A 112,425-nucleotide genomic window follows, 5' to 3' on the forward strand; every position below is an offset into this window, starting at 1 on the left:
ACTGGAGGCCTCCATCGCAGCATGAGTCACGCCGGCGGCATCGCACTCGGCCAGCAACCGGTGCAGGGTAATCGGTTCCGGCGTTGTATGCGCCAACGGTGCCGAATAGGCTCCCTCAACCCCTGTGGTGCCCAGATTCACCGCATCAAGATGCAAAGCCTCCCAGATCTGGCAAGTAAAGGATGCGACGGATGTCTTCCCGTTTGTGCCGGTTATGGCGACCATTACTTCAGGCTGCGCGCCGAACCAAAGCGCCGCAGCATAGGCCAGTGTCTGCCGGGGATCTTCGGCGACGATCAGCGCGGCGTCGCTGTCGGCCAACACCTCGTGTGCGATGCGCGCACCCTCAGCGTCGGTCAGTACGGCCGCGGCCCCCATGCGTAACGCATATTGGATAAATTCACCCCCGTGCACGCGCGTGCCGGGCAGCCCTGCAAAAAGAAAACCTTCCTTCACGTCACGGCTGTCAACCGCAATACCGGTCACGTCTGCGCGCCGCCCGCCCTGAGCCGTCAATCCCAGCTCTGCCAATGATTTTTTTTGCCCCACCGCGATCTACCCTACTCCGGCCAAATGCGCCTTGCCCTACCCTAATACTGGGGCATCAGACAAGACGCGTGCCACACTTTTACATTGCGGGCGTTTCACATCGGCAGAGTGGCCTCACCCAGACACAAAACGCTTCAATTCGATGTCAGCGTTATACCAGCCAATTCCCCGGGTTCAATCGCAGGTCGCAAACCCAACAAGGGTGCCACACGGCGAATGATCTCGGCGGCGACCGGCACGGCCGTCCATCCTGCTGTACGGCGCGGTTCACTGCCCGATGTTTCCACTGGTTCATCCAGCGTGACAACCAGCACATATTTCGGATCATGGGCGGGGAAAAAGCTGGCAAACGTCGCTATGACCTTGTCATTGTAATATCCGCCCCCACGTTCTTTGGGCTTGTCAGCGGTTCCTGTCTTGCCTGCCACGGCATAGCCCGGCACTTCGCCAAAGCTGGCAGTGCCTTCGGTGACAACCTGACGCAGCATTTGCCGCGCCGCCGAGGCTGTTTGTCGTGACATAACGCGCGGGCCCAGCTGGTTTGCGGGTTGTTGCAGCAACGTCGGTTTAACCATGGTGCCGCCATTGGCGATCGCAGCATAGGCCGTGGCCAGATGCAGCGGACTTGTCGATAGCCCATGTCCATACGAGATTGTCATCGCCGAAAGTTCAGACCATTTAGGTGGCAACAAGGGCTGGCCGCCTTTGGCCTCGACCATTTCGAATGGCACAGAATCCAATAAACCCAGTGACTTAAGAAACTCCTGCTGCCGGTCCGCACCAATCATCTGGGCGATCCTGGCAGTCCCTATATTTGAGGATTTGACAATCACCTTGGTTACCGACAGCTCGGATCCGTAGTTGTGGAAATCCCGGATCCTGTGTTTGCCCCACCGCATCGGGCCCTTGATGTCAATCATGGTCGACGGGTTAAGCAACCCCAGTTCAAGCGCCTGACTGACTGCGAAAATCTTGAAGGTCGATCCAAGCTCATAAACACCCTGCACAGCCCGGTTGAAAAGCGGGCTGTCGCTTGGGTTGCCTGTCGTCGGCGGCCGGGGGCGATCATTGGGATCAAAATCTGGAAGCGACGCGATGGCAATCACCTCGCCTGTGTGAACATCCATCAGCACTGCCGCAGCGCCTTTGGCATTCATGATGTTCATACCGCCAAAAAGAACCCGCTCGGTCGCCGCCTGCACTGACAGATCCAGAGACAAACGCAGAGGCTGATGACCCATCGCTGGGTCGCGAAGACGATCATCATAGAATTTCTCGATACCGGCGACCCCGATCACCTCTGCCGCGTGAACGCCTTCGCGACCAAAGCTGGCTCCGCCCAGAACATGGGCTGCAAGCTTGCCGTTGGGATAGAGGCGCATCTCGCGCGGGCCAAACAAAAGCCCTGGCTCGCCAAGTTCATGCACCGCTTGCATTTGCTCGGGGCTGATTTTCTTTTTGATCCACAGAAACTTGCGTTTGCCGGTGAAATCCTTGAGCAGCCGGTCACCGTCAAGGTCGGGAAAGATTTCAGCCAGCTTTTGGGCAGCCTTTTCAGGCTCGATCAGCTGTTGAGGCTGGGCATAGAGGCTATGGGTTTCGAAATTGGTGGCCAGAATGCGCCCCTTGCGGTCTACGATGTCCGCGCGTTGCGCAAGAATTTCGGCACCCGCCACACTGGCGCGTGGTTCGGAAGGCTCGGAATTGGCCAGCACACCCATGCGCCCGCCGATCAGGGTAAAAGCACAGAAAAACATCATCCCCAGAACCAACAGGCGCCCCTCGGCCCGCAGCCGCGAGCGATCCCGCATTTCCTCGTGGCGCAGGCGGATATTTTCGCGTTCGATTGCATCGGGGTTCTCGCCTTTGGCACGCGCCTCCAGAATACGGGCCAGCGGACGTAGCGGTGTTCGGATCATTGCAGCCCCTCCATGTTGGAGACATCGACCGGGTTGGTGATCGGCAACAGATCATCCTCGGGCGGAAAGGCCACCTGATCGATCTTGCCAAACTGGTAGGGCTGCAGCGGCAAAAGCCCCAGCTTGTCATAGTTGATTTCAGCCAGATCCCGCAGCCGGTCAGGGCGGTTGAGATAGGCCCATTCGGCATTAAGCACACGCAACCGCTGCCGGGCATCGGCGATTTGGCGCTGCAGTTGCTGCGCCTTGCCCTGCGCCTCCTGTGTTTCGTAATTCTCGCGGTAGGCCCAAAAGGCCAGCCCGATCACCGCCAATGCGGTCAGCGCATAAAACAGGCTGCGCATCAGTAATCCCCTTTTAGTAGTGGCATGCCAATTGCCTTCCGGTCGGTTTTGCCCGCCGGCGCATTGGTGCGGATGGCAACACGCAGTTTGGCGCTGCGCGACCGTGGATTTTCGGCCAATTCAGTTTCATCCGGGCCAATGGCCTTGCGTGACTTTAGTGTAAACTGCGGCAATTCATGCTGGATTTCCGGCGCATAGCGACTGCCCCTGCCACTGCCACCCGACCGGGCCTGCAGGAAGCGTTTGACCATGCGGTCTTCGATCGAGTGAAAAGTCACCACCGCCAATTGCCCGCCGGGCCTGAGCGCGCGCTCCGCCGCTTCAAGCCCCGAAATCAACTCACCATATTCGTCGTTCACCGCGATACGTATCGCCTGAAAACTGCGGGTTGCCGGATGGGCTTGCCCCGGCTTGGAGCGCGGCAGGCATTTTTCAATAATTCCTGCCAGTTGCAGCGTTGTCTTAATTGGCGATATGGCGCGTTCACGTACGATGGCATGGGCAATGCGGCGGCTTGCGCGCTCTTCGCCGTAAAGATAAAGGATATCAGCCAGAACGGCCTCTTCAGCGTCATTGACCAGATCGGCTGCAGACCGGCCCCGCTGACTCATCCGCATATCCAAAGGCCCGTCCCTCATGAAGGAAAAGCCACGTTCGGCCTGGTCCAGCTGCATCGAGGACACACCCAGATCCAGAACAATCCCGTCCAGATCCTGACCGTAGTCGTCCATCTTGGAAAACGTGCCAAGCACCAGTTCCAGACGGTCGCCATAGGGCGCACCCCACGTCGTCGCCATCTCAAGCGCCATCGGGTCGCGGTCAACGCCGATCACTTTGTCAGCGCCTGCCTCAAGCAGAGCGCGCGTATACCCGCCCGCCCCCAAAGTCCCATCCATCCAAGTGCCCAGAACGGGTGAAACGGCCGCGATCAACGGACGCAATAAAACCGGGATATGAGGGGCATCAACAGGGAGTGCGGCCGCAGCAGCCATGGCTTAGTCCCCTTTCGCGCTATCCAGATAGATCAGCGGATCAAAATCGTCAGGCAGTTCATCCAGCCACGTTTCGGTTTTGGAAAGCTCTTCTTTTTCATAGGTTTCCGGCTTCCAAACCTGAAAAGTATCGCCCGCGGCGATAAAGAACGCCTCGCCTTCAAGGCCGATTTTCTGGCGCAGCTTGGCCGGCAGAACCAGGCGGCCGGTTTCATCTACGTTTGTAGGAAAGGATTGGCCCTGAAAAAGGCGCTGCAGCATTTTGCGCTCCATCGAGCCACGCGGCAGGCTGGCGATTTGCGCATCAACCTCGTTGATCGCTTCAATCGTGTAGCATTCAAGATAGTTGCGGCGGTGGTCGCCATAAACGATGACCAGTTCGGGGTTCAGCCCTTCGGTCCAGTTAGGGTCAGATGCCTCCAACACACGGCGAAAAGAGGCCGGGATTGACACCCTGCCCTTTGCATCCACCTTGTGGTGGCTTTCACCTCTGAACCTGCGAACCACTGTACCCTTGGCCCTTTATACTTGCCCCCCGGAAAACTAACCCCTTGAAACGAAACGACGGATTGAGCTGCTGCCACTGCCCAATCCGCCGCCCTCGTCCCGCGTTGCGGGGTATGTCCAGCTGCGCGCGCCACCTGGGGGGATGTCTGCTCGCCCGCGCGCCGGATCCTTTGTTCGATGAAAGCGGGGCCTGTATGAAACCTGACTTGGGAGATTTTGCGGGGTCTTTTGTGCGCCCCTTTATTCCCGACCTCATCGTGTTACTAGGGATGCCATGGGAATTCATGGAAATCAACAAGTATTTACGGGAAAATGCTACATCATCTTGTGCTCCACAGGTCTATAAAACCAGATAATGTGGCGTCACTCACCAAAACAACGCATTACCTAGCGAATGCAAAAAAATGCGACACTACATATTGTGGCAGCATTGCTGTGATATTAATTCCCACGAATTCCCTGAAATTTTTAGTTTTACTCAAATATAACTGCAAATTGCCTTTGCCCAGTCGGCTTTTGGCGCGCAATCCGGCCCATTTCCCATAGATGATTCGTGATTATCAGCAGAAATTCTTATCGCTTTCCGCCCCCGTTCCCATAAAATCCCGTGACCGTACGTTTCGTACGCAGATTACGTAGACTCAAAGGGAGGCGTTAGGGCAATTGCGCACGAAACGTAGGTTCTGGCCTGGCTTGGTTAGCTTCCATTTACAGGCCCGGTACGGTGCTCAAGAGTTATACCAGACAACCAATGGCAATTATGAGCCCTTTTTGATCCTTCGTTTCGAGCGGATCAGGGAGATGACGTTTTCGGATGCTGGCTGCGCGCATGGTATGTTGGTTCAGAAATGGGCAAGCTTCGGTGAACCTTGGTCGCCTCTCTCCAAGCGTCCGTCGCGGCCCGGCCTTTCCACGTGCTGGATGCACAAGGCGCGTTGCCCCCCTTGATTGACTTTTCGAGCGATACGCTGCCTACTCGTTTCACGGTTTTTGCGTAGAGAACCTCTGGCAGACAACAAACCAGGCCCTTCTCCAAGAGACCGGACGCAATTTCGGGCAACTCCGAGGTCGGTCTCATCAGCAAGGATTACATATGAAATCTCGAGTTCTCATTCTGGGCGCAGGCTTTGGCGGCCTGGAACTTGCCACCCTTCTGTCAGAGGCCCTTGGCGAGGGGGCCGATGTCACTGTCGTCGATCGAAGGGACAGTTTCGTCTTTGGATATTCCAGAATCGACGTCATGTTCGGCAAGACGACGCTGGACGATGTTTCCTTGCCTTACGCCGCCTTCGAAAAGCCCGGCATACGTCTTGTCAAAGAGACGATAACCGCCATCGACGCCACTGCGAAGCGCGTAACGACGGATGGCGGCACCTATGAGGCCGACTTTCTCGTAATCGCGCTCGGGGCGGACTATGACATGGCGGCGACGCCCGGCCTCGTCGAGCATGGTAACGAATTTTATTCCGACGCCGGTGCGGACCGGCTGCGCGACGTCTTTCCCGGCTTCAACTCGGGTCCGGTGATTGTCGGGATCTGCGGCTTTCCTTACAAATGCCCCCCCGGGCCCAGCGAATGCGCCCTGACCCTGCACCATTATCTGACAGAACGCGGAATCCGGAAGGATTGCGACATAACGTTCGTCTCGCCCCTATCAAGCCCGATGCCCGCCTCGGCCGAGATGGCGCAGGCACTAATGGAGTCGTTTGAAGAGTTTGGCATCAGACTTCTGAAGCAGCGCACGGTCATCCGACTCGAGCCCGGATTGGCGGTGCTGGACGACGGGACAGAACTGCCCTTCGCGTTGTTCCTCGGCGTACCCAAGCACCAGCCGCCGCAGGTGGTGATCGACAGCGGACTGACGGAGGATGGCTGGGTTCCCATCGACCTGTCGACACTGGAGACGCGTTTTCCGGGCGTCTACGCCATCGGGGATATGGCCGCGACGGGATTGCCCAAATCGGGTACGTTCGCCGAAAGTGCCGCCCACTGCGTGTCTACGTCCATCCTCGCAAAGCTCAGGGGCAGCAACGCGCAACTCAACACGGGGCAAGGCACGTGCATCGTCGAATACGGGGATGGCCGTGTGAGCTATGCACAGCTCGATTTTCTGACCGGCCCGAAACTTGAAGCGATCTACCATCCGCCCTCGATTGCCGGAAAGCGCTTTAAGCAAGGTTTCGACGAAACGCGAAGGTCGCGCTGGTTCAATCTCTAAAAGGTGAAAAAGCAATACTGTGCTGCCTTGGGCCTGGTTTTACACCTCGCCGACGACGAATGGCGTTCGCGGGCGGCAAGGCCTCGGCCGCTCTCAGCTTGGATTTTATGCGGTAGAGAAGATGATCAGGCTAACGCATCGATTGGCAGCTTTGTCCCGCAAAGCTGAATTCAGACCGGATGCTTCAGGCGTCTGATTGCGGCGCCAGAGGTTTGCTCATGACCAGCGCATCGACCAGCCCAGCCGTTGGGTGGTTGAACGCAAGCGGCAGACGGCCGACGGTTTCAAACCCCAGGCGCTCCCACAACCGTATCGCGCCCGTGTTCGTAGAAACGACGAAATTGAACTGCATCGCCATATAGCCCATAGCGCGGGCCTCGTCCTGACTATGCAGGCACATAGCTGCGGCCAGCCCCTGCCCGCGCGCGGTTGGCGCCACCATGTAACCGCAGTTGCAGACATGGGCGCCGCCGCCCTGCTGGTTGGTCTTGATGTAGTAGGTGCCCAGAATCTTGCCCCCGATCATCGCGACATAGGTGGCGCGCGGCGCTTTCATCCACAGGTCGAACGCCGCGTCGCAAGACATGTCGGGGTCATAAGCATAGGTATCCCCCGCGCGGATTACGCCGCGCAGGATTGGCCAGAGCGCCTCGAAATCTTCGTCGCGCGCAAATCTGATTGTGATGTTTGCCCTGTCGTTCATTCCGCCCCCCCGCGTGTGGCCTGTTTTCACTACCCACGCGAGAGCATTGGCGCAAGGTTCAGGCGTTCACATCGACTACAACACGGCCCTTGACCTGACCTTTCAGGATATCACGGCCCAGACCTGGCAGATCTTCCAGCGTCGCAGGCTGAATCATCGCCTCCAGCTTGTCCATCGGCAGGTCTTTGGCAATCCTCTGCCACGCGCGAACGCGGTTATCATAAGGCTGCATCACGCTGTCGATCCCCAACAGATTCACACCGCGCAGCAGGAAAGGGATAACCGTCGCCGGCAGGCCTGCACCGCCGGCAAGGCCGACAGCGGCAACCGAGGCGCCGTATTTCATTTGCCCCAGCACACGCGCCAGCATGTCTCCCCCCACCGCATCCACACAACCTGCCCAGGTTTCGGCCTCAAGCGGGCGTTTGACTGTTTCGTTGATCTCTTCACGCGCAACGATCTGCTTGGCCCCAAGGGATTTGAGGTAATCGGCGGTCTCGGGGCGGCCGGTCACACCTGCCACCTCATATCCGAGGTTTGCCAGAATGGCCGTGGCAACCGAGCCCACACCACCCGCCGCCCCGGTCACCAAAACCGGACCATGGCCAGGGACAAGCCCGTGATCCTCAAGCGCCATCACCGCCAGCATTGCCGTGAACCCAGCGGTACCAACAGCCATCGCAGCCCGCGCATCAAGGCCCTCGGGAAGCGGCACCAGCCAATCCGCACGGACATTGGCCTTTTGTGAATAACCGCCCCAATGCGCCTCGCCGACGCGCCAGCCGGTCAGAACAACCTTGTCACCGGGTTTATAGCGGTCATCCGAGGATGACTCGACAGTACCGGCAAAATCAATCCCCGGCACATGCGGATACTTACGCACCAGCCCGCCACCCGGCCCGATGCACAGCCCATCTTTGTAGTTGACAGTGGAATACTCGACGGCAACCGTCACCTCGCCCTCGGGCAGATCACTTTCGCTGATCTCCTTGACCGCCGCGGATGTCTTGCCGCTTTCCTCGTCTTTCTCAACAACCAGAGCCTTGAACATCGTCTCTCTCCTAAATCTCGTTCTTCTTGCTTCAAATATCCCGGGGAGCGCGAGGGGCTGGCCCCTCGCTTTCGCCGCTGTCGCGAACTCAGGCCCAGAAGGCCTCGCGCACCACGGCGCGTCGTGTCTGATCCGGGGCCTCGACCTCAACCTCGGTACCCGGCTCCCAATGGGTCATACGGACCATGCCGATGGCCACGTTGGTATTGTGATCAGGCGACCAGGCAGCCGAGCTGATCCGTCCAACACGCTTGCCCCCAGCCATGATCGGCCACCAGCGGTCGCAACCCGGCACGTTCGGGCCTTCAATCTCAACCGCGCAGATTTTTTGCACCGGGCCTTCCTTGGCAACCCGCAACAGGGCATCACGACCGATACAGCCGATTGCCGTATGGGTGTTGCAGAACTTGCCAAGGCCGCATTCATGCGGGGTGTTGTTGCTGTTCATGTCATTGCCATAGCTCAGCAGCCCGCCTTCGATCCGCTCGATCAGGTTGGGGCAGCCGGCGTGCACGTCCAGATCCTTGCCTGCCTCAAACAGCGCATTCCACAGCGGCATACCAATATCGCCGCCCTCGACGTAAATCTCGTACCCGCCTTGCTTGGAATACCCTGAGCGCGCGATCACCAGGTTACGACCCTGAAAATCAAACACGCCGTATCGGAAGAAACGCACATCGCGCACGCTGTCGCCAAAAACCCGCGCCATCAGATCATCGGCTTTGGGCCCCTGCACAGCCAAAGGCGAAACATCGGGCTCGTCCACCAATACATCCAGCCGCCAGCCATGGGCAATTGCCTTGACCCAATACAGCAGGTCGGAATCCGCAATGGAGATCCACCAGCGGTCCTCGGCCAGTTTCACGGCCACGGGGTCATTCAGCATGCCACCGGTTTCATCCACAATTGGCACGTAATAGCACTGGCCCACGTTCATGCCCCGCAGATCGCGCGGGGTCAGCATCTGCATCAGACGCGCAGCATCGGGTCCACGCAGTTCGACCTGCCGCTCGCAGGCCACATCCCAGATCTGCACCGCCGTCTTCAGGTGGTGATAATCCTCAGCCGGGCTGCGGAACACCGTCGGCAGCAGCATATGATTGTAGACTGTATAGGCCTTGACGCCTGAAGCCTCAACGCCGTCAGAAAACGGGGTGCGCCGCAAACGGTGCGACAGCGAAAGTGCGACCATCAGTTAGGACCTTTCCAGTCGATCGGGCAGATTTCAGCGGATTTGCCACCAAAGTCCCAGACACGACCATAGTCGCGCACCTTGGATTTAACGCCGCGCGCCGCGATGATGTCAGGCCCCATCCAGTATTTCGAATTGGTGACCATGACCGGGTGATCCGGGCTCAGGCCTTCGACCATCTCGATTTCACCGGCGATCTTGCGGCCGATATAGATGCCGCGCTTGTTGCCTTCTCGGGTGATCTCGACCTTCTGACGCTCGGCGCCGATGATCTCGGAAACCAGCATAGTGAAAAGGCCGGTAGTGCCGCCCGCCTGACCCGAAAAGATTTGCAGAATCCCGTCATAGGCCGCCTCGGTCGAGCGGTCATCGACATAGGCCGCAACCTTCCAGTTGCCCTCGCCCATGCGACCGGGGATATCGACCAGAAGGCCGACATTCAGCCCCGACAGGTCTTCGCCTTCGTAATGTCCCTCGTCAATCGCTATGGCCATCCAGGCATGGCAATGGCCTTCGGTCGGCGGATGCGCCCCAAGGCTGACAACGCAGGGGCAGAATACGGTACACGAACAGTTCAGAAAAAGTTCGCCTTTGATGGACCATTCCACCGGCGCCTTTTTTACTTCGGCCATGACTTATCCTTTCATGAACAAGGGTGCGGCAAAAACCGCCAGACCCGCCAGGACCAGCAAGGTCCCCATTGGTTTTGTAATCCGGTGCCCGATCTGCGGCAGTTTTTCGAGCACCATGAAAAAAGTTGCCAGTCCCATCCAGGCCAGGTTCATCACCCCGCCGACGAAACCAAGCGCCATAAAGCCCCAGCAGCAGCCGACGCAGAATGCCCCAAGGCCAAGCCCCATGCGCAAACCGCCGCCAAACCCGGTGCGCCAGTGGCCCACGAAATACATCATAGGTGAATGACAGACGCCGTGGCAAATTTCTTTGGCGCGGGAAAACTGGAAAAGCCCAACCACCACCAAAAGCGCCGCGGCAATGGCCGGTGACGTGGCGATGCCAAGGCTGTCAATTATACCACTGGTCAACAGCCCCACCTGCACGCCCGCAATCAAGGCGGCAAAGCCGACCCAGGTGATGAAATAGCCCAGAAGCACGCCCAGCCACCCTGCCCGGGTGCCATTGGCGCTGACCATCAGATCTTCGTAGCTGCGCAGGGTCGGCACCAAAGTGGGCAGCATCATTGCCGCCATCATGATCGCCCACATCGGTGCCAGTGCGCCAAAACTGGTCATTGGCATCATGTTCATGCCCGTCGAGCGCCCCAGAATATCCAGCCCCGACATCCGCGCCATCGAAAACATCACCCACCACGCCGCCAGGATGGCCGCAAAAAAGCCCAGCCACAACAGGCTGCGCAGGGGAATGGCAAACAGGTTACGCAAGCGGTGTCCTCCGACTCGGGTCTTGCTTTTAAAATGTCAGACATTTAAATGTATGACAAATGAAAATTGATCCGGACAATAAAGCCGACCTTTCGGCACAGATCGCACAGGCAATTCGCGACGCGATTGTCAGTGGTGACATGATCGTGGATGAACGCCTGCCATCCGAGGCCGAACTGGCCGATCAGTTCAATGTCTCGCGCCCGACCGTGCGCGAGGCGCTGAAACGACTGGCAGCCCAATCGCTGATCCGTACGCAACGTGGCGCCTTTGGCGGCGCGTTTGTAAATCGGTTAAGTTATGAAGAGGCTTACGGTCAGCAAATCACCACAGCGACGCTGCTGTTGTCTATGAATGCAGTCAGTTTCGACGTGGCCTGCGAAGCACGATACGCGTTGGAACGCGCCTGTACGCCGCTGGCGGCCGAGCGGCGCACGCCTGATCATCTGGCCACGATGCGGGCCGAAATCCACCGTCAGGGCCAGCCGGGGCTGAGTGACGAATCATTCTGCGCCTCGGATGTCACCTTTCACCGCGCATTGGTGGACGCGGCGGGTAATCCGGTGCTGTCCTATCAACTGGCCGGTGCGGTCGAGGCGATGCAGCCACTGATGAACATGATCACCTTTACGGCCCGTTCGCGCGAAGAAATCGTCGGGTTTCATAGCCGTATCGCCGACGCGATCGAGGCAAAGAATGGCCCTGCGGCACAGACTGCCCTGCGCGAGTTGGAAAGCTACACATTGCATCTGGCCCGGGGTGTCATGGAAGCCCGGTTACACAAATCGCGCCCGGCCGGTTAAAGCGTTTCGCCTTAACCAGCCCAATTGATTTCTGGCGTTTTGCAGGTTCGCCCGTTGCTTTTTGATTATTGAAAAGGGGCGGGCTTGAATGTGCGGATGCGTTTGCGTTCTCTTGTGACCGAAACCAGATATGTGTCGGTTCCAAAAGTTTCGGCCAACTCACCCAGCGAGGGGGGGCTGTCACTCCAGAACTTACGAATGATCTGATCGCTATCTGCAACCTTCACACAATAACCGGAAATCGATAGAAGCGCTTTTTGGCGACCCTTGCGTGCGACTTCAAAAATTGCGCCAACCGGCTTTTCGACGCGTTCACTCAGTACATAAACATTATTTTGCATTTTTGTCTTCCCCCAGTTCCGACAGCATCGATCCTATTCGAAATGTGGTAAAAAACAAAAAGCACTGCCTTATTTTTGGCGTATTTCCATACACTTACGTAACAACTGCCCGCACAGCAGAGCATTGGCCGCAAAAGGGAAACAAAGAACACAAAAATTTGCACCGCCTCCCTTCAAATATGGCGAAAATTGGGCATTGAGTTCTAACCTTGATTCGCAACCTCAGGCAGACCAAGCTGCCAAAGCTCAGAACACTTTCAGGGAACTCTCAAGAAACGGATGTTGCGCAATCGCGGGTTTCACGATGCTTTCCTGCAAAATTGGCCTTAACGTTTTTGCCACGCTTTCCGGCATTTCCTGCAGAATTCCTTTTCGTGCCGTCAGCGAAATCGTGCGAGACAGGGGTTCAAACGGCAAATCCATCACGTCGATCTGAGCGGCAAAGCGGCGCGCCCGCATCAAGGCCAACGGAGTCAGGATGGTCCAGCCCGCCCCCTGCCCGACAAGCGCAAGGATCGCATGGTAGCTATCCAGTTCAAACCGGTGTGGAAGGCTGATGTTTTGCCGCGCCAGATGCGAGGTTAGCAGACGGCCCATATAGTGGCGCTGTGTATATTGCACCAGCGGCAGGCGTTTGAGCTGGCGCAAGATATCGCCACCAGGCTTGATCACGCCTTTCGGGGCCGCCACAACAAAGCCCTCGCGCATCAAAGGATGCACCTCTACCCAATCTGTTTCGGCACCAAACTCTGCCGCGACGATCACATCAAGTGAACGTGACTCAAGCAGATCATAAAGGTAATGACTGGCTCCGGTTTCCAGCAGAAACTGGCAACCTTTAAGTTCGGCGGCCATATGAGTCAGAAGTTGCGGCGTCACGTCAGCCTCGAAATCCTCGATCATGCCAAGACGAAAACGGGTAAGTCGCGACAAATCGGACATCGCAAGTTCGGCACGGGCCTGAGCGGCCTCGTTCAGGATAACCTGCGCACGGCGGTGCATGATCTCGCCTGCGGGTGTCAGGCGGATTGGACGGGCATTGCGTTGCAGCAGCGTGGCGCCAACGGCGCCTTCCAGATTGGTGAGTTGCTGGCTGACGGCCGACGGGCTGGCACCAAGACGCCGGGCAGCCGCCGAGATCGAGCGTTCATCGGCCGCGGCCATGAACACCTCTATCCCCCAAAGGGTTATCCGGCCAGGGCTGTCGACCATCGCGGCCTATTTTCCCAGTTTTGAAAGCTTGTCTTGTAACTCGGACAGCTGTTTTTTGATGTCATCAAGATTGTCATCAGAAGGCTCGTCTTCTTTGCTGCTCTGCCCCGGCATTGCGGACGGCATACCAGACAGACCGCCCAAGCCACCGGTCATGGCCTTCATGAAAGCCTCTTGCTGGGCGCGCATGGCTTCCATTCCGGGCATTCCGGCCAGCGGATTGGCCTTGGTCATGTTTTCCATAACCTTGGACTGACCGTCGCGCAGCATCTCGAAACTGGCCTGAAGAAATTCAGGCACGACGCTACTGGCCTGTGTTGCATAGCTACGCACCAGATCGGTCAGCACGTTGATGGGAAGCATGTTTTCGCCGCGGCTTTCATGCTCGGCGATGATCTGCAGCAGGTATTGGCGGGTCAGGTCATCGCCCGATTTCAGATCAATGATCTGCACCTCGCGACCTTCGCGGATAAACTCGGCAATGTCTTCGAGTGTGACGTAATCGGACGTCTCGGTATTATACAACCGGCGGCTGGCGTAACGTTTGATGAGTAACGGTTTGTTGGTTTCAGCCACGGGGTTTCCTCCCAGAAAATGCAGCGTTGCAGCAAAGCTTATGCTACCGCAGCACAAAAAGAAAGGGCGAGCCGTAAAGCTCGCCCTTCGCAGACTAACCCGTCAGGGAGGGTACGGGTTGCTGTTCTGCTATTACTTGGCAGCAGCTGTTGCTTTTTTCGCAGCCGAAGTCACATCGTCGGTGGCTTTTTTGACGGCGCTTGCAGCATCTGCCTGCAGGTCTTTGCCGGCTGCCATCAGCAGTTCGACAGTGTCCATTTGGATTTTCTTGGCAACTTCCGCGAAAGCAGACATGTTTTCAGCAGCAACTTCAGCATTGGCCGAAGCGAAATCGGTCAGTGCTTTTGCGTAGTCGGCAGGCTCGGATTTTGCTTTGGTCATCTCGTTCAGTTTGGCCAGGGTCTCTTTGGTCCATTTGTTCGAGATTTCAGCCGATTTTTCGGCAGCTGTCAGAGCAACGCCCGAAAGCTTTTCGCTCAGGGATGCTTGGTTTTTGAAGGCATCTTCCATCGCTTTGGTGTCGACGGGGAATGCGCCCATGATGTCTTTCATTACGGCGTTGAAATCTTGTGTTTTAGCCATTGGTCAATTCCTTGTGCTTGTGGCGGGTCGGCCCGCTGTTTCTGCAACTGCACATATATCTACATGCTGCAGCGCAGCATTTCAAGTTTTTTCTGCACTGCAGCATAAATTATTTAGCAAGCGCGAAAACGCCTGAAAGATCAGGCATTTGCTTTGCGGCGCACATAGGTTCCGGGTGCTGGAGCCAGCGGTGGATGGTCCGAATCGCCGGGTTGGCGCGCCGGAATCATCTTTCCTGATCTCTTGGCCAGCCACGATTCCCACCGCGGCCACCACGATCCTTCGTGGAAAGTCGCCCGCTCCATCCAGTCATCTGCTGAGAGGCTGAGATCATCATTTGTATAATGGCCATATTTCTTTTTTGACGGCGGGTTGACGATGCCCGCGATATGGCCTGACTGCGAAACGATAAACGTGCGATCCTTGGAGCCGGTCTGCTGAAAGCCGCGATAGCAATCTTTCCACGCCGCGATATGGTCGGTTTCGCAGGTCACAGACATCAGTGGTACCTTCACATCACTGATATGCAGTTTCTCACCGCAGATCATGAACCCGTCCTCGACAAATTCATTTCGCTGACACAGGCCCCGCAGATATTGCATTGTCATCTTGCCAGGCAGGTTGGCCCCGTCGCCATTCCAGTAAAGAAGATCAAAAGCCGGAGGCGTCTCGCCCATCATGTAGCTTTTGATTGCCGGCTGATAGATCAGATCGTTGGACCGCAGAAAAGACATAGTGCGCCCCAGAATGAACGAGCGCAGAATGCCCTGCTCGTTTACTTCAGCCTCGATGCCGTCAATGAAATCATCCTGCAGAAACGGGGTGAATTCCCCCTGCTCGGAAAAATCCGTCAGCGCCGTAAAGAAGGTGGCCGACTTGACCGACTTGTCGCCTCGTTTGGCCAACAGCGCCAGAGTCAGATGTAACGTTGTGCCTGCAATACAATAGCCCACGGTATTCACCTGCTTTTGCCCGGTGATCGCCTTGGCCTCGCGGATTGCAGTCAGAAAACCCTCGTCGACATAGGTGTCCATCGTGATATCGGCCATCGAGGTATCGGGGTTGACCCAGGAGACCACAAACAGCGTATAACCCTGATCTGTGACCCATTTGATCATGCTGTTCTGTTCTTTGAGATCCAGAATGTAGAATTTGTTAATCCAGGGCGGAAAGATCACCAGCGGTATTTCATGCACCTTTTCCGTGGTCGGGGTGTATTGGATCAATTCCATCATCCGGTTGCGAAAAACCACTTCGCCTTCAGTAGTCCCGATGTTTCCACCCAGCTCAAACGCGTTTTCGTCGGCCAGACGCACAACCATTTCACCCTTGTTTGCCTCAAGATCAGCAATCAGGTTCTCCAGTCCCTTGACCAGGCTTTCCCCCTCGGTTTCGATCGCGCGCTCCAGGGCGTCGGGGTTGGTGCCCAGAAAGTTGGTCGGACTCATCATATCAATGATCTGATTTGAAAAGTATTCAAGACGGCGCTTTTCCTTCGGGTCAAGTTCGTCCACATTGTGAACGGCCTGCTCAATCGCGTGTTTGTTCAGCGCATACTGGTTTTTGATGTATCTGAAATACGGGTTGGTTTCCCACAGCGGATTGGCAAAACGCCGGTCACCCTTAAGTATTTCGGCAACTTCAGTGTCTTCTTCCGGGGCGCTGCCTTTCAGAAGCACCTGCTGGGCGTCGATGAAATGGCGGACAGCTTTGCCCCAGTATTCAAACTGTTGTTCATATAGTTTGCCGGGGTTTTCCAGCATATCGCCCCAATACGACGTGGCCGCCTTGGTAAATAAATCCTGAGACGGTGAATTCAGGGTCGGGTTGGCTGGATTCCGCTCGGACAAGGCATTTACGAGCCGCTGTGAAAGTTGCTCGACCTTTTCAAGGTTCTCGCCCAGCTTTCCGAGATTTTTACCTGCGACATCCTCATGCGTTGCCATTTAAACGAATCCCTCGTAAGTTTCTGCTATGCAGCATAACGTCGCCCTACTGGAGGGGCAGTGCGACGAATGGAACCGGGCCGCATACCCATTAGTGGAGACGATAATGCGTTACATGACCACATACGACCTTATGGAAACCCTCCGTAATACAAACCAGTGGATGGGCGCATCAGCCATGTCACTGGCATCGTACCCGGTTTTCAGCATGGTGCCAAACCCGATGTTTCAATGGATGGCAGCCTGGGGTGAGGTAACGGAACGCACGTTTCAGCGCATGGTCTGCAAACCCGACTGGGGGATCGAGTCGATCACCGGCGAGGACGGCCGCGATCACCTTATCAAAGTGGAAACAGTGATTGAACGCCCGTTTGGCGACCTGATCCACTTTGATGTTACCGGTCGCGAGGAAATGGACCGCCGCGTTTTGCTGGTCGCCCCGATGTCGGGCCACTACGCGACACTTCTGCGCTCGACCGTACGGTCGCTGCTGCCCGATTGCGAGGTCTACGTGACCGACTGGCACAACGCCCGCGATATTCCGGTTAGCGCAGGCAAATTCGATGTCGAGGACTACACGTTATATCTGGTTGATTTCATGCAACAACTTGGATCTGACCTGCATGTCATCGCCGTCTGCCAACCGGCGCCCCTGACCCTTGCGGCCACCGCCTATCTGGCGGAAAAAAACCCTCATGCGCAGCCCCGGTCGCTGACGCTGATCGGTGGACCGGTCGACCCCGATGCAACCCCCACAGACGTGACCGACTTTGGCCGTCGCGTGACCATGGGCCAGCTCGAGGAAACCATGATCCAGCGTGTTGGTTTCAAATACAAGGGTGTCGGACGATTGGTTTATCCGGGCCTTTTGCAGCTGCAATCGTTCATGTCGATGAATGGCGAGCGTCACGCCAAGGCTTTTGTCGATCAGATCGGTCGCGTCGCCCAGGGTGAAGCCAGCGATCACGACCCCCACAACAAATTCTACGACGAATATCTTGCCGTCATGGACATGCCTGCCGAATTCTACCTTTCGACCGTCGAACGCATCTTCAAAGGGCTGGAAGTTGCGCAGAACAGGTTTGTGGTAGATGGGCATCAGGTGGATTTTGGCGCCATCACCAATGTTGCGGTAAAAACGGTCGAGGGCGGCAAAGACGACATTTCGGCGCCAGGTCAGTGCATCGCAGCTTTGGATTTGTGCACCGGGCTGCCGGATTCGAAAAAAGCCAGCTATCTTGAGCCCGACGCCGGCCACTACGGTATCTTCGCAGGGCGCAGCTGGCGCAATAACATCCGTCCGCTGGTTCTGGATTTCATTGACGCCAACTCTGAGGCACCCGCCAAACGCAGCCGCACATCGCCGCGCAAAGCCAAAGCCAAAGCCGCCAATAAGAACGCGGCCGCCTGATCTGGCTATGCTGCCTGTTCCGGACCTTTCAACCGGTCCGGGCAATGCAGGCGCATTTTAAGACGCGCTATTTCTTTCGCCCCCGCAACCAACGGATCAGCGGGACAACATCCAGTGCGGCCACGGCAATGCCGATGGGGATCATCCAAAACCCAAGCACAGGCAAAAACCCCAACAGACCGCCTGCGATCAGAAGCAGCCCGGCGACCAGCCGCAGGCCCGGCGGCAGATGGCGACCGGTCCAGAGTTGAACGTGGCGGCGCAACCGGCGCAGGCGGGTCCGCCAATTTTCGGGTTCGTCAGGCATCGGCCCGGGTTTGCAGGACATAGGGCAGTTTCAACCAGGCGCGCAGCGCTTCGGTTGTGGCCTCAGGTGCTTCAAGTGTTGGCAGATGGCCTGCGTCCTCGATCACGGCAAGTTCGGCCACCGGGATCAACTCGGCCATGAAACTGTGGCGCTTGACCGGCGTCAATCCGTCATGCTGCCCACACAAAACCAGCGCTGGCACCTTGCAACGTCTGAGCGTGGATTGATAGTCTCGCCGGCGCTGCATGGCGCGGGTTTGACGGATGATCGCATCCGCCCCGATATTCTCGGCCATCTGAATGAGCTGGCCCATGACCTCGGCTCGACCCGGCCCAGGTGCCAGATATTCGGGACGCAAAAAACTTTGCACTGCGTCGGCAACACAGCCAGACCGCAGTTTGATGATAAAAGGCTCATACTCGGTGGCTGATTGCGGTGTTTCCGCCAGTGGGTTGGTATCCATCAGCGCAATGCGCGTCACACGGTCCGGTGCACGGCGCAGGATTTCCATCGCCACTATCCCACCCAGCGATAAACCCGCCAGGGCAAACCTGCGCGGCAATCCATCCAGCAGGTTCGACGCGATTTCTTCTATCCGGACACCCTGCGTTATCGGCGCTATGGTCACGGGCACCTCGCGCCCCAGGTCGATCAATTGCTGGGAAAACAGACGCAGATCACACATCATGCCCGGCAGAAACACCAATGGGTCACGCATTCTTGGGGGTATCCTTATACTCGGGTCTTAATGCCTGAATTGCCTCAACCCCAGCTTGCCACAGGCAGGCGTCAGGTCAAGCAGAAGGATAAGCTATTCCCCTAAATGGCGGAAAATCTGCATAGCGGGCCTGCCTTTGCGGCAGCGATTCAGCAGGCTGCGCGCCCGCCTGCAACAACATACCGCGCGGTGCGATGTAACTGGAAATCGTGCGCCGGGGCTTGGCCCGCCAGCTGAGATTCATCGCGCACAGCTTGGGAAAAAACCACATGTCTGAATAAGGCAGATGGTCATGGATCCACCAGGCCAGATCGCGCCAGTCGCGACCCTGATCAAACTGATCTGCAAACCACGGAATCGCCAGCGATGTCCCTGCCCCGACCTGGTCATTGCCGGTACGGTCCCAGATATGATGCCCGTAGTTGGCATCGTTGCGCGCACAATTCATTTTGTTTTCATTGCCATACCGGTTGAGCTCGGGGCTGCGATATCCTGATCTAATAGCGATACGACCAAAGGTTTCTTCCAGTGGGTCCAGCAAATGCGTGCAAAGCAAACGACCGTTGGCGATCGCCAGATCAGGGTCTTCCGGCAGGTTGGGAATGCGGTGAAAACTGCCGATTTCCGAATAGAGAAAATCACGCATAAAGAAATGACGGCTGAGACGGACACGGCCCAGTGCCTCAAGGCTCCACATGCTGCGCGGGCGGCGCATCAATAGCCATTCCAGCGAAACGCACCCTCGGGAGATAGCGGCGAAAAGGGATTATGGGCAATTTCCCAGATGTGACCGCCGGGGTCCGAGAAATAGCCATGATAGCCGCCCCAGAACACCTCTTGCGGGGGCTTCAGGATTTTGGCCCCGGCGGTCTGTGCGGCCCTCATCAATGTGTCCACTTCGTCGCGCGTTCGCAGGTTATGGGCCAGCGTGGTCGCCCCCGTCCCCAGCGTTTCAGGGTCAACCCCCAACTCATCCGCAAGGGCGGTCAACGGATAAAGCCCAAGCGTCTGACCGATAAGATCAAAGGCGATCACGCCATCCGGGCTATCCGCGCGCTGCCAGCCAAGCGCCTCGTAAAATGCCGCGGCCCGTTCAATGTCATGCACTGCCAATGTGATAAGCGATACGCGTTGTTCCATCAGTCTGTCCCCCCGGCAGCCCGCGCGATCACCTCTTCGACCGAAGCCTCGATCAGCCCCAGACAATCAGGATCTGAAAAGCGGTGATCGGCCCCATCCACCAGTGTCAACCTCATATCCGGCCCTTGCGCATGGTCCAAAAGCCGCAAAGCAACAGACTTATCCACATCTTCATCAGAAGTTCCTTGCAGAAATCGAACAGGAAACGGCAATTCTAGCGGATCACGCAAAACCAGCTGATTTCGACCATCTTCGATCAGTTTGCGGGTAATGATATAGGGCTCACCATATTCACTTGGTAAAGCCACCTGCCCTTTTTCCATCAACTCGGCCTTTTGGTCCGCATCAAATCCGGCCCACATGGAATCTTCGGTGAAGTCCGGGGCAGCGGCGATAGTCACCAACCCGGCCACCCGTCCGGGCATCGCGCGCGCGGTCAAAAGTGAAATCCAGCCGCCCATGGAGGAGCCTACGAGTATCTGTGGCCCGTCTGTCAGCGCCTCTAATACAGCCGCCGCGTCTGCAGCCCAATCGCCGATACAGCCGTCTGTAAATTTTTCCGAAGACTGGCCATGCCCGGAATAGTCGAACCGCAAGAACGCCCTGCCGGTGCGGCGCGCCCACTCTTGCAGATGCACCGCCTTGGTGCCATCCATGTCAGATTTGAACCCGCCCAGAAAAACCACACCGGGGGCGGAACCATCCGTTTTATGATAAGCCAGTTTGCGACCCGCTGAGGTCTTGAGGTATCGGGGCGCAATCATGACGTTCTCCTTGCAAATGTTCATGGGCATAGTGTGCACCGCATGGCTGCACCGGGCAATTCGGATTTCGTGTTTCAGTCATCAACCGCGCGCAATGTCAGGGCCAGAAATCCGCCCGCCAGCGCCATGACAGCAAAGCCTGTCAGTGCATACAAGGGCCCGGCCCATGCCAACGCGCCACCTAAAGCACCTGCAACCAGCAAGATCAAACCAATCGCCGTGTTCGCAAGCGCGGTATTGGCAGAGCGACGGTTCTCGTCTGAAATATCAACCAAATAGGTCGATCGCGATTGCCGCACGCCGTGATGGGCGATCATCAGCACGCAAAGAACCACAGGGATGATCCACGGTTTTTCGGCAATCCCCGCCAGAGTTGCCAGAATGGCCGCGCCCATCGCCATTGCGCCCAGCCCCCCTGAGAACAACAAGACCAGCGGGCTGTTTCGATCCGACAAACGACCCCAGACATATGAACTGAGAAACGCAGCTGACGCCGACGCCAGCACCATTGCGCCCAACTGCCCTGTTGCAGACTCGTCCGAGACCGACAAAAGCACCATGTAGGGCGGCGCAAGCGCGGTGGAAACCAGCAGCCCACGCACAAGAATAAAGCGGCGCAGGTTGAGATCGTCGCGCAGGATATCCAGATACCCCTGGGCACTTTCAGGGGCCTCGGGTGTGCTGCGCTTTTCCTCGATCCGGGAAAACAGGAGCGCCGCAAGCAGCCAGAGGCCTCCGGCCGAAACGATGGCACCGATAACCGCTGCCTTGCTTTTCAGTACGCCCGTTAGCAAAAGCGCTGCAAAACCCAGAACCAGCAGGGCCGAGACCGACCCGGCCAGCCCCGTTACTGCACCGCGTCGCTTTTGGCTAATGGTTTTGCCCAGAATGTCCTTGTAGGACACCGAACAGGCCGCTCGCGAGACCGCCAGTGCGGCCAGCAACAGGCAAATCACACCCCCCGCCGCCGCGCCATCAAGCGTCAGCGCCGCCACGGCGATCAGCCCTGCGGAAATGCCCTGCCCCACGCTGCCGAAAACCCAAACCCAGCGACGGTAGCGGATTTGTTGCACCCGGCGACCCAACAACATCTGCGGCAACAGCGCGCCCGCCTCGCGGATGGGCACCAGCATACCGATAATAGCGGCCGGCGCGCCCAGGATTCCTAACAGCCAACTGAGCACCAGCTTGGGGTCAATCAACCCATCGGCCAGCTTTGTCATCGACAGAGACAGGACGTGACGCAGCCCATTGCGCGCCTCGGTCGTTTCAACCTCTTGCCCTGTTAGCCGCGCGATAATGTGATGCAAACCTGCCTCTGATCAACGTTCCCTTAGCCGCCGATATACGACCCCGAGCGTGGACGGAAAAAGATTTTTTGATTGTGCAGCCGCCCCAGCAGATCGTGGATCTGGCGCAGAGTATCCTCTGCGTCATCCATGCGGTCAGAAACCTTATCGGGTTGCGCACAGCTGTCCAACGTTTGCGCCGACAATTCGCGTTTCGACTGGCGCAAAGCATTTTCGATCAGTTCCACATCTTCCATCGTCAGTTCAAAGTTCGAGTTGTACGTCGTCATGCGGCACTCCCTGGTCCAGCGACCTGTTGCGGTTTCGTAGAGGATAAGCGTCAAGATAGGCCCCATTTGCGACAGGTCCATCTGAATTTTATTAACTGCGTCAATATGTTACGTTGAAAAACCGCATGCAATTGCGCACCGTTACAGAATGCCGTTGCACACCCAATCCTAAGTTCTGTTGCAATTCAGGCAGTTGCCCTGCTGCACGACATAGTGTTCCGGGCAATCCACCCCCTTTCACCGGACTTGACTTGCCCTGCTCTGCGCGCCACACAGACCGCGAACCAATCATATACCCGCAACCGGGCGTTCCGTGGGCGCCAAACTGACGAGGAGCTTGTGCCCGATGGCCCAGATTTCCCTTACTTTTCCCGATGGCAATGTTCGCGATTTTGCGACCGGTGTAACGCCTGCCGAGGTGGCCGCTGACATCTCTACTTCGCTGGCGAAAAAGGCGATCTCAGCCACGGTAGACGGCCAACACTGGGACCTTCAGTGGCCGATTGACCAGGATTCCGCCATCAGCATCAACACCATGAAAGACGAAGATCAGGCGAACGAGCTGATCCGTCACGACCTGGCCCATGTCATGGCCCGGGCGGTGCAGGAATTGTGGCCAGATGTCAAAGTGACCATCGGACCGGTGATCGCCAACGGCTGGTATTACGACTTTGACCGCGCCGAGCCCTTTACCCCCGAAGACCTTGGCGCAATTGAAAAACAAATGCGCGCGATCATCAACAAGCGTGAACCTGTCACCACCGAAATCTGGGAGCGTGACCGCGCCGTCAAGTTCTATGAGGCCAACAACGAGCCCTACAAGGTTGAGCTGATCGAGGCCATTCCGGGCAACGAGCCATTGCGCATGTACTGGCACGGACACTGGCAGGATCTGTGCCGTGGGCCGCACCTGCAACACACAGGGCAATTGCCCGCAGATGCCTTCAAGCTGATGTCAGTGGCCGGCGCTTATTGGCGGGGCGACAGCGACCGTGCCATGCTGCAGCGCATCTATGGCGTGGCCTTCACCGGCAAGGAAAAACTTAAGGAATACCTGAACTTCCTGGAAGAAGCCGAAAAGCGTGACCACCGTAAACTGGGCCGCGAGATGGACCTGTTTCATATGCAGGAAGAGGCCCCCGGTCAGATCTTCTGGCATCCAAACGGCTGGAGCATCTACGTCACGCTACAGGATTACATGCGCCGTCAACAGGTGCACGGCGGCTATGTTGAGGTGAACACCCCGCAGGTCGTGGACCGCAAGCTGTGGGAGGCTTCGGGGCACTGGGAAAAGTATCAGGAACATATGTTCATTGTCGAAGTTGACGAGGACCATGCGCGTGAAAAATCGGTGAACGCGCTCAAGCCGATGAACTGCCCCTGTCACGTACAGATCTTCAACCAGGGCCTTAAATCTTATCGCGACCTGCCCCTGCGCATGGCTGAATTTGGCAGCTGTAACCGATATGAACCCTCGGGCGCGCTGCATGGCATCATGCGGGTGCGTGGGTTTACACAGGATGACGGGCATATCTTTTGCCGCGAAGATCAGATTGAATCGGAAACCGCTGAGTTTATCTCTTTCTTATCCAAGGTTTATAAAGATCTCGGATTTGAACGCTTTAGCGTGAAATTTTCCGACCGCCCCGACACGCGCGCCGGATCGGACGAGGTATGGGACAAAGCCGAAGCCGCGCTTTTGTCGGCCACCCGCGCCGCTGGAATCGAACCTGAACTGAACCCTGGCGAAGGCGCGTTTTACGGCCCCAAACTGGAATTTGTGCTGACCGACGCCATCGGGCGTGACTGGCAATGTGGCACCCATCAGGTGGATTTCGTTTTACCCGAACGGCTGGACGCAAATTACATCGGCGAGGATGGCGCCAAGCACCGCCCCGTCATGCTGCACCGTGCCACGCTTGGCAGTTTCGAACGGTTCATCGGCATTCTGATCGAAGAACACGCGGGCAAACTGCCGTTCTGGCTGGCGCCGCGGCAGGTTGTCGTGGCCTCGATCGTGACAGACGCTAACGACTATGTTCTTGATATCGTTTCCAAACTACAGGCTTCTGGTGTTCGGGCCGAGGCCGATATTCGCAACGAAAAGATCAACTACAAAGTCCGTGAACACTCGGTGGGCAAAGTGCCGGTGATCCTGGCCTGCGGCATGAAAGAGATCGAAGAAGGATCTGTTTCGGTCCGCCGTCTGGGTGAGAAACACACCAGCGTACGACCGTTTGCAGAAGTGGCCACCGAGCTGGCATCAGAGGCAACACCGCAGGATCTTAAATAATCAGAAGGCCGGGGTCCATCGCCCCGGCCGTCGTCAATTCAGAAATGTGCCTTGGGCTCGTCCGGTTTACCTGCGGCAATCGCCAGCACGCCGGCAAGGCTGATAAAGCCAAGCGGAAACATGGTAAAGACGTTGAATTCAAAGGCATAATACATCATGCCCGCCGAGATCAGCAGCAAGATGCCCCCCCAAAGCGCCCGCACCCGCGCCATCGCTCCGCCGGCGATGGCAAGAAGCGGCGACAGGAAACTGGCGGTTCGGATGAGGCCCACATTGTCAACCTGTTGGGCCAGCCCTTCGATTTCGCCAAAGCGGTCAATCGCTTCGGTATAACCGTAGCTGAAAAACCCGACCAGTAACGCCAGAAGGCCACCAATCACACCAAGTACAAGAGCCGCGTTGCGCATGTTTATCTCCTTTTTCAACTCGGTAGATAGGCATTCAGCGACACGATCCGCACAGGGAATCCTGCACGTCTTTTCCCCATCCCAGATAGAGCTGGCCGTTTTGCTCAATTAACGGGCGTTTCATTAACGCAGGGTGCTGCACGAGCAGATCCATCGGGTCGCGGGCGCGCTCGGCTTCGCTCAGACCGCGCCATGTGGTTGACCGAATATTCAGCAAAGCGGCGCCAAATTGCTCATAAGCGGATTTCAGCACGTCCTTGGGAACGCCATCGGCGCGGACATCGCAAAGGGTTACTTCATGCAATGATTTCAATGCCTTACGACAGGTATCACAATTTTTTAGCCCATAAAGGATCATATTTTCCCCTTCCATTTCCCGATTGATTAACCGGCAGAACTGAAAAGGTCACGGGGTTTCGCTTGATTTTTACATGCGCCGTGCAATCATTATATTTGTGACATTAGCCCTTTGGCCTCCGCCTTCATTTGTTGACGTCGGGGCGTCTGGGGTTGGTGTGACATGGCCCGGCATTTTCCGGGGAAGAGAAGTGAAGAAGGAGAAGCGGAATGCCTAATGGCACCGTGAAGTGGTTCAATACAACAAAGGGTTACGGGTTCATCGAGCCCGAAGGCGGCGGCAAGGATGTGTTTGTTCACATCTCGGCTGTCGAACGCTCGGGATTGACCGGGCTGGCGGATGATCAGAAGGTCGCGTTTGAACTTCAGGAAGGCCGCGACGGACGGGAGATGGCGTCGGATCTGAAGCTGCTTTAAAGCAGTTAACAGACCATCAGGGCGACATCTGCTGACACCTACGGGGCATCAATTGCCCCGCGGGTGGGATGGTTTTTGGCTTTTGGCCCAGGTCTGGAAACGGCTGTTTCCGACCAGAAGAAGTGTCGCCAAAAAGGGGTTTGACCTGCAATTTGATTAACTTGCAGGGCTTCCGTGCTGCGGCGCAAAAGCGCGCTACCTTTTCTTCGAATTAACTCCCTTGCGATCCAGAATTGATCCGTGAGTGCTTGATTAAAGGGTAGAGAAACACACACATCTGTCAATTTATTTGGGGTGAATTTCAACCGCTGGTGGGTGCAAAACCGGTAAAGAGCTATTGCAGGCTCTGCCGCGCCGACCTCCTGTCACCCCACCATCCGCGCGGCCATGACCCCCGACCAGGCGGAAACCGCGGTCAGAACGGCGCCCCATGTCACGTCGACGGCAACCATGTGCCAGTGCCAGTCGCGCAGGGTGGCGTAGTTGGTGAACTCGTAGGTGCCATAGGCCAGCGCGCCCAGAAAGGCGCCGGCCAAAAGCGCCGTGAGAGGGGTGCCCGCGCGCAGGGCCGGGAGCGAGACAAACCACAGGATGCCCGCAACATAGAACAGGTAGAACAGCGCCGCCGGGGCAAGCCGCAACTCGGCCGCGAACAAGCTGCCGATGTGGGTGTCAAACAGCGGGCGCATCACAGCCTTCAGCATCACGGCATCAAGGCCAAGGAACACGAGGGCGGTGACAAGGTAGAGGACAAGGGTTTGCATCACAGGGGCCTTTTGGCGGGGATTTGAGATGTATACGCCGCCGGGGCCGAACTGGATTAGTTTTTTGAGATTATGCACAACATGAGGGCCGCGCCCGCCCATGGGGGCAGTCGGGCGCGGCCCGTGCAGGGCACGGGCGGTTTTGGTTTAGCTGTTAGGAAAAAAATTTTCGCTTGCACATGCTTACGGGTGTTCCTCCAAGTCAATGGAGGTATCCAAGAATTGAGCGATCTTTTTTGCATCAATAAAATAGAAGAAATCTTGTCCGCCTCGTTGAATCATACCTCCAAATTCCAGCCTATTTCCAAAAACAGATTTTCTAATAAAGATTACAGAACCACCTGACATTCCATCAGGTAGAAAGTCCTCATCATTTAAGTTCCGTATCCGATGCACTCCAGACATCGAGGTGCCGCCAACGTACTCACACTCAATGTTTCTCCTAACTAAATGGAGTTCTCTTGTGTCATACGGCTTCAAAATTTGGTCGGAGTAAGCACATCCAACAGCATAACACTTAAAAATTTCTTGGGGTTTGATGTTCCAAACATTTGAAAATTCAAAGCATCTCCCCCTAAATTCACGATGAATTTCAGCTTGCTCATCAAAGAAAAACGCCACGATATCGTATCTATCATCTTCGCGAACTGCTTCTTCGCCTCCATATATGAAATAACCTGAATTAGTAATGATTGCGTCTTCTGATAGGATCAGTTGCCCAACTTTTTTAAATTCCCCTTCCGAAATACCTGTGTTTTTAAACTGATGGCGTGTCCCGATAACAAAATACCTCCCTCGATAGTGTAGAGCGCACGAACTTCCTAAGAGTTGGAGTTCATTTTCAGTCACCTCTCGATGCCAAGCAGCAGCGTTCGTGCACATATTCCCTGCGATACTTCGCACTGCCTCCGAGTCCAGCCACAGACCGTTATGCCAGCATCGATCAATTCCAAGTTCAAATGGATCTGATTCTGCGATGAATTTATGCTCCCTAAAGCTGACCACCAATCACTCCTTGAATCTCCCGCTATTCACCTTTTTTCTTATCCAAGAACCGACAAGCCGCTAAGTTATCTCCCCCCTCACCAACTCCCTTAGCACACACCTCGGCGGCCCCGCAGACAGTTCACGACGGGAAATCTCAACCCACTCCCCCTCGTCAAACTCGGGAAAGAAGGCGTCGGCGGCCTCGACCTCAAGGTCGACCTCGGTGATCAGCAGGCGGTCGGCGATGGGCAGCATGTCGCGATAGATCGACTGACCTCCGATGCCGTAAAGCCGCTGGTATCCGGCGTCATAGCCCATCTGCACGGCCTGCGCGACGGAGGTGCAGACATGCTCGGCCAGATCAGGATTGCGCGAGACCACGATGTTCATGCGGTTTTTCAGCGGGCGCACCGGCAGGCTGTCCCATGTCAGCCGCCCCATGATGATAGCCCCGCTGGTGGTTTCGCGCTGAAACATTTTCAGGTCTTCCGGGGAATGCCACGGAATGTCGTTGTCTTTGCCAATGGCGCCGTTGCGGGCGCGGGCGACTACAAGTGTAAGCATGATCTATACCGCCACGGGAGCTTTGATCCCCGGAAGGGGATCGTAATTGAGAAACTCGAAATCCTCGTACCGGAAATCGAAGATGGAAGTGACATCGCGCGTCAGGCGCAGGGTGGGCAGCGGCCGGGGTTCACGCGAAAGCTGCAGGTTCACCTGATCGATGTGGTTGGAATAGATATGCGCATCGCCCAGAGTATGGATGAAATCGCCGGGCTCGTACCCGGTGACGTGGGACAGCATCACCTGCAGCAGCGCGTAAGAGGCGATATTGAAGGGCACGCCGAGGAACATATCGGCCGAGCGCTGATAAAGCTGCAGGTGCAGTTTGCCGCCCGCGATGCGCACCTGCCACAGGGTATGACAGGGCGGCAGCGCCATCTGATCGACCTCGCCGGGGTTCCAGGCCGAGACGATCATGCGGCGGCTGTCTGGCGCGTTGCGGATGGTGTCGACAAGGGTGCTGATCTGGTCGACCTCACCGATCACCGGGGCACCGGGGGTGCCGCCCAGTTTGGGAAAGTGGCGCCACTGATGGCCATAGACCGGGCCAAGATCGCCGTTTTCATCGGCCCATTCATCCCAGATCGACACGCCGTTTTCCTTGAGATAGGCGATGTTGGTGTCACCCGAGAGGAACCACAGCAGTTCATGAATAATCGAGCGCAGGTGCAGCTTTTTTGTGGTGACCAGCGGAAAGCCATCGGCCAGCGGATAGCGGGCCTGCATGCCGAAATGTGAAATTGTGCCGGTGCCGGTGCGGTCTGTCGAGGCGACACCGTGATCCAGCACGGTGCGAAGGGCAGTCAGATATTGGCGCAAGGAATGTCCTCCGGTTCAGGGGCGGTGAGGCACGTCGGGATCGGTTGAACGCGGGGCAGCACCCCGTGCAAAGCCCCGCGATCAGCGGTGCGGGCATGGCTGGGCAGAGGCATGGAGACTCCTTTCATCACAAGGGCGAGTCGGCAGCCACTATATCTGGTGGATCGCCACCATCAAACGCCAATATCAGGTGTATGTGCAGGTGCAACAGCGGGTCAGTTTTTCGAAGTCAGGCCGTAAGAAAGATTGACTTTCAAGTTTAAACCCATGAATTTCACTGAAAAGATCAAAAAACATCTATTGAGGGCAGTCTCATCATGAAACGTATAGTGGCAACTATGTTGGTGCCTTTATGGCTTGCGTCCTGCGGCAGCGGATCGAATCCGTTTGAACAAGACACTACAGGAACGGGTACGGGAACCGGAACAGGCACGGGGACAACCGGAACGGCGGTACCGGCGTCATTGGCGCAGGATGTGTCCGGCGTTACCTTTGATCCCGTTTCCCAGACACTGACGGTAACGGGGCTGTCTTTCGACGGGCCGACAGATGCCGTTGTTTACAGACGGCGCGCCGCGATGGATGTACCCGGCTATCAGGCCTACACTGCGCAGCAGGATGGCGCCGCACGTCACGCGACAGCTTTTGCAGGCCAAAGTGCTACCTCTGGCGCCGTCTCGGCGACCGTTGGCGCCACGGGCGGGCCGCGCAACCGATTTTTCACCGGAGCCTTTTTTGAGCGTACCGGGTCCTATTCACCTGCAAGTGGCGAAGTTGTCTATACAGGTAAATATGTCGGCCTGACCAATCTGGATAACAGCGGGGGTGATCTGATTGCACCTCCCCCTGGAACGGCGCCAGAATTGATACCGACACAGGCCGCAGCCACAACCGGCGACATTTCCCTGCGCGCCAACTTTGCCGACAAGTTGGTCGAGGGGAACATCATTAACCGTCAACTTAGAGAAGCCGGCACCGCCCTGCCCTCGATCGTGTTGATCAGCACATCGCTTGCCGACAACGGGACCTTCACAGGTGGCTCGGTTGAATACGACCAGCGCGATTTCCCTACCGACCGTGTGATCGGCAACAGCATCGGTGAGTTCGGCGGTATTCTTGGCGGCACGGGGGCAACCGAAGCCGCCGGGATTGTCAAACTCAACGAGTTTGATGGGCCAAACGACCCGCTGGGAATGGAAAACGAACTGGAAACAGGCATTTTCGTTCTGGACCGTTAAGGAGGGCCGCGCAATGTGGCGCCGCCTTGCGATATTCATCGCAACCTTCAGCCTGCCCATCACAATATGGGCCGAGCCAGCTGTATTGACCCTGCCACAGGTAGATTCACTGGCTGGCCAGGCCCTGGAAGACGGGCAGCCCAGACTGGCCTACGACCTGAGCAAAGGACTGCTGCAAGCCGATCCCCGAAACCCACGTGCGCATTATTATCAGGCACTGGCCTTGGCCCAAGTTGAAGCCTTTGGCGCGGCGCAGCAATCAGCGGCAGAGGCCTACCGCCATTCGAACACTGATGAACAGCGTTATCAGGCTGCCAACCTGGCGGCACAGCTTTCCTTTGCGGATGAGCGGCTGACCGGATCGCAGTTGTGGCTAAGGCGCGCGGTGCAATATGCCCCCGACGAAACGTCCCGCGACAAAACAATCAGCGCCTACCGCAATGTACGTTACAAGAACCCGCTGCATTTCAATTTTCAGTTTTCAATTACCCCGTCAGACAATGTGAACAATGGATCAAACAGCCCGCTTAATGTTATCGACGGCGTGCCCTTTGTCGGCACCCTAAGCCCGGCAGCACTGGCATTATCAGGGTTGGTTACGACCGCTGAAGTGGAAGGCTCCTATCGGATCTTTCAGGGCGAAAAACATGAAACGCGCCTGACCGGGGGGCTATACACCCGACATGTCAGCCTGTCAGACCCGGCACCCGGGCTGAGCGGCAAGGACCTGTCTTCAACCATCGCCGAGATTGGCGTCAGAGAAATTATGCTTGGCACAAATCAGGATGTTGTCTGGCAGTTTGACGTGACAGGCGGACGCACCTGGTACGGCGGCGATCCGCTGTATGATTTTGTCACCCTTGGTGCCAAACGGCAGAATAGGTTGCGCGAGGGGCTGTATCTGACCTTTGGTGGCGAAATTGAGCAGCAGCAGGACGAGACAAACAGCGATGCCGACACCATCCAGATCGAAGCCTTCGGAGAGGTAAGTCTTCGTCTTAAGAACAAAAGCAATCTGGCGTTTCGCCTGCAATATCGCGACAGCGACAGTGATGGTTTCAACCGGACCTCTCAACAATGGAGCAGCATTGCCAGCTATAGCCCGGGCAAACAACTTGGCCCGGCGCAAATGTCATTTTCACTGGGCTACAGCACGCTGGAATATGATGACTACCGCCTTCTGATTTTCACGGTCCCCGGCGGGCGGCGCGACGAATCCGTGTTTGGAAGCATCTCGGCCACTTTCAAGGACTGGAGCTATTTGGGGTTTGTCCCGACCGTTTCGCTCACGTCCGAGCAGAGCCGATCGAATGTCAGCCGTTTTGATGTTGACGAAACCTCGGTCACGTTAGGTATTCGGTCCGAGTTCTAGGCTCGACACTCACGGCAAAGGCGTTATCGTCGCTTTTATCACACTTGATGGAAACGCAATGGCGGAGGGCGATATGCGCGTTAAATATCTGCACACTATGGTTCGGGTAAAAGACCTGGAGAAAACGATCCGCTTCTTTGAACTGCTGGGAATGAAAGAAACCCGACGCTGGGACAACGAAGGCGGGCGGTTCACGCTGGTGTTCATGGCGCCTGTCGGGAACGAGGACTGCCCGGTCGAGCTGACCTATAACTGGGATGGCGATGACGGGTTGCCAAGTGACAGCCGTCATTTCGGACATCTGGCCTATGCGGTCGAAAACATCCATGACATGTGCCAGCACCTGATGGACAATGGCGTGGTGATCAACCGCCCGCCGCGCGACGGGCGCATGGCTTTTGTGCGCAGTCCCGACAATATCTCGATCGAACTGCTGCAGGAAGGTGAGGCGCTGCCCCCGGCCGAGCCGTGGATCAGCATGGAAAACACCGGCCATTGGTAAGGCTGGCGGCCATAATTGCCACCGTTTGGCTGGTATCGACGACAGTGGTGCAGGCGGGCTGCCGTCTGGCGCTGGTCCTGGCGCTGGACGTTTCTTCGTCTGTGGATGCGGCGGAATATGACCTGCAGCGGCTGGGGCTGGCCGCTGCCCTTGACGCGCCCGAGGTGCGCCATGCCATCCTGCAGGGTGCCTCGGGGGATGTGGCGCTGGCGGTTTATGAATGGAGCGGTTTTTTTCAGCAAAAGCTGCATCTGGACTGGACCCTGTTGCGCAGCGACGCCGACATTGACCGGGCCGTGTTGGCGATTGCAAGCATGACCCGTAGCCATGACAATTTCCCCACGTCGATAGGTCAGGCCCTGGGCTATGGCGCGACTGTCCTGAAACGCGCGCCGGTCTGTGACCGGCGGGTGATCGACATGTCAGGCGACGGCATCAACAATCACGGCTATGGACCTGCTTCTGCCTATCGCAATTTTCCCCTGCAGGATGTCACCGTGAACGGGCTTGTCATCCTCAGCCAGCGGGCGGGGGTGGTGGAATATTACCGCGATGAGGTTCTCAAGGGGCCCAACGCCTTTTTGGTAATTGCCAATGGTTTTGACGATTTCCGCGAATCGATGACGCGAAAACTGTACCGCGAAATCAATGATATCATTCTGGGCGAGGTTGCGGGCGCCGAAACCGGGCGGGACGGCTGAACACTGCACAGCCTGCTGGTTTGCCGATCCCCCTGCCCCCGGAATGTTCAAAGCAACTTGGCTTGCGTGCATGTCTCAGGTTTTTCGCGAAACGCTTTAATAGATATAGCGGATCTGATCTGTCCAGTACCGCTCGACCCGGCGCAGCGAGGTGGTGATCTGATCGATTCCGTCCATCCCCAACACGCCCTTGCCCTGTAACCCCTCGGCATGCCGTTCAAAAAGGTCTCCGACGATATTGCGGATATCGCGCCCCTTCTGGGTCAGACGCACCCGGACCGAGCGACGGTCAATCTCGCATCGCTGGTGGTGCATATAGCCCATTTCAACCAGTTTTTTCAGATTGTAGCTGACATTGCTGCCCTGATAGTAGCCGCGCGTTTTCAGCTCGCCTGCCGTCACCTCGTTTTCGCCGATGTTAAACAACAGTAGCGCCTGAACCGCGTTGATCTCTAACACATTGACGCGCTCAAATTCGTCTTTGATCACGTCAAGAAACAACCGGTGCAGCCGCTCTACCAGGGCCAGCGCATCCAGGTAACCCGTCATGAAACCTTTTTGCTCGACCGGGGTCGCCAGGCGGGTGTGCAAACTCATAATTCATCTCCGTCCGATACTGCTCTGAACAGAAACTGACGGAAAATGGCGAATAATCAGTTAAACTGAGGAAATGACGCTTAAAATGCGACCTAGTTTGGCTGGCAGGCGATTTCGGTGATCTCGCCCACTATCCCGCTGAGCCGTTCAGGCGCCCCTACCTGCCCCGTTACCCACTGATAGAGATCCTGATCGTTTTCAGACAAAAGCGCGTCATACAGATCAAGTTCGCCAGGGGTCAGCGTGCCAAGGCGGGCGTCGGCATAGCGGGTCAGGATGATATCCATCTCCTTGATGCCGCGCCGCATTGACCGCATGCGCAGCCTTTTCAACCGATGCTCGGGCTGCTCAGTCAACCGCTTCTTCTTTCAACTTTTTGCGCAGGTTCTTCTCAAGCAGGCCCAAACGCCCGACAGACAAGGACAGTTGCGCGCGAATATCGCGAATTTCGGTCAGGATACCGGCAACATCCTGCGAAAGCTCGCCCGCGCCACGGGCAATCGGGCCTTCGCCTTCCCCGGTGATCAACCAGCGGAAAGAAACGTTCAGCAGCCCCGCCATCATCGAAAGCTTGTTGGCGCGAGGTTCAGACTGATCATCTTCCCAGGCCTTGAGCGTCTTCAGTTTGACCCCCAGGCGCTGTGCCAGATCAGACTGCGACATGCCTGCATGCTCACGCGCCCCAGCAACGCGGTCCCCAAAAGTAGTTGCATCGGGATCAAACCAGGTTTCGGTGATTTCGGCGTTCATCAATGTATCCTTTCAGCTGATCGTGCTTGATCAGTCTCGGTGCGCAACCTAAGACATTCGCGACTGCTATTCAAACCGGAGCCCGCCATGAACTTCCTTTCCGCGACATTATCGCGCGTCAAACCTTCGCCGACGATCGCCGTTTCGACCAAAGCAAACGAAATGAAGGCAGCCGGAGAGGACGTGATCGGCCTTGGCGCAGGCGAGCCGGATTTCGACACGCCCGACAATATCAAGGCCGCAGGCATCCGTGCCATCGAAGAGGGCAAGACGAAATACACCGCCCCCGATGGTATCCCCGAGCTGAAAAAGGCGATCTGCGCCAAGTTCAAACGTGAAAACGGGCTGGAGTATGTACCGGCACAGGTCAGCGTTGGCACCGGCGGCAAACAGATTCTTTACAATGCCCTGATGGCCACGCTGAACCCTGGCGACGAAGTGGTGATCCCCGCCCCCTATTGGGTCAGCTACCCCGACATGGTGTTGCTGGCCGGTGGTGAGCCGGTGATTGCCGAGGCGACGCTGGAGGATGATTTCAAACTGACCCCCGAAAAGCTTGAGGCGGCGATCACATCAAAAACCAAATGGTTTATCTTCAATTCGCCCTCCAACCCCACCGGCGCAGGATACAGCCGCGATGAGCTGAAGGCGCTGACCGACGTGCTGATGCGTCACCCGCATGTCTGGGTGATGACCGATGACATGTACGAGCATCTTGCCTATGACGGTTTTGAATTCTGCACCCCCGCACAGGTCGAACCACGCCTCTATGATCGCACGCTGACCTGCAATGGTGTCAGCAAGGCCTATGCGATGACCGGCTGGCGGATCGGCTATGCCGCAGGGCCGGAAAAGTTGATTGCGGCGATGCGCAAAATCCAGAGCCAGAGCACCTCGAACCCCTGCACGATCAGCCAGTGGGCCTCGGTCGAGGCCCTGAACGGCACGCAGGATTTTCTGGCCCGCAACAATGAGATGTTCAAGCGCCGCCGCAATCTGGTGGTGGGCATGCTGAGCGAGATCGAGGGCATCATCTGCCCCACGCCTGAAGGCGCCTTTTATGTCTATCCGTCGATTGCCGGGCTGATTGGCAAGACCACCCCGCGCGGCACAGTCATTGAAAATGACGAGGTGTTTGCCACGGCGTTGCTGGAAGAAACCGGCGTTGCAGTGGTTTTCGGCGCGGCCTTCGGTCTTTCACCAAACTTCCGTATCAGCTATGCCACGTCGGATGAGGCACTGAAAGAGGCCTGCACAAGGATACAGGGGTTCTGCAAAAGCTTGTCATGACTCAGGAACGGATCACCGCAAATCCACCCAGTCACAACCCTGGGCCTGTGCACGGCGGCAGCCGGTATTCCGCTGCATGTGGGTGCCCGAAATTGACAATCTAAACAAAGAATGGTCGAAACCGGGCATCGCGCGGGAGTCGCCGGACTTCCTGCGCCGGTCTATGAAGGCCTTGCAAAGGAAGGCGCACCACAGATTTTCTGCCTGCACGGCCCGGGCGGGTCGCTGTGGCGGGTGCTGGAGTTTGGAGAAGACTGATGAGCAGCGATCTGCCCGACTATTACTTTCGCGTGCGTGAAAACGGCGCTTTCGTTTTTCGTGTGAACGCCGAGAACCAGCAGCGTCGTGTCGAAATGGATCAGATTGCGGTGGTCAACCTCCGCAAGGGCGAGATCAAGCCGCAGGGCGACCGCCAGCTAAGCGACCGGGATATGGAGGTCATCCAGAACTGGATGGTCGAACGGCAGGCACTGCTGAGCCATCGCGATATCGACGACATCCACCGGGCGGTAGATTACCTGAACACCACGGCACATTGGGCCCAGTCAAAGGCCACAGACGATCAGCTGGAAGCGGTGACAGATGCTTTGTTGCTGGCGATGCATGACTTGCGGACGGTTCTGGCGCGCAAAAAGGCTGACAGACTGCTAAAAGCCGGCAAGTGATTTTTCCAAAAGACGCGGCGCCAACAAAAAGAAGCGTTGCGGGCATCTTGGGCGTCACTGCAATCCCACCTTTTCTTTCCAGTACACCCCGCTGACAGGTTACGGTCCCACCGCGCGCTTCAACGGGAAGTTTCGCAACTGCCCTTGAACTGACCGGCAAAGCATTCAAATGTGAGGACTAGCCAAAGGACCCATCCAATGCCCTATGCCCATTCCGACAAATCCGACACCTTGCCGATGATGCACGCTCCCGCCCCCGATGTGCGCGAACGTCTCAAGCTGGAAGGCGGCAAGCGGTTTGAGATCAATACCGGTTTTGAGCCCGCAGGCGACCAGCCCACGGCGATTGCCGAGTTGACGCAGGGCATTGGCAACGGTGAGCGCGATCAGGTGCTTTTGGGGGCAACCGGCACCGGCAAGACCTTTACCATGGCCAAAATTATCGCCGAAACGCAGCGCCCCGCCATCATCCTGGCCCCCAACAAAACCCTCGCCGCCCAGCTATATGGTGAATTCAAAGGCTTTTTTCCCGACAATGCGGTCGAATATTTTGTTTCCTACTACGACTATTACCAGCCCGAGGCCTATGTTGCCCGCAGCGACACCTATATCGAGAAGGAATCCCAGATCAACGAACAGATCGACCGGATGCGCCACTCGGCCACCCGGGCGCTGCTGGAGCGTGACGATGTGATCATCGTCGCCAGCGTTTCGTGCATCTACGGTATCGGCTCAGTCGAAACCTATGGGGCAATGACGCAGGATCTGAAGGTCGGAAACGAGTACGATCAGCGCAAGGTCATGGCCGATCTGGTGGCACAACAATACCGCCGCAACGACCAGGCGTTCCAACGCGGATCGTTCCGGGTGCGCGGCGATAGTCTTGAGATCTTTCCCGCCCACCTTGAGGATCGCGCCTGGAGATTAAGCTTCTTCGGGGAAGAGCTTGAATCAATTGTTGAATTCGATCCCCTGACCGGTGAGAAAACCGACAGTTTTGAGCAAATCCGTGTCTATGCAAACAGTCACTATGTAACACCCAAACCGACGATGCAGCAGGCCATCATCGGCATCAAGAAAGAGTTGAGGATCAGGCTGGATCAGCTTGTTTCCGAAGGAAAATTACTGGAAGCGCAGCGGCTGGAACAGCGCACCAATTTCGACCTGGAAATGCTTGAGGCGACGGGCGTCTGCAACGGGATCGAAAACTATTCGCGCTATCTGACGGGGCGCGCGCCGGGTGAGCCTCCCCCCACCCTGTTTGAATTCATCCCCGATCATGCCATTGTTTTCGCGGATGAATCCCACGTTTCGGTGCCGCAGATCGGGGGAATGTACAAGGGCGATTACCGACGCAAATTCACTCTGGCCGAACATGGGTTCCGTCTGCCCAGCTGCATGGACAACCGCCCCCTGAAGTTCGAGGAATGGGATGCCATGCGCCCACAGTCGATCTTTGTCTCGGCCACCCCTGCCAAATGGGAGATGGAGCAAACCGGCGGCGTCTTCACCGAACAGGTGATCCGCCCCACCGGCCTGCTAGATCCGCAGGTTGAAATCCGCCCCGTCGAGATGCAGGTCGATGATCTGCTGGACGAAGTACGCCGCGTTGCCGCCGACGGGTTCCGCACGCTGGTGACCACGCTGACCAAACGAATGGCCGAGGATCTTACCGAATATCTGCACGAACAGGGTATCCGCGTGCGTTACATGCACTCTGATATCGATACCATTGAAAGAATTGAGATTTTACGCGATCTGCGACTGGGGGCCTTTGACGTTCTGGTCGGCATCAACCTGCTGCGTGAGGGGCTGGATATCCCCGAATGCGGGCTGGTGGCGATCCTGGATGCCGACAAGGAAGGCTTTCTGCGGTCCGAAACTTCGCTGATTCAGACCATCGGCCGCGCCGCGCGCAACGCCGAAGGCCGGGTGATCATGTATGCCGACCGTATCACTGGTTCGATGGAACGCGCGTTGGGGGAAACCAACCGCCGCCGCGACAAGCAGATCGCTTATAATCTTGAGCATGGGATCACCCCGGCCACGATCAAGAAAAACGTCGAGGATATTCTGGCCGGGCTCTACAAGGGCGACGTAGACATGAGCCGCGTGACCGCAAAGGTCGACAAACCCCTGCACGGTGCCAACCTGGCCGCCCATCTGGACGGGCTACGGCTGGAAATGCGCAAGGCCGCTGAGAACCTGGAATTCGAAGAGGCCGCGCGCTTGCGCGACGAGGTCAAACGCCTGGAAGCGGTCGATCTGGCCATCGCGGACGATCCCTTGGCACGGCAACAAGCGGTTGAAAAAGCATCTCAGGAAGCGATCAAAGGCCGCGGACGCTCAACCGCTGGCCGACCTGGGCAACGGAGCGGGAATGTAAAGCGGCGGGGGCGTTAATTTTTATTTTGTCCACCCGCAAACTAGAAAACTTTACCCTCATTTTCCCGTTTCATTTTTACAGATGAATTCGAGTTCTATTTTTGGTTGATGCCGAATTTCGTACGTGAAAAAAGCCCGTATACAAAGATACGGAGAAAATTATGAAGACTATACCCACCATTTTGGCTGGAATAATTCTTTCGACCTTTTCCTTTTCAGCATCAGCCCAAGAAATTGAAGGCGTGTGGGTTATATATTATATCAAAGACGACACCAGCGTTGTGACTGGTTTGATGCAGGTAGCGATCAAAGAAAATAAGAAAGCCATTCCAGCAAGTTATTCTCTGAAGCGCATCTCAAAATTTATTGCGCAGGATTGCGCTGGCGGAAAAGTCGGGAAAATAACCTTAGGCAAACAAAAAACCAAACGCAGGTGGAATTTGTCCGTCAGAGGTTTGAAACAACATGCCAGGGCGGTCCACACCCCAGTATTGGCGCCACCAGTGGTACGGTTCAGGTGCAAGTAAAAAGGCAAAGTGATGGGCGCGATCTAGCTGAATATTTTTTCGGCAAGAACGGCGATATGGTTACGGTCAACAAGTATCGTTAATCAAATTAAACCCAGGGTGGACCCAAACCCACCATGGGGGCGATCAAATTACTCACGCGCAGGTTTCACCTGCCCCATGCAAGCTCCACCATGCGCTCAGCACCCCTTCGCGGGTGGACCTGACGCGCCCACCCATGGTGCGGACGGGTGCTGACCATGTCGCGAGCGACCCGGGAGAAATCCATGCCAAAATCCCGCCAAATTCTGCGGTTACTCTAACGCCCAATGAAAATTGTCGAAAATACCCTGGATCTCCTGATCCTCGAGGACCGGCCCCGGTTTTTCGCCGGTTTTTTGTGGTGCATGGGCGCGGCCTGCTTGATGGCGGTCATAACCGGCCAGACCGACTGGCCCGGCGAAGCCTTGCTTATTACCCCTCTGGGTCTTGGCACGCTATGGATCGCGCATCACTTCTTTCCCTTCCAGCGCCTGACGTTCGACCGCCCTAACGGTTGGTTCACCCGTCTTGAGGCACGGGTCAATGGCCGGACAGTCAGCACCCTGCCCCTGTCGGGGATCGAACGCGCCGCCGTGCAGGCACAATGGAGCGACAACAGCCGGATGGAGCGCATCACACTGGTCGTCGAAGGTGAAAAACACCCGCTTGAATTCGGCTTCACCGCCTCTGCGCGCGGCGGTTTGGCGGATGACATCAATAGCTGGCTGAACGCCTGATCACAGACAGACCACCCTTTTTAACCTGGTGTTAACCGTGCCTGGTCAGAAATCTCTCATGCGTTACCCGATTTCCCCCCTGTCGCCTGAGGTCTGGTTGAATGACCTGTTTGCCAGCAAAGCCGTACAAAAGGGCGGTGTGATCCGGCGCAAGGCCCGCGATATTGAACGTTTTGCCGGCATGGACCTGTTCATGCTGGAAATCCGGCGCCGTGGCTATCAGGTTGCTGAAAACTCGGGCCAGATCATCATATTCTGTAACCGCGCCCCAATTCGGTGGTTGCGTTGAAGGGAACCGCTTTCTTTGAAAGAAAGCGGGCCGAAATCTTTCAAAGATTTCGGATGAGACCCCAAAAGTTGCAGATTTGATTTCAATCATGTTGTCCGACAGAAAGCTTCGCCATCCTGCCGCCATGAGACAACCAAACCCCACCGGCCTTGACGCCTATAAACCCGCTGAAATCGCGCAACTGGTCGAAACTGCCGGTGTCGCCAAGGCCGCCCTTCCCGCCCTGCAAATGCTGACCCTCGCCATACTTGCCGGGGCTTTCATTGGCTTTGGCGGGGCAGCCTATACCATGGTGATGACCGGCGTGGATTCCGCTTATGGTCCGGCGCGCTTTCTGGGCGGTGTGGTGTTCTCTCTGGGCCTCATTCTGGTGATCGTCGGCGGGGCTGAATTATTCACCGGCAATGCGCTGATGACCATGGCGGCGGTCGACCGGCGGGTCACCGTGGCAGCACTTTTGCGCAACTGGGGCCTTGTCTACCTGGGCAATGCGGTTGGTGCCGTGGGACTGGCGCTGGCCTTTGGTCTGACCGGCCTGCTGGATGGTCCCATGGGGATAATGGCAGCCAGGATCGCCGACGCCAAGGCAGCCTTGGGCCCGGTTGAGGCGTTCACCCGCGGTGCGCTGTGCAACGCGCTGGTCTGCCTGGCGGTCTGGCTGACTTTTGCCGCGCGCACTGCGGCAGGTAAAATTCTGGCGATCCTCTGGCCGATCAGCGGCTTTGTTCTGCTGGGACTAGAGCACTCGGTCGCCAATATGTATCTGTTGCCGCAGGGCCTTTTGGCCGGCAGCACCGCCCCTGCCACAGCGCTTGCGACGAACATCTTGTGGGTCACCCTTGGAAATGTTCTGGGCGGTGCCGGTGGTGTGGCGCTGGCCTATCGTCTGGCCTATCCCGACCTTCGATGACGTCGCGATAACACTGTAACCAAAGAAGTACACTCGAGGATCCCGCAGGTAGGGTTCTCCTGACTTGAGAAATCCCGCTGTAATTGCGATATTTTCCCAATGGCCAATCCTATTTCGGCCAGTTTTTTTTGAGACGGAAAATTTATTCAAGGGCATTTAGCCTGCCCGCCAATCGGCACCCATTCTGCCGTCCGTCCGCAAGGAGAAAAAATGAATGCTTTTATTCTGGGTTTTGGTTACAGCCTTATCACCGCGGTCATTGTCATCCTCGGAGACACCATCCTGAAAATCGCGGCAGATGGCGGAATGCCTCTGACATCGCGTCATGTTCTGGCGGGCTGTGCGCTTTACGGCATCTCGGCGATCATGTGGTATTTCGCCATGTGCAACATCACGCTTGCCCAGGGTGGCATGGCCTATTCGATGCTCAGCCTGATCGCCTTGTGTGTGATCAGCACGGTCTGTTTCAACGAACCTTTGGGAAACCGCGAAGTAATGGGGATCAGTTGCGCGCTTTTGTCGATGGTGCTGATGGTAGGCGAAGCCTGACAGGCACTCAGGACGACAAAGCCACACGCGCCAACCGCTGATAGAACGGCAGGTGATGAGCCAGATAGTCCTTCAGCCGCGGGGCGGTTTCGGTGCAGGTTTCAAACGCCATTTCCTTGCGCAGCATTTCTTCGGCGTCCGCGGCACGGATGCCAGATGACGTGCTGACCTCTTCGTGCCAGGCGCCGACCTGTTCCCAGTCTTTAGGGGGCTCGCGGGCCCAGTCGAACGCCTCTTCGCGCCAGTCAAGCCCGATATGCGCCCAAAACTTGGCCATCATGCCGCGCGTGTCGGCGCGTACTGCCTCGGCCTCGATCACTGCCGGTGTCTGCCCCGCGTCAACGAGAGCCTGATAGAGTTGCCACTGGGCTTCGATCCCGACCTCTTCCTGCGTAAGCCCTGGGTCAAGTTTGTGATAGGACAAGAGCGACGCCATCGGATTGCGGATCAAAAAACTATGGGTCAGCCGCCCGAAGAAATCCGGATCTTCAAATATGCGCGGCACCACGTAATAAGCCATATCCTTGAAAAACACCGGACCCGTCCTGGCACGCTGTAACAGCATGTCGCGGATATCCTCGTACCGTGTCGGATGGTCTGGCTGCACGTCGAATTTCGGCATATGGCCCGCGCCGCGCGCGACGTAATAGTCATACATGAAAGGTTCGTGCGCGCACCACAGGTCGCCCCGTTCGCGCATGATCCGCTCCATTGCGGTGGACATGGACCGGGGGTGGGACCAGAGAACAATGATCTTGTGCATGGGCAGGCCTTTGTGGTTACCCGCTCAGCCTATACCAGTCGCGAATGCTGTGCCAAGCTTGCGTTCTGACTGGACAGCGCCCTACGCGCAAGACAATCTTACCAGATGTACGACACGTCTCCGCTGAACCGATTTCTCAAGCCCCTGATCATCGCCCTGTCCCTGCTGGCAACGCAGGCACCGGCAGGCACCATCTGCCTGCCGTACCCCTACGCCAATCCCGGCAGGCCTGACGCGGCGCGCCTTGCCCGTATAATGAACGGGCTGGCCCCGGTATTGGCTGAATTTGTGTCGTTGCAGGCTGCGTTGGATGATCGCGCCCCCCGAATATGCCTGTCAGACGAATTGCGCGATGCCCACGGTTATACGGACCCTGAAGAGAACCGCATTGTTCTGGACGCTGCCCTGCCCCTGCCCATGCAGCGCGCCGTCATCCTGCACGAGTTACGCCATCTGGACCAGTTGGCAACCGGTGCCTGCCCAAGTGATGACCTGTCGATGCGGGCCGCAGGCCTTGGGGTTCTGGCAATGGAGGCTGATGCCAGTGCCATTACCATGCTGATTGCCTGGTATCTGCGCGAAAACGGGGATGCATCGGTCTGGCAGGCTGTGGAAAAATGGCCAACACAGGCCGATATCGCCACCCGTTTCAAAAATGAAATGACCCTGAGCGGCGATATCTCAATCGCGACAAGTGCCGCATTTGATCAGTGGTTCAATTCCGACTGGCGGCGTGAAAACTACTATCTGGCGGCCTGCATGGACTATCTTGAAACGCAGGAGCGCAACAAGCAAATCCCGCAATATAACCCCCTTGCTGCCGATTTTCTGAACAGTCTGTGCCAAATGCCCCAGGGCGGGACCTATGTCTGCTCACGCACCCGGGTTTTCGCGCCAGACTAAAGCGGTTCGCCTTATTGTTGGCACACAACAATCGCGCGGAACGCCCGGATCCGATCAAAGTTGTGGGCGTTTCAAAATCAAGCTGCGGATCAGATTGATCCCAAAACGCTTGAGGTAATAACCCGACTGCGCCGACGGTCGCGACTGAAAAGCAAGTTCAGAAATCGAACAGGTCTTCCAGAAATCCGCCGCGTTTCTTCTTTTTGTGCGGCTTCTCATCCGCCTGCCAGACTCTGGCCTGTGGAGGCTGCGGGGCCGAACGTTCAAGGATCTTGTCCAGTTCCCCCCGGTCCAACCAGACACCCCGGCATTTCGGGCAGTAATCTATTTCGACCCCGGCGCGATCAGTGACAACCAGAACGGTTCCGTCGACAGGGCATTGCATTGGCATCCTCCTTGCATGTTGATATTCCACAACATCTGGGAAGAAGGCCCTGCTGCGGCAAGGCCCTGCGACAAAAGGCCGACAGGTTTGCAACGGCCGGTTACCGGATCACATGCACCGCGCAACTGGCATGGCGAACCACCTGTGTGGCGGTCGAGCCAAGCAGCAGATCCTGCATGCCGGGCCGGTGACTGGCGATGATGATGCAATCAACGTCATGGCTTTGGGCATAATCCAGAATCGTGCGGCCCGAATGGCCTTCGACCAGCTCTGCGGTGCCGTTGGGCACTCCATCAACTATGCTTTCCAACTCTGTCAGGATCGCCCGGCGGCTTTCCTCCAAATACTCGGCGGGTACATAGGAAATTGCGTAGCCGGGAATATGCTCCATTACATGGAGCAGCGTGATACGGCCTTTATCGCCCGCCAGCACCTTGGCGATACTGATGGCGCCCGAGGCGTCACGGTCTTCGTCAAACGAGATTGGAACAAGGACATTGTTGTACATTGGAATTCTCCCTGATTGTTTAGCCCATACTCGCGTAGATTCTGTCAATGCGCCTTGATTCAGGTCAGCTTTTTGCGGGCCGCAAAATGTCCTTGATCCTGGCCAGCGCCCGACCGTCGGTAAGGACCAGAGCAAAGCCGATCAGTGCAAACCCACCCAATGCGCCGGGCGGCAACCGCTCGTCCAGCACACCGGCCCCCAATGCAATGGCAAAAGGTGGGATCAGCAAGGTCACCAGCATCAGGTTTGCCGCCCCTGCCCGGACCAAAATGGCGAAATAGAGCAGATAAGCCAGCGCCGTAGACAGAACCGACAGCGCCCCCAGCGCACCCCAGACAGGCAGGCTCAATCCGACTTCGGGCACCCCGTCAATCCAAATCACCACCGGAATCATCAGCACGCTGCTGCCGGTCAACATACCAAGTGCATTCATCTGTGGCGCCTGCCCGGCAAGCATGGTCTTGCCCCAGACACTGGCCAGTGCATAGCTGAACGCCCCCGCCAGAACTGCCAGTTGCGCCAGATTGCGCGGGTCAAGACCGTACATCGCCTTGGGCCCGATGATCACCGCCACACCCGCCAGACCAAAAACAGCGCCCATGATCTTGCCCGCCGTCAGCCTCTCGTCTGCCAGCAGCAGACCGGCCACCACCGCACCAAAGATTGCTGTCATTCCATTCAGGATCGACGCCAACCCGCTTTCGATCTGGGTCTGCCCCCAGAAAATCAGGGAAAACGGTATTGCATTGTTCAGCGCTCCCATGACCAGATAAGCGCCCCAGACCCGCGGCGCGCGCGCAAGGGGAATCCCCCGCAGGCGTATCAGCATCGCCAGACAGGGCACCGCCCAGAACACCCTGTGCAGCGCGATGGTCAGTGGGGGCACCTCGGCCAGAGCGACCTCAGCGAAAAAGAACGACCCACCCCAGACGGCAGCAAGCGCCAGCAACATCAGGGCAGAGATCGGGGTCAGGCGGAGCGTGGGCTGTTTCATGCTCCGGGTTATGCCCTGCCTTGCCTGACAGCACGACCCGTTTCCTGCGCAAATGCAGGTACTTACGGTGCGGCTTTCATTTGCCGGGCGATTTCAGCGGCCCATTCACCGATGATCGGCAGAAACTCGATCTGGCTCAGCGACCATAATACCAGCGACAGCAGCGCCGACGCCCCCAGCACGGTGCCAAGACCAAATGCCAGACCACGCAGAAAATTGAACATCAGCAGCCGCCACAGGCTATTGTGCATGCGGATAAAACGATGCTTGTTCAGCTTGGCAATTTCCCCCCGAAGCCCGCGCAACTCGGCGCGTACATCATTGGGAACTGCCTCGGGCTCGACCGTAGCTTTATGCCGTCGCCCGATCAATTGAATGTCGCGGCGACATCATACATCACCGGTTCAAAGCTTTTGCACAACTCATTGATCTTGCGGTTGCGCGCGCGCATTTCTTCGCTGCGCAACATCGCCTGGAAATCCTCGCGCCGCTGCCATTGCGAATAATTGGCGATGCGGGTCTGGGCATCGTTCACATGCAGACCTGCGGCGATGAAACCGGGCTGTTTCGAGATGAACTCATCATAAGCCGCCGTTAGCAGGTCCAGCAGATCCTGGCAGGTGCCTGGGGTCATCTCAAAGGTGGTGATCACGGTCTGGTGACTGTCGGATTTGGCGATTGTGGGCATGGCGCACCTCCTTGGCTGTTCCTAGCCTAACATGCTGCGCGCGCAGGGCAAATTTTTCCGCACCTTAACCCCCGGTTTACCATTTTTAACCATGGTTAACCTGGAGGTAATCATGTTTCGAATGCTGGCTTTGCTGATCTTGCTGGCCGCGCAGGCCCAGGCCGGGGCCTGGTCGCGCGAGAAAGGCAAGACGTTCCTGTCGTTTTCAACGCAGGTCGAAGGGCCCAGCGAATTCGGGCTCTATGACAGTTTCGCGACCGTTTACGCCGAATACGGGCTGACCGACAAACTGACTGCAGGACTGGATCTGGGCGGCAGCGCCCTCCAGATGACCAAGGCAGTGGCCTTTCTGCGCCTGCCGCTTGGGCGCCTGGACCAGCCCACAAAACTGGCCGCGGAACTTGGTCTTGGTCAGGTCGACGGCCGTACTGCCCTGCGGCCAGGTTTCTCGATGGGGCGCGGGTTGACACTGTGGCAAAGACAGGGATGGGCCGCCATCGACACCCGGTTTGTTAAGTTCGACCGCGGTTCGGACAGTCTGTTTGAAACCGATCTGACCTTTGGCCTGAATGCCAGCAAAAAAACCAAACTGATCCTGCAGCTTCAGACAGGCGCCCGCAGCAGTAATCCACTTTATATCCGTCTGGCACCCTCGCTTGTAATCGAAAGAAAACCCGGCCATCACCTTGAACTGGGGATCACGGCCGGGCTGAAGGAAATCTCGACAAAAGGTATCAAGATCGGAACATGGCGACACTTCTGATCCGCCATGCCACCGCTTTGGTCAAAGCGGAAGATCAATCCTGACCTTCAGGGTCACCGTCCCTTGCACCGGCGTGCCCCATTTCAGATTGATCCGGTCCTTTGCGGGCCCCTGCGCCGCCTCATAGTAGGGGCTACCGAAATGGGCGGCCCCACCTACGGTCTGCACGGGCCCTGCGGGCACCACAGATTCAACCGCCTGCGCCCAGGCGCCGAACGGAAGCTTTGGCGCCGGGTCGACCACCCAGGTAGCCGAGGGGCTGGCCTCGGTATGGTTCAGCACCAGCGGGTTCACCGTGGGGGTCTCAACATTGTTGAAAGCGTTGTCGCCAAAGGTGATGTTCCGGAACCGGGTGTAATCCATATCGGCAAAGCTGGTATCGATCCCCTCGATCCGGTCAATCACCCCGTCAATCAGTCGGAACGTATTGCCAGTCACCGTCAGCCCATTGATGAAATGGCCTGTCCCATGTGGTTTCACCACCAGAAATCTGAACCATGGCGCGGTGCTTTGCGACAGAAACACATTGCCGGTGATACTAAGCGCGCTGAACGAAAACTCGCTGGAGAATCCCGGCGCCTGATCATGCTCGTTGCCCCATTCCACCGAACAGTCGCAGATGTAATTGCCCGTAATAGTAGCCCGGTTGTTGGTCCGGGTCATTATGAACCCGGCAGTGCGCGGCCCGATTGGCCCGGAATCCCCCTGGAACACATGGTTGCCCAGAATGATCGAACTTGTCCCGGAAATAACTGCAAAATGCAGGAAATGTACCACCCGGTTGTTGCGGATCTTGATATCATTGGCATTGGCATTCAGCGCAATGGATGTCCGTTCAGTGGCCAGCACAGGGCTTTCGTCAGACAGAAACTGGCAGCGGTCAATCATCATTCCCTGATCGCCTTCGCCATGGCTGGAAATACCGCGGTTCTTCGGCTTGGTGACAAAACAGTCTTGCAGGCTGAAACCTACGCCCGACGGCGGCAGCAGGATACCGCTGCAATGGCCACCGCACTGAAATTCGATATTCGACATGCCAAACTTGGACAGCTTGTCGAAACCACTGAAATCCAGCATGTATTTGAACCGCCGGAAGGTGAAAACCTGTGTGCCTGCAGCATCATAAAGCGGCTGGCTCAGCGTGATTTCCTGGGTGCTGACGTTTTTGTCGCGAACATAAACCTCGCGTCCCACGCCGGCGCCTTCGATCAACGATCCGATGGGAATATTGGCCACATTCAACACCCCGGTCAGGCGTTTCGCCTCGTTCGGGTCATAACTAGCCTGCGAAGTAAAAACCTCGGTGTCCCAGTTCGGCCCGGGGAAAACTCCGATCTGCCCGTTGCGTATGATCCGGCGCTGCGCATAGCTTGTCTTGTTTGCCACTGCCGCCTGCATGTCCACCGGCGCGCGCAGCCCCACCTGCCGCCCTCCCAGGTCAAGGGAATCATGCCCGGCATTGTTCACCAACGCCTGAAATGCCTTTTTGAAGGCCAATTCTTCTTCGCCAAACGCGTCTATATAGGCCGGCAGATCATAATTCTTAGTCAGCGCCAAAATCTTGTCATCAGGCATGACAACAGTGCCTTCAAACCGGATGCGGCTTTGGATCGTGGTGCTGTCACCCAGAAAATACACCCCCGCCGGCACCAGAATCTCGCGTCCGTTCGCAGCGGCATCCGCCGCCTCGAAGGCCGGGAAACTGTCGGTCACACCGTCGCCGACAGCACCGTAATCCCGCACATCCACGGTGCTGACCAGATCCCGCAGAAAAGCCCCGCTGACATCCTCGATCTCGATATCGTCGATCCGGACCACTCCACCGCTTGGCCCGGTCAGATCCAGCCCGAAATGGCCATACAGAACCCCGCCGCCCCAGACCATATCGACACCCGTCCGCTGACTAGTGCCCACGATGGCTGTCACTTCGACAACCTCTCCGTAATTGGTCAGCGTAACCTGGTTTGCGGTCTCGGTCAGGCCAACAACGTGCTGGCTACCCGCACCCCCGGCCCAGGCTGAAATACGTACATTGGGCAGGTTGCCGCTGATCGCCTTTACCCGTGCCCGGATTTGCAGAAAACACCCCGGCAGGATCGGCGTTTCCCCCATATAGCGCAGCTTTTGTATTGCGTCGGTTTTTTGCAGCTCCAGCGCGCCGCCAAAATCCTGATCGGCCGGAACAAGCCCGGCATTCAGCGCATTCTCATAAGTGTCCGAGCCCGGCGTACCATCGCCACTTGACCAGACATCCAGCCCATTTGCAAAAGCTGGCGGAGTAAAGACGACGCCATCCGTGATTGCCTTGTTCATTCAAATCCCTTTCCACATCCGCTGCCCGACGGGCCAATTGCAGGCAGCCCGCCTGCCCGGATGTCACATGTTTCAGCAGCCCGGGGCGGCGCCCGGTCGCTGAGGGAAATATCAACAAGGTATTAACTGCTCTTGACCCCACCGTGACGGTGGTTTGCGCAGACGCCCTGCTTTTGCCGGTTTCTTCTTGCCAAAATATCTTGGGGAAGGACTTGAAATCCCTCAGGATTTCAGCGTCGGCGGCAACGCCGCCGGCTAACAGCGGGCCTAAAGCGTTTCGGCATAAAATAGAGACAAACGTTTTTGAAGCGCCCGCGACATCAATTGCTTACACTCGTTTCGCGACAAACCCACGATTCAGGTTCATCGCGTAACGCTTTAGACAGCGCCAGCGGGGGCCTTGCGCACTCGCACGGCATTGATCTTCCAGCCATCGTCGCCTTCAACCATTTGATATTCAAGGATATGCAGTACGCCATCTGCATCGCGGACCATGACATTCTGCCATAGCTGCCCGGCAATCGTTTCGGCCTTCAGAAAATCCACTTCGGCCGGGCGCCAGACCATCGGATAGCCGTCGCGCACCATCGCGCCAAAGTTTTCGGGCGTGCGGAAAATCGACCGGATCGACGGGCTGGCAAAATCAAAGGCAGCTTCAAAGTCATCGGCCAGAAAAGCTGTAATCTGATCCGAAATCACCTGCCGTATCGCAGTTTCGTCGGCGCGGGCCGGCAGGGCAAGGCACCCCATCAGCATCAACGTATAAAGACCCCTTCGCATGGCACACCTCCCATTTGTGCCAAACCTAACCCGGTCAGCACGCAGGTCAACGAACTGCGCTACTCGCCTTGCAGCGACTTGAGGAATTCCACCAGATCAACCACCGGTTGACTGGTCATGATCGGTTGACCCGCTTCGGTTTTCAGCGCCACATCAGACCCTTCAAAGAAATCGCCATAGACCGGCATCGGGCTACCGTGTGACACCAGCGGGTCGCGCCCGTCGATACGTTTGATTACGCGCACCAGCGGGAATTTTCCGCCATTGCCCGCAGTCAGTTGCGTAAGGTCAGCCGGCTGTACCGTCAGCACCGGGCGCATCGGGCCCTGGCCCGTGGCCTCCAAACCGTGACAGCTGGCACAATAGCGTTCATAAGTCTCGCGCCCTGCGGTCTCATCTGCAACAGCAGGTCCTGCAAGGCCAACGGCAGTGGCCGCAATCAGTATCAGTCTGGTCATCTTCAGTTCCTTTCACTCAAGGCTCAGTTTTGCTGGATCGTCTCCAGATACCCGGCCAGATCCAGCAAGGCGCGGGGGGTTTCACTTGTCTCTCCGGTGTCATCCTTCCACATCACGACCGGTCCGGCAAAAACAGCGCTGAATTCCGGCATGAACTCAAACCTCCCCGGATAGCCATAGACCTTTGCCATAACCCGGCGCCGTGGAAAAACCCCTTCATTTGAACGTGATAACACGCCCAGATCCGCCGGGGCCAGTGGCAATTCAGCCCCTACTGGCCCGTCGCCTCGACCCTGCTCTCCATGGCAGACTGCACAATAGTCGGCATATAGCACGGCGCCACGGCTTACCTCCTGTGACGCACAGGCGGAAAGGGCTAACACAGCGATGACAAGCAATTTCCGCAAGCCATAGGTCCTTTTAATGTCCCCCCATCCAGCCTGATTTCCTCACCCTGCACATTGATCTGGATCAGCCACGCCATGCATGCCAGTTTGAGCGCAACACGCCCAACCGGAGAGTCACCATGCAGCCCACCACCACCTATGCCATGATCATGCTGGTCGCCGGAGTCGGAATCCCTGTTCTGGCAGCGCTCAACGCCGCCCTTGGCACGCGGCTGGGGTCCCCCGTTGCCGCCGCCTCAATCCTGTTTGTGGTGGCGCTGCTTTCCACGCTGCTGGTGCTGATGTTTGACCGCCCCGGCGCGATGGCGGGTGCGGCCAGCGCCCCAAAGCACCTGTTTCTGGCCGGCTGCCTTGTGGCATTTTACGTGCTTTCCATCACCGTCGTCGCACCGCAGTTCGGCATCGGCAACGCGGTATTTTTCGTGCTTCTGGGCCAATTGATCAGCGCCGCCGCCATCGACCATTTCGGCCTATTTGGCGCGCTTGTCTCGCCCCTGTCGCTGACCCGCGCCAGCGGCATCGCCCTGATGGCCGCAGGGGTGTTCGTCACCCAGCAGGTTTGACTGTTCACGGCCATAATATCCCGATGCGCCCGAATTGTCCCTGCACGTCAGGTCCGTGCTGCGGCAGCCCCGTGTCTTCATAGCGTTTGCGGAGATGGTTCAACACACCAACAAACCCGTCGGCAATGGCTTGCGTGTCTGTTTTTCAGAAGGTGGGTTTTATTCGCCCTGAGATTGTCATAGGTCTGATCAAAACGATTTTTCTTCGCCCCGGTTCCGCGTACCGGGCTTTCGGAATGGCAGGTTGAAACCAGACAGCCTTGGTGAGAAACGACATGACAAAGAACCGGCGGATACAGCCCCCAAAAGGCGATCGACATTGCAACATCCATTGCGGGCAAGGTCGGTCTCGATGCCATCTGTGACAGGCCACCCTCGACCGGGCGCTTCTGGCAAATACTGCATGGAAAGACACCCCAAACCTGAAGAACAGTTGTTACGCCTCGGGGCGATGTATACTTTCGAAAGAGCATGAGAATGAGATCACAGGAACAAGAATTGCCAACAGCCTCTCGATTGGACCATGTGGAATCCGATATGTCCGCAGCCATCACGGCTTTCCCGCAGGATAACCCTGTCGAAGGACCGCGGATGGTGTCATTTGTCGAGCGCAAGACGCTGGACATGTCAAGGCTGGCGCGTTTTCTTGAGGGGGCCGATACCTTTAACCGCTGGGCCAATCGCGGTCCAGCCTGGCACGCACTGTCGCAAGCCTATCAGACCCATTTCAGGAAGCTTCAAGGCAAGCGCGTGGTACCTTGCGCCAATGGCGGCATTGCACTTGAAGCACTGGCCGCACTGCATGAAGTGCGAGCGGGCCGTCGGCTCAGATGGGTTGTCAGCGCGTTCAGCTTTGCCAATACCGGTCGCGGGACTCTTGCAGATGCGATCAAGGTGGATTGTGACCCCGACGGGGTGTTGTCGCTGAGTGCCCTCGAAGGGCTGGATCCAAACAGTTTCGACGGGTTGATCGTGACCAACCCTTTTGGGCTGATGACCGACTTTTCGGCATTTGCAGCCTGGCAGCACAAGACCGGAAAACCGATGCTGATCGACAATGCCGCTGGCATCAGCCCCGACGTACCGGATCTGCCGGATCAGGCATTCAGCCTGCACCACACCAAACCCTATGGTTTCGGCGAGGGTGGTCTGGCAGTGGTATCGGAAGACGACTTTGAACCTTTCCTGCGCCTGCTGGAATACACCCCCCTGCCCGATGGTGAAGCGCCCTATTGGGTCAACAACGGCAAATTGTCCGAACTGTCCGCCGCAAGCCATCTTATGCGGCTGGAAACCCAGCCGGAATGGGCCCCGCTATATGCCGAACAGGCGTCGCGGATTGACAGCATCGCCGAAAGCACCGTGCTGAAAACGCTTATCAAAAGCAATACACCTGCCATGAGCCGCCCCTACCTTGCCCCGTTTCCAATTCCTGTGAGTGTTTTGCCCAATAAATTTGTCGTCCTGGGCAAATACTACAAGCCACTTGAAGATTCACCCAATGCAAGGTCGATCTATGATCATGTCATAAACATTCCGACCAATCCCGGCCTGAGCAAACTCAGCCGGGAACAGATTGCCGATGTTCTTAGTGGTGTGCTTGCGAGAGCGCGCCCGACATGACGATTGATTGGCAGAACTATTGGGCTTCGCGTCCCCAGTCTCTGGATGGTTCAATCGAAGAGGCTCTTGCTCAGGTTGGTAAAACGCGGTTTGGCAAACCGGTTCCACCGGAACAAGTAACGCTATTGGTGGAGTACATAGCTGAGACATTGCGCCTGTCTCCTGACATGGCTGCGGTTGATCTCGGATGTGGGAACGGTCTTATTACTCATGCACTGGCTACCCGGGTCGACCATGTCGTCGGCTTTGATTATTCACCGGCCTTACTGGAAACTGCACGTAAACATTTCAACGCATCGAATATCTCGTACAGGACGGGCGATCTTACCCAGATGGAGTCGCAAGCGCTTCCCCGGTCGGGAATTGATGTGGCCTGGAGTATCGAGGTAATTCAAAACCTCGACCCAACCACTTTGCCGAACCTTTTAAGTTGGCTTGAAAAGGTTCTTGTGCCTGGCGGTCGGTTTCTCGCCAGCGGAATTCCTGATATTGATCGCATCAGGAACTTCTATAACACTGAAGAACGCTGGCAGATGCATGTGGAAAACGCGCGCGAAGGCCGTGAGCAGATGGGGCATTGGTGGAGCAAAGATGATCTGTCCGATGCTGCAGAAACGGCAGGCCTTCAGATAGAATTTGTTACCTTGCCAGAACAGTTCTATACGGCAAGCTATCGAGTTGATGCTTTACTGTCCAAGGTTTCGGCATGAACATCGAGGTCGGCGCGCCAATATTTCTGCTTGGAATGCCAAGGTCGGGAACGACTTGGCTATCACAGATTTTTGAAAGTGCCCCAGATTTTCTTGTTCGCCTTTCTCCACCCTACGCCTATGATTTTCGGGGAAGACTAACCGAAACCTCAGGGCTTGCAGACTGGCAAGAGGTACTGCAGGGCGTGATCTCCAGCCAGGACAAGTTCGTTACACAGAACTGGAGGCGCGAGACCGGAGAATTGGTGTCCTTTGAGAAAAAACCCGAACAGGTGACCCGGCTTGCAGTCAAGGACACCCGGTTTCATGGCCTTTACCAGAGTGCAATGTCCGTTTTGCCAAAGGCCAAGATTATTTATATCGTACGTCATCCTGCCGCTGCTTTATGGAGTTGGCGCAACTGTAAGGAATTTCCAAGTGGTGCAGATTTCAGGCAGGAATGGCGTAACGCACCCTGCCGAAAACAAGAGGGCCCACAAGAGTATTGGGGTTTTAACGATTGGGTAAGACTGACAACAGAATATATTCAGTTGGCAAAAGAAGATCCCGTTCGGTACCAAGTGATCCGGTATGAGGATTTGATTGCCGATGCTTGCGCAGTGACGCAGGGTATGCTGACCTTTTGCGGTTCTAAACTAAGTGATCCGACCATCGAATTTATTAAGAAAAGCCAGACAAAATTCGATCCGCGCCCTTATTCGGTATTTAAGGGGAAGGTCAGAGACGACCAGTGGCGCGAGCATTTTCCGCCCGATATTCTGGCGGAAATCCAGATGGCCTTGAACGGAACAAAACTGGAAGCATTCTTGGCATGAAACTTGGAATAATGCAGCCTTACTTTTTCCCCTATGCCCAGCAATTCCGGCATATCGCACAATGCGACCAGTGGATCGTTTTTGATACCGTCAAGTTTTCGCGCAAGTCGTGGACGAGTCGAAATCGCGTGGCTAATCGAGACACAGAATGGGGCTATATTTCTGTCCCCGTTGCGAAAGGGGCAACCAATGGCACCATAGCTCAAGCGGAAATAGGCCAAACTGACTGGCGCAGTACTTTTTTTAACCAATTACGCAGCTATGAAACCGTCGCCCCTTACTACCTTCAAACCATTGGAATTTTGCGAAACTGTATAGAAGCGGACGTTGACACACTTGGAACGCTGAACACGCGAATCCTTAGGACGATCGCTTCATCTTTGGGAATACAAACCGAGATAAAGCGACTGTCCGAGATGGAATTAGAACTGCCGACTGCGGCAGAGCCAGGCGAATGGGCCTTGATTATCAGCAAACAAATGGGGGCAAGTGTTTATTCAAACGCACCCGGCGGTCGGCACCTGTTTGATTCTGATCGCTATCTCAAGAACGGTGTAACTCTGGAGTTCTACGAACCTGCACCGCTGGAATACCCAACCGTCGGCTTGCCATTTGTGCCTGACTTGGCGGTTATAGACACACTCATGTGGCTCGGCAGGGATGGGGTCTCGCAATTTGTTCTCAGCTAACTTGTTCCAGATTCCGCTGACAGTAATCAGGCAAGAGGAGATGCCATATAGTGCTGACCGGAAACGCAAAAATTTTACTCCCCGGACTAAAACACAAGCTGTCAATCAGAGTCGACATCTGCATTTAAATTCTTAATGTCTACGGTTAACCTTCAAATGCTTCCGGCAACTAACCCGCAGGTCTCTAAATTGAACACTCAGCCAGAGACCCGCGTAAAGGTATTCATGCCGTGCTATAACCACGTAGATCACATCGCGGATGCCATAGAGAGCGTTCTTCGCCAGAAAACTGACTTTGGATTTAAACTTATTGTCCAAGATGACGCGTCAACCGACGGCACAGCAGAAATAGTAGCTGATTACGCTTCCAGATATCCCGACACAATCGAACCGGTACTTTTTAAAGATAACCAGTTTTCACAAGGCCACCGAATATTCGCTCTGGCCTGGCCACGATTTGACAGTGAATATGTGGCTCTTCTGGACGGGGATGACTTGTGGGAAGATCCGCAGAAACTTGCTGTTCAGGTTGACTTTCTCGATAGAAATCCTGACTGCTCGCTCTGTCAGACCCTGACGCGATACTGGGATGTTCCCAACGATCAGGAACTTCAAATTTTTCCGACAAAAAAGAAGCGCATGTTTTTCGCCACTCTGGATGATTTAGCAGATGGCAACTTCATTCAGACCTCGGCGGTTATGTTCAGATTGTCGGCTTTGCCATCGCTGCCTTCGGATTTTGGTACTATACCGTTTGGGGACTACGCAATTTTCGCTCTTCTGGCGCGCAAGGGGTCCATCGGTCTCATACCCAAAGTAATGGCCCTTTACCGTGTCCATAATGCTAGTTTCTGGAGCAGTCGAAATCAGGAAGAGCGGACAAAAAAGACCAATGACGTCAAGCGCTTCATAATGCGCCACATCCCAAAATCCCAACAATTACCATGGGAGTGTGCGCTCGAAGGGCGACCGCTCCCATTTTTTCATAAAGTACGACCACGTCTTCGCCGCGCTATGTACAGGTTGCTTGCAAGATCGCCTTAATAAGTATCGTTTATTCCGATTTTAGGTTTTGGGCACGATCTTGACCAAAAGCGCTGTGGGAATTTCTTTGTTGTCGATGTTCTTGGAAATCGTCTTGTTCAGGAACCTGTTTATTTTTTGCCTGTCAGACTGCGCTTGGAGCTTGGACATATAGAAGTCGTTAAATTCTGCAACAAGACTAAAGGGTTGCGTTCCGTTGACTTCTACCGAAATTGAGTGCCCACGCGCGGCAGCCCAATCCTCAACATCCGATTGTTTTGGGAGCGTGAATTGCAAATGCTCCTTGGCCCAGTCTGCGCCAATCAAATCAACAACAAGTTCCAAGCCCTCTATTTGTGGGGAAAAATCGTTGTGAAACGGATTTAGTAAAACAAGCCCATGCTGGGAAAGCGCCACCAACCCATCCAGAAAATCCCACCGCAAGTCTTGGGGAATATGCTCTAGCACATGACAGGCCACGACAAAATCAAAGGGCTTCTTGAAGAATGAAACGTGGTCACTGCTGATCCCGTTGGTGCCCGGATCGGCCAGAAAATATTCGCATTCCGGCAGGAAGCTCGCCAGTTCACCCCCACCTCCGCCGATATCAAGAAGACTGGGGTGCTCCAGGCCTTGGGCCATATCGCGAACGGCCTGTTGCAAGGTCAGAAATCGATAGTATTGATTATGATTCAGCGAAAGAAGATCGTCATTTTTCACAACAGGATACTGACCGTCCAAAGCACGCTCGGCTCCTTGCAGGAAACTGGCAGAGCTTTCGATGGCATGCGCCAGAGCGGGCCTGCCCGCAGATGCATATTCAGATGCCAGCCTCATATGAGCGTCAGGGTTTTTGATATCAGCGATTAAATTCTGAATGAGTGTGGAAATTGTTTCACCTTGATGCCCGGACCGGCGTTTTTTAAAGAATTTCATCAAAGCGTAATTCGCCTTTCTTGTCCGTCATTGGTACGGCGCAAAGTGATTTAAAACAGCAACAGTTTGGGCCTGCTATTTGTAGGTTGAACCGTCCGGGTGACACTGCACATCTGCGATTTTAACAAATTGGCGTTTGAGCGCATAGGCCTCCAGCGAACTTACATTTAAACTTTACCTTTGGCCACTCGGTTCTGAGCCATTTCCGCCACTCTTGCAGCCAGCCGGTCGGGCAGATGGGCTTGCCAGAACTCTGGATCGTACCGCTCGATCGCATGACCACCAAACGGAAGTTCCTGGCCTGTCTGTTCATAAAGATCTGCCGGGCACGCCTCGAATGCAAAGTGGGCTGCAATCTCGGGCGTAGGCCTGCGGAATTCGGGCAACAATGACGGAACGGTACAGCTCCAGAACACATCTTCGTTCAATCGTTTCTCTATCGTGGCGATGCGAGTTCGCCCCAGCAGACGATTTGCAAATGTCAGTATACCAGCTTTTTCCAACAGGCGCACAGCGCGACTGCGACGCAGTACGATAAGCTGGTGCAGCGCGTTCTGTGCATCTTGAACATGGCGCAAAGACAATCCACCGTTAAGCGCGGCTTCAAACTGCAAAGGTCGAATTGGCACCGTATACCCCTTGAATATTGGCGCCCCGACAAAGCTGAAGCCCTGCGCCATCCATTCATCAAGCCGGTCGGACAGGACCAGCGCATCGGACTGGCAGATCAGAATATGGCTGTGACCGGCAAAGGCGCCGTAAAACTGACGGGACATCAAAAGCGCGCTGTAACCTTCAATGTCGGCAAAGAACCTGTCCTCGTAGCAGAGCACAGCAATCTGCGCGCCAGTGGCCCGGGAAAGATCGCCCCGCAATTTCTCCAATACATCACGCGCCTTGTTTGGCCCGACCAGAGTGGCAGGCCACGCGGCAAGCTTTTTAAGATTATGCGTGACAATCGCCAACTCGGCCGCGTCCAGCGTGCGGTAGACCGGTACAACGATCCGGCAACTATTGTTTTCCCGCGATTGGCTACTTTGAGGCACAGGTGCGTCCATAATTTCAGAAACTATGGATTGACTACAACAGCGCGCCAGAGAATGTGAAGTTGATTATTGGATTTGCAGTTGGATCTTCCAAACATGCAGCGCTTGCGCTTTTTTTCTGATAATGGGCTCCACAGTTTCGGTTGACCGGGCAGTGTCAGCGTAAATCCGGTTAAAGCACCCACCCTACCCTGCCAATTTAACAAAACCGCAGGTGTATGTTTTTCAGAACCCACATGGAAATCATTCGCCTGTTGGTATTGCTGTGTGTTTTGTTGCGGCTTTTGGTTATCAAGCCGCAGAATGAGCGTGACGCAATGGAAAGGTGTCGCTGTTCCCTTAGTGGTTTTCGGTATTGCCCGACAGCATCGATCAGTTCTGCAAAGTCGCCATGAGCTGATGAAATTTTTCGCCCTGAACCGCGACGTGGTTTCTTAATGTCCGGGAAGCCAGTTCGGCGTCTCCGGATTCCAGAGCTTCGACGATGATGACATGTTCAGACATCGACTGTTTCATGCGTCCGCGAAGCCGAAGCTGAACGCGCCGATAGGGTTTTAGACGGTTTTGCAGGCGAAGCGCTTCTTTTTCAAGGTAACTATTGGCTGACCCACGATAAATTTCCTGATGAAAAACCTCGTTCTCTGAGTAATATCTCAGGGCGTCCTTTTCATCGATGGCCTGCTGGCATCTGTCATTCGCAGTTTTCAGTCTTGTCAGGCCTTCATCGGTTATTCTGGCCGCCGCAAATCGTCCGCAGGCGGCTTCTAACTCGGCCATTGTTTCGAACATCTCTATCAGTTCGACAGGGCCCGGCTGACGAACAAACACGCCCCGCCTCGGTATTTGTTCGGCCATTCCAGACATCACAAGACGCTGCAGGGCTTCGCGGATTGGTGTGCGTGATACACTGAAATGCTCGGCAAGCCTTATCTCATCAAGGCGTTGACCATCCTTATATTCGCCCTTGAATACGAGCTCCTCCAGTTTATCGGCAATCTTATCGGCGCGCTTTAATTCCATAGTGAACCATTACCAGTCGCACACTTGGCATGCAAGACTGATTATATTGTATACAATATTGTTGACTATGGATGCACGCTGTGAAAAAACAGAGTCGCCGGAACAGAGTCGCCTGTATCGGGCTATAAGGGAGGAAATTATGAAAGCGAAGTTTCTAACAGCGGTGACCGCAGTTGCGATTCTGGGCATGGGAAGCATTTCAAATGCGACCGAATTGCGCCTGTCACATCAATGGTCAAACAAGGATGTGCGCCATCAGGTTGCACAAATGGTTGCGGATGAGGTCGCGGCTGCGGGTGTAGATCTGGACATCAAGATTTTTGGATCAAAGTCGTTGTTCAAACCACGTGAACAGTACCGCCCGCTAAGCCGGGGGCAACTGGATATGACAGTACTGCCTCTTAGCTACGCAGGGGGTCAGCAACCCGCGTTTAACCTGACCCTGATGCCGGGCCTGGTCAAAAACCACGATCACGCTGCGCGTCTGAGCGCTTCACCCTTCATGGAAGCGATCGAGGCAAAGATGGCCGAAGACGATGTCATGGTTCTGGTACACGGCTACCTTGCCGGTGGCTTTGTCGGGAAAGACAAATGCATCACCAAGCCTGCGGATGTGCAAGGCCTTCAGACACGTGCCGCCGGGAAGGCGTTTGAACAAATGCTGGCCGGCGCAGGCGCATCCATTGCTTCGATGGCGTCTTCGGAAATCTACAATGCAATGCAAACAGGTGTCCTGACAGCGGCAAACACGTCGTCGTCGTCTTTTGTATCCTATCGCATCTATGAACAGGTCAAATGCTACACGCCTGCTGGTGATGTCGCCCTTTGGTTCATGTACCAGCCCTTGCTGATGAATAAATCCACGTTCGAGGGGCTGACAGCCGATCAGCAAGCCGCGTTGTTGGCGGCCGCGGACAAGGCCGAAGCCTTCTATCTGGAAGAGGCCAAGAAGCAGGATGCCAACTCGGTCGAAGTGTTCAGAAATGCCGGTGTCGAAATCGCCGAGATGACGCCCGCTGACTTTGAACAGTGGCGCGCGCTTGCCAAAGAAACGTCCTACAAGGCCTTTGTCGCCGATGTCCCGGACGGACAGGCGTTGCTGGACATGGCGCTCGCTGTCGAGTGATCCGCGAAGGGAAGGTAGCGCCGAGGTGCTGCCTTCCTGCCTGCCCCTGCTGATGAACTAAAAGGACAATCGATATGGCTGGCCATAGCTCGGCAGTCGCATCGCGGACTGGTAACAACTGGTTCCTGCGAATTGTGGCTTCTCTTTCTACACTTGCGGGCTGGTGCTCGGCAGCAATGATCGTCGCGGCAGTCGGGATAACCTGTCAGATGATTTTCATACGCTTCGTGCTGAATGGATCGACCGTGTGGCAAACCGAAGCCGTGATCTATCTGGCCATCGCTTCAACTCTGATCGGATTGCCATATGTTCAACGGCTTCGCGGCCACGTGAACGTTGATCTTGTACCCATATCATTGCCCAAGCGGGCCCGGTTTTTCCTGGCGATTCTCACGCTGTCTTTGTCGATTGTGATGGTGGCGGTCATGCTGTGGTACAGCTTTGAGCATTGGCATCTGACATATGAGCGCAATTGGAAATCTGACACCGTCTGGGGTGTCAGGCTGTGGATACCTTATCTGGCCCTGCCCGTCGGATTTGGCCTGTTCCTGCTGCAACTGATCGCAGATCTGATGGCCGTCATTCTGAAAATAGACCAACCCTTCGGTCTGGAGGACGTTTAATGGACCCTCTGCTACTGGGCGCAATAGTCGCCATATCCACAATTCTTGTTTTGTTTTCCGGCGTGTCTGTCGCAATCGGCCTGATGATCGTATCAACCGGGTTTCTGCTGGTTTTCGATGGTTTGCGATCACTTGAACTGCTGCCCGAGATTTTGTTTGGCAAACTTGATAACTTTGCACTTTTGTCTATCCCGATGTTCATCATCATGGGATCAAGCATTGCCTCTACCCGTGCAGGCGCTGACCTTTACGAAGCCCTTGAACGGTGGCTCACCCGTGTACCCGGAGGCCTGGTTATTTCAAACCTCGGGGCCTGCGCGCTTTTTGCAGCAATGTCCGGCTCCAGCCCTGCCACCTGCGCGGCGATTGGCAAGATGGGCATCCCCGAGATGCGCAAGCGCGGGTATCCCGATGGCGTCGCAGCCGGGTCCATCGCGGCGGGTGGCACGCTGGGCATTCTGATTCCACCTTCGGTCACGATGATCGTCTATGGCATTGCCACTGAAACATCGATCGGACGGCTTTTCCTGGCTGGCGTTGTTCCCGGCATGATGCTGGTCTTTCTGTTCATGGCATGGTCGCTTTATTCGACCTGGCGCTCGGGCAATAAAGAACTGCTGTCATCGGGCAATTACAGCTGGAAAGAGCGCTTTGAAATTTTGCCGCGGGTGCTGCCCTTTCTGCTGATCATTCTGGGCGTGCTTTACGCGATGTATGGGGGGGTCGCGACACCCTCAGAAACGGCGGCGGTCGGGGCCCTGTTGTGTTTGATCATTGCTATGGTGATCTACAAGCTCTGGAATCCAAAGGACCTATGGGTCATCCTGCGCGACAGCACCAAAGAAAGCGTGATGATCCTGTTCATCATCGCAGCAGCAGGCGTGTTTTCCTACATGCTGTCCAGCCTATACATTACCCAAGCCATTGCCGAATGGATCGGTACACTGGATGTAAACCGATGGGTGCTGATGGGCGCTATCAACATCTTTTTGCTTATCGCCGGGTTCTTTTTGCCCCCTGTTGCGGTGATCCTGATGGCAGCACCCATCCTGCTGCCAATCATCACTATCGCCGGATTTGATCCGATCTGGTTTGCGGTTGTGCTGACCATCAACATGGAGATCGGCCTGATCTCACCTCCGGTTGGCTTGAATCTGTATGTGATCAACGGCATTGCACCTGACATTTCGCTTAAGACTATCCTTGCGGGGTCACTGCCCTTTGTCGCCTGCATGATACTTGCCATCGTGTTGCTGTGCCTCTTCCCGGGGCTGGCCACCTGGCTGCCCGACACCGTGATGGGGAGCGCATTGTGAGCTTTTTCAGCGGCCTGATATCGACCGTTTTCGAACGGCGCTATCGCTCTGTTTCATCCAGAGAAGCAGACGGAAGAAGTATTGTCGAGTTGTGCGAAGCCCTGCTTGGCAGTCATGGCGAAGTGTCAGGAGCGACGTTGGCACGTAACATTCTGGACCGCTACGCGCAGATGAATCTGGCAGAGAAACAAGCCTTTTTCGAATTTCTGATGGAAAAGCTTGAAATCGTTCCTGAAGAGGTGACGAAAGCACTTCAGGATTACAAGGACAACCCCTCGAAAAAAACCTACCGGGCGTTTGCCGCTGCGTCCGAGCCCAGACGTCAGGAACTGGCGCGACGCCTCAATCAGGTTCCGGGGGCCACCGGGCAGCTTGTCGCGATGCGCAAGGACCTTTTGGCGCTCATGGTGGACCATCCCGGGCTTGAACCTTTGGATGTGGATTTCAAACATCTCTTTGCGTCTTGGTTCAATCGCGGGTTTCTGGTGCTTCGGCCGATTGACTGGGATAGTCCGGCGGGCATTCTGGAAAAAATCATCGCTTACGAGGCCGTCCACGCGATTGATAGCTGGGAAGACCTGCGGCGCAGATTAAAACCTGCGGATCGCAGATGTTTCGGCTTCTTCCATCCTTCGATGGCGGATGAACCTCTTATCTTTGTTGAGGTCGCTCTGATCAACGGAATACCCGGTTCTGTTCAGGCGCTTTTGTCGGACGAGCGAGAAATCCTGAGGGCTGAAGATGCGGATACCGCCGTGTTCTATTCGATCTCAAACTGTCAGGCCGGGCTGGCAGGCATTTCTTTTGGCAATTCACTGATCAAACAGGTTGTTTCTGATCTTTCCGTTGCTTTGCCGGGGCTGTCGACTTTTGTAACCCTGTCACCAGTTCCGGGCCTGAACCGATGGCTGGAAGATAACGATCTGACTCTGCCTGAAAAAGCAGCGGAACAGGCAATTGCAGCGCACTACCTGCTGGAAGCGAAACGCCCCGACGGCATGCCCTACGACCCGGTTGCACGGTTTCACCTTGGCAATGGTGCTATGGTTCATGCCGTCCATGCCGGGGCAGACACATCCGAAAACGGGTTGAAACAATCGAACGGAGCCATGGTCAACTATCTCTACGACCTGCCCCAAATCTCTCAGAATCACGAAAAATTTGTCGGCGAAAAAACAGTGGTGGCCTCGTCCGAGGTGCGAAACCTAAGCGCGTCCGTCAAAACCAGAACGCAGGAGACCGAGAATGCCCAACCCGCTGTACGATAATCTGTTCGGCAAGCACCAAGGTAAGTCCACGGTTTTTCTGCAATTACCTGATGGTTCAACCGTCACCCATGACGCGTTTTTGAAGCTTTCCGCGCAATATGCGAACTTGTTTGTCCAGCTCGGCCTTCAGCCCGGCGACCGGGTCGCGGTTCAGATTGCTAAATCCCCTCAGGCGCTTGGCGTCTATGCTGCCTGTGTTCAGGCGGGGATCATTTTTCTGCCGCTCAACACGGCATACACCGCAGACGAAGTGGCATATTTTGCCGAAAACAGCGGCGCGCGAGTTCTGGTATGCGATCAGGCGCGCGCGCAGAACCTGACCCCCATCGCGAAAGCCACAGGCGCAATTCTTGAAACGCTGAATGCAGATGGCAGCGGATCGTTTTCTGCGCAAGCAGCGGCCATGCCGGACACGTTTTCGACGGTCGACCGCACAGCCGATGACCTTGCTGCATTCTTGTACACCTCCGGAACAACCGGGCGCTCTAAGGGGGCGATGCTTACACAGGAAAACCTGTTGTCCAATGCACAGGTTCTGGCGCGGGAATGGCGGTTCTCGCCGGATGATGTACTGCTTCACGCGTTACCGATTTTTCATACCCACGGCTTGTTTGTAGCAACCAACATCACCCTTGTCGTCGGCGGCAAGATGCTTTTCATGCCCAAGTTTGATCTGGACTTGATTATTGATCTGATGCCACAGGCGACCACGATGATGGGCGTCCCCACCTTCTATACAAGATTGCTGGGCGACCCGCGATTTAACCGCGAACTTGCCCGTCACATGCGGCTGTTTGTGTCCGGTAGCGCCCCGCTTTTGGCGGAAACCCATATCCAGTTCGAAAAGCGCACCGGGCACCGCATCCTGGAACGTTATGGCATGACCGAAACCAACATGAACACGTCAAACCCTTATGAGGGCGAACGCCGTGCAGGCACTGTTGGGTTCCCGCTTTCGGGTATTGAAGTCAGAATTACTGACAGCTCTTCTGGCGAAATTCTGCCGCAAGGCGACATCGGTCAAATTGAGGTGCGCGGGCCAAACGTCTTCAAGGGTTATTGGCAAATGCCTGAAAAAACCGCCGAAGAACTGCGTGAGAACGGTTTTTTTATCACGGGTGACCTGGGAAGCTTTGACCAAGATGGATATTTACACATCGTCGGTCGAAACAAAGACCTTATCATCTCGGGCGGCTACAATATTTATCCGAAAGAAATCGAATTACTGCTGGATGACGAGGCAGGCGTATTGGAAAGCGCCGTCATAGGCGTGCCGCATCCGGATTTCGGCGAGGCCGTCGTCGGCATTCTGGTGGCTGAAGACAATTCTGACCTTGATCTGGATGCGATCAAATCAAACATCGGCAAGTCTCTGGCCCGTTTCAAGCAACCTCAAAAACTGATCGTACTTCCCGAGCTTCCGCGAAACACAATGGGCAAAGTTCAGAAAAAAGGATTACGCGAGCAGTTTGCCGACTTGTTCAACAATTCGTGACCTGTGCGGTTCCGGTTTCTATCGGCAACCGGCCATGAAACGATTTTAACGCGGGTGTTGTTCTCACAAATTTTCCGCAGACCAATGTTGGGTATTTACTCATTTTTAAAGGTTCGGGCGCCTCTATCGGCGCACCGAGCCCGAATATGGCAGTGTTGCAACGTCCATTGACAGCAACTTACAAAGCCCCGCAACGCCCCTTTATTTAAGCCCAAAAACTGCGCTCAGCAGCTGATGTAAAAGCGGGAATTTAGTTCATACGGTCAACTCTTGCCACAAGGTTAGCCGATAAATGTCATGAACTCACCACAATCTTGCAGACAATAATGTTCTGTAGAGTCTTTTGTTTCGCGTTTTTGGTTACCTGAACGAAATCGAACCGTCTGGATCGAAAAATGACAACTGACATGGAATTCAAGAACAGTGACCTGCCCCACCACACGCTGTTGTTGAGAGATCAATACTGCATTGAAAGTAAACTGGTCCAAGGCGGTTTTGGTATAACATACATGGCGCGCGACAGCCTGGATCGGCAAGTGGTGATCAAGGAATGTTTCCCATCGCAGTTTTGCTGCCGGGACGGCGTTACGGTGCGGGCGCAATCGGCAGATTTGAAAGAAACATTTTCGTCGATTTTACGGCAATTCCAGTATGAGGCACGGCGGCTTGCTGCATTGAGCCATCCGAATATCGTCGGCGTTCATCAGGTATTCGAGGAAAACGGCACGGCCTATATGGCTATGGAATTTGTTGATGGTGTTGATTTGACAACAATTTCCGAAGTCGAACCAGAAAGGTTTCAACCGGATGCGTTGCATTACATGCTCACTCAGGCGTTAGGCGCAATTAAGTACACTCATGATCAGGGATTCCTGCATGGTGATATCGCGCCCGACAATTTCCTGCTTGGTGCTGAAGACTACTTGACGTTGATTGATTTTGGCGCAGCGGATGAAAAACGCAAAATCCAAAACAGCGGGCGGTTCAAAATTCTGGCTGTCAAAGAGGGATTTTCACCGCACGAATACTACACAGATAACGAATGCCAAGATGCGTCAAGCGATCTATATTCACTGGCTGCAACCTTTTACTATCTAATCACCGGCGCCCCACCGCCCGACGGTAAGGACCGGTTTGCTGCAATCACAAATAACGCAACCGACCCCTACCAAAATCTGGCACAAGGGGCCTGGGGACTGGATAACCGTTTACTTGCATCGATTGATCAGGCGTTGGCCGTATTGCAAAAAGACCGGATTCAATCAGCGGATGAATGGCTCGACCTGTTGAACGGCTGCGAAAACGCGAGCAGCGTTTCTGTAATTGCGCCATCCAGTGTCATTTCCGAAATTGCGGATGACGCGATTTGCCAGCTGGTCAGTGCGACGAATACACAACTGACCCCGGGATTGCCGGAAGTTCTTAAGCGGCAGATGGAAGACCAGTCAGGGCCCGAGAAGCAGAAAAATAAGCCAACCAAGGTAAAGCAGTGGGTCGATATTTTTGGCAATCCGATCAAGGACGTTGACGCGTTTTTGCGTGAACAGGATCGACAGGCAAGAAAGAACCCGTCGGGCGCGGCTTCGGCAAGTTCAAAGCTGGTGGTTCAAATCCCACCAGTGCAGGCCGATAACGGCGATGAAAAACAGCGAAGGTCCGTCATTGGGAAAATGTTTGGAAGTATCCTGCCCAAGAAAAGATCGACCAACCCAGCTATTATCCAGACATAAAGGAAACAGACATGAAGTTCATCCGAGACATCATCGCCGAAAAAAGACGGAACGTCGCTAGCGATGCGCAGGAAGACCCCGGTCAGCGTTTTCCCCCGGTTGGCGATCTGAATGAAAGTTCGCAAACAAGCCATCACGTCCTTGATGAAAACCAGGCACCTGACGCTGAGGAATCGGCAGGTTCAGTGGCTTCAGCACATAGCGAAACTAACGGTATGGACGTCCCGGACAAGGTGACTTCAGACCTGTCTGACACAACTCTTCAAACCGATTTGGCAACCGAAGAACAATCAAAAAACGAAATGTATCGCGAGTTATCGTCGATTGACTGTTTTCACCTTAACGATGACCCGGCAGAAAAGGACGAAACCGAAAGCCGTCGCCAAAAAATGGTTGAAAAATTGGTTCAGCCAAAAGCCGAGGAAGACGACGACGAAGGGTTTATCCCGGATGAGCCAAGCGATCTGAAATTTGGGTACGCGGTTGAAGTTGGTGCAGTGGCGCAGGATCTAAAGCAAATCATTAACCCGTATACCGACGACAACGATCAGAACCACGACGAAGAAGTGGCTGAAGAGGCACAAACCGCATCACACGATGACGCAGTGCCCAAGCCGCAAGGTGCTGAAAACGACTACAGTCACGCCATCGCTTCCGCAATCTCTGGGCAAAACGCAACCCCAGCCCCGATTCAGGAAGAAACGGTCAGCCAGCCCATGGTAAATACGCCCGATCCCGCGCCGCGCGAAGTTGCGCAGGTTACTGGCACTCAAAATGCAGAAAACGATCAGGCTTCAGTGGCCCCGGATGGGCTGATGCCTGAACAGGAAAACGCAGCACCGACGCCTAATGCGCCGGTCAGTGTTCCGCAACCCGCCCCTGGGCGGGCCATGGGTCGGTCTGGCAGGGTGAAGACCCGTCTTTTGGGCTTCACCGGACCGGATTCGTCGGGATCGGACCCGTTTGCAAAACAAACTAAGAACACCCCCCCGGCCTACTCCAACTTTCCAGTGGGCTGGCTGGTCGTCGTCGATGGCCCCGGTCGCGGTGCGGCTTTCACACTTTTCAGTGGTGTTAGTCAAATCGGGCGCGGGCCGGATCAGACGGTTCGGCTGGATTTCGGCGACAACAGCATTTCCCGCGAGAACCATGCTGCAATCGCCTATGACTCCGAGCAGAAGAAATTCTACCTTGGCCATGGCGGAAAGGCCAACCTTGTGCGCCTAAACAACCGCCCTGTCCTAAGCACCGAAGAGCTGGAAACCGACCACCAAATCCGTATTGGCGAAACGGTTTTACGCTTTATCGGGCTTTGTGGACAAGACTTCTGTTGGGACCAGCACGAACAAGGTGTTTTGCAACATGCCTCCAACGGTTGATCTGGTCTATGATGCAGCCTGGGCGCTAAGCCCGGGCCGCCGCGAGCAGCAGGAAGATTCCGTTGTGGCGGACTTTCCGGTTGGCTCTGGTCTGGGTTTTGCTGTTCTTGCCGATGGCATGGGCGGGCATGCCGCAGGGGATGTCGCAAGCAAGATCGTGGTGACAGAAGTCTTTAGCGAATTAAAGATGCTGTCCAATGATCCGGAAATGCTTGAAGAAAACATTCAAGTGGCACTTCGCCAGGCCGTGTTGGGCGCAAACTTTTGCGTCGAGCAATTTGCCAAACAGAACCCAGAGGCCAGTGGCATGGGCGCCACTCTTGTAGCGCCGGTCCTGTTTGATGACCGCCTGTATTGGATTTCAGTCGGAGATTCACCGCTTTTCCTGTTCCGCGACGGGCATCTGTCACAGATAAACGAGAACCATTCATGGGCCGCGAAAATCGATCTGATGTGCAGCCAAGGCCTGATTGACCGCGACGAGGCAGCACGTCATCCGGACCGTCAATGTCTAACGTCGGCCCTGGCCGGCCATGAAATCCCACACATGGATTGCAGCGAGACGCCACTTTTCCTGAAGTGCGGGGATATCGTGATTGCCGCAAGTGATGGCCTGCAATTTTTGGCCGATGCGCAGATCGAGCAGATCCTGAAAGATCATAGCGACCGGCCAAGCGCCGAGATCAGCGCCGTTCTATTAAGGAACCTGAAAGATCTTGATCATCCTGAGCAAGACAATGTTTCCATGTGCATTATCAAGATGAACCAACTTGGCGATACGGCATCGATTGCTGCCAAGCCATCCTCCGAGCCTGTGGCAGAACGCCGGCAAGAAGACGAGCAAAGAGTGAAATCTCTGACAGTGCTTGTCCGTAAAAGTAAGCCGAGCGAATGCACGACTTACTGCGTTTCGCAAAAGGAAAGAGCGTGACACAGTTGCAGGAAAATATCGATGTAGCCGATCAATTGGAACTCGCTCTTGGCGGCGGCAGGATCCCTTCGAAGTACCACCAATGGGGGGCTCATCTTCTGACGCATTTGCGCAGGCCAATTCAGATTGCCTTTGTCGGCCACCCCAAAAGTGGAAAATCAAGCCTTATCAGCATGATGATTGGCCGACAGGACATACCGACGCTGGGAAAGATTGCGACGGTCGAGATTGTTCATGGTCCGCAGAAACATATCTCTCTCGAACACGCGGACGGGTCTGTCGAGCATCATGACTGGCTGTCTGACGAAGTACCACTATCCGACAGCATCGTTCGCGCCCGCCTTGAATTACCCGAAAAAGCGCTACTTAACCGGTCTTTTACAAAACTCCGCCTTTCCGGATCCCCGTTACGGCAGGAAAACCTTTTGCGACATGTAGCCCAATCTGCAGCTATTCTTGTGTATTGCAGTGAGGAATTCGGGGAGTCTGAGCAAAGAATTTGGGCCAATGCGCCCGAAGAAATCAAAGATCACAGCTTTCTTGCGCTGACTATGGCCGACCGGCAGATAATGAAGGGGCGCCTCAACCAGCGGATCTCGCAGTTGGAAAGTGTCGTTTCCGAAGAGTTTTTGGGCCTTTACCCGATCGCCACCCTCCAGGCGATCGCGGCCCGCTCTGACAGTGTGACGATTCGGCCAGACCTGTGGACATCAAGTGGCGGCAAGGATTTCCACGATGCGCTGGAGCACCAGATTGATCGCGGCCGGATGGAAGATCTGGACAAGGCGGGCATGCTGTTAGCGCAGTTCGCCGCGGACCTGCCCGGGCAGAGACCCGACCAGAAATTTGTCGCACCACGGCCTGAACAGAACCAAATCACGGCAGCAGAACCTCAAGCTGCAGTATCGCAAGTGGCCGAGCATGAGGCAGCGGAAGTGCTGAAAGAGACGTTGAACATGCTGCAGAAATGCGCAGACGACATGCTGCAAGACATTCCTGAAATGAGCGAGCCCAATCCGTCGCAAATCATCGAAAAATGCGCCCGGATCATTGGTGACCTGTCGCACACTCTGGCACATGCTGATTGCGGTAATCCGGTGATCAAGAGCATTCAGGAAGATGCGCGGGAAGGCGAAGAGATGATGTTGCTGCTTCAACTCGAAAAGGGTGAAGACGCGGCAAGCGATGCTGTTGTTTTGTTAATGCAACTGAAAAAGGAGATTTCAAAGAACCTATGCGGCTGAACCCTGGCGATATCGGGACTGTTGCCACTTCACACCGCAAGGCGATCACAAACCGTCAAGAGCCTCGTGAGCTGATTGAGCTTGCGGTGCTTTCGCCGTTGCAAAGACCAAAACACAGTCGACTTAAATCCGGGTATAAGAGACATGAACATCGAAACCAACCACACGCCTGCAACCGAAATCCGTGCCTCGGCCCGCCCAACAAATCTGACCTCGGGGCTGGAAGGTTTGGTCGATTTTGCAGAAGCCTCCACCAAGCTTGAAGCTGATCTGAAATCGCTCAGCGATATGACCGGTGACGGCACCACCCGGGTGGTCGACCGCTTGCGAAAGTCATTGGCCGACTTTGAACCGACGATTACGATTTTGGGACAGGTTAAATCAGGTAAAACATCGCTGGTGAATGCGATGACCGGCTGGGCAGATCTTTTGCCCTCGGATGTGAATCCCTGGACAACCGTCGTTACATCGTTGCACCTCAAGCCTGGAACCAAACCTGCCAGCACCGGGGCGCGTTTCAGGTTCATGACGGAAGAAGAATGGGACAGGCTTTCTTCGAAGGGCGGACGGATCGGAGAACTTGCAAGCCGCGCCGGAGCTGAAAGCGAACTGCAGAAAATCTCAGAGCAGATTGAAAGCGTGCGCGAGAAAGCGCGTAACAGGCTGGGCCGGAAGTTTGAACTGCTTCTTGGTGAAGAGCACGAATACGGGTACTTCGATAAAAACCTTCTTGAACGCTACATTTGCTTGGGCGATGATTTCGATACCCAAGACGCCCCTGACGACACCGCGGATCAGGGCAGGTTTGCTGATATTACACGTTCTGCTGATCTGTATCTGAACTGCCTGACAGTTCCTTGTGGCCTGTGCCTCAGGGACACGCCCGGTGTGAACGATACCTTCATGATGCGCGAGCAAATAACGGTTCAAGCCATCCGGGACAGCCGTATCTGTGTTGTCGTCCTGTCCGCCAGTCAGGCGTTAACAGCCGTGGATATGGGGCTTATCCGGCTGATTTCAAACCTGAAATCCCGCGACGTTCTAATTTTTGTGAACCGAATTGATGAATTGGCAGATCCGGTCACACAGATCCCCGAAATTGAAATGAGCATAAAGAAGACCCTCCGCGACAAAAAGGGCCCGGAAGGGGTTGAGATTGTTTTTGGCAGCGCGTTTTGGGCCAGCAAGGTACTGTCTGGCGATATCGAAAACATTCCCCCTGCAGGAAAAAAAGCCTTGTTCGACTGGGCCGAAGCCAAGCTTGATCCTGAAAAAAGCGAAACTCATCCCCATAATATCCTTTGGGAACTTTCGGGCATCCCGGCACTTTTCAGAGCGATTTCAGATCGTGTGGTCGAAGATCAGGGAAAACCGCTTCTTCAAAAAATTGCAAGTTCAGCTGTGACAATCGCAACCGGCCAAGAGGCCGTCAGGGCGATGCAAATAGGCGGTGCTGAAACAACAGAAACGATGAATATGCAATCAGCGATGGCCGAATTCGATACATTGGTCACGCAACATACAGAGGCCCTTGAGACAGACCTGCAACAAATGATTTCCGGATATCACCAGCGGGCAGACAAGGCCCACGCGACTTTCGTTGAACGAGCGACACAATCCCTGCTTGCGCATCTTGAAGCTTACGGGCCACAGGCTTTGTGGGACTACGACCCGACGGGTCTTCGGATGCTGTTGCGATCAGCGTATTTGGTATTTGGATCCAGGGCCCAGAAATTGGCGAGTGCGCGCTATGAGGCGGCGCTAATTGATGTGGCCGAACTATATTCGCGCGCCTTCGGAGCGGCTGTCGAAGGCATACAGATTGCGGTGCCGCCTGTTCCGGACTTGCCGGCGCCAGTTTCCATAGGTCAGACCATCGCCCTTGATTTCACCGATGGCTGGTGGGTGTCCTGGTGGCAGCGGATCAGGGGATACGATGCGTTTTCCAAACGTTTCCAGCAGCTTATTTCAAGCGAAACCGAAGATTTCATGACCCAAATCAAATCAGTCCAAACCGAGATGATACGCACACAGATAGTATCAACGCTGACCGAGTTCTTTGACGACCAGCGCGACATTCTGTTTGAAATCAGCACCAGACGTGGGAACCAGAACAACCTTCACGAGCTTTTTGTGGACGGCGAAACATCAGAACGCCTGAACAGGATTGAAGGTTTGCTGGAGACGTTCAGATCGTGCGCTGCATAGTACGAAAAAGGAGAGGACCATGAACCAGAACGATGCCAACATCCCCGCTGACACGCCAGACGAGCCTGACCGTAAAATACGTATTGCCCTGATGGGAGAGTTCAGCGCAGGCAAAAGCACGTTGTCCAACCTGTTACTAGGCCGCGATCCCTTGCCGGTTCGGGTTACGGCAACCAGCGTTCCGCCGGTCTGGATATCTTTGGGTGAAGAGGCCGCCACGATGACCCGGCACGACGGTACCGAAGAGCCCCTGAATGTCGAAGATCTTACAAACACCACGCTTGAAGATGCCAAGCTTATCAAGCTGACTCTGCAGTCAGAAATATTGGAATTGTGCGATCTATTGGACATGCCGGGTATTTCGGACCCCAATATGGCGCGTGATACATGGGATGACGTGATAGATCAGGCTGACTGCGTAATCTGGTGTACCCACGCCACACAGGCGTGGCGGCAATCAGAAGCATCTACATGGGCGGAAATCAAAGACCGGACCAATGGCAACAATCTGCTTTTGGTCACTCAGTTCGATAAACTCAAAAGTGAGCGGGATCGGTTCCGTGTGCTTGCGCGTCTTAAAAAAGAAACCGAAGGAGCGTTCCAGGCGCTTTTTCCGGTTTCTCTTATCGAAGCCCTGGGGGCCGAAGGCGATGACAACGCCTGGAAACGCAGTGGCGCCGAGGATTTCACCCGTTACCTGATATCAATGCTGCTGGATCCAAACCCGTTGCGGGATCTGGCGGGCAGTAGCAGCGCACATGTCGAAGGCGAATATGAAAAACAGGGCGAAGCCGCTCCTGAAGATTTTCTTGATAAAAGTGATACAGGACCGGTTTCAATCGACGCCGCGCGAAAGATTGCGGAAAAGACTAGGCTGGCTGAAGCCGATGATGATACAAATACGTCACCGAAGGTGTTGCCAAAACGGATTTCTGCCAAGACCGGGGCGCGTACCCGCGCAAGACCGGTCGGACCATTGGTTTCAGAACCCGGTGCGCCGGGCTTACTTGAGGCAAGCGCACTTGGCGATAACTAAGGGGACCTAAAATGAAGGCCACACGGGGGTCGTGCTTCAACAGCTGTTCGTTTTACCAATTCCATTGGACCAGACAATGACGATTGATGAGGAACTTGATGCACTGCGGAAATCGGCTTTGGGCTGTTCTTTGGTGGCGTTTGGCGATGCAAGAACCAGATTGGTACTTCGTTCAAGCCATGAAAAGGCTTACCACAGGGAGTATCTGGATGAGCTATGCATCCAAGCCGCAAATTGCTTCGAGTTGTTGGACGCCGCTTCGCAGGCAGATAATGACTCTGTACAGGAAAGGTCTTGCGAAGCGGTTGTCCTGACAGCGAGCAATATTAGAATGTTCGTCAGGGCAGAGGATGGCGGGCCAGATTTTCTTTGCTGCGTTTGTGATTTTCCATGTATCTCAGAAAAACTGATGACGACAGCACACAAGACTTTGGGCAGAATTGCGGACAGTTGCTGATGAAACAAAGCCGGCCAGAAATTCCGCAAAAAAATGAAACCGGACAGTCCCGGTTGCGGCATTCTTTGTGGCGTTTTGCAAACACCTGCCGTTCCTCTTCGCAAACGCGTTATTCTTTGCACACTGATCACAAGATTCTGCTGCGGGCCATTCTGGTTGAAATAGACGAAACCATTCTACCACGCGAAATCACGCTGACTGCCGACACTGGCGCCACGGCAGTTCTGACAGTTTCAAACCGCAGGCTTTTGTCGCTTTTTCTAAGTGACGACGAAACGGGCCAAACGGGCGAGCTTCCGTCTGACCCGACGTCTGCCGCCAAGCAATATATTTCAAGACTGCTTTACATGTTTGGCCGTTGTGACGAGGTAGCGCTTGAAGTATCCGAACGCGCACCCGCAAAGCTGGCTGTCGGGTTATCATGTTCGGCACAATCACTTGCCGATGCTGCCGGCCTTTGCGATATTTATGGCCCCTTGAATCCCTCTTTGGATCGATTTTTGCAAGACATCAAGGACATGGCCTGCGCATGGATCGAGCTTGGCCCACCACCAGCTGCGCAAAAAAGTCACGGATCGGAAGGGCTGATCAAAATGCTTGAAAATTTCGAGCGTGCAAGCCTGAACAGGGGGCAGACCCTTGCGCAGGCGCAAAAAATTGGAGGGCAGGAACCGAGCTGTGTCCTGTTGCCCTTGAAGGGTGACAGGTTGCTGACGATGGTAGTTAGCCGAAACACCAAGCTGATCGCACTGACCCAAACAAGCGAAAAACAGGCCATCTGTGACAACTGGTATACCATTACAACTTCGCTGACAGCAGATAGGTTTGGTCAAAAGAAACCGGGGTGAAATCCGCAATTTCTCCCCCTACCCTGCCAGCCCCCTAATACGTCTGCAAATTCCGGAAACTCGAAACCAGCGCCGGGATGATCTGCCCTGCGCGGAAGTTATCGCAGTGTTCTTCGAAATCGCTGATATCGCCAGTGCCGCCCGCCAGATCTTTCTACAAGCCGTTGTTGCCACCGAAGTTCCGATGCATGTCTGTTGTGGCTCAAATGGGCAAAAAACGTAGATTTTTCGACTAGTTTTTCTTCGTTGTCGATTTCTTCTACGACAGCAAAACCGGCCAGCTCCTCATAAATTTCATCTGAAGCAGGCGAACCCGGCTGACGGCCCGGGCCTTTTTGGGCAAACCGTATCTGTTCACGCCGTTTTCCTGGACTGAGCCGCCGTTCTCTCATCGACCGATACGGCGCCATCCGTTCTGGCATTCACGGTCATGCCAGTCTTCAGCTGGTCCAGCCCCGTGCAGCCGACAAGCAATAGAATGCCCCTTTCACGTGCGACAATCGCCATATGGCTCAGCCACCCGCCGACTTCGCTCAACACGCCACCCGAGCGTTGAACCCAGGGCAGCCATGCGGGGCTGATCATGCGGCAGACGATGATATCGCCATCCTTGAAGCCGGAAAATGCGCTGTCATCTATCGCGGTTTCATCCTGCACGACGAATACCCGACCGGTTACATTCTGGCTGCCGGAAACACAGGTTCCTCCCAAAGCTTTGGATTTGGACTGGCCGCGCGCAGGCACTGTTGACGACAGGACCTCGCAGTCGCGTACCTAAAGGGTATTCAGGAGGCGGATGAGCGGTTTACCGGCCGCGCGATCAAGAACATCACCGACGCGGTCAAAGTGCGGGCGATGGACTTTGAACTACCCGATGAGTGGATGGAAAAGCCCGACCTGTTCCTGTTCAAGGATTACGACACCAAGATGGGCATGATCGAAGAGCTACGTCAGCCGATCACGGTGGAGATGGTGATACAGGAAATCAACCGCTACGCCGATTCAGAGTTCCGTTATGCCGACAAATCCGACGAGGTGGCGATTGAAACCGCCGTGCGCGAAATGGGCCGGATGGAAGAGGCCAAGCGGCGGTATCTGGAGGGGAAAGGGTGATCGAATCTGCTTCCTCTAACAATTCAACTGCGCGCAACGCATTTAGAATAGCTGGGTTAATTACTTTAGCGTTTGTGGGCTTCGTCGCCTATTTAATGGCCAGTGAAATCTGCACAAGCAGTTTTGTTTTTTTAAAAAATTGTCAGTCTAGGTGGAGTTACTTTTGGGAGGCTCCCCCTAACGAAATTGGAGATGCTCTAGCGGGTGTTGCCAGCGGACTTGCCCTTATTTGGGTGGTGGCATCGGTGATAATCCAGCGCCTAGAATTATCCTCAACGGTCGATGAACTGCGAGCGAGTAGACAAATAGAAATCAATCGCAACGCACTCAGAGAATATCAAATAGCCTTGGGTGAATTTTCAGATGCATTTTTCTCAGCGACTTCCCCCGAGGTCATGTACGGAGAATGGGCCTATAAACCATTGAACCAAGACCATCTGGAACATGTTGTTATCCGGAGTACACCTGACAGAAAAACAGATGATGACGAGTTCAATCTTGGTGTGGCCTGTGCAATGATAACAAAAAATATCTCGAAAATATTTGGTAACTCAGACGTTTTAACTTCCAAGCCAAGTTTGCACTTAAAACACCAGCAGTTGCTTCTAAGCGTTATGCGGTTAGAGGAACTCAGAAACCGATTGCCATACCGAGAAGCGAACAAGCTAAAAGCAATGAAATTAAACGAGGCCAAAACTCTACTTGAGAAGTTGCTTGCTCAAGACGAGCTGTTTGCTGAGAAAGGCGATGGTAAATGAACCGCCTCATAAAATCCGGTCTGATGTTTGGCAATCTGGTGCATGTCTCCTCGCCGGCGTTGGTCGAACGGTATAACCGTGCGCTCAAGCATCTGACGGGCAAGACCACCCAGCTGACCGATTTCTATATCGACTTCTCGGGCTTTTCGCCTGAAATCGGGTTTGAACTGGATGATACACTCTACCTCAACCATGCGGGCGTGAACCGGCAGTTCATCCTGCTGACCACCAATCAGAAAACCGCGCCGCTGCTTGAGGCCAAATTCTCAACCTCGCGGGGTATCCTGCGCCAGTTCATCGAGGAAAACGAAGACGCCCTTTTTGCCCTTACCGCCCGCGATGCCGTGGCCGGGGAACTGGTGAATTCGGTCTATGACATGTCCAGCCCCGCGCGCCTGTTTGATATCCGGCGCATTACCATCGAGGCCGACACCACCGGCGGCGCCATCCGGCAGGCGCAAAAGCTGGATACCAAGGTGGCGCAGTTCCTGAATGATCAGGACGCGTGGTTTGACGATGTGCTGATATCCCAGATGATCACGCTGGCCGGTGAAACCGGCGATGTGGTGCGCAACCCGATCAAGCTGAAGGAAATGAGCTTTGATCAGCGCAACTACTGGACCGATCATTTTGGCGGGATCTATCTGTTTCAGGATGTGGACCACCCGGCCCTGATCACCGGTGGCGACAAGGCCATTCTGAACGATCTGCCGATTGACCATGTGTTTGATCTGTCCGAGCGTAACCGGATCGCCAGGTTTCTGGAACTGAACGATCTGGCCGAACCCATCGTCAAGGCACGGGGCGTCGATGCAGGTGCGATCCTGCGGCAGAAGATGGATTTCATTCTGGTCGATGCGCTGGCGGGTCAGGGCGTGCCAATTGAGGGGCGCTCGCGTACCGATATGCGACGGCTGGCACGTGAACACGCAGGCAAGCTGCCCAAAGAATTCCACGCGCTGGCCGCTTTGGTGAACTGGGCTGAAAACGGTGGCCCGTGGCCCCGCATCACATCGGAGCATCCGGCCTATTTCTATACCTTGCGGGCGGCAGCGCACAAAGACGCAGATCTGATCAACATGCTGCTCAGTCAGCTGACGTCCAAAGATATCCGCCAGCTTTTCATCTGCCACAAGCCGCTTTTCTACGAACTTTACCAACACTGGCCGGACGAGAAAAAAGACTATGTGGTCGAATTTTTGCGCAACGAGTATCAGATCGACAAGGTAGGGGCGCGCAAAGCGCTATTTGGCCGTGAGGCGCCGATGGAAGACATGGTTGCCCGCGTTGGTCCCTGGGGTGCGGTCAGAAAATAGGCCTTAAAATCCGCCGGCCTGTTTATTCCCTTTGGTCACCGTGGCGCGCTGATCTTCCAGCCCCATGGACACCAGTAGCGATGCCGCTTCCTGTTGCTGCTGAAATTCAGCTTTTGAATGCATACCGCGCCAATTGGCCTGAATCAGCGACTGCGCTACCGCACCGCCCAGTGTGGTTCCGGGGCCGGTCACGATGAACAGGTCAGGTGCGAATTCGCGCGCGGCTTGTGAAATTGCTTTGGTAAAGTCATAGGTTTCAACCACTTGATGCCCCAGCGTGTAGGCCCACAGTGCGTGGGAATCTGTGGCGCTTGGCCACCAGACAGCGCCGCGTCCATCAATCAGCGGCAGATTTGGCTGGCCGAACAAATCTGGGCCCATGCGGGCGCGTCCGGCTTCGGCGACAGGGGCCTGCAGGGCTGAATGGAAAGCGGCATGGTTGACCAGCCGCATCGGGAACCGGTCCTGCAGGGGGGGGACTGCTGCCACAAAGGCGGCCAGTCCGGGCTCGTCTCCGGCCAGAACCAGCATGCCGCCAAGATCAATCGAAAGGCTCAGCCTGTGGTCGGCGCGCGCATTGATTTCGGCAACCAGCCCCAAAAGGCTGGCCTTGTTGGCGGGGTTGGGGTGCCAGTTCTCATCGACGAAAGGGTAGATAAGCTGACCACCGATCAGCCGTTCCTGCATCAGCGTTCCCATGGTGTTCACCACCTCGAACCCGGCTTCGGGCGTCAGCGCACCGCCACAGGCCAGCGCCGAATACCAGCCCATCGAATTACCAGTAACCGCCACGACCTCAACCCCGTCGAGGGCGCGGAAATCGGCCAGCATCGCCGCATAGATCAGCGCGGAGGCATTATCGCCCCGCGTATGTGTCGCAACCGAATAGCGCGCGGCGCTGTCCAGATCGGTCAGCGTTGGCTGGCCCGCCTGTTGGCGCCGCTCATCGAACCGGCACATCAGGTCCTTATCTTTGAAGTGACGCCCAAGTATACCCAGATCGGACTTGTTATAGGTGCCCCGCCCGGGGCAGATCACCACAGCAGTTTTCGTCATTTTGCGCCCTCGACAAGGGCCCTGGCCGCGGCGATGATGCTTTCTTTTGAAGGCATGGTTGCCGCATAGGCCGGGCCGGTGGCGATGAAGCTGTCCTGGGCCGTCAGTCGGGCCAACGGCACATCAGTCACCTCGTGAAAATGCGCCACCAGGGCTTCGGCCACGCCGCCGGAATGACGTGTCTCGTCAACGACAAGGATGTTTTTGGCCCCTTTAACTGCCTGCGTCAGCGCCTTTTTCGGCAGAGGTGACAACCAGCGGATATCGATGATCCGGGCAGCTATACCCGCTTTGGCCAGTTCCGGTTCGGCCTGGTGGCTTAGGTAGGTGCCATTGCCGAAACTAACGATGGCCAGATCGTCGCCCTTTCCAGTTATACCGACCTTGCCCAAAGCGATAGATTCAGAAACGTCCGGATAAAAATTCATCCAGCCTCCATCCTTTTCCGCATGCAGGTCTCGCATCGGGTACAGGGCGATCGGTTCCAGGAAAACCACCAGCCGCTGCTCTTCTCGGGCCAGCCTTACGCATTCGCGCAGCATCCGTGCCGCATCCGCCCCGTTTGACGGGCAGGCCAGGATTAATCCGGGGATGTCGCGCAGCACCGCGACCGAATTGTCGTTGTGGAAATGCCCGCCAAAGCCCTTTTGATAGCCCAGCCCGGCAATCCGAAGCACCATCGGGTTGCTGTATTGCCCATCTGAAAAGAACGGCAGCGTCGCCGCCTCCCCACGCAACTGGTCCTCGGCATTGTGCAGATAGGCCAGAAACTGAATTTCGGGCATCGGAATAAATCCGTTTTGCGCCATTCCGATAGCCAGCCCCAGAATTGATTGCTCGTCCAGCAGTGTGTCGATCATGCGGTCAGCGCCAAACCGGGCCTGCAGCTTTTGCGTAACACCGTAGACTCCCCCCTTGCGGCCCACGTCCTCGCCCATCATGACGATCTCACCATGCTCCAGCATCAGGTCGGTCAGCGCCCAGTTGATCAGGCGCGACATGATCTGTGGCTCGGCCATGGCCTTGATGTCCGCGCCAAAGGTGGCCGCGCGGCGCTCGGCAGAGGGGCCGTTGGTAGGCCGGCAGGCCCGCCGGGGCGGAATCAGGCTGGCCATTACATCGCTTGCCGTTTTCAGACGCGGACGCGTGACGGCCTCATCGGCGACGCGGGCCACACGGGCGCAGGTGTCGTTGTAAATCCCCAGTGCGCTGGCAGGATCCAAGGCGCCCGACTGATCCAATAGGCGGACCGAATGTAGCAGCGGATCGTTGGCTTCTTCGGCCTCGACCTCGGCCTTGGGCAAATAGGTTGTCGGCACATCCGCCCCGGCATGGCCATAGAGCCGCACCGTGCGAATATGCAGGAAGGCGGGTTTGCGACAGGTGCGAACATAGTGCGCCGCGGCCTGCGCAACCCGGAAGGTGTCAAAGATGTCCAGCCCGTCGCAGCTAAAATATTTCAGACCGGGGCGGTGTGCGAAACTGGCTGCGATCCAGCCTTTGGGTGTTTTGGTTGAAATGCCAATCCCGTTATCCTCGCAGACAAACAGCAACGGCAATGGCACCGACTGGTACGACGTCCACTGCGCAGTATTGAAAGCCCCCTGCGCTGTCGAGTGGTTGGCCGAAGCATCGCCGAAAGAGCAAAAAACAAGACTGTCATCCGCAAACTCGGCATGTTCGGGGCGATGCCGGCGTGCGGCACCCACCGCATATGCCGCGCCAACAGCCTTGGGAAGATGCGAGGCAATGGTCGAGGTCTGCGGCGGAATGTTCAGCACCTTTGATCCAAGCACCTTGTGGCGCCCGCCGCTGATCGGATCCTCGGAAGACGACGCAAAGGACAGCAGGATATCCCACGCAGGTGACTGGCCCGGCACCTGTGCGCTGCGCGCAATCTGAAACGCTGCGTCACGGTAATGCAGAAAAGCCGTGTCTTCCGGTCTTAGCGCGGCGGCGACGGCCGCCATGCCTTCATGCCCCGATGACCCGATGGTGTAAAATCCCTGACCGGCCTTCTGCATGGCGCGGCTTTGCCGGTCCAACGCCCGGCTCAGGCATTGCGACCGGAATATCGACACCGCAGCGGGCGCGGACAACTGTCCTGATGGCGGCGCCCCTTCGGGCAGATCTCCTGCTGCAACGCGGCGCAGGAAATTCTCGTGAACGATACTGGCCCGGTCCATGATCTGCCCCCTGAAATAACGGCCTTGTCCCGTTTCCTGCGCAACCCGGGTTAAGGCTATGCGCATTGCGGGTGTTTCGATAGATGACGACGGTAATGCTGATCCGTCCACCCAAGGATGTCGCGTGCCAGACCTGCGATGTCCAGAGGCTTGTCTAAATTGTCTGGCTCAAACTACAAAATTGTGCCGGCGGCCCCTGATCAGAAGGTAGGTGGGGTGCAGGCGCTGATGATCACGCTTTCCTCGGGACCGACCTGCCGAAACCTGTGGGGTTTGCTGCTTTGAAAGAAATAGGCATCCCCCGGTCCAAGGATTTTCCGCTGGTCGCCGACCGTCACCTCAACGCGGCCAGAAATCACGATGCCCCCCTCTTCACCTTCATGCTCGTACAACACACGCCCTGTGTCAGCATTCAGCCCATAAGTTTCCTTGAGAATCTGCAGGCTGCGCCCAAATGGATTACCTCCGATCTGCTTGATCGATAGCCGGCCGCTGCCAATCTCGGACAGGTCTTCGGCCGCATAGAACACGGTTTCGTCTGGCTCTTCCGCAAAGGCAAAAAACTCGGATAACCCAATGGGAATCCCTTCTAAAATCCGTTTGAGAGACCCCACCGATGGACTGATTTTTCCCGCTTCCATAAGCGAGATCGTAGCGCTTGCCACACTCACCTTTTTTGCCAGTGCCCGTTGCGACAAGCCCGCCTTGCGGCGCAGTGTTCTTAACCGCTGGCCAAGTTCGGCATTGCCCATATCATCAGAATTTGCCACGATTAAAATCCTTATCGCTGACGTATTACTTTGTTATTTTACAATATGTTGGCGAGATAAAGAAATAGGCTTTCGCCCAAATACTCAACACTTTACGAGGCTGCCATAGCCATGGTACCCGTGCAGGCGCGGTAATGGATCTGTTCTGGAAAGGGAATCCAATGTCGAACAAAGAGTTAAGTGAACGGCGCGACAGTGCGATTGCACGTGGGGTTGGCATGATGACGCAGGTCTATGCCGACCGCGCCGAAAACGCCGAAGTCTGGGATATCGAGGGCAACCGCTATATCGACTTCGCCGCTGGCATTGCCGTGGTCAACACCGGGCATCGCCACCCCAAGGTGATCGAAGCGGTGAAAAAGCAGCTCGACCGTTTCACCCACACCTGCCATCAGGTCATGCCCTACGAGAATTACGTTGGTCTGGCTGAACGCCTGAACACCCGCGTTCCAGGTGAATTCGAGAAAAAAACGATCTTTGTGTCCACCGGCGCAGAAGCGGTTGAAAATGCGGTTAAAATTGCCCGCGCCGCTACGGGGCGCAATGCCATCGTCGCGTTCTCGGGCGCCTTCCACGGTCGTACTTTCATGACCATGTCGATGACCGGCAAGGTATTTCCCTACAAGGCGGGCTTTGGTGCCATGCCGGCCGACGTATTCCACGCGCCGTTCCCGATCGAACTGCATGGGGTTACGGTTGAGCATTCTCTGGGCGAGTTGAACCGCCTGTTCAAGGCCGACGTCGATCCGGCCCGTGTCGCGGCCATTATTCTTGAGCCTGTGCAGGGCGAAGGCGGGTTTTATGAGGCGCCCAAGGCGTTCATGACCGCACTACGCGAGATCTGTGACGAACACGGCATTCTGCTGATCGCCGATGAGGTCCAGACCGGATTTGCCCGGACCGGCAAGGTTTTTGCGATGGAACATCACGATGTCGCGCCGGATCTGACCACAATGGCCAAAGGCCTTGCAGGCGGCTTTCCTCTGGCAGCTGTGACCGGCCGCGCCGAAGTGATGGATGCGGCCAACCCTGGCGGTCTGGGCGGTACCTATGCAGGTAACCCGATTGGGGTGGCTGCGGCCCATGCCGTTCTTGATGTCATCGACGAAGAAGAACTTTGCGATCGCGCCAACTATCTTGGGTCGCGCCTGAAACAGCGGCTGGAAAGCCTGCGCTCGGACATTCCGGAAATTGCCGATATCCGCGGTCCGGGCTTTATGAATGCAGTCGAGTTCAACCTGCCTGCCTCGTCCACGCCGAACCCTGATTTTGCAAACGCAGTCAAGGCCGAGGCGCTGAACCACGGTCTGGTCCTGTTGACCTGCGGCGTTTACGGCAACGTCATCCGCTTCCTGTCGCCGATCACAATTCAGGACGAGATTTTCGCCGAAGCAATGGACATCATCGAGGCGTCGATGCGGACCGTCAGCCAAAAAGCTGCGGCTTAAACTCACTTGCACTAACAAAAATAGCGGCCTTTCGAGGCCGCTATTCTTTTTTCAGATCATGCTAGACGGGCGTTGCTGATTTGCTTTTTGTCGCGCTTTTGGTCTGACGCACGGCTTCTTCCAGAGCTTCTTCGCTGACCTGCGCCTCAGAGCGCACCACGTGCCCGGTGCAGCGTGCAACCATATCCATCCATTCCCCGGCATCTTCGGCAATTCGCTCGACCGAATGACGCTGCCAGTCCGCCATGGCCTGCATCGCCTCGGTCGGATCATTTGCCGAAACGGTTGCTTTCTTTGCAGCATCCATGGCGCTTTTTGTTGCCTCATGCCGGCGGGCGAACCAGTGGCGGGTAAAGGCCTCGGCCTCTTGCAGTAATTTTTCCTGTGCGTCCCAGAATTGCTCAACCTGAGGCTTCACCAGCGGATTTAGCGCCAATGGCGTCCCGGCCATCTTGAGAAGTTCGGGTAACACGGAAGGTACTTGTTTTTCTTTGGTCATTACAGCCTCCAAATCGATAGTTCAAATGCAAACATCAGCCTTTACATGGCACGGTTAGAGGACAGTCGCCTTGACTCTAATCAACACGGTGGCGTTATCGGCCGATTTTCTCAGATCCGTGCCAGCTTCCAGTCGGCGGTGATCCCGGAATCCCGGGCGTAGACACCCACATCGTGCCCCGCAAAAAGCCCGTCGCGTGTGACCAGGACTGATCGCCAGCCCATCGCAGCTGCCCCAAGGATGTCGGTGTGCAATGAGTCGCCGCACATCGCAATCCTGTCCGGCGCCACACCACTAAGGGAGGTCTGCGCCATCTCAAACACCTCGGCAAAGGGTTTTCCAAAAAACCGCACCTCGGCACCGGTCCGGTCGGCAATCTGATGACCATAATATCCCGGTTCCAACGAAAATCCGTCGTCTCGGGGGGCCACCAGGTCGGCATTGGCAATCAGCAGCGGACGAGGATGATTTTCAAGCGATGCCTGCAACAGCAGTTGTCGCCCATCATTCCAGTCGATGCTGGAAAGAAAAAGAAATCCCTCAACGGCGTCATAGTCTTTCGCAGCATCCGCCAACCGCGTCTTGGAATATAGCACATCGTCCAGCTTATCCTCGGGCGCCGCAATCACGCCCCAGTGTCGCCTGTCCAGTGCGCCCAGCGTGGCATCCCGGCTGGTGATGATCTCGTCATCCTCCAGCACCAGCCCCAAACGCCTGAACTTGGCAATAGCGCCGGATTTATCGTAGCTTGCGGCGTTGGTCAGCACCCGGATGGCACATCCAGCCTCACGCAATTCTTGCAGGCGCTGGCCAGCGCCGGGGATCGGAGTTTCACCCACATTCAGCACGCCAAACGCGTCAAACACAAATGCATCGACCTCGTTGACGATATCGTTCAGGCTGTTGATTTCATTCATCGTGCCAAGTGCCTTCATCAAGGGCAGGCGCGGCCGGATTGCCTCGTAGCGTTCAAATATTGCCTGTGTCGTTTTCATGTTTTGCCTGCCTTGTTTGGCCCGGTAAGACCGCTACCCCGCGGGGTCACACTCTGCGTTGATGACCTGCCCGCTGCGGATTGGTACAGGCAGAAAAGATCTCTGTCAAAAAATGTTCGAATGCTCAAAAAATTCAGAGCACTTTACCTAAAGAACCCATAATATTCCCTCCAAAAAAGTACAAATCCTTACGGCGCCCATAAATATTCCGATTTATTATCAGTATATTGAAAAGAATCTCGGGCGAAACCGTCAACCTGAAAGCTCCAACCAGTATTTTTGTTGATTTTTTGCTCACTTGACCATTACCATTTCCTAGGGTGGAGAATCGACCAAATATGACATTGCGAAAAAAACAACGTCGCGATCATATCGTCGCGCTGACACGACAACACAAAAGCGTTTCTGTCGATGAACTGGCAGACATGATGGATGTATCGGCCCAGACCATACGCCGCGATATCAACCACCTTTGTAAGCTCAATGTCCTGCGTCGTCGCCATGGCGGGGCGGAACTGTTTGAGCAGCAATTGAACACCCCTTATGATCAGCGCACCACCACAAACGCCGCTGCCAAACATGCCGTCGCACAAGCCGCTGCCGAGATGATCCCAGATGGGGCAACCGTATTCATTTCCATCGGTACAACCCCGATGATGGTGGCCGAGGCTCTGAGCCGCCGAAAACAGCTGACAGTCATTACCAACAACCTGAATGCCGCCATGGCGCTCAGCCGTGAAACGACCAACCGGATCATTCTTCCGGGGGGCGAACTCCGCCTGCCCGACCGCGATATTCTGGGTGATGAGGTGGCAAAGATGTTTGAAAGTTACCGGGCCGAATTTGGCATCTTTGGCGTGGCCGGTGTGGCGACAGACGGCGGTCTGCTCGATTTTCATGCCTCCGAGGTGGCGGTGCGCGAAAAGATACGGTCAGGCTGCAAGACGTCCATTCTGGTTCTCGACAGTACCAAGTTCGGGCGCGTAGCCCCGGCAGTTGGCGGAAACATCGCGAATGTAGACAGGGTCATTCTGGACAAAGCACCGGACGCCGAATTTGCCCCGTTGCTCACTCAGAACACTGAGCGACTGACACTGGTTGAGGAGGCACTCCAATGACGGCCCCGTTTGTGGTTCTCAAGGATATTGCCAAGCGCTGGAACGGGCAGCTTGGTGTCGAAGGCGTTTCGCTTGAAATTGCCGAAGGGTCGTTCGTGGCCCTTCTGGGCCCGTCGGGCTGCGGCAAATCTACCACCTTGCGATTGCTTTCAGGTCTGGAAATTCCCGACGAGGGACAGATCCTGATTGCCGGGCAGGATGTGACCACCAGCGCCGCCTCGGACCGGAACCTGTCGATGGTATTCCAGTCTTACGCGTTGTTCCCGCACCTGTCGGTCGCTGAAAACGTGATGTTCGGCCTCAAGGTGCGGCGCGTGCCCAAACCCGAGCGGCTGGAAAAACTGCGCCGCGCCCTGGAGATAACCGGCCTGCTTGGATACGAGGCGCGAAAGCCCGGTGAATTGTCCGGTGGTCAGCGCCAAAGGGTTGCCCTGGCCCGTGCCATCGTTGCCGGGAAACCGGTCTGCCTGATGGACGAACCCTTGTCGAACCTTGATGCTAAACTGCGAAATTCAGTGCGCAAGGACATCAAGAAACTTCAACAGGATCTGGGGATCACGGTTGTCTACGTGACCCATGATCAGACCGAAGCGATGAGCATGGCTGATATGGTTGTCCTGATGAAAGACGGCCGCATTCAGCAGGTTGGCACACCCCAACAGCTATATTCTGAACCCGCCAACACCTTTGTTGCCGAGTTTGTCGGCGCCCCCCCGATGGCATTGATTCAGGGCGCGGCCCTGCATGGGATGTCTGACGACCAAACCATCGGTGTCCGTGCCGAACATGTCAGCCTCACCAGCGCCGGCAAGGGCCGCTTGACCTGTCGGGTGACGGATTGTGAGTTTTTGGGGTCGGAAACCTTCATCGGGCTGGCACATGACCACGCTACCGGCCTGACCCTCAAGGCACCGGGGCTGGTCACGATACCTGCTGGCGACGAAATTGAGATCACGTTCGACGATGCCAACCTGCACGCCTTTGACAAGACCGGAAGACGCGTTGCAGTCCATTGAAACAGAAACCAAAAACGCCATGACCCAAAAGCCGGAAAATGGCGCGAATTCAACATCTAACTGGAGGAAATTATGGGTTTTTCTAAAACAACCGGTGCTATCCTGTCCGGCGCGACAGCCATAGGCCTATCACTTTCAGCGGCGGCCAAAGCCGAAACTGAACTGACCATGTACTACCCGATTGCCGTCGGTGGCGCCCTGACCGAAGTGGTCGACGGGATCGTTGCCGATTTCGAGGTGGCCAACCCCGACATCAAGGTCAACGCGATCTATTCAGGCAACTACGATGACACCCGCGTGCGGGCCTTGTCGGCGTTGAATTCAGGCGAGCCCGCACAGCTTGCGGTCATGTTTTCGATCGACGCCTATGACCTGATCGAACAGGACATCATCGTGCCGTTTGACGATGTTGTCACAAGCGATGCCGATAAGGCTTGGCTGAACGGATTTTATCCCGCCCTGATGGCCAACGGCCAGATCGAGGGTAAAACCTGGGGTATTCCGTTCCAGCGGTCCACCATCGTGGCCTATTACAACAAGGACATGTTCCGCGATGCGGGCCTTGACCCTGAAAAGGCTCCAACAACCTGGGACGAGATGATTTCGATGGGCAAGGCGCTGACCAAGGGCGACACCTATGGCATCATGATCCCTTCTACTGGCTATCCCTACTGGATGTTTCAGGCCCTGGCGATCCAGAATGGCAAGGAACTGATGGCGGGCGATGGCCTGACCACCTATTTCGACGATCCCAAAGTGGTGGAAACGCTGGAGTTCTGGCAATCGTTGTCAACCGAACATGACATCATGCCCACCGGCACCGTTGAATGGGGCACCCTGCGTCAGGCGTTTCTTGAAGGTCAGACCGCTATGATGTGGCACTCCACAGGCAACCTGACAGCGGTCAAGAAAAACGCCTCTTTCGACTTTGGCGTCGCCATGCTGCCGGGGAACGAACGGCTGGGCTCGCCCACCGGTGGCGGCAATTTCTACCTCTTCAAGGACACGACCGATGAGGAAAAAGAAGCGGCCATGAAACTGATCCAGTTCATGACATCGCCCGAACAGGCCGCTGCATGGTCCATTGCCACCGGCTATATGGGTGTTTCGCCTGCGGCCTATGAAACCGAAGCGCTCAAATCCTACACGGCCGAATTCCCGCCCGCCCTTGTGGCCCGCAATCAGCTGGAACATGCGGTTGCCGAGTTTTCGACCTTTGAGACTGCCCGGGTGCGCGACGGTCTGAACAACGCCATCCAGTCGGCCCTGACCGGGGCCAAATCCGCTCAGGACGCCCTCAGCGAAGCGCAGGCTTCGGCCAAGCGTCTGCTGGCGGCCTATCAGTAAACCAGAACCGGCACCGGCCTTTCTGGGCCGGTGCCCCCTAATCCAAGGCACGCGGTGATGAGCAAGCACGCAAATCTGGAACGACGCAGGCAGGCCATTTACGGCTGGCTGTTGCTGACGCCTGCCGCGATCCTGCTGTCTACTTTTGCGTTTTACCCGTCTCTGGCCACGTTGTTTTCAAGCCTGTTTTCACGCGGCACCCGGCGCAACCCGGCCGAATTTGTCGGCGGGGAAAACTATTCCGATCTGTTTGCGGATCCCACGTTCTGGCTGGTGGTAAAGAACAATCTTTTCTACGCAGGCATTACCATCCCGGTGTCGATCTTTATCGCGCTTGCCATGGCCCTATGGGCCAATTCCAAAATCTCTGCGCGCGGTTTTGTGCGCACCGCCTATTTCACGCCCACCGTTCTGCCGATGATCGCCGCGGCCAACCTGTGGCTTTTCTTTTACACGCCGGGCCTTGGCGTGCTGGATCAGATCGGTGCGCTTTTTGGCCTGCCGTCGGTCAACTGGCTGGGTCAGCCTGAAACCGCGCTTTGGGCGATCATTATCGTCACCATCTGGAAAGAAGCCGGGTTTTTCATGATCTTCTATCTGGCCGCGTTGCAGACCATCCCGGCCGACCTGAAAGAGGCCGCTGATATCGAAGGCGCCAGCCGCTGGACCTATACCCGACGCATCGTTCTGCCCCTTCTGATGCCCACCACACTTTTCATCATGGTCAATGCGATGATCAACTCGGTCAAGCTGATCGACCATCTGTTCATCCTGACCAAAGGCGGGCCGTCGGATGCGTCAAAACTGATCCTCTATTACATCTGGGAAATGGCCTTTGCGTTCTTTGACGCGCCTCACGCTGCGGCAATGACCATCATGGTCCTGCTGGTGCTGGGCATCGTCGCCGCAATTCAGTTCTTCTACATCGACAAACGGACCCACTACCAATGAGCCGCCTAACCCCATATCTGGATAGCTTTGGCGCGATCCTGCTGGCAGTGATCTGGATTGCGCCCCTGCTTTTTGCCTTCTGGGCGGCGTTTCACTCGACGTCAGATGCAGTCAACTTCACCCTGCTGTCGCCCTGGACACTGGATAATTTCCGCACCGCGTGGGAGGGCGCGCCGTGGCTGCAGTATTTCCTCAATACCTTCCTGCTGGTCACCGTGGTCCTGATCGGTCAGTTCATCCTGACGACATTGGCGGGTTTTGCCTTTGCACAGGTCAAGTTTCCAGGCCGCGATGTTGTATTCATTCTGGTCCTGCTACAGCTGTTCATCCTTCCCGAAGTTCTGATTGTCGAAAACTACGCGATGATCTCGCGTCTTGGGCTGTTTGACACGATTGTTGGCGTCGGCATGCCCTATATGGCCAGTGCCTTTGGCATATTCCTGATGCGGCAAGCCTTTAAATCCGTGCCGATTGAGCTGCACGAGGCCGCCCGCATCGAGGGCTGCAGCTGGTTCGGCATCCTGATCCGGGTTTATGTACCCTTGGCCAAACCCACCTATCTGGCCTATGCGCTGGTCTCGGTTTCAACCCATTGGAACAACTTCCTGTGGCCCCTGATCGTGACAAATTCACCCGACACGCGCCCGCTGACCGTCGGCCTGTCGATCTTTGGCGCGCCGGAAAACGGGGTTGATATCTCGGTGATTTCGGCGGCAACCCTTATGTCAATTGCCCCTCTGCTGATCGCTTTTCTGGTCTTCCAGCGGCAATTCGTTCAGGCCTTCCTGCGCGCTGGCATCAAATAGGCTTTACAAAGTTTGGCACGCATCCTTCAGATCACCGACCCCCATGTCATTGCCCCGCCCGGGCTTGTGTCGGGTCAGTTGAATACCCCCGCGCTGATGGCCGCTGCCATCGATTCCATCCTTGCGGATATGGAAAAATACGGCGTCATCGACGCAGTTCTGGTTACCGGCGACGTTACCGATGATGGCGCACTGGAAAGTTTTGACTGGTTCCGCACCCAGATCGAACGCCTGGAGCTTCCCTATTTTCTGATCCCCGGCAACCATGACCGGCGCGATCTGATGCGGGCCAGTTTTGCCGATCAGGCTTTCATGCCCGAGACCGGGCATATCAACTGGGTGCATGACCTGCCGGATCTGCGGCTTGTGGGGCTGGACACGCTGATACCCGGTCAGGGCAGCGGGATTCTGGATCAGACCACGCTGGAGTTTCTGTCAGAGGCGCTGCGGGGCCGGCCGGATGCCCCCTTCCTGATCGCCATGCACCATCCGCCCTTTGCTTCGGGCATCCGCTTTATGGATGAGTTGGGACTGGCTGGAATTGAAGACTTGCAGCGCATCCTCCACTCTGCCCCAAATACCTGCCGGATCATCTGCGGCCACGTTCACAGCATGATTGTCAGCACGGTCGGGCCCGCCACGGCCATCGCCTGCCCATCGATCTCCAGTCACTTCAAAACAGATTTACGCAATGACGCACCTGTGGGCTTCATGTCCGGCCCTACAGGGTATATGCTACATGACTGGAATGACGGATTTTGCAGTACAGGCATTCCATTATCAAAGGCACAAGGCCCGTTTCCGTTTTAAAACCCGGGGCAGGACAAAGAGCTTTTAGAACAGAGAAACAGTTTCGCCTTTTGGAGACTAAACCTTGCAAGAGCCAAGTGTAATCATGTTCTTCCTGCATATCGCAGGGGCCGCCGCCCTGCTCATCTGGGCGGTGCGTCTGGTCCGCACAGGGGTCGAACGCGCATTTGCCGTCCAACTCAGGCTGTGGCTTCGCCGGTCCGCCAAAAACCGCGCTCTGGCGGCGTTTACCGGCACTACGTCGGCAATGCTGCTGCAAAGCTCGACCGCCGTTGCCATTCTGGTATCCAATTTCGTATCCGCCAAAACCATCGGCATAGCGGGAGGTCTGGCCATTCTGCTGGGGGCTGATGTCGGGTCGGCACTGGTGGCGCAGGTGCTGCTGGTTCGGGCCGAGTTTTTGGTACCGCTGCTGCTTTTGGCGGGAACTGCGATGTTTTTGCGCGCTGAAGAGCGAAAACTGCGCCAGACCGGTCGCATCCTGATCGGGTTAGGGCTGATCTTTGTATCGCTCGACATGATTCGCGCCGCCACCGCGCCAATGATGGATAGCGACAACGTTGTGCATGTGCTGCAATATCTGGGCCGTGATACGCTGACCGCCTTTGCTATTGGTGCCATCTTTGCCTGGCTGGTGCATTCGTCGGTGGCTGCCGTTTTGCTGTTTGTCACGCTGGTGATGCAGGGTGTCATGCCGGTCACCGCAGCAGCGAGCATGGTCCTTGGTGCCAATTTGGGCGGGGCCATGATTGCCTATGCCCTGACTCTTTCAGCCTCGATCAACGCCCGCCGCATGATCGTGTCAAACCTGGTCCTGCGGGGCGGTGGCGCCGCTTTGCTTCTGGTCTGCCTGACATTCTTTGTATCCTCGCTTGACTGGCTGGGATCAACCGGCATGCGGCAAGTCATCAACCTTCATCTGGTGTTCAATTTGGGCCTTGCCCTGATCGCCGTCCCGTTTGCGCCCCTGATCGCACGCATCGCCGAAACCCTGATGACAGCGCCTGCCGACCCCGTCGAGGGATTGGGGCGGATCAGCGCGCTTGATCCAACGGCCCTGGGCACGCCCGAGCGCGCGCTTTCCTGCGCATCGCGCGAACTGATCCGCATGGGAGAAACCGTTGAACAGATGCTGCGCTCGGTCATCTCGATCTACGACAAATGGGATGACACCACGGCCGCCGCCATCCAGTCACAGGACAAGGCGGTGCGCAGAATGCACCATGAAACCAAACTTTACCTAGCCAAGCTAAACCGCGGCGCCCTGGAAGAAGAAGCCAGTCAACGCTCGATGGATCTGTCAACTTCAGCCGCCAATCTGGAGGCTGCCAGCGATATCATCGCACGAAAAATGGTGGGACTTGCCAAACACCTCAATTCAGGCGGCGTGGCCTTTTCCACGCAAGGCTGGGAAGAGATTTGCGATTTTCATGACAGGGTCCTGGCCAACACGCAACTGGCGCTGGATGTCATCATCACCCAGAATCCCGAAACAGCCCGCGAACTGGTAGCCGCCAAAGAAAGAGTTCGTGCCGTCGAAACACTGCTGCAGCAACAGCATCTGGGCCGCCTGCAAAAAGGCATGGTCGAAAGTATCGAGACCAGTAACATTCACCAAGATACGTTGCGCGCGCTGAAACAGGCCAACGCCTTTGTTGCGATGATCGCCCACCCTATCCTGTCAGACACCGGTGACCTGCTGTCCAGCCGACTGACCGACGAACCCGCGACCGAGGGCTGAACGCAGACGTCTTATTTCAATGCAGTGATGGTCAGTTTGCCATTGATCCGGTCAGCGGCAAACGTCACCGGCTTGCCCGGCTGCAATCTGCGCAGCATCGACGGGTCGGCCACGCGAAACGATGTGGTCATCGCGGGCATGTCCAGATTGGTCAGCGCCTCGTGACTGATCGTTACCAGCCCGCCTTCGGGTTTGATCTTTTTGACCATCCCTTTTGTAAAGGCCTGCTGCGCCAGCGTACCGGTCGCCGTCGCCACGACAAGCGCGACCATAAGTGCCGCAGATCTGATCCGTTTCATAAGACGTCTCCTGTCGTCAGCTATCCTGCCCGGATACATTCAAAAACCAACGGCGCAATTGGGCGGTAAGCTCAAGCGCGTCATAGTACATTTCGGCCAGCGCTTCTACTGCTTTACAAAAAGGCTTTGCGCTGCGCCATAATCAGCACAGCATCGGCCACGTCTTTCGCTGCAGGCGCCAATCGTGCTTGTCACATCCTGCGCCGCCGCTTAGCGTCGCGCTGCCAACAGCGGCAGGGCGGCGTTCGGGCCGGGACGGGATACAATATTTCATGCCAAGTGATACGCCTTCTCTGACGATTGCCGCACCGCGTAATTTTCATGCGGCGCTTCTTGCACTTGTCTCGACTGCCATCCTCAGCTTTGTCGACAATTTCGTACAGCCCGTATCGCAAGAGGCAGGGCTTTGGCAATTTCATGTATTCCGAACGCTGATTGCCGTGCCTCTTTTACTGATCTGGGCGACGGTGTTTGGCTTCAATTTCAGACCCCGCACACCGAGATTTCTGATATTGCGTAGCGTCACGGTTGGCATCGGCCTGATGATCTATTTTGCCTCTCTGGGCGTGTTGCCCGTGGCGCAGGCCGGTGCGGGCATCTTTAGTGCACCCATCTGGGTGTTGCTGTTTTCGGCGTTGATCTTCGCCAATCGGATCACGTTTTTTCAGTTTCTTGCCGTGGTCTGCGGATTTGCCGGGGTGTTGATGCTGTTGCAGCCCGATCTGGCCAACCTAACGGCACTTTCCTTCCTGCCGCTGGCTGCCGGGGCGTTTTATGCGCTTGGCACATTGATCACCCGCCACCTGTGTGGTGCCGAAAACGCACTGACCCTGACGCTTGGAATCTTTACCACGATGGGCGCGGCCAGCGCGGTGATTTTGCTGTGCGTTACCCTCTGGCCCAACGAATCTCAGGGGTTTGTCACCCGCGGATGGGAAACGCCAACCGCGCGTTTTCTCTACCTCACCCTCATACAGGCCGTTGGCGCGATGATCGCCGTGTCCTGCATCGCGCAGGCCTACCGTATCGGAACACCTTCGTTCATTGCGGTTTTCGAATACTCATTTCTGGTCTTCGCCAGCCTCTGGTCCTACCTGCTGTGGGGGACGACAACCAACACGCTGGCCCTTGCAGGTATCGCGGTTATCTTCGCCTCAGCTATTACCCTCTCGCTGATGAAACGCGCAGAGGTACCATAGCTAACCTGCCGCCTTTTCCAGCTCTTCCTGCAAAATAGGCGCCGCCAGCGTCATCGAATGGATCCCCATGATCGAGGTCAGCTGGATCACTTCCATGATCTCTTCCTTGGTGGCGCCTTCGCGCAGCGCGTTCTGAATATGCCGCCGCACGCCGGGCGCCCAAAGGTGGGTCGTGGCGGCGTTGATAGCGATAAAGATCAGCTCTTTGTATTTCTGCGGCAGCGGCCCCTGTTTCTGCGGCACGGCCCGAAACGCCAGAAACGCCTCAAGGTAATCCGGGTCCATTTCCTCCATCAGGTCCCACATCGGGTTCCAGTCGTCGGTCTGTTTTTGCGCCTCGGTCGCGGGATAGGTCTTTTTGGTCATGATGCTTCTTTCATTTCAGTTCCGGCGCGGCGATCCTTAACCACCGTGATCCGGATCATGCAGCGATAGGCGGGCAGATAATCGGCTACGGCCTAATGCATGGTGCAACGGTTGTTCCACATCGCCAGATCGCCTGCGCGCCAACGCCAGCGGATCTGATCCTCGGGCTTGTTCATGTGGTTCGCCAGCCATGTTTTCAGCGCATTAGCCTCATTGGTGGGAAGGCCCGGAATATGAGTCACAAAGGCCTCGTTGAAATTCAGATGCTTGCGAGCCGTCACAGGATGTGTGTCTATGAGCGGGCGAATATTATGCCCGAACCGTGCCATTCCATCGTTCAGTGGCTTGGGGGTGATGTCAGTGCCACGCAAAAAGATCACCTGATGCTCAAGCAGCGCATTATACAGACTATCGGCCACAACGCCGGTCAGCTTGGTTAGGTCCACCCCGCTGATTTCAGCCCCGATAGCCGGTGTAATCCCGTGCGCTTTCATTTTCACCCTCCGCGGTGTTTGAAACTGTCACGGCGGAAAGAATATAGCGCCGCCGGATCAACCATGACGTCAATAACCGCAGGCTTGCCACAGTCCAGTGCCGCCTCGATCGCCTCGGCCATACCCGTCAGCGTATCCGCGCGATACCCTTTGGCGCCATAAAGCTCGGCCAGCTTGTCAAATGGCGGGCTGGAAATATCGGCACCGATATAGCGCTCGCCAAAGAAGTCACGCTGATAGGCTTTTTCGGCCCCCCAACAGCGATTGTTCATCACCACCGTCACCGTATTGATCCCGTAGTCGACAGCCGTGGATAGTTCCGAAACGGTCATGCCAAACCCGCCATCCCCCATCAGCGAGATGATCGGGCGCTCAGGCGCGGCCAGTTTCAGGCCCAGCCCGCAGGCGAAGGAAAAGCCGACCAGCCCGAAATCAAGCGGCGTGAACAGGCTTTTGGGTTGCCAGTAATTCAGCGCATCGGTGGCCTGCAGGCACAACGTGCCCGCATCCATTGTCACGGCTGCATTTTTCGGCATCACATCGCGCAGCGTCTTGAACAAGCCCGAGGGATGGATCGGCATCGCCTCTACCTGCGCATCCGCGTCGCGTTGGGCAAGATAGGCCTGCCTTTCAGCCTGAAAGGATTTCGTCCAGGCCTCGGCCTTGTGGCGCGCCGTAATCTTCGCCACAGCCCCGCGCAGCTGACCAGCCGCCGTGGGCGCATCAGCCCATATCCCAATCTCAACCGGGAAGTACCGGCCAATCGCGGTGGGCTCCAGTTCGACATGGATGATCTTGGCGTCTCGGTTGATGTTGTCATAGGTATAAAAGGTAGCGTTAAACCCGACGCGTGTGCCCAGCGCCAGAATTACATCGGCCTCTTTCACCAGACGTGACGCTACAACATTGCCCCGTGGCCCCATCTGACCCGCGTTCAGCGGATGACCGAAAGGCACCGCATCGCCGTGTCCCGGAGATGTGACAACCGGACAATTCAGTGCTTCGGCCAGTGCCATACACTGATCAGCACCGCCGGTATTCTTGATCCCGCCACCGGCGATGATCACCGGGCGGCTTGCCCCGGCCAGCAAAGCCGCTGCGCGGTCAATCTCACCCTGTGCCCCCGCCGGGGCAGCGCAGGGGCGATAGGCGCCGGGTTTCTGGAAATCATCGAATTCGGCTTGCGCCGACAACACATCCCGCGGCAGATTAAGCTGCACCGGGCCACGGCGTGGGGCCATCGCCTCGCGATAAGCTTCGCGCAGCATTTCGGGCACACGATCGGCACTTGTAGCGGTCCAGGTCTTCTTGGTGATCGGTTTGAATAGCGCGTCCTGATCCACCTCCTGAAAGGCGTCGCGATAGCGGTGCCCGCTGGCCAATGCCCCGGCGATACTGACAACTGGCGAATAGGCCGCCTTGGCTTGTGCCAGACCGGTCACAAGGTTGGTGGCCCCCGGCCCGTTCTGCCCGGCCAGGATCACCCCTGCCTGCCCGCTCATCCGGGCAAACCCATCAGCCATATGCGTGCCGGTACGCTCGTCATGCACGCCGATGAAATTGATATCCTTCGCATCATAAAGCGCGTCGAACATTTCCATCGTGGCCGAGCCGATCAGACCAAACACATGGCTTGTCCCCTCGGCCCGTATCGCTTCAATTGCGGCCTGCCCGCCTGTCATCTTTTTCATATCGCATTTTCCCTCAAATTCTTCAGTGTCCTGTCGCCGCCCGGGCCTGACCCGGGGCCTCCCGACTGGCTAAGACGTCCCGGCTCAGGGCCGGGACGGGTTGTTCTGTAGTTTCCGGCTCAGAAATTCCTTTACCGGTTCGGCAAACAGGTCTGGCCTTTCTATCAGCCCCAGATGCTGCAATTCCGGCAGGATGATAACCTCTGACCCTTCGATCTCGGAGGCAATCGCATGGCTCATTTCTGGTGGCTGGCCGCTGTCTTTTTCGCAGGTCATGATCAGCGTGGGATGCGTGATCGGCGGCTCTGGCCGGATCAGTTCCACCACCCCTGCCGCCAATACAAACCGGTGCAGCGCATAATTCTCGTGGTGATTGGCCATCACCACCTTGCGGATTTCAGCCACCTTATCGGCATGATCGCGGCGAAACCCTTCGGTGAACCACCGGGCCAGCGTGGCATCAATCGTGGCCCCCGGCCCGCCAGCACTGGTATCGCGCGCACGTTCCTCGACCAGCTTTTGCTGTTCCTGCCCACGTTCATGCGGTGAATTGAGGATACACAGCGCCGATACCCGATCAGGATGATCCATCGCCACGCGCCGGTTGATCATGCCACCCAGCGAAAACCCCACCAGGGCGGCCTGCTCGATTCCTAACTCATCCATCAGCGTGATCAGCTGTTCACTCAGCACTGTCAGGCTGGGTGTCTGCGTCGGCAAAGCCGTCTCACCGTGGCCACAAAGATCATAATTCAGAACCCGGAACTTTTCCGCCAGAATCGGTACGATGTCGGCATAGGTACTGCCGCGCGACATGCCCAATCCGTGAATAAGCGCCACCACCGGAGCCCCTTCGGGCCCCGACAGTTCATAGGCGGTACCTGCCTTGCTTATCGGCATCTAAACCCCCGCCGGGTTATCAACGTCGCGGCCCATCTCTTTCAGATCGGCATAGCGGTCCCCGATCCGGTGGTTGGGATGCCCGCCAATCGAGGCGCCCAGCGCCATGATAATCTCATCATCCGCAGGTGCATCGGGGACGCAGGTATGGATTGTCTGATAATGCGAGCGGCGCCCGCCATCGTCCTTGTCCATCAGCGGGATCATCAGCGACGTGCCCGCAGCCCCCCGGGTGTTGGAAAACACCAGATACGACTTGGCATTGACCGCGTCGCGGTACTGGTTGCCGAACCACAATGTATGGGTCAGGGCCTGCGCGTGCTCCACTTCACCGCCCATGCCCACGACCGAGGCCTTGCCATAGCCTTCAACCGTGCCGCCGGTTTCCTTAAGGATCATCTCGGTCAGCAATTTGCCCAGAACCGGGCCGTGCTCTTTCACCTCGGGGCTTAAATCTTCTACATGACCAAGGCCAAACCACGGATTACGGATGATCGCCATGGCGGTGACCATTTTGGTGGGCTCGGCCACCTCTTTCCAACCTTCCTTAAAGGTTGTCTGAACCAGCGTCAGCGTACGACGAATTTCAACCGGCATTTACAAGTTCCTTCTCAGAAAATTCAGGCAGAACCTGATCAATAAACAGTTTCAACGAGCGTTTCTGCTGGTCCATGTCCATGCCCATCGAGGCATAGTAAATAAACCCGTCCACACCGATGCCTTCATACATCTTCAGTTTTTCGACCACCTGTCCGGGTGAGCCGAACATCAGGTTCTGTTCCAGCATTTCCGGGTCGACTCGCGCATTACCCTCAAGACTGTCCAGCGGGACCTGCTCGGGGAAACCGTTGATCACCTCGCCCGATTTCATCATCAGATTGCCGAACTGGCTGAGCTGTACGCGGATCGCATCCATTGCCGCCTTGCGGTCGACCTCATTGTCATAGATGGCCGTGTGCCGCATCAGCGCCCAGCGGCCATCGTATTTGCCACCGTTTTTGGCAATCGCATCGTCCAGCCGCGCGCGATAGGTTTCGGCCTCGGAAAACGGCATGGTCAGCGGCCAGCTCATGATATTGCAACCGTGCTCTACCGCGTAATCAAATGTGATCGGCGCGCGGGCGGCAACCCAGACGGGTACGTCTTTCTGAACCGGTTTGGGGCACGAGGTGGCACTGGGGAACTGCCAGAACTCGCCGTTATGCTCGTAATCGCCTTCCCAGAGTTTTTGCACCACCGGCAGCATTTCCTGCATGTAGCGCCAGCTGTCGCGCTGATCCAGACCCGGCTTCATCCGATCAAACTCTCGCTGGTAAGCGCCTGATCCAATGCCGAATTCCAGCCGCCCGTCGCTGGTAAGGTCCAGAAACGCCGCCTCACCCGCAAGATCAATCGGGTGCCAGTAGGCCGCGTTCACCACGCCCACACCCAGACGGATGTTTTTGGCGTGCTCGCCCCACCATGTCAGGATCTGAAACGGATTGGGTGCAATCGTCATCTCCATCGCATGATGCTCGGCGGCCCACGCAATCTCAAACCCTGCGGCATCGGCCATCTTGACCATTTCCAACGTATGATCGCGCACCTCCTTCATATCTACGGAAGGGGTCATTCGCTCCAGATTGATTGCCAGTTGGAATTTCATTTCATGATCGCTTTCTTGCTCAGTTAAAGTTGGTTGGAAGCTCTTGCCATCGTCCCTGCATACCAGGCGGCAAAGGCGGCAACGTTGGGTTCCAGCAGGGGCTGAAACCGCCCCTGTCGCGCATCCGGGCAGGATAGTCCGCGATGTTGATTTACCAGCGCAGGAATGTCTTCGGCCAGCGCCGCATCCAGCCGGTCGTGATAGGCGCCCACGCGCGACGCGGCTTCTGACAGCTCCAGCGTTTCGGGTGGGAAACAGGCGGTTTGCACCACATGGCATTGGTCCGGCCCCAGCGGATAGGCCTCATAAACCCACAGCGCATCCGTGCCTGCCGCGAAGGTCATATTGGGGAAAACCCAAGTGTATCGTACCCCCTGCGCTGCGTGCCCGACCAGGCCCGGCATCGGCGGCAAAGCCCGGTCCTGCTGGGTCTGCAACAGTCCTCCGGTGCCCACGGTCTTGCCAAACTGGCTGGCATAGGCCCCTGTCGTGACTGTTGCCGCATCAGGAAGGGAGTACACATTGTCAATTGAATCGCGGTGCACGAATGGCAGATGATAATATTCGTTAAAGACCTCCAGAAAAGCCTTCCAGTTGCAATCGACCGTCACCTCCCGCCGCCGGGTCGACACCAGAGTTTCCATCGGCCAGGGTGCATGCACCCTGGCAAAATCGCCCAACACGACATCCAGCTCGGGCGCCGCCTTATCCAGACAGACAAAAGCAAAGCCCAGCCGTTCCTCGGCGCGGTACCGGATCAGATTAAAATCCTCGCGGCAAAACCCTGCCGCCTCTTCCATTTTCGGGGCCGCCGCCAATCTGCCGTCCAGATGATAGGCCCAGGCGTGAAACGGGCACTTGAAGCCCCGGCAATTCCCCGCCCCTTCGGCCAGACGTGCGCCGCGGTGCCTGCAGCTATTGGCCAGCGCCTGCAACTGCCCTTCTTTGTCACGCACCAGCAGTACCGCCTGCCCGGCCACATCCAACGTAACAAAATCGCCTGGCGCCTTCACCATATCTGCACGCCCCACACCCAACCAGGATCTGCGAAAGACGGCCTGTTCTTCGGCTTCGGCCATCTCAGGCACCACGTAACATTCCGGCGGGATGGAAAATGCCTGGTTCACCTCGGCTCGGCATTTTTCCAACCCTTCCAGCAACGATGGTGAAAGCTTCATTTGCATGAACCCGTTCCTCAACGCGCTACAAACTGGCTGCCCAATGGTTCGGAGGATGTGTTCATCCAAACTGTCTTGGGCCGCGTATAGTCGTAAATCGCCTGGAACCCGCTTTCGCGGCCATAACCCGAATTCTTCATGCCGCCAAACTCGGCAATGGGCGAGACGGCACGATAGGTGTTGACCCAGACAATGCCCGCCCGGACACTGCGAGACATCCGCAAAGCGCGCGCGCTGTCGCGGGTAAAGATGCCTGCGGCCAGCCCGTGTTCGGTGTCATTGGCAAGGCGCAACGCCTCTTCTTCGGTTTTGAAACGCAGCACGCTAAGTACGGGACCGAAAAGTTCGGTATCGACGATTTCCAGATCAGGTGAGGGGCAATCAATGATCGTGGGCTCATAGAACATGTCACTGCCCTGCCCCGCCGCGCGCTTGCCACCGCATAAAACCTTACCGCCCTGCTCTACCGCCTTGGCCACCTGCCGTTCGATATTTTCAAGCTGACCGTATGTGCACAACGGACCCATTTCGGTTTCATCCAGCATAGGGTCACCGATTTTGGCTTCATTAGCGATTTTCACCATCCGAGCCAGAAATTCATCGGCAATATCTTCGTGCACGATCAGGCGCGACCCCGCGACACATGATTGCCCTGATGCGGCAAAGATACCCGAGACCGAGCCATTGACCGCGCTTTCAACATCCGCATCGTCAAACACGATAAACGGGGATTTCCCGCCCAGCTCCAGCGAAACCTCGGCAAAATTATTCGTGGAATTCACCAGAATATGCTTTGCCGCCACTGGGCCGCCAGTAAACGAAATCCGCGCCACCAGCGGGTGCGATGTCAGGACCTTACCGCAGGGGTCGGCGTGCCCGGTTACGATATTTATCACCCCATCGGGAATGCCTGCCTCGGCAAATAAGCGGCCAAATTCCAGTATAACCGCCGGGGCAAACTCGGATGTTTTAAGAACAACAGTATTCCCAGCCGCCAGCGCCGGGCCGATTTTGACTGCCGTCAGAAACATCTGGCTGTTCCACGGCACGACGGCGGCAATCACGCCCAAAGGCTCGCGTTCGGTAAACACAAACATGTCGGGCTTGTCGATCGGGAGGGTTTCACCATGCACCTTGTCGGCGGCCCCCGCATAGAAATGCAGAAACTCTGCAATGTATTTCGACTGCCACTTGGTTTCTTTCAACATCTTGCCGGTATCGCGGGTCTCGACTTCGCCAAAATACTCGGACCGTTCTGCCAGCAGATCAGCCAGGCGACGCAGGCAATGTCCCCGCTGCGTGGCGGTCATCGCGGCCCAGGGCCCCTCGTAACAGGCGGCGTGCGCCGCGCGCACTGCCCGGTCTATATCCTCGGCTGTGGCTTCAGGCACAGTTGCCCAGTCTTCTCCGGTTGCTGGGTTTGCTGTGGTGAACCTGCCACCATCACCGGCATCCACCCATTCCCCGGCAATCAGCATCTGATAGGTCTTCATTCGCATCCCTCCTTATTCGGCCGCACAGGTCGCCGCCTGCGGTACGACCCGATGATAACTGCCAACACGATACGCCAGCGGGGGCATCTGCCCGTCCCACACCTCTTTGACATGACCGATCACAATCAGATGGCTGCCGGAACGGACATGCTGCTGCACATCGCAGCCGAAACACGTCGCCCCGTCGATCATCGGCGCGGTCCCGGCCTCGCCATAGCACTCGATCCCCGAAAACCGGTCGCTGAACCTGGCATCATGGCGTCCGGCAAAGCGGTCGGCAATCTCGGGGCTGTTTTCCGACAGGACATTGACACAGAACCTGCCGTTTTCTGTTACTGCCCGGGCAATCCGGCTATCTGCGTATAGGCAGACCAGCACTGTCGGTGGATCGGCTGAAACCGATGAAAAAGCACTGACAGTCGCACCAAATCGGCCCGCGGTGCCGTCGGTTGTGACAACCGTGACCGAAGACGCAACCGTGCGCATCGCCGAGACAAACCGATCACGCGGCACAAGGCCGTCATTTTCCCTGAACATAGCTGAACCCCCTGTTCGCATTTTAAAGAAGGTGGTGCTGAAAGCTGGCACATATTTTCACTTCTTGAAAACGAATTGTTTTGCTACATAAATGCAAAAAACTCGAATTGAGTGCGGCGTCATGAATATCACTTCCCTGCAAACCTTTCTGGCTATCGTCGATACCGGCAGCCTTGTACGGGCTTCGGCCAAGATGAACGTGACCCAATCTACGGTCACCGCGCGCCTTAAAACGCTGGAGGAAGAACTGGGTCAGGTCCTTCTGAACCGGCAGAAATCCGGCACGACCCTGACACCTACGGGCACCAAGCTTTTGCGGTATGCGCGGGTCATGACCGGTATTTGGCGCCAGGCAAAACATGCAACTGCCCTTCCTGCCGGACTGGATTCGATCTGTACCTTCGGTTGTGACCGCGAACTTTGGCATGGTCCCGGACGCGCGTTTTTCAACAGGCTTATTTCCGATCATCCCGAAATGGCCGTCTCGGTGCATCAGGGCAGCTTTCGCGATCTCGGAACCTGGCTGGACGAAGGCATGGTCGACGTCATTCTGACTTACGATTCCGGGGGGCGTGGCAACCAGACAGTTTACCCTCTGCCACCAGAAGAGCTGGTTCTGTATTCAAACCGGCCGGACACGCCGATCGACGCGGACCCGCTTTACATCTTTGTAAACCACGGCGCCGAGTACCGACGCCAGCACGATGAAGCCTATCACAATGCCGGGGTGGAACGGATCAGTTTCGACAGTTCATGGTGGGCCTTGCAATGCATGCTCGACCGCGGCGGCTCGGCCTATCTGCCGCGGGCGCTTGCACAGCCGTATGTTGATGACGGCAAGATTTACGTCCTGGACATTGCACCCGTCTTTACCCGCAAAAAGAACCTGATCGTCAACGACATGGCTTCCAAAAACTGGGGCTGGTTCCAGCCCCTGGTCAATGAGCTTTGTCAGAAGGTGAGACTGTAATCACAAGTCGCGAGACCGTCATTGCAGAGAACCCGAACTCTATTTTTCGTAAATTTGAAAAAACCGCACGTTTTGTGCATAAAGTTTCACTTTTCAAAAATATTGTGGTTTGAAAGACTGATTACACCGTAAAATCCGGTTATACTGGGCCGTCATGAAACAGGAGGTAAAGTCGATCCGACGAAGTGCCAAACGGATTTCTGGAAAGATCTGGCACTATAAGAGGAATAATTTTGGCCCTATCTCTTCAACGACCCAACACACACTGTGCAACAAAAACCAAAAGCCCGAAAATGGGCGCCCAACAAGGAGATATCTAAAAATGAAGAAACTCACAGCGCTTGCAACCGGAACCATGATGGCATTTGCCGCTCCGGTAATGGCCGCAGACATCGTAATCGGCGTGCCCAACTGGCCATCGGTCAACGCAACCGCACACATCCTGAAGGCAGCAATCGAACAGAATCTCGGTTTTGAAGTTGAACTGCAGAACGGCACCAACCCGATCGTATTCGAAGCGATGGACAGCGGAGCCATGCATGTCCACCCCGAGGTCTGGATGCCCAACCAGCAAAACCTGCACGACACTTTCGTCAAGGAAAAAGGCACTGTCGTCATGAACCCCAACGGGGTTGAGGCATTCCAGGGCATGTGCGTCGATAAAGCCAGCGCCGACAAACACGGCATCACTTCAATCGATGATCTGTCCAATCCGGACATCGCCGCCCTTTTCGACACCAATGGCGACGGCCAGGGCGAGGCATGGATCGGTGCCCCGGGCTGGGCCTCGACCAATGTCGAGCGTATCCGCGCCAAATCCTATGGCTATGACCAGACACTGGAACTGACCCAGTCGGACGAAACCATCGCCTATGCCAACCTTGCCAACGCGATCAAGGCGGGCGAGCCATGGCTGGGTTTCTGCTACACACCCCACTATGTCTTTGCCCTGCATGACATGCAAATTCTGGAAGAGCCGCCTTACGACGCGGCCAAGTGGAACGTAAAGCAACCCACCGACGATCCCAACTGGCTGGAAGTTTCCGAAGCCGGCGTTGCCTGGGATCTGGCCTACCTGCACATTCACTATGCGAAATCGCTTGAAAACGACTTCCCCGCCGTGGCCAGCATGCTCAGCAAGGTAAACTTCGACACCAAAGCTGTGTCCGATATGACCTTTGCTGTGGTGATCGACAAAAAAGATCCGGCCGCCTATGCCGACGAGTGGATTGCGGCACACGAAGATCAGGTTCTTGGCTGGTTCGCAGAATGATCTGCACTGCACTAGCTTAAAATCATCATAGGGCCGCCGGGCATTTCCGGCGGTCTTTTGCTCAGTGAAGGGGAGATCATGAGCGAAACCGTAGTCAGCCTGAAAGACGTCTGGAAAATCTTCGGCGCCCGCGCCGACGAGGCGATGCAGGCAGTGAAAAACGAAGGCATCGGAAAGCCCGAGGTGCTGGAACGCTTTCAATGCGTTGTGGGTGTTCAAGGCGCCACATTCGATGTTCCACGGGGTGAGATCTTTTGCATCATGGGCCTGTCCGGATCGGGCAAATCCACCCTGGTGCGCCACATCAACCGCCTGATCGAACCTACTGCAGGCACAATCGAAATTCTGGGCCGTGATGTGTCATCGATGAGCGCATCTGAGCTACGCCGCGTTCGGGCTCAGCAGATCGGCATGGTGTTTCAGCACATGGCGCTGATGCCACACCGATCGGTCCGCGACAATGTCGCCTACCCACTGGAAATCAGGAAGGTTTCCAAATCCAAACGCTGGGCCGTATCCGATCATGCGTTGGGTCTGGTCGACCTGACAGGCTACGAAGATCGTCTTCCAAAAGAGCTCTCAGGCGGCATGCAACAACGCGTTGGTATTGCCCGCGCGCTGGCGTCCGACCCCGAGATTTTGCTGATGGACGAGCCCTTCTCGGCGCTTGACCCTCTTATCCGCCTGCAATTGCAGGACCAGTTCAAGGCGCTTGTCGCCCAACTTAAGAAAACCACGCTTTTCATCACCCATGATCTGGACGAGGCCATCCGCATCGGCCATCGCATCGCAATCATGAAAGACGGCGTAATCGTACAGATCGGCACCCCAGAGGACATCGTGATGAACCCCGCCGACGATTACGTGCGCGAATTCGTTCAGGGCATCTCCAAACTGAAACTGGTCAAGGCCCATTCGATCATGCAGCCGCTTGGCAGTTACAAGGGCTCGCTGGAAGGCGCGCCGCGCGCCGATGAAGGCGCTGATCTGGATCAGTTGATTGATCTGGCTGTCGGCAGCGAACAACCGGTGGTCATCACCGAAAACGGAAACGATGTAGGCATCGTGACCAAACCGCGCCTGCTGCGCGGCATTCAGGGGGGCAAAGATGAGTGATCCAACGTCCGAGATGAAAGTTACCGCCGCCTCGGATATCGAGGTCGACCGCGACGCGCTTGATGCCTCTATCAAGAATTTCGCTGGCGATAGCGGCGGCTATTACGCGGGGGTCTTCCACAAGATCCACGATGCCACCGGTCTATTACCCACCACCTTCAATTTGTGGGCAGCCCTGCTTGGGCCGCTCTGGTCTGCGTCCCGCGCTGTCTGGGGCATGTTCTGGACTTTCCTCATTCTCGAGGTCATCGCCTGGGTTCAGATTGGCCGTGGCTGGTGGGGTAACCCTGGCTCGGATATGGCTGACCGCGCCCAGCGCCAGCTGGACCGAGCACAGGAATTTCTCGACAAAGCGGCCGCCGCAACGGCATCCGGCGAAGATCCGGAACGCTTTAACAAATTGGCCGAAAACATCACCAAAGCTGCCAATGATAGCCTTGCCAAGGCAGACGCTGCCCAGTCGCAGGCATTTGGCATCATGCTGACCGGCCTTGCCCTGCTTGTATTTTTCAAACTGATACAGGGGTTTTATGCCAATACTGCCTATGAAAAGCAGTATTCCCGCTGGCGGATTGACCCGGATAGCACCGAAAGCGGTCGCAGCATGCGCAACATTGCTTTGGGGGCCATTCTTGTGGCTGCGATTGCGCCATTGATCGTATTCCGGTTCACCATCAGCTCTTCGATCCCGATGCTCGATACCTTTCCCGAGGATCAGGCTTCAGCACTATTTCTGGGCAACGGATCCGCAAACCTGTTCACAAGCGTGGCCAACTGGCTGAATGCCGTGATCGACTCGGCCGTGACCGCCTGGAGCGATGTTACACGGGGTATCATCGTATTTGTAAAAACTGTTCTTGACGGTCTGCAACTTGCTCTCAGCGGCTCGCCTTGGCCCGTGGTGATGCTAGTCATCTGCGTTACCGCATGGCGCGCTGCAGGTCCCCGCGTGGCCATCTTTACGGCTGCCTCGCTCGCCTATATCGCGCTTTTCGGCTACTGGGAGCTGGCAATGGAAACCGTGGCACTTGTCGGGGCTGCGGTGCTGATCAGCGTAGCAATCGGCATTCCGTTAGGCATCTGGTTTGGCAAATCCAAACGTGCCTACAAAATCGCCGAACCGGTTCTGGACCTGATGCAGACCCTGCCCGCCTTTGTCTACCTGATCCCGATCATTGCGTTTTTCGGCACCGGCAACCCGCCGGGCATTCTGGCGACGATCATCTTTGGCATGCCGCCGGTCATTCGCCTGACCGCCCTTGGCATGCGCGGCGTTCCTGAAAGCATCAAAGAGGCTGCCGTGGCCTTTGGCGCGTCGCGCTTTCAACTGCTCAAGGATGTCGAGGTGCCGCTGGCGTTGCCGTCGATCATGGCCGGCGTCAACCAGACCATCCTGATGTGCCTGTCGATGGTGGTGATCATCTCGCTTATTGGCGGCGGTGGCCTTGGCAAGGTTATCCTTGAGGCACTGCAATATGCCGCCAAAGGCGAGGGCCTGCTGGGTGGCTTTGCCATCCTCTTCTGCGCCATGGTCATCGACCGTATTGTACAAGGCGCCTTTCGCCGAAAAGATCAGACAGACTGATTTCCCGACCGGCCCGGGCAATTCGCCCTGGGCCGGTCGCAAACCTTGCAAAATCCACATGGAAACCCTTCAGCGCTCACAGTCGGCGCTCAGTAATTCTGCGCCTTGCGGATCTGCGTCATCCGCCGTTCGGCCGCGATGGCCTGCCGCAATGTCCCGATGCCCTCACCCTGCATAACCTTAAGCATTTGCTGGAAAACTTCCGCAGTCGCCACCGCATCACCCAATGCGGTATGGCGCAATTCAGGTGCAATCGACACCCCGAACCGCCCCGCCAGAGCATCCAGCGTATGCGACCCCGTATGCTCAAACAGCGCTGCCGAAAGCAAAACAGTACACAAAACCGGCTGCGAGAATTTTCGACCGATCTGCTGTTCCTTCAGGCGCAGGAAAGCAAGATCAAATGGTGCGTTATGTGCAACTAAAACAGAGTCTTGGCAAAAATCATGAAACCGCTTTCCAGCCTCGGAAATACCCGGGGCATCGACCACCATATCGTCGGTTATATGATGCACGGCCGTTGTTGCCGCCGGAATCGGACGCCCCGGATTGACCAGCGTCTCAAACACTTCCCCTCGGAGCAGGCGACCATTTACGATACGCACACCCGCAATCTGAACGATCTCGTCCCCATTACTGGGAGACAACCCTGTGGTTTCGGTATCAAACACGACGAACGATAGCTCAGACAATGGACGGTCGGCCATATCATCGTCGAGTGCAACGGCGGGAAGATTGAAATCGTAAAACTCCGGCCTTGCCTCCGACGCACTCAGCACCGGCTCTCCTGCAGCGACAAGTGGTAGCACGATACGATGACCATCTGCCTGGATCTCCGACCAAATCTCGGTTCGATGACCATCAAGAACATCACGCCCGGTATACTGGCCATACCCCCCTGAAATTGGCTGCTGCACCCAGGCATCAATCAGACCATCTGGCGTTTCCTCGCCATTCCAGATGATGGTCAACCAGACCTCGTGGTCATGTGGTTCAGCTTTCAGAGTGATGTCGTGACGCGTTTCAGACTTGGCCAATCCGTTTAGAACCAGGGCTAAAAGCCCGACAATCGCGAACCCGTCACATCGCATAAATTGCGAGCCGCCTACTGAATCCAGCTTCGTAATTCCCCGGGCCCTGAGTGCATCAAAAATGTCCTCGGCGGCCACTTCCGTCATCGGCCAGTGCCGCGACGCAGCCGAACCATAACGCGGGCCTGTATCGCTGAGGCAGGTGAACAGACGGTCGACCTCTTCACGCATTGCCGCATTGAATGTAGCACGGGTCTTGGCGGGCATATCGCCGTCCTCCTGCAGCACGTCGAGAACAGCACTCAACGCAGCAGCCGGGCGGCGCACCTGCTCCAGCATGGTGTTGAAAAGATGGTCTCTTTCGGCATGGACTTGCAGATCCTCAGTGGCGTCGTGAAAAATTAACACGTGGCCCAACCGTTCCTCATCCGAGATAACCGGGCTGATCCGGGCAAGAAAGAAACGGGATCCGTCTGCGCTGGCCGCCAGAAAGCTTTCAGCCTCGATCTGCCCGCGGGCGTATTTGGATTCCATCCGTTTTAGCGCATGTTCCAGCGGTTCGGGACGCAGAAAGGCCTGAATTCTTCGATCCAGACCAAGCGCGCCCAGCAACTGCTGGGCAACGCGGTTATACAGCATCACCCGGTTATCCGGCGTCAGAACAACAGCCCCTTCGGCCAGATCATGCAACAGCGTTTCAAACAGCGCCTTCTCACGGTTGATCCGCGCCGTTTCAAGCGCGACGGCGTGCTCCTGTGCCGCTCGCGCCTCGGACAGGGCATCATGAATGGTGCTGACTGCCGGTGCCAGCGCCCCCAGATACCGCGCCTGTTTTTCGTCGATGTCGGCATCAACGCCCGCCCGTGCACGCGTGTTCAGCTCCGACGCCAGTGCCAGGATCGGTTTTGCCACGTTTTCATCAAACAGAAGCCCAACCCAGGCGGCCAGCCCCAGCAGACCGAAACCGGCGACTATTCCTGCCGTGACATAGCCTTCGACCGGGCCGCCCATGCGTGTATACCCCAGCCACAGGCCCCCGCAGATGGCAATCGACCCGCCCAAAGCAAGGGCTGCGAAAAACAACGCAAAGCGCAGTCTCAGACCAAATCGTTCAGCCATTGGGGGTCTCCCCCAGCAACGCGCTGATCTCGTTTGTCAGATCGCTGGTGGCAAACGGTTTTGTCAGAAACGCATCTGCCCCAAGGGCCAGCCCCTTGCGCCGTTCAACTTCACCGCCACGTGCCGTCATCATCAAAATCTTGAGATGCTTCAGCGACGGATCCTTGCGTATGATCTGGCAGATTTCATAACCCGAACGCTCGGGCAGCATGACATCCAGAACCACAAGATCAGGACATTCCTCGGCGAGGGCCGCAATGGCATCATTGCCTGTCGCCACACGTCGCAGCCTATACCCCTTTCGACCGATCAGAAATTCCAACGCCAATGCAATATTGTCTTCGTCTTCGACCAGAAGAATTGACTTTGCAGACATTGGACTCTCCTTTGCAGTCAGCCTTTGCAGATGGCCCGGATTAGCGGATCATCAGCGCCAGCCGTGATCCAATTGGCCGCTGCCGGGTCAGCCAGGCTTTTATCGGTCACCACTGAGCGCGCCTGCATTTCACAATTGACCAGTTGGGGCTTTATCGCAGTAGGCGACCAGCGGGCAAAAAGGTAAAGATCTACCATCTGAGTGTCGGGTGCATCTGGGTTTTTGCGAATACTGCGCGTATCCAATGTCATCAGGCGCGTGGTCTGTGGGGCAAGGTATGTCCAGGGTTTCCAGTATTTCTTTTCTTCGGCGCTGTAGATCACAACCAAACCTTCGGGCAACTCGGCTGTGACGCGCCCAGCCCAGCTATATTCCGACCAAATGGTATAACCGAGCATGGCCAGCCCTGCCGCCACTGGTATGATCGAGCGCGGCAAACGGCCACCGGTGAAAACATTCAGCACCATCACAAGGCCGGCAACGCCGATCCCGGCCGCAAATGTCGCAATCAATTCAAAAAACATAGTTACCCCAAACTTCCCCGGCCCTGTCCAAGGGCCGATTGCATTGTCTTGATTACCATAAATGCATCGCGCAGGTGGTTACGTTCAAGGTCGGATAATTGATTGGGCGCCATGAAGTTGTCCGGCGCCTCGCCCGCCCTGATCTGCGCCGCCTGGTGACGCAACCGCGTTTCCGCAATCAGATCGTAGGCATCAATCAGGTCCCGGGCACCGGATTCGGACACGATACCGGCTTCGCGCGCAGCTTTCAGCCGGTCATACGTGTTGACCGCTTTAATCGCGCCTTCCAGGGCATAGACCCGGCCCAGATCGACCACCGGCACCACCCCAGAATGTTTCAGATCAACCTTGTTTTTATGCTCGCCCGACCGGATTAACGCAAAGCCCCGGAACAGGCTAAGAGGCGGCGTATGCTTGAGCGAATTTGACACCATATGCGCCACAAAGATCGAGTTGGCACGGGCCCGCGTCAGCACCTGCTGCTGAAGCTCATCAAACAGCCCGTTTTCGCCTGAAATGGGCCGCAGATCAAACATGACCGAGGCCAGCATCTGCGCCTCGTTGTCGGGTTCAGATATCCACTTGTTAAAGTATTCGCGCCAAACACGGATCGGCTGACGCCAACGCGGGTTGGTGGCCATCATGTCACCGGGGCAATAGACAAATCCGCAGGTGTTTAACCCGTCCGATACGAACTGTGCCATCTCAGCAAAATAGTCGTCATGTTCGGGCTTGAACGCATCGTCCAGGATCAGACAATTATCCTGATCCGAAACACCGGTCTGTTCGCGCCGCCCCTGGCTGCCACAAGCAAGCCACAGATAGGGCACTGGCGGCGGGCCAAGCTTTTTTTCCGCCAATCCCAAAAGGCGATGGGTGATCGCATCGGTGATATCCGTGATCCGGCGGGTGATGGCGTTCGGGCGGGCCCCGGCACTAACCAGCTGTGTCAACAGGGTTGGTACCCGTGTCATCACTGCAGCCATATCGTGTGCATCTTCAGCCTGCACGATATCGGCAATCATGTGGCTTGCTGTGGCGGCCTGCTGGCGGAACAGATCAGTCTTACCAACCATCCCGACAATTTGCGCGTTCACCACCACCGGCAGGTGGTTAATACCATGATCCGACAGCATCATCAGCGCATCCAGCCCCAGGGCATCTGGTGCAATGGTCATCGGATCCGGTGTCATGATCTGGTGCACTGGCACATCACCGGTCAATCCTTCGGCCAGCACTTTGTTGGTCAGGTCATGGGCCGTGATGATACCTTTGAGCGCGCTGCCGTCCATCACCACAACAGACGAGATGCTATGCGCGCGCATCATCTTTGCCACATCGGTAATCGTGCTGTCCGATGCGCAGGAAATCGGTGTTGCACTCATTAGGTCCGACACCTGCAGCGCGGTCAGCCCGGTGGCATATGGCCCGTCATCCGATGTCATGGATGATGACGGGCGGGCCCGCTCGAACCATATTTCAAACTCGGGCACGCGTTCGATCAGATCGAAAAATATTTTCGGCGGGATCAACAACAAAGTTGAGGCCTCCGTCGCACGCGCGGTCAGCATGGCCAGCCCGTCGCGCAGTAACCCGCGTTCGCCCATAATATCACCAGGCCCGCGACGAGACACCAGATCAGCGTGGCTAGAAACGATATCCAACGCACCGCTTTCCACCAGATAAAGCCCCGCCAACCGGGCGCCTTCTGAAAACAGGATTTCACCCTCGCGCGCCTCAATCCGGGTGATACCCGGCGCGATCTCGGCGCGCAGGGCCTCGGGCAACATATCAAACGGCGCGTGTTGCTTGAGGACGTCCAGAATGTCCGAAGGGTCGTCAGCCATGATCGCCGGTATCCTCTGTCAGTGCTTTGTTCAGTGTATCTAAAAGAGAGCCCTGTGCCCGGAAATATCGGGGGCCGTGTCCGGTCATGATATCCTGATGATCGGACCAGAAGAACTATAGGGGGCACATTCTTTGCGCCCCCTAAAAGATTTTACCTTAACAATCAGTGATCGGTCGCAGCACCGGCACCTTTAGGTACGCGTACACTTTCAACCAGATCACGGATATGTTGCGGTGTCGGCTTGGTCATTCCGGCAACCGTATAGGCAACCGCAAAGTTGATCATCGCCCCAATCGCACCAAACGAGGTGGACTTGATCGTTCCCAGCAGCGGATCAGCGTCAGTAAAGCTGTTCGTGTCTGGGATAAAGAACCAACCCTTGTGCAGGAAGATATAGACCAGCGTAA

At 56.1% G+C, this 112,425-nt stretch carries 119 protein-coding genes and 1 pseudogene (2 of these 120 running past the window's edge); 54 read left to right on the forward strand and 66 right to left on the reverse strand.

The window, feature by feature from the left end; all coding sequences use genetic code 11:
• The 5 genes from PEL8287_RS13755 to mraZ all read right to left on the reverse strand — a co-directional run.
• On the reverse strand, positions 1–549 hold the start of the coding sequence (locus PEL8287_RS13755) for a UDP-N-acetylmuramoyl-L-alanyl-D-glutamate--2,6-diaminopimelate ligase (protein WP_085893008.1). Its footprint begins 933 nt before the window's first position; 549 of the gene's 1,482 nt are visible here — the first part of the coding sequence; the start codon lies at positions 547–549; its stop codon lies beyond the left edge, outside the window.
• Positions 550–683: 134 nt separating this feature from the next.
• Positions 684–2,468, reverse strand: coding sequence for a peptidoglycan D,D-transpeptidase FtsI family protein (locus PEL8287_RS13760; RefSeq protein ID WP_085893009.1), 1,785 nt, complete (start codon positions 2,466–2,468; stop codon positions 684–686).
• Entirely contained in the window at positions 2,465–2,812 is a 348-nt protein-coding gene (ftsL, locus tag PEL8287_RS13765; protein ID WP_176228649.1) for a cell division protein FtsL, read from the reverse strand. The genes PEL8287_RS13760 and ftsL overlap by 4 nt, the downstream gene beginning before the upstream one ends.
• On the reverse strand, positions 2,812–3,804 hold the full coding sequence (gene rsmH, locus PEL8287_RS13770) for a 16S rRNA (cytosine(1402)-N(4))-methyltransferase RsmH (protein ID WP_085893011.1): 993 nt from the start codon (positions 3,802–3,804) through the stop codon (positions 2,812–2,814). Before rsmH ends, ftsL begins: the two co-directional genes overlap by 1 nt.
• 3 nt (positions 3,805–3,807) lie before the next feature.
• Positions 3,808–4,311: a division/cell wall cluster transcriptional repressor MraZ gene (gene mraZ / locus PEL8287_RS13775; protein ID WP_085893012.1), complete on the reverse strand. Its 504-nt coding sequence runs from the start codon at positions 4,309–4,311 to the stop codon at positions 3,808–3,810.
• 1,093 nt (positions 4,312–5,404) lie between these two features.
• Between mraZ and PEL8287_RS13780 the strand changes: the two genes are divergently transcribed.
• Complete coding sequence (locus PEL8287_RS13780) at positions 5,405–6,529, forward strand: NAD(P)/FAD-dependent oxidoreductase (protein ID WP_085893013.1); 1,125 nt, start codon at positions 5,405–5,407, stop codon at positions 6,527–6,529.
• Between the two features lie 184 nt (positions 6,530–6,713).
• Here the strand turns inward: PEL8287_RS13780 and PEL8287_RS13785 are convergent, their stop codons facing one another.
• The 5 genes from PEL8287_RS13785 to PEL8287_RS13805 all read right to left on the reverse strand — a co-directional run bounded on the left by PEL8287_RS13785 (position 6,714) and on the right by PEL8287_RS13805 (position 10,875).
• A complete protein-coding gene (locus tag PEL8287_RS13785) occupies positions 6,714–7,232 on the reverse strand; it encodes a GNAT family N-acetyltransferase (protein WP_085893014.1) in 519 nt (172 codons plus the stop codon).
• A gap of 58 nt (positions 7,233–7,290) precedes the next feature.
• Complete coding sequence (acuI, locus tag PEL8287_RS13790; RefSeq protein WP_085893015.1) at positions 7,291–8,283, reverse strand: acryloyl-CoA reductase; 993 nt, start codon at positions 8,281–8,283, stop codon at positions 7,291–7,293.
• A gap of 88 nt (positions 8,284–8,371) precedes the next feature.
• Positions 8,372–9,475 carry a dimethylsulfoniopropionate demethylase gene (locus tag PEL8287_RS13795; RefSeq protein ID WP_085893016.1) on the reverse strand — a complete coding sequence of 368 codons (1,104 nt, stop codon included), beginning with the start codon at positions 9,473–9,475 and terminating at the stop codon, positions 8,372–8,374.
• On the reverse strand, positions 9,475–10,107 hold the full coding sequence (locus tag PEL8287_RS13800; protein ID WP_085893017.1) for a DUF1326 domain-containing protein: 633 nt from the start codon (positions 10,105–10,107) through the stop codon (positions 9,475–9,477). The genes PEL8287_RS13795 and PEL8287_RS13800 overlap by 1 nt, the downstream gene beginning before the upstream one ends.
• Before the next feature lie 3 nt (positions 10,108–10,110).
• Positions 10,111–10,875: a DUF2182 domain-containing protein gene (locus PEL8287_RS13805; RefSeq protein WP_370737926.1), complete on the reverse strand. Its 765-nt coding sequence runs from the start codon at positions 10,873–10,875 to the stop codon at positions 10,111–10,113.
• A gap of 59 nt (positions 10,876–10,934) precedes the next feature.
• Here PEL8287_RS13805 and PEL8287_RS13810 point away from each other — a divergent pair, with 59 nt between their 5' ends.
• Positions 10,935–11,678 (forward strand): FadR/GntR family transcriptional regulator, encoded by a 744-nt coding sequence (locus PEL8287_RS13810; RefSeq protein ID WP_085893018.1) that lies wholly within the window; start codon positions 10,935–10,937, stop codon positions 11,676–11,678.
• A gap of 65 nt (positions 11,679–11,743) precedes the next feature.
• Here the strand turns inward: PEL8287_RS13810 and PEL8287_RS13815 are convergent, their stop codons facing one another.
• The 5 genes from PEL8287_RS13815 to PEL8287_RS13835 form a co-directional block, all read right to left on the reverse strand.
• On the reverse strand, positions 11,744–12,019 hold the full coding sequence (locus tag PEL8287_RS13815) for a hypothetical protein (protein ID WP_085893019.1): 276 nt from the start codon (positions 12,017–12,019) through the stop codon (positions 11,744–11,746).
• Positions 12,020–12,265: 246 nt separating this feature from the next.
• Entirely contained in the window at positions 12,266–13,231 is a 966-nt protein-coding gene (locus tag PEL8287_RS13820) for a LysR family transcriptional regulator (RefSeq protein WP_085893020.1), read from the reverse strand.
• Positions 13,232–13,237: 6 nt separating this feature from the next.
• Positions 13,238–13,807, reverse strand: coding sequence for a polyhydroxyalkanoate synthesis repressor PhaR (gene phaR, locus PEL8287_RS13825; RefSeq protein WP_085893021.1), 570 nt, complete (start codon positions 13,805–13,807; stop codon positions 13,238–13,240).
• Between the two features lie 132 nt (positions 13,808–13,939).
• Positions 13,940–14,389, reverse strand: coding sequence for a phasin family protein (locus PEL8287_RS13830; protein ID WP_085893022.1), 450 nt, complete (start codon positions 14,387–14,389; stop codon positions 13,940–13,942).
• Between the two features lie 140 nt (positions 14,390–14,529).
• Positions 14,530–16,335 (reverse strand): PHA/PHB synthase family protein, encoded by a 1,806-nt coding sequence (locus PEL8287_RS13835; RefSeq protein WP_085893023.1) that lies wholly within the window; start codon positions 16,333–16,335, stop codon positions 14,530–14,532.
• A 106-nt stretch (positions 16,336–16,441) separates the two neighbouring features.
• Here PEL8287_RS13835 and phaZ point away from each other — a divergent pair, with 106 nt between their 5' ends.
• Positions 16,442–17,746: a polyhydroxyalkanoate depolymerase gene (gene phaZ / locus PEL8287_RS13840; protein WP_085893024.1), complete on the forward strand. Its 1,305-nt coding sequence runs from the start codon at positions 16,442–16,444 to the stop codon at positions 17,744–17,746.
• A 67-nt stretch (positions 17,747–17,813) separates the two neighbouring features.
• Here the strand turns inward: phaZ and PEL8287_RS13845 are convergent, their stop codons facing one another.
• From PEL8287_RS13845 to PEL8287_RS13875, 7 genes are all read right to left on the reverse strand, one after another.
• A complete protein-coding gene (locus PEL8287_RS13845) occupies positions 17,814–18,053 on the reverse strand; it encodes a hypothetical protein (RefSeq protein WP_085893025.1) in 240 nt (79 codons plus the stop codon).
• Positions 18,046–18,771: an alpha/beta fold hydrolase gene (locus PEL8287_RS13850; RefSeq protein ID WP_085893026.1), complete on the reverse strand. Its 726-nt coding sequence runs from the start codon at positions 18,769–18,771 to the stop codon at positions 18,046–18,048. Before PEL8287_RS13850 ends, PEL8287_RS13845 begins: the two co-directional genes overlap by 8 nt.
• 76 nt (positions 18,772–18,847) lie before the next feature.
• The gene (locus tag PEL8287_RS13855) at positions 18,848–19,486 is read right to left on the reverse strand and encodes a hypothetical protein (protein WP_235862306.1); all 639 of its coding nucleotides are present in this window, start codon (positions 19,484–19,486) and stop codon (positions 18,848–18,850) included.
• The gene (locus PEL8287_RS13860; RefSeq protein WP_085893027.1) at positions 19,486–19,911 is read right to left on the reverse strand and encodes a VOC family protein; all 426 of its coding nucleotides are present in this window, start codon (positions 19,909–19,911) and stop codon (positions 19,486–19,488) included. The genes PEL8287_RS13855 and PEL8287_RS13860 overlap by 1 nt, the downstream gene beginning before the upstream one ends.
• On the reverse strand, positions 19,911–20,675 hold the full coding sequence (locus PEL8287_RS13865; RefSeq protein WP_085893028.1) for an alpha/beta fold hydrolase: 765 nt from the start codon (positions 20,673–20,675) through the stop codon (positions 19,911–19,913). Before PEL8287_RS13865 ends, PEL8287_RS13860 begins: the two co-directional genes overlap by 1 nt.
• Positions 20,676–20,749: 74 nt before the next feature.
• The gene (locus tag PEL8287_RS13870) at positions 20,750–21,985 is read right to left on the reverse strand and encodes an MFS transporter (RefSeq protein ID WP_085893029.1); all 1,236 of its coding nucleotides are present in this window, start codon (positions 21,983–21,985) and stop codon (positions 20,750–20,752) included.
• Positions 21,986–22,008: 23 nt separating this feature from the next.
• Positions 22,009–22,254, reverse strand: coding sequence for a hypothetical protein (locus tag PEL8287_RS13875; protein ID WP_085893168.1), 246 nt, complete (start codon positions 22,252–22,254; stop codon positions 22,009–22,011).
• A gap of 346 nt (positions 22,255–22,600) precedes the next feature.
• On the opposite strand from PEL8287_RS13875, the gene thrS reads away from it, so the two are divergent.
• The gene (gene thrS / locus PEL8287_RS13880) at positions 22,601–24,547 is read left to right on the forward strand and encodes a threonine--tRNA ligase (protein WP_085893030.1); all 1,947 of its coding nucleotides are present in this window, start codon (positions 22,601–22,603) and stop codon (positions 24,545–24,547) included.
• Between the two features lie 38 nt (positions 24,548–24,585).
• On the opposite strand, the gene PEL8287_RS13885 is transcribed toward thrS, so the two are convergent.
• Both PEL8287_RS13885 and PEL8287_RS13890 read right to left on the reverse strand, forming a co-directional pair.
• Positions 24,586–24,954 (reverse strand): hypothetical protein, encoded by a 369-nt coding sequence (locus PEL8287_RS13885; RefSeq protein ID WP_085893031.1) that lies wholly within the window; start codon positions 24,952–24,954, stop codon positions 24,586–24,588.
• 34 nt (positions 24,955–24,988) lie between these two features.
• The gene (locus PEL8287_RS13890) at positions 24,989–25,312 is read right to left on the reverse strand and encodes an ArsC/Spx/MgsR family protein (protein WP_085893032.1); all 324 of its coding nucleotides are present in this window, start codon (positions 25,310–25,312) and stop codon (positions 24,989–24,991) included.
• Between the two features lie 209 nt (positions 25,313–25,521).
• Between PEL8287_RS13890 and PEL8287_RS13895 the strand changes: the two genes are divergently transcribed.
• Positions 25,522–25,728: a cold-shock protein gene (locus PEL8287_RS13895; RefSeq protein WP_085893033.1), complete on the forward strand. Its 207-nt coding sequence runs from the start codon at positions 25,522–25,524 to the stop codon at positions 25,726–25,728.
• A 365-nt stretch (positions 25,729–26,093) separates the two neighbouring features.
• On the opposite strand, the gene PEL8287_RS13900 is transcribed toward PEL8287_RS13895, so the two are convergent.
• The 5 genes from PEL8287_RS13900 to PEL8287_RS20475 form a co-directional block, all read right to left on the reverse strand.
• Positions 26,094–26,492, reverse strand: a complete 399-nt coding sequence (locus PEL8287_RS13900; RefSeq protein ID WP_085893169.1) for a DUF2177 family protein — start codon at positions 26,490–26,492, stop codon at positions 26,094–26,096.
• Between the two features lie 183 nt (positions 26,493–26,675).
• Positions 26,676–27,497, reverse strand: a complete 822-nt coding sequence (locus PEL8287_RS13905; RefSeq protein ID WP_139837804.1) for a hypothetical protein — start codon at positions 27,495–27,497, stop codon at positions 26,676–26,678.
• Positions 27,498–27,557: 60 nt separating this feature from the next.
• Entirely contained in the window at positions 27,558–28,043 is a 486-nt protein-coding gene (locus tag PEL8287_RS13910) for a dihydrofolate reductase (protein ID WP_085893035.1), read from the reverse strand.
• A gap of 3 nt (positions 28,044–28,046) precedes the next feature.
• Positions 28,047–28,862, reverse strand: a complete 816-nt coding sequence (locus PEL8287_RS13915) for a thymidylate synthase (RefSeq protein ID WP_085893036.1) — start codon at positions 28,860–28,862, stop codon at positions 28,047–28,049.
• Complete coding sequence (locus PEL8287_RS20475; protein ID WP_268877833.1) at positions 28,847–28,975, reverse strand: hypothetical protein; 129 nt, start codon at positions 28,973–28,975, stop codon at positions 28,847–28,849. The genes PEL8287_RS13915 and PEL8287_RS20475 overlap by 16 nt, the downstream gene beginning before the upstream one ends.
• Positions 28,976–29,179: 204 nt before the next feature.
• Between PEL8287_RS20475 and PEL8287_RS13920 the strand changes: the two genes are divergently transcribed.
• The 4 genes from PEL8287_RS13920 to PEL8287_RS13935 all read left to right on the forward strand — a co-directional run bounded on the left by PEL8287_RS13920 (position 29,180) and on the right by PEL8287_RS13935 (position 32,675).
• Positions 29,180–30,100 (forward strand): thymidylate synthase, encoded by a 921-nt coding sequence (locus tag PEL8287_RS13920; protein WP_139837805.1) that lies wholly within the window; start codon positions 29,180–29,182, stop codon positions 30,098–30,100.
• A 13-nt stretch (positions 30,101–30,113) separates the two neighbouring features.
• Entirely contained in the window at positions 30,114–31,472 is a 1,359-nt protein-coding gene (locus tag PEL8287_RS13925) for a surface lipoprotein assembly modifier (RefSeq protein ID WP_085893038.1), read from the forward strand.
• Between the two features lie 73 nt (positions 31,473–31,545).
• A complete protein-coding gene (locus PEL8287_RS13930; protein WP_085893170.1) occupies positions 31,546–31,974 on the forward strand; it encodes a VOC family protein in 429 nt (142 codons plus the stop codon).
• A complete protein-coding gene (locus PEL8287_RS13935) occupies positions 31,941–32,675 on the forward strand; it encodes a DUF1194 domain-containing protein (RefSeq protein WP_139837807.1) in 735 nt (244 codons plus the stop codon). The genes PEL8287_RS13930 and PEL8287_RS13935 overlap by 34 nt, the downstream gene beginning before the upstream one ends.
• Before the next feature lie 96 nt (positions 32,676–32,771).
• Here the strand turns inward: PEL8287_RS13935 and PEL8287_RS13940 are convergent, their stop codons facing one another.
• From PEL8287_RS13940 to PEL8287_RS13950, 3 genes are all read right to left on the reverse strand, one after another.
• Positions 32,772–33,272: a MarR family winged helix-turn-helix transcriptional regulator gene (locus PEL8287_RS13940; RefSeq protein WP_085893040.1), complete on the reverse strand. Its 501-nt coding sequence runs from the start codon at positions 33,270–33,272 to the stop codon at positions 32,772–32,774.
• 92 nt (positions 33,273–33,364) lie between these two features.
• Entirely contained in the window at positions 33,365–33,628 is a 264-nt protein-coding gene (locus PEL8287_RS13945) for a succinate dehydrogenase assembly factor 2 (RefSeq protein ID WP_085893041.1), read from the reverse strand.
• Entirely contained in the window at positions 33,621–34,022 is a 402-nt protein-coding gene (locus PEL8287_RS13950) for a helix-turn-helix domain-containing protein (RefSeq protein WP_139837808.1), read from the reverse strand. The genes PEL8287_RS13945 and PEL8287_RS13950 overlap by 8 nt, the downstream gene beginning before the upstream one ends.
• A gap of 87 nt (positions 34,023–34,109) precedes the next feature.
• Between PEL8287_RS13950 and PEL8287_RS13955 the strand changes: the two genes are divergently transcribed.
• From PEL8287_RS13955 to PEL8287_RS13990, 8 genes are all read left to right on the forward strand, one after another.
• The gene (locus PEL8287_RS13955; protein ID WP_085893043.1) at positions 34,110–35,312 is read left to right on the forward strand and encodes a pyridoxal phosphate-dependent aminotransferase; all 1,203 of its coding nucleotides are present in this window, start codon (positions 34,110–34,112) and stop codon (positions 35,310–35,312) included.
• A 257-nt stretch (positions 35,313–35,569) separates the two neighbouring features.
• Positions 35,570–35,977, forward strand: coding sequence for a hypothetical protein (locus PEL8287_RS13960; RefSeq protein WP_085893044.1), 408 nt, complete (start codon positions 35,570–35,572; stop codon positions 35,975–35,977).
• 198 nt (positions 35,978–36,175) lie between these two features.
• Positions 36,176–38,380 (forward strand): excinuclease ABC subunit UvrB, encoded by a 2,205-nt coding sequence (uvrB, locus tag PEL8287_RS13965; RefSeq protein ID WP_085893045.1) that lies wholly within the window; start codon positions 36,176–36,178, stop codon positions 38,378–38,380.
• A 143-nt stretch (positions 38,381–38,523) separates the two neighbouring features.
• A complete protein-coding gene (locus tag PEL8287_RS13970; RefSeq protein ID WP_085893046.1) occupies positions 38,524–38,889 on the forward strand; it encodes a hypothetical protein in 366 nt (121 codons plus the stop codon).
• Between the two features lie 308 nt (positions 38,890–39,197).
• Entirely contained in the window at positions 39,198–39,647 is a 450-nt protein-coding gene (locus PEL8287_RS13975) for a hypothetical protein (RefSeq protein WP_085893047.1), read from the forward strand.
• Positions 39,648–39,705: 58 nt separating this feature from the next.
• Entirely contained in the window at positions 39,706–39,936 is a 231-nt protein-coding gene (locus PEL8287_RS13980) for an aspartate aminotransferase (protein WP_085893048.1), read from the forward strand.
• A gap of 124 nt (positions 39,937–40,060) precedes the next feature.
• Complete coding sequence (locus PEL8287_RS13985; RefSeq protein ID WP_085893171.1) at positions 40,061–40,846, forward strand: formate/nitrite transporter family protein; 786 nt, start codon at positions 40,061–40,063, stop codon at positions 40,844–40,846.
• A gap of 210 nt (positions 40,847–41,056) precedes the next feature.
• Positions 41,057–41,395: a hypothetical protein gene (locus PEL8287_RS13990; protein ID WP_085893049.1), complete on the forward strand. Its 339-nt coding sequence runs from the start codon at positions 41,057–41,059 to the stop codon at positions 41,393–41,395.
• Between the two features lie 7 nt (positions 41,396–41,402).
• On the opposite strand, the gene PEL8287_RS13995 is transcribed toward PEL8287_RS13990, so the two are convergent.
• Entirely contained in the window at positions 41,403–42,158 is a 756-nt protein-coding gene (locus PEL8287_RS13995; protein ID WP_139837809.1) for a sulfotransferase-like domain-containing protein, read from the reverse strand.
• A 105-nt stretch (positions 42,159–42,263) separates the two neighbouring features.
• Between PEL8287_RS13995 and PEL8287_RS14000 the strand changes: the two genes are divergently transcribed.
• Positions 42,264–43,061 (forward strand): DUF6782 family putative metallopeptidase, encoded by a 798-nt coding sequence (locus PEL8287_RS14000; RefSeq protein WP_085893051.1) that lies wholly within the window; start codon positions 42,264–42,266, stop codon positions 43,059–43,061.
• 157 nt (positions 43,062–43,218) lie between these two features.
• Here PEL8287_RS14000 and PEL8287_RS14005 read toward each other — a convergent pair whose 3' ends face one another.
• The 5 genes from PEL8287_RS14005 to PEL8287_RS14025 form a co-directional block, all read right to left on the reverse strand.
• Positions 43,219–43,446 carry a TFIIB-type zinc ribbon-containing protein gene (locus tag PEL8287_RS14005; RefSeq protein ID WP_085893052.1) on the reverse strand — a complete coding sequence of 76 codons (228 nt, stop codon included), beginning with the start codon at positions 43,444–43,446 and terminating at the stop codon, positions 43,219–43,221.
• Positions 43,447–43,546: 100 nt separating this feature from the next.
• Entirely contained in the window at positions 43,547–43,954 is a 408-nt protein-coding gene (locus PEL8287_RS14010) for a universal stress protein (RefSeq protein ID WP_085893053.1), read from the reverse strand.
• Positions 43,955–44,018: 64 nt separating this feature from the next.
• Complete coding sequence (locus tag PEL8287_RS14015; RefSeq protein WP_085893054.1) at positions 44,019–44,948, reverse strand: DMT family transporter; 930 nt, start codon at positions 44,946–44,948, stop codon at positions 44,019–44,021.
• Positions 44,949–45,010: 62 nt separating this feature from the next.
• Positions 45,011–45,319 carry a DUF5665 domain-containing protein gene (locus PEL8287_RS14020; protein WP_235862307.1) on the reverse strand — a complete coding sequence of 103 codons (309 nt, stop codon included), beginning with the start codon at positions 45,317–45,319 and terminating at the stop codon, positions 45,011–45,013.
• Positions 45,316–45,636 (reverse strand): antibiotic biosynthesis monooxygenase family protein, encoded by a 321-nt coding sequence (locus PEL8287_RS14025; protein WP_085893055.1) that lies wholly within the window; start codon positions 45,634–45,636, stop codon positions 45,316–45,318. Before PEL8287_RS14025 ends, PEL8287_RS14020 begins: the two co-directional genes overlap by 4 nt.
• A gap of 112 nt (positions 45,637–45,748) precedes the next feature.
• Between PEL8287_RS14025 and PEL8287_RS14030 the strand changes: the two genes are divergently transcribed.
• A complete protein-coding gene (locus PEL8287_RS14030) occupies positions 45,749–46,399 on the forward strand; it encodes a hypothetical protein (protein WP_085893173.1) in 651 nt (216 codons plus the stop codon).
• A 21-nt stretch (positions 46,400–46,420) separates the two neighbouring features.
• Here PEL8287_RS14030 and PEL8287_RS14035 read toward each other — a convergent pair whose 3' ends face one another.
• The 4 genes from PEL8287_RS14035 to PEL8287_RS19820 form a co-directional block, all read right to left on the reverse strand.
• A complete protein-coding gene (locus PEL8287_RS14035) occupies positions 46,421–48,712 on the reverse strand; it encodes a glycosyl hydrolase family 28-related protein (protein WP_085893056.1) in 2,292 nt (763 codons plus the stop codon).
• Between the two features lie 378 nt (positions 48,713–49,090).
• Positions 49,091–49,492: a DUF4864 domain-containing protein gene (locus PEL8287_RS14040; RefSeq protein ID WP_085893057.1), complete on the reverse strand. Its 402-nt coding sequence runs from the start codon at positions 49,490–49,492 to the stop codon at positions 49,091–49,093.
• Between the two features lie 59 nt (positions 49,493–49,551).
• Entirely contained in the window at positions 49,552–49,950 is a 399-nt protein-coding gene (locus PEL8287_RS14045; protein WP_085893058.1) for a c-type cytochrome, read from the reverse strand.
• A gap of 23 nt (positions 49,951–49,973) precedes the next feature.
• Complete coding sequence (locus tag PEL8287_RS19820) at positions 49,974–50,357, reverse strand: c-type cytochrome (RefSeq protein WP_176228650.1); 384 nt, start codon at positions 50,355–50,357, stop codon at positions 49,974–49,976.
• 119 nt (positions 50,358–50,476) lie between these two features.
• On the opposite strand from PEL8287_RS19820, the gene PEL8287_RS14055 reads away from it, so the two are divergent.
• The 6 genes from PEL8287_RS14055 to PEL8287_RS14080 all read left to right on the forward strand — a co-directional run bounded on the left by PEL8287_RS14055 (position 50,477) and on the right by PEL8287_RS14080 (position 55,801).
• A complete protein-coding gene (locus PEL8287_RS14055; RefSeq protein WP_085893060.1) occupies positions 50,477–50,920 on the forward strand; it encodes a DMT family transporter in 444 nt (147 codons plus the stop codon).
• Positions 50,921–51,397: 477 nt separating this feature from the next.
• The gene (locus tag PEL8287_RS14060) at positions 51,398–52,543 is read left to right on the forward strand and encodes a DegT/DnrJ/EryC1/StrS family aminotransferase (RefSeq protein ID WP_176228651.1); all 1,146 of its coding nucleotides are present in this window, start codon (positions 51,398–51,400) and stop codon (positions 52,541–52,543) included.
• Positions 52,540–53,253 carry a class I SAM-dependent methyltransferase gene (locus tag PEL8287_RS14065; RefSeq protein ID WP_085893062.1) on the forward strand — a complete coding sequence of 238 codons (714 nt, stop codon included), beginning with the start codon at positions 52,540–52,542 and terminating at the stop codon, positions 53,251–53,253. The genes PEL8287_RS14060 and PEL8287_RS14065 overlap by 4 nt, the downstream gene beginning before the upstream one ends.
• Positions 53,250–54,068, forward strand: a complete 819-nt coding sequence (locus PEL8287_RS14070) for a sulfotransferase family protein (RefSeq protein ID WP_085893063.1) — start codon at positions 53,250–53,252, stop codon at positions 54,066–54,068. The genes PEL8287_RS14065 and PEL8287_RS14070 overlap by 4 nt, the downstream gene beginning before the upstream one ends.
• Complete coding sequence (locus PEL8287_RS14075) at positions 54,065–54,757, forward strand: WbqC family protein (RefSeq protein ID WP_085893064.1); 693 nt, start codon at positions 54,065–54,067, stop codon at positions 54,755–54,757. The genes PEL8287_RS14070 and PEL8287_RS14075 overlap by 4 nt, the downstream gene beginning before the upstream one ends.
• A 156-nt stretch (positions 54,758–54,913) precedes the next feature.
• Positions 54,914–55,801, forward strand: a complete 888-nt coding sequence (locus PEL8287_RS14080) for a glycosyltransferase family 2 protein (RefSeq protein WP_176228652.1) — start codon at positions 54,914–54,916, stop codon at positions 55,799–55,801.
• 21 nt (positions 55,802–55,822) lie between these two features.
• Here the strand turns inward: PEL8287_RS14080 and PEL8287_RS14085 are convergent, their stop codons facing one another.
• The 3 genes from PEL8287_RS14085 to PEL8287_RS14095 all read right to left on the reverse strand — a co-directional run bounded on the left by PEL8287_RS14085 (position 55,823) and on the right by PEL8287_RS14095 (position 58,782).
• The gene (locus PEL8287_RS14085; RefSeq protein ID WP_085893066.1) at positions 55,823–56,716 is read right to left on the reverse strand and encodes a methyltransferase domain-containing protein; all 894 of its coding nucleotides are present in this window, start codon (positions 56,714–56,716) and stop codon (positions 55,823–55,825) included.
• 167 nt (positions 56,717–56,883) lie between these two features.
• The gene (locus PEL8287_RS14090; RefSeq protein ID WP_139837812.1) at positions 56,884–57,762 is read right to left on the reverse strand and encodes a DUF5672 family protein; all 879 of its coding nucleotides are present in this window, start codon (positions 57,760–57,762) and stop codon (positions 56,884–56,886) included.
• 372 nt (positions 57,763–58,134) lie between these two features.
• Positions 58,135–58,782 carry a GntR family transcriptional regulator gene (locus tag PEL8287_RS14095; protein WP_085893068.1) on the reverse strand — a complete coding sequence of 216 codons (648 nt, stop codon included), beginning with the start codon at positions 58,780–58,782 and terminating at the stop codon, positions 58,135–58,137.
• Between the two features lie 139 nt (positions 58,783–58,921).
• Between PEL8287_RS14095 and dctP the strand changes: the two genes are divergently transcribed.
• The 13 genes from dctP (at position 58,922) to PEL8287_RS14160 (ending at position 74,443) form a co-directional block, all read left to right on the forward strand.
• On the forward strand, positions 58,922–59,908 hold the full coding sequence (dctP, locus tag PEL8287_RS14100; protein WP_085893069.1) for a TRAP transporter substrate-binding protein DctP: 987 nt from the start codon (positions 58,922–58,924) through the stop codon (positions 59,906–59,908).
• A gap of 74 nt (positions 59,909–59,982) precedes the next feature.
• On the forward strand, positions 59,983–60,531 hold the full coding sequence (locus PEL8287_RS14105) for a TRAP transporter small permease (RefSeq protein WP_085893070.1): 549 nt from the start codon (positions 59,983–59,985) through the stop codon (positions 60,529–60,531).
• Entirely contained in the window at positions 60,531–61,847 is a 1,317-nt protein-coding gene (locus PEL8287_RS14110) for a TRAP transporter large permease (protein ID WP_085893071.1), read from the forward strand. The genes PEL8287_RS14105 and PEL8287_RS14110 overlap by 1 nt, the downstream gene beginning before the upstream one ends.
• Complete coding sequence (locus tag PEL8287_RS14115) at positions 61,844–63,115, forward strand: malonyl-CoA decarboxylase (RefSeq protein ID WP_085893072.1); 1,272 nt, start codon at positions 61,844–61,846, stop codon at positions 63,113–63,115. Before PEL8287_RS14110 ends, PEL8287_RS14115 begins: the two co-directional genes overlap by 4 nt.
• Entirely contained in the window at positions 63,093–64,610 is a 1,518-nt protein-coding gene (locus PEL8287_RS14120; RefSeq protein ID WP_085893073.1) for a malonate--CoA ligase, read from the forward strand. Before PEL8287_RS14115 ends, PEL8287_RS14120 begins: the two co-directional genes overlap by 23 nt.
• 407 nt (positions 64,611–65,017) lie before the next feature.
• Entirely contained in the window at positions 65,018–66,340 is a 1,323-nt protein-coding gene (locus tag PEL8287_RS14125) for a serine/threonine protein kinase (RefSeq protein ID WP_176228653.1), read from the forward strand.
• Positions 66,341–66,351: 11 nt separating this feature from the next.
• Positions 66,352–67,719, forward strand: a complete 1,368-nt coding sequence (locus PEL8287_RS14130) for an FHA domain-containing protein (protein WP_085893075.1) — start codon at positions 66,352–66,354, stop codon at positions 67,717–67,719.
• A 64-nt stretch (positions 67,720–67,783) separates the two neighbouring features.
• Complete coding sequence (locus PEL8287_RS14135) at positions 67,784–68,650, forward strand: PP2C family protein-serine/threonine phosphatase (protein ID WP_176228654.1); 867 nt, start codon at positions 67,784–67,786, stop codon at positions 68,648–68,650.
• The gene (locus PEL8287_RS14140; RefSeq protein WP_085893077.1) at positions 68,647–69,894 is read left to right on the forward strand and encodes a GTPase family protein; all 1,248 of its coding nucleotides are present in this window, start codon (positions 68,647–68,649) and stop codon (positions 69,892–69,894) included. The genes PEL8287_RS14135 and PEL8287_RS14140 overlap by 4 nt, the downstream gene beginning before the upstream one ends.
• 144 nt (positions 69,895–70,038) lie before the next feature.
• Positions 70,039–72,102, forward strand: a complete 2,064-nt coding sequence (locus PEL8287_RS14145) for a dynamin family protein (RefSeq protein WP_085893078.1) — start codon at positions 70,039–70,041, stop codon at positions 72,100–72,102.
• A gap of 19 nt (positions 72,103–72,121) precedes the next feature.
• Positions 72,122–73,138, forward strand: coding sequence for a dynamin family protein (locus PEL8287_RS14150; RefSeq protein WP_085893079.1), 1,017 nt, complete (start codon positions 72,122–72,124; stop codon positions 73,136–73,138).
• A gap of 76 nt (positions 73,139–73,214) precedes the next feature.
• Positions 73,215–73,595 (forward strand): hypothetical protein, encoded by a 381-nt coding sequence (locus PEL8287_RS14155; protein ID WP_139837813.1) that lies wholly within the window; start codon positions 73,215–73,217, stop codon positions 73,593–73,595.
• 116 nt (positions 73,596–73,711) lie between these two features.
• Entirely contained in the window at positions 73,712–74,443 is a 732-nt protein-coding gene (locus tag PEL8287_RS14160; RefSeq protein ID WP_139837814.1) for a hypothetical protein, read from the forward strand.
• A gap of 354 nt (positions 74,444–74,797) precedes the next feature.
• Here PEL8287_RS14160 and PEL8287_RS14170 read toward each other — a convergent pair whose 3' ends face one another.
• Positions 74,798–75,100 (reverse strand): PEP-utilizing enzyme, encoded by a 303-nt coding sequence (locus tag PEL8287_RS14170; RefSeq protein WP_235862308.1) that lies wholly within the window; start codon positions 75,098–75,100, stop codon positions 74,798–74,800.
• Positions 75,101–75,214: 114 nt separating this feature from the next.
• Between PEL8287_RS14170 and PEL8287_RS14175 the strand changes: the two are divergent.
• From PEL8287_RS14175 to PEL8287_RS14185, 3 genes and pseudogenes are all read left to right on the forward strand, one after another.
• Positions 75,215–75,556: pseudogene (locus PEL8287_RS14175) on the forward strand (AAA family ATPase); the annotation flags it as partial.
• Positions 75,553–76,314, forward strand: a complete 762-nt coding sequence (locus PEL8287_RS14180; protein ID WP_085893084.1) for a hypothetical protein — start codon at positions 75,553–75,555, stop codon at positions 76,312–76,314. The pseudogene PEL8287_RS14175 and the gene PEL8287_RS14180, both read left to right, overlap by 4 nt.
• Positions 76,311–77,630 carry a DUF6638 family protein gene (locus tag PEL8287_RS14185; RefSeq protein WP_085893085.1) on the forward strand — a complete coding sequence of 440 codons (1,320 nt, stop codon included), beginning with the start codon at positions 76,311–76,313 and terminating at the stop codon, positions 77,628–77,630. Before PEL8287_RS14180 ends, PEL8287_RS14185 begins: the two co-directional genes overlap by 4 nt.
• Positions 77,631–77,633: 3 nt before the next feature.
• Here PEL8287_RS14185 and PEL8287_RS14190 read toward each other — a convergent pair whose 3' ends face one another.
• The 3 genes from PEL8287_RS14190 to PEL8287_RS14200 all read right to left on the reverse strand — a co-directional run bounded on the left by PEL8287_RS14190 (position 77,634) and on the right by PEL8287_RS14200 (position 81,624).
• A complete protein-coding gene (locus PEL8287_RS14190; protein WP_085893086.1) occupies positions 77,634–78,686 on the reverse strand; it encodes an ACP S-malonyltransferase in 1,053 nt (350 codons plus the stop codon).
• Positions 78,683–80,872: a thiamine pyrophosphate-dependent enzyme gene (locus PEL8287_RS14195; protein WP_085893087.1), complete on the reverse strand. Its 2,190-nt coding sequence runs from the start codon at positions 80,870–80,872 to the stop codon at positions 78,683–78,685. Before PEL8287_RS14195 ends, PEL8287_RS14190 begins: the two co-directional genes overlap by 4 nt.
• A 200-nt stretch (positions 80,873–81,072) precedes the next feature.
• Complete coding sequence (locus PEL8287_RS14200) at positions 81,073–81,624, reverse strand: cupin domain-containing protein (protein ID WP_085893088.1); 552 nt, start codon at positions 81,622–81,624, stop codon at positions 81,073–81,075.
• Positions 81,625–81,803: 179 nt separating this feature from the next.
• Here PEL8287_RS14200 and PEL8287_RS14205 point away from each other — a divergent pair, with 179 nt between their 5' ends.
• Positions 81,804–83,090: a 4-aminobutyrate--2-oxoglutarate transaminase gene (locus PEL8287_RS14205; protein ID WP_085893089.1), complete on the forward strand. Its 1,287-nt coding sequence runs from the start codon at positions 81,804–81,806 to the stop codon at positions 83,088–83,090.
• Between the two features lie 61 nt (positions 83,091–83,151).
• On the opposite strand, the gene PEL8287_RS14210 is transcribed toward PEL8287_RS14205, so the two are convergent.
• Together PEL8287_RS14210 and PEL8287_RS14215 are read right to left on the reverse strand one after the other, a co-directional pair.
• Positions 83,152–83,589, reverse strand: a complete 438-nt coding sequence (locus tag PEL8287_RS14210; protein WP_085893090.1) for a phasin family protein — start codon at positions 83,587–83,589, stop codon at positions 83,152–83,154.
• Positions 83,590–83,699: 110 nt separating this feature from the next.
• Complete coding sequence (locus tag PEL8287_RS14215) at positions 83,700–84,584, reverse strand: HAD-IIA family hydrolase (RefSeq protein WP_085893091.1); 885 nt, start codon at positions 84,582–84,584, stop codon at positions 83,700–83,702.
• Between the two features lie 338 nt (positions 84,585–84,922).
• Between PEL8287_RS14215 and PEL8287_RS14220 the strand changes: the two genes are divergently transcribed.
• From PEL8287_RS14220 to PEL8287_RS14250, 7 genes are all read left to right on the forward strand, one after another.
• The gene (locus PEL8287_RS14220; RefSeq protein ID WP_085893092.1) at positions 84,923–85,702 is read left to right on the forward strand and encodes a DeoR/GlpR family DNA-binding transcription regulator; all 780 of its coding nucleotides are present in this window, start codon (positions 84,923–84,925) and stop codon (positions 85,700–85,702) included.
• Positions 85,699–86,718 carry an ABC transporter ATP-binding protein gene (locus tag PEL8287_RS14225; RefSeq protein ID WP_085893093.1) on the forward strand — a complete coding sequence of 340 codons (1,020 nt, stop codon included), beginning with the start codon at positions 85,699–85,701 and terminating at the stop codon, positions 86,716–86,718. The genes PEL8287_RS14220 and PEL8287_RS14225 overlap by 4 nt, the downstream gene beginning before the upstream one ends.
• A 72-nt stretch (positions 86,719–86,790) precedes the next feature.
• A complete protein-coding gene (locus PEL8287_RS14230; protein WP_085893094.1) occupies positions 86,791–88,065 on the forward strand; it encodes an ABC transporter substrate-binding protein in 1,275 nt (424 codons plus the stop codon).
• A gap of 57 nt (positions 88,066–88,122) precedes the next feature.
• Entirely contained in the window at positions 88,123–89,016 is an 894-nt protein-coding gene (locus tag PEL8287_RS14235; RefSeq protein WP_085893095.1) for a carbohydrate ABC transporter permease, read from the forward strand.
• Positions 89,013–89,822: a carbohydrate ABC transporter permease gene (locus tag PEL8287_RS14240; RefSeq protein WP_085893096.1), complete on the forward strand. Its 810-nt coding sequence runs from the start codon at positions 89,013–89,015 to the stop codon at positions 89,820–89,822. The genes PEL8287_RS14235 and PEL8287_RS14240 overlap by 4 nt, the downstream gene beginning before the upstream one ends.
• 12 nt (positions 89,823–89,834) lie before the next feature.
• Complete coding sequence (locus PEL8287_RS14245) at positions 89,835–90,632, forward strand: phosphodiesterase (RefSeq protein WP_085893097.1); 798 nt, start codon at positions 89,835–89,837, stop codon at positions 90,630–90,632.
• Positions 90,633–90,696: 64 nt separating this feature from the next.
• Entirely contained in the window at positions 90,697–92,373 is a 1,677-nt protein-coding gene (locus tag PEL8287_RS14250; protein WP_176228655.1) for a Na/Pi cotransporter family protein, read from the forward strand.
• An 11-nt stretch (positions 92,374–92,384) separates the two neighbouring features.
• On the opposite strand, the gene PEL8287_RS14255 is transcribed toward PEL8287_RS14250, so the two are convergent.
• Positions 92,385–92,672: a copper-binding protein gene (locus PEL8287_RS14255; protein WP_085893099.1), complete on the reverse strand. Its 288-nt coding sequence runs from the start codon at positions 92,670–92,672 to the stop codon at positions 92,385–92,387.
• 272 nt (positions 92,673–92,944) lie between these two features.
• Here PEL8287_RS14255 and PEL8287_RS14260 point away from each other — a divergent pair, with 272 nt between their 5' ends.
• Complete coding sequence (locus PEL8287_RS14260; protein WP_085893100.1) at positions 92,945–93,871, forward strand: DMT family transporter; 927 nt, start codon at positions 92,945–92,947, stop codon at positions 93,869–93,871.
• Here PEL8287_RS14260 and PEL8287_RS14265 read toward each other — a convergent pair whose 3' ends face one another.
• The 9 genes from PEL8287_RS14265 to PEL8287_RS14305 form a co-directional block, all read right to left on the reverse strand.
• On the reverse strand, positions 93,872–94,237 hold the full coding sequence (locus PEL8287_RS14265) for a carboxymuconolactone decarboxylase family protein (protein WP_085893101.1): 366 nt from the start codon (positions 94,235–94,237) through the stop codon (positions 93,872–93,874).
• A 92-nt stretch (positions 94,238–94,329) separates the two neighbouring features.
• Entirely contained in the window at positions 94,330–94,731 is a 402-nt protein-coding gene (locus PEL8287_RS14270) for a TauD/TfdA family dioxygenase (protein WP_176228656.1), read from the reverse strand.
• A gap of 2 nt (positions 94,732–94,733) precedes the next feature.
• Entirely contained in the window at positions 94,734–96,422 is a 1,689-nt protein-coding gene (locus PEL8287_RS14275) for a thiamine pyrophosphate-binding protein (protein ID WP_085893102.1), read from the reverse strand.
• Between the two features lie 84 nt (positions 96,423–96,506).
• A complete protein-coding gene (locus PEL8287_RS14280; RefSeq protein WP_085893103.1) occupies positions 96,507–97,322 on the reverse strand; it encodes an alpha/beta fold hydrolase in 816 nt (271 codons plus the stop codon).
• Positions 97,323–97,919, reverse strand: coding sequence for an amino acid synthesis family protein (locus tag PEL8287_RS14285; RefSeq protein WP_085893104.1), 597 nt, complete (start codon positions 97,917–97,919; stop codon positions 97,323–97,325).
• Positions 97,909–98,967 (reverse strand): LLM class flavin-dependent oxidoreductase, encoded by a 1,059-nt coding sequence (locus PEL8287_RS14290; RefSeq protein WP_085893105.1) that lies wholly within the window; start codon positions 98,965–98,967, stop codon positions 97,909–97,911. Before PEL8287_RS14290 ends, PEL8287_RS14285 begins: the two co-directional genes overlap by 11 nt.
• A gap of 23 nt (positions 98,968–98,990) precedes the next feature.
• Positions 98,991–100,151 carry an aromatic ring-hydroxylating oxygenase subunit alpha gene (locus PEL8287_RS14295; RefSeq protein WP_085893106.1) on the reverse strand — a complete coding sequence of 387 codons (1,161 nt, stop codon included), beginning with the start codon at positions 100,149–100,151 and terminating at the stop codon, positions 98,991–98,993.
• Between the two features lie 11 nt (positions 100,152–100,162).
• On the reverse strand, positions 100,163–101,638 hold the full coding sequence (locus PEL8287_RS14300) for an aldehyde dehydrogenase (RefSeq protein WP_139837816.1): 1,476 nt from the start codon (positions 101,636–101,638) through the stop codon (positions 100,163–100,165).
• A gap of 12 nt (positions 101,639–101,650) precedes the next feature.
• Positions 101,651–102,175, reverse strand: coding sequence for a flavin reductase family protein (locus PEL8287_RS14305; protein WP_085893108.1), 525 nt, complete (start codon positions 102,173–102,175; stop codon positions 101,651–101,653).
• A 121-nt stretch (positions 102,176–102,296) separates the two neighbouring features.
• On the opposite strand from PEL8287_RS14305, the gene PEL8287_RS14310 reads away from it, so the two are divergent.
• The 4 genes from PEL8287_RS14310 to PEL8287_RS14325 all read left to right on the forward strand — a co-directional run bounded on the left by PEL8287_RS14310 (position 102,297) and on the right by PEL8287_RS14325 (position 107,119).
• Positions 102,297–103,145, forward strand: coding sequence for a LysR family transcriptional regulator (locus tag PEL8287_RS14310; protein WP_085893109.1), 849 nt, complete (start codon positions 102,297–102,299; stop codon positions 103,143–103,145).
• Positions 103,146–103,467: 322 nt separating this feature from the next.
• Positions 103,468–104,418, forward strand: a complete 951-nt coding sequence (locus tag PEL8287_RS14315; RefSeq protein ID WP_085893110.1) for an ABC transporter substrate-binding protein — start codon at positions 103,468–103,470, stop codon at positions 104,416–104,418.
• A gap of 78 nt (positions 104,419–104,496) precedes the next feature.
• A complete protein-coding gene (locus PEL8287_RS14320; protein WP_085893111.1) occupies positions 104,497–105,534 on the forward strand; it encodes a quaternary amine ABC transporter ATP-binding protein in 1,038 nt (345 codons plus the stop codon).
• Complete coding sequence (locus tag PEL8287_RS14325; RefSeq protein ID WP_085893112.1) at positions 105,527–107,119, forward strand: ABC transporter permease; 1,593 nt, start codon at positions 105,527–105,529, stop codon at positions 107,117–107,119. Before PEL8287_RS14320 ends, PEL8287_RS14325 begins: the two co-directional genes overlap by 8 nt.
• A gap of 89 nt (positions 107,120–107,208) precedes the next feature.
• Here PEL8287_RS14325 and PEL8287_RS14330 read toward each other — a convergent pair whose 3' ends face one another.
• The 5 genes from PEL8287_RS14330 to PEL8287_RS14350 form a co-directional block, all read right to left on the reverse strand.
• Positions 107,209–109,269: a 3'-5' exonuclease gene (locus PEL8287_RS14330; RefSeq protein ID WP_085893113.1), complete on the reverse strand. Its 2,061-nt coding sequence runs from the start codon at positions 109,267–109,269 to the stop codon at positions 107,209–107,211.
• Positions 109,262–109,645, reverse strand: a complete 384-nt coding sequence (locus PEL8287_RS14335) for a response regulator transcription factor (protein WP_085893114.1) — start codon at positions 109,643–109,645, stop codon at positions 109,262–109,264. The genes PEL8287_RS14330 and PEL8287_RS14335 overlap by 8 nt, the downstream gene beginning before the upstream one ends.
• A 17-nt stretch (positions 109,646–109,662) precedes the next feature.
• The gene (locus tag PEL8287_RS14340; protein ID WP_085893115.1) at positions 109,663–110,169 is read right to left on the reverse strand and encodes a hypothetical protein; all 507 of its coding nucleotides are present in this window, start codon (positions 110,167–110,169) and stop codon (positions 109,663–109,665) included.
• Between the two features lie 2 nt (positions 110,170–110,171).
• Positions 110,172–112,016 (reverse strand): DUF294 nucleotidyltransferase-like domain-containing protein, encoded by a 1,845-nt coding sequence (locus tag PEL8287_RS14345; RefSeq protein WP_085893116.1) that lies wholly within the window; start codon positions 112,014–112,016, stop codon positions 110,172–110,174.
• A gap of 164 nt (positions 112,017–112,180) precedes the next feature.
• On the reverse strand, positions 112,181–112,425 hold the final stretch of the coding sequence (locus tag PEL8287_RS14350; RefSeq protein WP_085893117.1) for a sodium:solute symporter family protein. It continues 1,540 nt past the right edge of the window; 245 of the gene's 1,785 nt are visible here — the last part of the coding sequence; its start codon lies off the right edge, out of view; its stop codon occupies positions 112,181–112,183.

The sequence above is a fragment of the Roseovarius litorisediminis genome, from assembly GCF_900172295.1.
GTDB classification, from domain to species: Bacteria; Pseudomonadota; Alphaproteobacteria; order Rhodobacterales; family Rhodobacteraceae; genus Roseovarius; species Roseovarius litorisediminis.

Coding starts and splice junctions, on each gene's coding strand:
- PEL8287_RS13760 (WP_085893009.1), bottom strand. CDS start 2,468: ATGATCCGAACACCGCTACGTCCGCTGGCCCGTATTCTGGAGGCGCGT.
- ftsL (WP_176228649.1), bottom strand. CDS start 2,812: ATGCGCAGCCTGTTTTATGCGCTGACCGCATTGGCGGTGATCGGGCTG.
- rsmH (WP_085893011.1), bottom strand. CDS start 3,804: ATGGCTGCTGCGGCCGCACTCCCTGTTGATGCCCCTCATATCCCGGTT.
- PEL8287_RS13780 (WP_085893013.1), top strand. CDS start 5,405: ATGAAATCTCGAGTTCTCATTCTGGGCGCAGGCTTTGGCGGCCTGGAA.
- PEL8287_RS13785 (WP_085893014.1), bottom strand. CDS start 7,232: ATGAACGACAGGGCAAACATCACAATCAGATTTGCGCGCGACGAAGAT.
- acuI (WP_085893015.1), bottom strand. CDS start 8,283: ATGTTCAAGGCTCTGGTTGTTGAGAAAGACGAGGAAAGCGGCAAGACA.
- PEL8287_RS13795 (WP_085893016.1), bottom strand. CDS start 9,475: ATGGTCGCACTTTCGCTGTCGCACCGTTTGCGGCGCACCCCGTTTTCT.
- PEL8287_RS13800 (WP_085893017.1), bottom strand. CDS start 10,107: ATGGCCGAAGTAAAAAAGGCGCCGGTGGAATGGTCCATCAAAGGCGAA.
- PEL8287_RS13810 (WP_085893018.1), top strand. CDS start 10,935: ATGAAAATTGATCCGGACAATAAAGCCGACCTTTCGGCACAGATCGCA.
- PEL8287_RS13815 (WP_085893019.1), bottom strand. CDS start 12,019: ATGCAAAATAATGTTTATGTACTGAGTGAACGCGTCGAAAAGCCGGTT.
- PEL8287_RS13820 (WP_085893020.1), bottom strand. CDS start 13,231: ATGGTCGACAGCCCTGGCCGGATAACCCTTTGGGGGATAGAGGTGTTC.
- PEL8287_RS13830 (WP_085893022.1), bottom strand. CDS start 14,389: ATGGCTAAAACACAAGATTTCAACGCCGTAATGAAAGACATCATGGGC.
- PEL8287_RS13835 (WP_085893023.1), bottom strand. CDS start 16,335: ATGGCAACGCATGAGGATGTCGCAGGTAAAAATCTCGGAAAGCTGGGC.
- phaZ (WP_085893024.1), top strand. CDS start 16,442: ATGCGTTACATGACCACATACGACCTTATGGAAACCCTCCGTAATACA.
- PEL8287_RS13845 (WP_085893025.1), bottom strand. CDS start 18,053: ATGCCTGACGAACCCGAAAATTGGCGGACCCGCCTGCGCCGGTTGCGC.
- PEL8287_RS13850 (WP_085893026.1), bottom strand. CDS start 18,771: ATGCGTGACCCATTGGTGTTTCTGCCGGGCATGATGTGTGATCTGCGT.
- PEL8287_RS13855 (WP_235862306.1), bottom strand. CDS start 19,486: ATGCGCCGCCCGCGCAGCATGTGGAGCCTTGAGGCACTGGGCCGTGTC.
- PEL8287_RS13860 (WP_085893027.1), bottom strand. CDS start 19,911: ATGGAACAACGCGTATCGCTTATCACATTGGCAGTGCATGACATTGAA.
- PEL8287_RS13865 (WP_085893028.1), bottom strand. CDS start 20,675: ATGATTGCGCCCCGATACCTCAAGACCTCAGCGGGTCGCAAACTGGCT.
- PEL8287_RS13875 (WP_085893168.1), bottom strand. CDS start 22,254: ATGACGACGTACAACTCGAACTTTGAACTGACGATGGAAGATGTGGAA.
- thrS (WP_085893030.1), top strand. CDS start 22,601: ATGGCCCAGATTTCCCTTACTTTTCCCGATGGCAATGTTCGCGATTTT.
- PEL8287_RS13885 (WP_085893031.1), bottom strand. CDS start 24,954: ATGCGCAACGCGGCTCTTGTACTTGGTGTGATTGGTGGCCTTCTGGCG.
- PEL8287_RS13890 (WP_085893032.1), bottom strand. CDS start 25,312: ATGATCCTTTATGGGCTAAAAAATTGTGATACCTGTCGTAAGGCATTG.
- PEL8287_RS13895 (WP_085893033.1), top strand. CDS start 25,522: ATGCCTAATGGCACCGTGAAGTGGTTCAATACAACAAAGGGTTACGGG.
- PEL8287_RS13900 (WP_085893169.1), bottom strand. CDS start 26,492: ATGCAAACCCTTGTCCTCTACCTTGTCACCGCCCTCGTGTTCCTTGGC.
- PEL8287_RS13910 (WP_085893035.1), bottom strand. CDS start 28,043: ATGCTTACACTTGTAGTCGCCCGCGCCCGCAACGGCGCCATTGGCAAA.
- PEL8287_RS20475 (WP_268877833.1), bottom strand. CDS start 28,975: ATGCCTCTGCCCAGCCATGCCCGCACCGCTGATCGCGGGGCTTTGCAC.
- PEL8287_RS13920 (WP_139837805.1), top strand. CDS start 29,180: ATGAAACGTATAGTGGCAACTATGTTGGTGCCTTTATGGCTTGCGTCC.
- PEL8287_RS13925 (WP_085893038.1), top strand. CDS start 30,114: ATGTGGCGCCGCCTTGCGATATTCATCGCAACCTTCAGCCTGCCCATC.
- PEL8287_RS13930 (WP_085893170.1), top strand. CDS start 31,546: ATGCGCGTTAAATATCTGCACACTATGGTTCGGGTAAAAGACCTGGAG.
- PEL8287_RS13940 (WP_085893040.1), bottom strand. CDS start 33,272: ATGAGTTTGCACACCCGCCTGGCGACCCCGGTCGAGCAAAAAGGTTTC.
- PEL8287_RS13950 (WP_139837808.1), bottom strand. CDS start 34,022: ATGAACGCCGAAATCACCGAAACCTGGTTTGATCCCGATGCAACTACT.
- PEL8287_RS13955 (WP_085893043.1), top strand. CDS start 34,110: ATGAACTTCCTTTCCGCGACATTATCGCGCGTCAAACCTTCGCCGACG.
- PEL8287_RS13960 (WP_085893044.1), top strand. CDS start 35,570: ATGAGCAGCGATCTGCCCGACTATTACTTTCGCGTGCGTGAAAACGGC.
- uvrB (WP_085893045.1), top strand. CDS start 36,176: ATGCCCTATGCCCATTCCGACAAATCCGACACCTTGCCGATGATGCAC.
- PEL8287_RS13970 (WP_085893046.1), top strand. CDS start 38,524: ATGAAGACTATACCCACCATTTTGGCTGGAATAATTCTTTCGACCTTT.
- PEL8287_RS13975 (WP_085893047.1), top strand. CDS start 39,198: ATGAAAATTGTCGAAAATACCCTGGATCTCCTGATCCTCGAGGACCGG.
- PEL8287_RS13980 (WP_085893048.1), top strand. CDS start 39,706: ATGCGTTACCCGATTTCCCCCCTGTCGCCTGAGGTCTGGTTGAATGAC.
- PEL8287_RS13985 (WP_085893171.1), top strand. CDS start 40,061: ATGAGACAACCAAACCCCACCGGCCTTGACGCCTATAAACCCGCTGAA.
- PEL8287_RS13990 (WP_085893049.1), top strand. CDS start 41,057: ATGAATGCTTTTATTCTGGGTTTTGGTTACAGCCTTATCACCGCGGTC.
- PEL8287_RS13995 (WP_139837809.1), bottom strand. CDS start 42,158: ATGCACAAGATCATTGTTCTCTGGTCCCACCCCCGGTCCATGTCCACC.
- PEL8287_RS14000 (WP_085893051.1), top strand. CDS start 42,264: ATGTACGACACGTCTCCGCTGAACCGATTTCTCAAGCCCCTGATCATC.
- PEL8287_RS14005 (WP_085893052.1), bottom strand. CDS start 43,446: ATGCAATGCCCTGTCGACGGAACCGTTCTGGTTGTCACTGATCGCGCC.
- PEL8287_RS14010 (WP_085893053.1), bottom strand. CDS start 43,954: ATGTACAACAATGTCCTTGTTCCAATCTCGTTTGACGAAGACCGTGAC.
- PEL8287_RS14015 (WP_085893054.1), bottom strand. CDS start 44,948: ATGAAACAGCCCACGCTCCGCCTGACCCCGATCTCTGCCCTGATGTTG.
- PEL8287_RS14025 (WP_085893055.1), bottom strand. CDS start 45,636: ATGCCCACAATCGCCAAATCCGACAGTCACCAGACCGTGATCACCACC.
- PEL8287_RS14030 (WP_085893173.1), top strand. CDS start 45,749: ATGTTTCGAATGCTGGCTTTGCTGATCTTGCTGGCCGCGCAGGCCCAG.
- PEL8287_RS14035 (WP_085893056.1), bottom strand. CDS start 48,712: ATGAACAAGGCAATCACGGATGGCGTCGTCTTTACTCCGCCAGCTTTT.
- PEL8287_RS14040 (WP_085893057.1), bottom strand. CDS start 49,492: ATGCGAAGGGGTCTTTATACGTTGATGCTGATGGGGTGCCTTGCCCTG.
- PEL8287_RS14045 (WP_085893058.1), bottom strand. CDS start 49,950: ATGACCAGACTGATACTGATTGCGGCCACTGCCGTTGGCCTTGCAGGA.
- PEL8287_RS14055 (WP_085893060.1), top strand. CDS start 50,477: ATGCAGCCCACCACCACCTATGCCATGATCATGCTGGTCGCCGGAGTC.
- PEL8287_RS14060 (WP_176228651.1), top strand. CDS start 51,398: ATGAGATCACAGGAACAAGAATTGCCAACAGCCTCTCGATTGGACCAT.
- PEL8287_RS14065 (WP_085893062.1), top strand. CDS start 52,540: ATGACGATTGATTGGCAGAACTATTGGGCTTCGCGTCCCCAGTCTCTG.
- PEL8287_RS14070 (WP_085893063.1), top strand. CDS start 53,250: ATGAACATCGAGGTCGGCGCGCCAATATTTCTGCTTGGAATGCCAAGG.
- PEL8287_RS14075 (WP_085893064.1), top strand. CDS start 54,065: ATGAAACTTGGAATAATGCAGCCTTACTTTTTCCCCTATGCCCAGCAA.
- PEL8287_RS14080 (WP_176228652.1), top strand. CDS start 54,914: ATGCTTCCGGCAACTAACCCGCAGGTCTCTAAATTGAACACTCAGCCA.
- PEL8287_RS14085 (WP_085893066.1), bottom strand. CDS start 56,716: ATGAAATTCTTTAAAAAACGCCGGTCCGGGCATCAAGGTGAAACAATT.
- PEL8287_RS14095 (WP_085893068.1), bottom strand. CDS start 58,782: ATGGAATTAAAGCGCGCCGATAAGATTGCCGATAAACTGGAGGAGCTC.
- dctP (WP_085893069.1), top strand. CDS start 58,922: ATGAAAGCGAAGTTTCTAACAGCGGTGACCGCAGTTGCGATTCTGGGC.
- PEL8287_RS14105 (WP_085893070.1), top strand. CDS start 59,983: ATGGCTGGCCATAGCTCGGCAGTCGCATCGCGGACTGGTAACAACTGG.
- PEL8287_RS14110 (WP_085893071.1), top strand. CDS start 60,531: ATGGACCCTCTGCTACTGGGCGCAATAGTCGCCATATCCACAATTCTT.
- PEL8287_RS14120 (WP_085893073.1), top strand. CDS start 63,093: ATGCCCAACCCGCTGTACGATAATCTGTTCGGCAAGCACCAAGGTAAG.
- PEL8287_RS14125 (WP_176228653.1), top strand. CDS start 65,018: ATGGAATTCAAGAACAGTGACCTGCCCCACCACACGCTGTTGTTGAGA.
- PEL8287_RS14130 (WP_085893075.1), top strand. CDS start 66,352: ATGAAGTTCATCCGAGACATCATCGCCGAAAAAAGACGGAACGTCGCT.
- PEL8287_RS14145 (WP_085893078.1), top strand. CDS start 70,039: ATGAACATCGAAACCAACCACACGCCTGCAACCGAAATCCGTGCCTCG.
- PEL8287_RS14150 (WP_085893079.1), top strand. CDS start 72,122: ATGAACCAGAACGATGCCAACATCCCCGCTGACACGCCAGACGAGCCT.
- PEL8287_RS14155 (WP_139837813.1), top strand. CDS start 73,215: ATGACGATTGATGAGGAACTTGATGCACTGCGGAAATCGGCTTTGGGC.
- PEL8287_RS14185 (WP_085893085.1), top strand. CDS start 76,311: ATGAACCGCCTCATAAAATCCGGTCTGATGTTTGGCAATCTGGTGCAT.
- PEL8287_RS14190 (WP_085893086.1), bottom strand. CDS start 78,686: ATGACGAAAACTGCTGTGGTGATCTGCCCCGGGCGGGGCACCTATAAC.
- PEL8287_RS14195 (WP_085893087.1), bottom strand. CDS start 80,872: ATGGACCGGGCCAGTATCGTTCACGAGAATTTCCTGCGCCGCGTTGCA.
- PEL8287_RS14200 (WP_085893088.1), bottom strand. CDS start 81,624: ATGGGCAATGCCGAACTTGGCCAGCGGTTAAGAACACTGCGCCGCAAG.
- PEL8287_RS14205 (WP_085893089.1), top strand. CDS start 81,804: ATGTCGAACAAAGAGTTAAGTGAACGGCGCGACAGTGCGATTGCACGT.
- PEL8287_RS14210 (WP_085893090.1), bottom strand. CDS start 83,589: ATGACCAAAGAAAAACAAGTACCTTCCGTGTTACCCGAACTTCTCAAG.
- PEL8287_RS14215 (WP_085893091.1), bottom strand. CDS start 84,584: ATGAAAACGACACAGGCAATATTTGAACGCTACGAGGCAATCCGGCCG.
- PEL8287_RS14220 (WP_085893092.1), top strand. CDS start 84,923: ATGACATTGCGAAAAAAACAACGTCGCGATCATATCGTCGCGCTGACA.
- PEL8287_RS14225 (WP_085893093.1), top strand. CDS start 85,699: ATGACGGCCCCGTTTGTGGTTCTCAAGGATATTGCCAAGCGCTGGAAC.
- PEL8287_RS14230 (WP_085893094.1), top strand. CDS start 86,791: ATGGGTTTTTCTAAAACAACCGGTGCTATCCTGTCCGGCGCGACAGCC.
- PEL8287_RS14235 (WP_085893095.1), top strand. CDS start 88,123: ATGAGCAAGCACGCAAATCTGGAACGACGCAGGCAGGCCATTTACGGC.
- PEL8287_RS14240 (WP_085893096.1), top strand. CDS start 89,013: ATGAGCCGCCTAACCCCATATCTGGATAGCTTTGGCGCGATCCTGCTG.
- PEL8287_RS14255 (WP_085893099.1), bottom strand. CDS start 92,672: ATGAAACGGATCAGATCTGCGGCACTTATGGTCGCGCTTGTCGTGGCG.
- PEL8287_RS14260 (WP_085893100.1), top strand. CDS start 92,945: ATGCCAAGTGATACGCCTTCTCTGACGATTGCCGCACCGCGTAATTTT.
- PEL8287_RS14265 (WP_085893101.1), bottom strand. CDS start 94,237: ATGACCAAAAAGACCTATCCCGCGACCGAGGCGCAAAAACAGACCGAC.
- PEL8287_RS14270 (WP_176228656.1), bottom strand. CDS start 94,731: ATGAAAGCGCACGGGATTACACCGGCTATCGGGGCTGAAATCAGCGGG.
- PEL8287_RS14275 (WP_085893102.1), bottom strand. CDS start 96,422: ATGAAAAAGATGACAGGCGGGCAGGCCGCAATTGAAGCGATACGGGCC.
- PEL8287_RS14280 (WP_085893103.1), bottom strand. CDS start 97,322: ATGCCGATAAGCAAGGCAGGTACCGCCTATGAACTGTCGGGGCCCGAA.
- PEL8287_RS14285 (WP_085893104.1), bottom strand. CDS start 97,919: ATGCCGGTTGAAATTCGTCGTACGCTGACGCTGGTTCAGACAACCTTT.
- PEL8287_RS14290 (WP_085893105.1), bottom strand. CDS start 98,967: ATGAAATTCCAACTGGCAATCAATCTGGAGCGAATGACCCCTTCCGTA.
- PEL8287_RS14295 (WP_085893106.1), bottom strand. CDS start 100,151: ATGCAAATGAAGCTTTCACCATCGTTGCTGGAAGGGTTGGAAAAATGC.
- PEL8287_RS14300 (WP_139837816.1), bottom strand. CDS start 101,638: ATGAAGACCTATCAGATGCTGATTGCCGGGGAATGGGTGGATGCCGGT.
- PEL8287_RS14305 (WP_085893108.1), bottom strand. CDS start 102,175: ATGTTCAGGGAAAATGACGGCCTTGTGCCGCGTGATCGGTTTGTCTCG.
- PEL8287_RS14310 (WP_085893109.1), top strand. CDS start 102,297: ATGAATATCACTTCCCTGCAAACCTTTCTGGCTATCGTCGATACCGGC.
- PEL8287_RS14315 (WP_085893110.1), top strand. CDS start 103,468: ATGAAGAAACTCACAGCGCTTGCAACCGGAACCATGATGGCATTTGCC.
- PEL8287_RS14320 (WP_085893111.1), top strand. CDS start 104,497: ATGAGCGAAACCGTAGTCAGCCTGAAAGACGTCTGGAAAATCTTCGGC.
- PEL8287_RS14325 (WP_085893112.1), top strand. CDS start 105,527: ATGAGTGATCCAACGTCCGAGATGAAAGTTACCGCCGCCTCGGATATC.
- PEL8287_RS14330 (WP_085893113.1), bottom strand. CDS start 109,269: ATGGCTGAACGATTTGGTCTGAGACTGCGCTTTGCGTTGTTTTTCGCA.
- PEL8287_RS14335 (WP_085893114.1), bottom strand. CDS start 109,645: ATGTCTGCAAAGTCAATTCTTCTGGTCGAAGACGAAGACAATATTGCA.
- PEL8287_RS14340 (WP_085893115.1), bottom strand. CDS start 110,169: ATGTTTTTTGAATTGATTGCGACATTTGCGGCCGGGATCGGCGTTGCC.
- PEL8287_RS14345 (WP_085893116.1), bottom strand. CDS start 112,016: ATGGCTGACGACCCTTCGGACATTCTGGACGTCCTCAAGCAACACGCG.